The following is a 91,587-nucleotide window of genomic DNA, read 5'->3' on the forward strand; positions in this document are numbered from 1 at the left end:
AACGTGAATACTGGATTAGATTCAAGACGCTGAAAGCGCAATAGGGGCAGTAGAGCTAAATTTGTGGTGTCTAAGCCAACAAATCAAACTCCTCGCCCCTATGCAGTCGCAAATTTCCGAAGAAAAACTCATTGAACTCTTCATTGCAGTCGATGATTTTGTCAATCTATTTGATCAATGGCTGGCCAGTCGGGCTTTAGCCCCCACTCGCCAGCCAACCCGACAGCCTGAGTTAAGCAACAGCGAAATCATCACTATCCTGGTCTATTATCATCACTCAGGCTACAAAAACTTTCAATACTATTATCAGCGGTTAGTTCAAACTCAAATGCCTACCTACTTCCCCCGGCTTGTTACTTATCAGCGATTTATCGACTTGCTACCCCGGCAGGTAGCCACCATCCATGTGCTGACCAAATACCTATGTCTGCTTAGCAAACGGACCGGTTGCTATTTCGCCGATAGCAAGAAACTGCCCGTCTGTGACAACCGCCGTATTCATTTCCATCGGGTCTTCAAAGACATCGCTAGCCGGGGCAAATCATCAACAGGCTGGTTTTACGGTCTCAAATTACACTTGGTTATCAATCAGTTAGGTCAGGTTATGAATTTTCTCCTTACGCCTGCCAGCGTCTCCGACAATAACGAAACAGTCTTGGGTCGGCTCTTGGGAAGCCTAACCGGCAAATGCTATGCTGACAAAGGCTACATCAGTAAACTCTTCGAGCAGTTTTATCAGCAGGGACTTCATATCATTACTAAAATCCGCAAAAACATGAAGAATTCGGTGATGGATTTAGATGACAAACTGCGGCTTAAAAAGCGGGCCTTAATTGAATCGGTGAATGACATTTTGATGAGCGTGATGGATGTAGATCACAGCCGCCATCGTTCACCGCTGAATGCTATTGTACACACGATGGCGGGCTTAGTGGCCTATCATTTTTACGATACCAAACCGTCAGTATTTGTTAAACCTGTCCATGCCTAATCCCGTATTCACGTTAATTGAATGAAACAATCGTTACGAAACAAGGTGCTTACGGGCCTGCTGCTGGTTGGCTTTTATTCGTCAATGGCGCAGACTTCCTACCTTATCTCGGGACGGGTAACAGATGCGGCTACAGGCGAGGGAGTTCCATTTGCCAGTATTGCCGTTCAGGGTAAATCGTTGGGAACGACATCGGACGTCGATGGACGGTACTCGCTCCGGCTTGAGCAGCGGGCGGATTCTATTCAGGTTTTTAGTTTGGGTTACCGCCCTATGTCCTACCCGATAGCGGCACTGGCTACGCAGGTAATCGACGCTGGTTTGGCCGCCACGGCAACCAAACTACAGGAGGTGAAGGTATACGCCAAAGGGGGTGACCCCGCCTACCGAATCATGCGCGAAGCCGTTCGTCGGAGTGACCAGTTCAATCCGGCGCAGCTATCCGCCTATCAGTACGAGAGCTACACAAAAATTGAGGGGTATATTAACAATTTTGCCCGCAAACGAAAGAATAACCGGCCTCCCGGTCCTGTAAACAGGTTGTTGGGTAAGCTACCGGCCATTACCGATGCCAGCGGACAATCGGCCATACCCGTGTTCATCTCCGAAACCTTTTCAACCTTTTACCACCGTATCAATCCCGAAAAAGTAAAAGAACACATCCTGAAGACGCACGTAACGGGTGTGGGCGTTAGTGATGGCGGATTGATTTCCCAACTGACGGGGGCGTCGTTTCAGCAGTATAATTTTTACCGGAATTCACTCCAGATTCTCAACAAAGATATTCCGTCCCCCCTGGGCAACGCCTGGGAAACGATTTACACGTTTCACCTGAAAGATACGGTGTCCCTGTACAACGGGGTATGCTACGAAATTGAATTCTCGCCCAAACGAGTCACCGAACTGGCTTTTACCGGTACCGTTTGGGTGGATACGCTGCGTATGGCGTTGGCGCAGGTTGATGTCCACATCGATAAGCGCGCCAACATCAATTTTGTGGAGAGCCTGCACCTTGAGCAGGACTGGGAAACATCGGCATCGGGCCTGCGCTTTCCAACCCAAACCCAGCTGACGATTGATACCGACCAGCCCACGCCAAATTCCCCCGGGGTGCTGATTCGGTTGCTTACCAATGCTGCCAACATCACAGAAAACAGGCCGAACGAGGTGGGTTTTTATGATCCCTCCATCGAACTGTCGGACGGGTACCGGGAAGCTGACAGCGCATTCTGGAACAGGGTGCGGCCAATGTCACTTTCTGCCACCGAGTTTCGGGCCATGCGGGTAGTTGACTCCGTACGCAATGTACCCGTTGTGAAAGTAGCCGGTGAGCTGATCAAACTGGGGGTGCTGGGCTACGTACCCCTGGGTAAATGGAATGTAGAACTGGGACCGGTGCTGTATTCGTACGCGAATAATACTGTTGAGGGAAACCGGTTTCGGCTGGGGATGCGTACCAATACCGGATTTAGCAAAAAGTGGCTGCTAAATGGTTATCTGGCGTACGGAACCAGGGATAAGGCGCTTAAATACAGCGTTGGTATCGACTATATCCTGAGTCGTAAACCCTGGACGGTACTCGGTGTCCGGCAGAGTTATGACCTGGAACGGATAGGTGTATCGTCCGATAACATCGGGAACAATTCCCTGTTTTCAGCTTACTCCCGGTTTGGTACCATCCGCCGACCTTATTTTCAGGAAGAGCAGCAGGTATATATCCGGCGGGAAATGGGGCATGGCTTCACGCAGACACTGACCTTGCGGCAACGCAGCTTTGAGCCGCTGTTTCCTTTTGCCTATTACGTCAATAATTATGATGCGTCGACCCGAAGCAACTACCAAATGACGGAGCTGGTGTCGGAAACGCGTTTTGCACCAGACGAGATTATGTTGCAGGATGGCAATACCCGGATCAGTGCCGGTGCCACACGCAAACCGATTTTTACCCTCCAGTATAATCTGAGTTTTCGTCACGTACTGGGCAGTGATTTTACCTATCAGCGCATCGCCCTCACCATGAAACATTCGTTTCGGATGGGTATTCTGGGCCGTACGTATTACTCCGTTGGCGCGGGCATTATCCCGTCTGCCGTTCCTTATCCACTGCTGTACACGCCCCTGGGCAACGAGTCGTCGTTTTACGTCGGCAATGCGTATAACCTGATGAACTACTTCGAGTTTGTGTCTGACCGGTGGGCTACGGCACAAATCGAACATAACTTCGGGGGTTTATTACTCAATCGGTTGCCATTACTGCGCCGGCTTAAATGGCGCGAGCTGATAACGGCTAAAGTGCTGGTGGGCAGTGTGTCGGCGGATAATACGGCCCTGATTCCAGCCACGAACGAGGCCGGGCAGGCCATTAATGGCTTTAGTGTCCTAACCAGAACACCTTACGTTGAAGTTGGATACGGTATCGACAATATCTTTAAAGTGCTGCGGGTAGATGCTATCCACCGGCTCACCTATCGTGATAACATTGGCCGTACCGGCATTCCGGTAACGCCTTTTGCCATCAAACTGTCGGGTTGGCTGTCATTTTAAAGCCTATTCATTTCGTCGTGATAAACGGCTTGGCGTGAGCAAAAACAGGCTGGTTTTCCCATAAAAAAGCCTTCCGGTACGACGAATATCGTAATCGGAAGGCTTTTTCAATGATCCTTTGTATACGCTTAGACTGGAATTTTAATAAAGGTCACCATAACAGACAATTTTTTTTGAATTAGTTTACAAAATTATGTTCGCAGAGGGCCTGTATTTTGTCCCGGCTTCGCTTTAGTCGCATTTTGACCGCGCTTGGCGTGAGATCCAGGGTTTGAGCAATTTCGTCGATACTCAGTCCATCCTCATATTTTAACCGGAGTAAACTGCGCTCTTTGGCCGACAGGCTGGTCATGGCCTGCTGCATAAGCTGGAGCGTTTCTTCATGGAGTTGTTCATCCATGGATTCAGCCTTGTCCCATTCGTTGTTAAAATCCAGACTGGTAGTGGAAAAACGTTTGGCAATCCGAAGCTGATCGGCGCAGTAATTGAACGAAACGGAATAGAGCCAGGTAGAAAAACTGGACCGTTGCTCGAAGGCTTCCAGCTTATTGAATACCTTGATGAAAATATCGTGGGTGAAGTCTTCTGCCTTTTCGGTATCGTGGGTCATGGATAAACACCGCTGATAAACTTTGCCCACGTATCGCTTATACAGAATTTCGAAGCATTGATTCGACTGATCGGGTAAATACTGACGAATTGCTTCCTCGTCGGTTAAGGCCTTGTACATTAGAAGGTTTAAATTTTAAGTTTAGAAAGATTCGTTGAGTTAAAGTGCTTTCGCTATTTTGTTTATTTAAGACTAAAAAGGGTAATATAGGACACTATTAATTTATTAGGCGGTTTATTTATTTTTTGGGTACACTAAGAGAAAAGATCCAGGAGACTGGCAGCTGAATTCAAGTTATCGTAAAAAAAGACAGCTAACTTGTTGATTATGAGCAGTTGAGATTTTTGCTTTGACCTGCCTGTGAGTTGCTAGTTGTATGTAACCCAATAAATCGACACGTCACTGGCCTGAGCGAACCCAGTTGCGAAATTGGCGGAAGCGGCATCAATCCATTGCCATTGTGAATGTAATTTTTCCTGGGTATCCCATAAGCGGGTACTGACACACCTGCAATGCATTAGTCTTGTATTCTGTCGGAAACTGGTAAGAAAGTAGCCCGATAACCCTCGCTAAGCTGACTCATTTATGATTGAAGACGGGACGGAAGGTTACCATTAAAATAGAGCGCCTGAACACCGGGGAGGTTGTCAGGACCGCTCTGTTGGCTTAGCCTACAGGTTCATGTAATGTCAACAGGTACTGGTTCTCCAGAACCGGTTATGGTAAATCAAGTCAAATACGATCCGGCAGTGTAACTGTAGATGGGGCCGCGATACCGCCGGGTCACTTGGTGTTGGTTCGACCTTTATTTTCCACCGTCCTGTTACGAACAATAACCGGTATAACGGAGACCATGCCTGATTATAGTGGACAGCCTGGTGACTCACTTCAATTGGTTGTTAGATTGCTGTGTAAGTGATAAAAATTACCTGATGCGCTGTGGGAAATTCCATTGTACTTAGTTTATTGCCACTTTGTAATGGCCTAAGTGGTACCGAATAAATAGGAAACAATTGCTTCTCTTGCTGAGTATCTTCAGCTCCATCAACGTAACAGCGCAACTAGTAAACCAGACCGACAGCCTTCAAACAGCCGGGCCTGAGCATGTAGTAAGGAAAACAGAATCAGTCAGTTTGCTACTTTACAACCGGCTGATCATCGATGCGAAAGGGAATATACGTACTGACCAGAACATCGTACCGACCTTTCGCCTGACTAATTTTCTGAAACTACAGGTGGGCTTTCGACTGGGCGAACGGCCGTATAACCTGAATTCATACTATCACTACAAGGTGGAGTTACAAACAAAATCGTTCTGGAATGTGCTACGGTTTATTGCCCGTATGTCGACGAATGTGATTGAAAACACGGGGCCTGACCTGGGTGATCCCTATACCCGGAGCAATTATCTGGGCGTAGCTGAGGTGAAGTATCCGCTATCGAAAAAAATCCTGTTTGCGGGCGGGCTTGGTTATTTGTATGCGTTCAAAAAGGTCAACTACCTTGAAGGGGCACCCGTAACGAATGGCATCCAAAACAATCACCTGATTTATAAAGCAGCTATTCACTACGAATTCAGTCCGAGGGGATTTGTAGGGGTGGCATTTGGTACCTACGACGTGTTCAATCCGTATAATCTTAACGAGCCGTTCGCGCAGATTGACTGCGAATATGATTTCTCGAAGCGGACTACGCTCTATACGTACTACCGCTACCAGGAAGCAGGCCATTTCAATGAGCCGCTCAACAGTTTTATCTGCACGGGTATCCGGCTACACTTTTACAAAAAGTAAACGGGACCATTAAACAGACTACTTACCAGCGACTAACCATCAGCATAAATAATAAACGACCTCCGAAGTGCATATAAACTTTATACAGCTCGCCCAATGCATCAATCATCATCTGTTCCTCGTGCCGCACCCGGCCCGGATACATCACCCGGAACCAGATAAGCTGAGGTAAACTGATAAACCAGTTAGCAGAAAGATTAGTCTTTGGATTGCGTAACCCGGTAATCCCTGTAGTTCTTTTCGATGATGGCGTCTTTGAACACCTTGAAATACGCAGTGCCTTTTTGAACACCATACTCTTTTTTTAACAGCGACTCAATCTCGTAGTCAGCCCCTTTGATCACTGGATCCATAATGAACAAGTAGGTATACGACCCGTCGGCTTCGGGTTTGGTGGGATGCATAACCCGCGTCTGCTTGAAAATTTTCCGTTCAGCCGCGGATAAGTTCCTGGCCCCGGGCCAGAAGATTTCGTGAATAAATCGTTCGTACTGAGCACGTTTGTTGGCTTTAACGGGATAGGCAATCACCCAAACGGTTTCATTGGGTTTGGCTACCGTATGAACTGCCTGACTTAGAGCGGGTGCCGCGATTAGGATGATCAGGCAGAAACTGTATAAAAGACGGATGTGGTAGGCCATTGCACAGAATGGTTAAAGGGTGAAAATTAATACGTAAACAGCCGGTCACTATCGGCAGCGAGTTTGACCAGTACCGTTGGCATGGCAAACTCTGCTGGTTTTCCGGCTATATCGGCCTCGGTCATGCCCCGCGCTTTGGCCGACATGCCTGAAACGTAGAACTTGCCGCCCGCTTTTACGATGGCTTCGTAATGGTCGCGGAGCTTGCCCGTGCCTACGCCAATTACTTTGTCCAGTTCGGCATCTTTAAGTAGCGGAGCGGCATCGCCCGCCAGAAAGAGCGACACCGTATGGCCTTCGTCCAGAGCGGTTTTGGCTACCAGAAATCCTAGTGCAGCCTTTGTCGGGTTTTCAGAACCACAGGTGATGTGAATCAGGAATTTCATCTTCTTAGGGGAGTTAGACGCTGATGGTTGCGCGTACAGGGTAGCGCCCACCATCAGCGTTAGGAGCAGAGTGAATAGATAGCGGTTGTACTTCATGGCTCATTGGGGTTATTCCTCGCGAATCAGGGGCTTGATCTGTTCGGCCATTTCTGGCGTGACCGTTGTTTGGTGGGCTTCCAGCGCGTGCTGCGCGGCTAATTGCAGTACTTCCGCTTCGCTATCGGCCTGGATGATACCGGGACAGTCGAAGCCTACATCTTTGCAGTGGAGGGTTTTCATGGTTGGAGAATTTTAGTGGAACGGTATTGATTCACGAGTAAATGTCCGTGAGTTACTGGTAAAGCGCAATACCTCTATTGGGGTATTTTTCCCGTATTATTATCCTGCCCCACTAAGAGTTTTCCCTGTGTTCAGCTAAAACGTACGGGAAAATGGCCCTTGCGAATTGTTTTCAAATTGGTCAATTCAGAACGTATTCTTTTCGCCTGCGAACAGGTTTTATCGCGCACGAAAAACCAAAACGGTCTGGTATGTTGTCTCAGAAACTGACAACATACCAGACCGTTTTGAGGAGAAAACCAGTTACTCCGTTCCTCTAAGCTACCTTAAGCCGTAGTGCCGCCACAGCTCGAACCCGCCCCGGCAGTGCAGCCGTAGCAATGCTGGTTGATGACTACTTTGCGCTGACCCAGGGTGTCTACATCGAAATTTTGAACGTGTTGTACCGGACTGGCTACTTTCAAATCCAGCATCTGGTTGAAATCGCAGTCGTAGAGGTAGCCGTCCCAGCTAATCGAGATGGTATCCCGGCACATAACGCCCATAGCCGCCACGGGGTTGAACGCGTTGACCAGTTTTTCCATGTAGGCATCGTAGTTGCCCGACGAAATCAGGTAATCCAGATACCGGCTGATGGGAATGTTGGTGATGGCGAACAGGTCGTTAAACACGATGCCAAACTCATCGAACAGAACCCGCTTGAACTGGCGGGTCAAACTATCCTGCGAACCGGGTAGGAACGCCCCGTTTGGGTTGTAGACCAGATTCAATTTCAGGTCCGAATCAGGTTGGCCGTACCCAACAGCGTTGAGCATACCCAGTGCCTTTATAGAGTCACCGAAAACGCCTTTACCCCGCTGCCGGTCCGTTTTGTCGGCATTATAGAAGGGCAACGAACTAACCACTTCCACCTGATGCTGGCGGAAGAATTCGGGCAGGTCATTGTATTTGGGGTTCGCTACAATGATGGTCAGGTTGCAGCGTACAATCACGTGCCGGCCCAGCTTCCGGATTTCTTCTACAAACCACCGGAAATCGGGATTCATTTCCGGAGCACCACCGGTCAGGTCAACCGTAGCGATGCTGGTTTTGGCCAGCGCATCGAGGCATTGCTGCATTGTTTCGCGGGTCATGATTTCCTTGCGGTCCGGCCCGGCATCGACGTGGCAATGCTTGCAAACCTGGTTGCACATCTTACCCACGTTGACCTGAAAAATGGCGGGTTGGTTGGGTAGCAACGGGAAGAGTCCGGCGTCCTGCAATTTCTCGTGAAAAAGCGGAAGCTGTAGGGTATCGGCAACCTTGTCGTGCAGCGATTGTAACTGAAAGGCTGAACTGGCTAACTGGTGGCCACTGGCTTTAAGTGATTTCATAGAATGTTTGTGGTTTATAGTTTTCGGTTTATGGTTTTCGGCAGTCCGTCGCACTACATTTTAATGCGTCAGCCAACCCAAAAGCACAAACTGAAAACCACAAACTAATTTTGCTTACATAGAAAGGCTTTTTGCTTTATTCATCATCTGGACGCCATGAACCAGTGAGGCACCTCCCCGGATGGCGGCCGCTACGTGAACGGCTTCCATCATTTCTGCTTCTGAGCAGCCTTTTTCCAGCGTATCGCTGGTGTAGGCGTCGATGCAATAGGGGCATTGAACCGTATGCGAAACGGCCAGCGCAATAAGTGATTTTTCACGGGCTGTCAGGGCACCTTCGGCAAAAACGGAGCCGTAGTAAGAGAAAAACTTGTCGGCCAGTTCTTTTTGAAACTCACCAATTTTGCCGAATTTCTTGAGGTCTTCAGGATTGTAATACGTTTCCATTTGCTTGAAAGAATCTTGATGTATTAACGAAAATAGACTGTTTTTAGATTGGTGGAGCATAGGGTGGGTGGTACCGATAACCCCTGGCTCCGCTATTCATAAAAATGGCGCATCCGCCGGATGCTTGTCAGCACCACCCAGTCGCCAATGCGGGGGAAGTACGTATGCACCACTGCAATCAATAAGCCTAAAGCGGAAATAACCGTTCGTTTCTGCCGACGACGAATGTGTTTGAGAATGATAGCAGCCACCTCTTTCTGGCTTTTCTGCCAGCGCGGTGGGCGGTGGGCGATGGGCACGGGCAGCCCTTCGGCATCCAGCACCCGCTTTTCGGGGTCGTTCTGGGTAAAGCCAATGTGTACAACCCCAAACTGAATACCCGTGTGGTCCAGTTCCAGCCGGAGCGTGTGCGCCAGGTTGGTCAGGGCGGCTTTCCCGGCGCAGTAAGCCGAGCCACTGGGCATCCCGTTGAGGGCCGAAATAGACGAGATAAACGTGACGCAGCCCCGCGTTTTGGTCAGGTGTGGCAGGGCTACTTTAAGGGGGTAAACACTGCCATACACATTACTGTCGAGAACCTCCCGAAACACGTCGGGCTGCATATCGGCGAAGTAGGCCCGCATGGAAATACTGGCGTTGGTAATCAGAATATCCAGTTGACCAAAGGCATCGATGGCGGTAGCAATCAGGCGTTCGCAGTCAGCATAGACCGTTACATCGGCCAGACAGCTGACTACCGGAAGTTGCCCGGCCAGGAATTCCCGCTCGGTCTGGGCCAGCCGGTCGGCCGTGCGCCCGTTGAGTACAACAGAAGCCCCGGCTTCGCACAGGGCGCGGGCGGTTGCTTTCCCAATGCCCGACTCAGAACCCGTAACGATGGCTACTTTCCCGGCAAAAGGGCCGGGTTTGCCCTGCGCCGGTCGGCGAATCACACCGGCTTTTTTGCCTTCATTTAATCCCGCCGTTTCGCCCACTTCCTGCTCGGATTCGTCCGGCATCAGCAGGAGGGAGGGTTTATTTAGCTCCGGCATTTGTTGTAACATAGTCATGTTTTTTAAACCAGTCGAAGGCGTCACGGATTGCTTCGGCAATGGGTGTTTGCGGAAGGCCCAGTTCCGTAATGGCTTTTTGGGACGAGAAATAATGCCCGTCGTTGGCAACGGCAATCATGGCCGAATTAAGCTGACCCGGCTGCCCGGTTGCCCGTGCCCAGGCATCGCACAGAAAGCCGTACGAGCGGGCCAAACCCGGCGGAATGGGCCATCGGGGCGGGGCAACCCCCAGTAGCCTGGCCATTAGGTGAAACGATTCCTGATAACTCATGTTTTCGTTACCCAGAATATAGGACTCGCCAATTCGCCCCTGCGTTAAGGCATTGACCGTGGCAACGGCCACATCCCGAACGTGGACAAAATTTTTGCCGCCCACCGGGTACCCGATTACTTTACCCCGGAAGAGTTCAAGCAGCATGCGCCCCGATGTTGGCTTGGCATCCAGCGGCCCCAGCATAAACGTAGGATGAACCAATACGGCCGGTAAGCCCAGTTTCTGCACGGCCTGCTGTACCGTTTGGGTAGCGGCCCGTTTACTGTCGATGTAGTCCGAGCCGTAGCCTTGCCCGGCAAAAGGCGTTGCTTCGGTACCGGGTTGTTCCCTCGTGCCAAAGCCAAAGACATTGGCCGTACCGACGTACACAAAACGCTTTATCCCACTACGATGAGCCACCTCGACCGTGGTTTCCGTACCCGCCAGATTCATGGCCCAGATGGCCGGGCTACGGGCCGGATTGACCTGTGCCAGTGCGGCTGCATGAATCAGGGCATCACAACCGTCGATGGCCCGTTCCAGCGCATCCGACTTCCGAATGTCGCCTTCACAGTATGTAATGGGCAATCCGGTCAGCGTTTGGCAGTTGCTGCCCGGCCGGACGAACGCGCGGACCTGGTAGTTGCGACGGAGCAACTCATGGGTCAGATGAGAGCCCAGAAAGCCATTTGCGCCAGTGACCAGTACCGTTTTGTTCATCAGCGATAGTTGAGTAACGCTTTATAGGTACGGGCAATGCGGGTAGGGCACACATTCAGGAAAAAGAGCGAAAAAGCGGTGAGGTTCGCTACCTGTACCCGCAGCCAACTGTTGGTGTCGTATTTGCGGGCCGAAACAAGTACATCTTTGGGGATGATGGCAAAACGGGCAACCTTCCGGATACGTACGATAATGTCAAAATCTTCCATGATGACGTAGCGTTCGTTGAAGCCTTCCAGCCGATTGAACAGCGTCTGGGTGATGAACAGGGTCTGGTCACCACCCCGGCTCATAATGCCCGGAAAACGGGTTCCGTAGCTGTTGAACCGCAGCAGAGGCTTGGGGGAGTTGAACCGGAACCGGTAACAACCCGATTCACACCCCGATTGTATGGCCTGTTCAATGTCCTGCGTAAACTCGGGGTGAACCCGAACATCGGCGTGTACGAAATAGAATACGTCACCATTGGCGAGGCTGGCCCCGAAGTTCATCTGGGCGGCCCGACCCGGTTTGGGCGATTGATAGACGCAGGCACCCGCCTGCCGGGCAACATCGGGGGTACCATCCGTACTGTCGGCGTCGATAACCAGAATCTCGATAAGTTGAGGCCCGCCATATGCCCGTAAATCATGCACTAACTGCCCGATATTACCAGCTTCGTTGTGGGTTGGAATGATGGCACTAAGCGTCATTAGTCGATGGTTACAATTGGAAAACTACTACATTTATCGGCCCTTAACAATAACGAAAGGCGATTTGCCCGGTATTTTGTTTAAAACGCTTCGCCGAGGGTAAGGTAGAATCCACTCGATTGCTGGCCAAACCCGTAATCGACCCGAATGTTAAGGTGGTCCAGCCGATTTATCGTGAACCGGAGCCCGGCACCGTAAGCGGCTTTTGGGTCGGAGGGACGCAATATCGAGGCATCGTCGCCCAGAATGCCTACCCCGCCAAAAACAACACCGCCCAGACGTTTATAAATATCGAACCGTACTTCGCTTTGTATCAGGGCGGCATTCTGATCCCGAAACCGGCCTTCATAATAGCCCCGCATTCGTTTGGTGCCGCCCAGCAATGACATAGCGTTGAACGGCGCGACACCTTTCGTAAAACTTACGAAATAATTGAGGGCTAAGATTGCGTGTTTGCTCAACGCGTGGTACGATGACACGTCGGCTGAGTACCGGTCAAACCGGACGTTGCTGCCCCACACCCGGCTCTGATTCAGGAACGCCACATCGGCAACCAGGCCTTTGGTGGGGAAGAAAATCTGGTTCCGGGAGTCGTAAAAGAGGCCCAGCCCTGCACCGGCCAGTTTGCTGCCCAGTCCGCCCGGTACCGTACCCGTAGCCAGCAGTCCATCCGGTTCTACGGTGGTTACCTGATAATCTTCGTACTGATACCGCACACCGGCGTACAGTTTCCCGACGGGAATGGCCGAAGCCGCTATCTGCCGAAACGCGTTGACCCGGATGCGCGGAAAATTGACGGCGTATAGCTCACGGGGTACTTCCCGCTGGCCCACGCCAAAAAAGAAATAACTGTATTTGTAGTACCCCGCTTCGCCGTTGATATAGTATTTGTCCCGGTCGTAGAATAGCTGGAAAGGCACGTAAAACAGCAACTGTTTATTCTGCGTATAGGCAGCACCGAGCGTGACCTGTGAAGGCCGTACGGTAGCTGCAGAATCGGCGCGGAGGGCCGCCATATCACGCTTGAATCGAAAGGTAAACGTAGGCGCAACTCCGTAGGCCAGCCGCGTTTCGGGGGTGTAGTAAACAAGGGGTAAAGGCAGCAAACTGAACGCTTTTGGAACACTATCGGCAGGGGTAGAAACGGATAAGGCAGTAAACAGGGTTAAAAGAAGCATTTGAAACAGAAGTTAACGTACTTTAGCATACGATAAAGTAACCGGCAGGGTTTGGACACGGATGAATCAAAAACCTTTTAAGCTTTCGGGTCGTATATCAAGTAGTAACAACATTTTTAAAGGTACCATGAAAAAAACATCATTCCTCACACTGGCTTTAACGGGTTTGCTTATTACCCTGCTTACGGCCTTTACCCACACGAACGACACTACGCACAATACTGTAAACGCGGCCCCCGTTGACCACAGCATTTTTGACAAACTGCTGAAAAAATACGTCAATGATAAAGGGCTGGTTAACTATAAAGGGTTTAAGTCGGACGTAAAAACACTGGATCAGTACCTGGATATGCTGAGCAAAAATCCACCGGCATCATCTTGGAGCAAGAACGAGGAGATGGCTTACTGGATCAATGCCTATAATGCCTTCACCATTAAGGATGTGGTAAAACATTATCCTATTGAGAGCATCAAGGATATTGGCTCAAAAATTCAAATTCCTTTCGTTACGACCCCCTGGGCGGAGAAGTTTTTTACCATTGGCGGGGAGAAAATGAGTCTCGATAATATTGAGCACGGTACGTTACGCAAGAAATACAACGACCCCAGAATTCACTTCGCACTGGTGTGCGCATCAATTTCCTGCCCCCGGTTGCGGAATGAAGCCTTTACCGCCGATAAACTGGATGCCCAGTTGAACGATCAGGGGAGTGATTTTCTGAATAATCCAGCCAAAAACAAAATCAGCAAAGACGCAGCCAAACTGTCGAAATACTTCGACTGGTACAAGGGTGATTTCAAAGACGGCGGCCAGTCGGTGGTGAAGTGGGTCAATAAATACTCGACCACCAAAATAACCGATAACACCAAAATCGACTACTTGGATTATAACTGGAACCTCAACGAACAGAAGTAATTCGTTGCTGAACCGGCTTTCCATGAAGCACATCATCATTATCGGTAACGGCATTGCCGGCATTACCACCGCCCGACACGTTCGCCAGCAGGACGACACCGCTCGGATTACCGTCATTTCGGCGGAATCCGAGCACTTTTATTCGCGCACGGCCCTCATGTATATCTACATGGGGCACATGACCTACGAACATACCAAGCCGTATGAGGACTGGTTCTGGAAGAAAAACCGGATTGAACTGGTCAGGGGTTATGTAGAGCAGGTAGACACGGATGCCAGACGTATCCGACTAAATGATGATACCTGGCTGGCCTATGATGCGCTGGTCATTGCCACCGGCTCTGTATCCAGTACCGGCAACTGGCCGGGTCTGGACAGCACAGGGGTACAGGGGCTATATGGATTGCCGGACCTGGAAAGTATGGGGCATCATACCAGCAACATTGACCGGGCTGTAGTGGTAGGCGGGGGGCTCATTGGAATCGAACTGGCCGAAATGCTCCATTCCCGCCATATTCCTGTAACAATGCTCGTGCGCGATACGCACTACTGGAGTTCGACTATCCCGGCCGAAGAAGGAGAACTCATTCGTCGGCACGTTCGCCGGCACGGCGTTGACCTGCAGCTTAAAGCGGAACTGAAAGAAATTCTGGCCGATGAAGCCGGGCACGTTCGGGCCATCGTCACCACCGATGAACGGGAGATTGCCTGTCAATTTGTAGGACTTGGCGTGGGCGTGACGCCGAATATCAGCTTCCTGAAAACATCCGGCATTGAACTGGGAAAAGGTGTTCTGGTCAATGAATACTTCGAGACGAATATCCCGGATGTGTACGCCATCGGCGACTGTAATGAGTTTCGGGTTCCGATAACCGGAACGGACGGCAGCCCACGAAAAGCCATTGAGCAAATCTGGTACACGGGTCGGATGCACGGCGAAACCCTGGCGCAAACGCTGTGTGGCAACCGCACCGCCTATCAGCCGGGTGTGTTTTTCAACTCCGCCAAGTTTTTCGACATCGAGTACCAGACCTACGGCACCATGAACGCCAAACTGGCCGAGGATGAACAAACCTACTACTGGGAACATCCAAATGGGCAGCAGTGCCTGCGCATCAATTACGAAGCAAAGGGGGAGGGGGTGGTGGGTATTCATGCTTTTGGCCTGCGCCTGCGCCACGCCGTTTGCGAACGCTGGATTCGGGAACACTGCCCCTTGCCGGAGGTGCTGAGCCAGTTTCAGCAAGCCGATTTCAACCCGGAGTTTTCGGAGAATTATACAAACCAGTTACAAGGAAAAGGCCCATTACGGAAGAACTGGTTACAGCGATTGTTTAGTACGGCGAATTGAAAAAAAGCTAAAAAATCTTACCCATGCTCACAAACATCCAGCGTACCGGTTTAACGCTTTTTTTGATTGGCTTCGCTCTGTTCGTCGGTTCGCTAAGCCTGAGTCAGTACCAGTTGACCGATGAGGTATTAACGAGTACGGTAAAGAAAGAACAGTTGGCCGGTATTCAATCGGCCACGGCCGATATGCGGGGAACTGTATACGGGTCGGCGTTTGGGTTTGTGCGCGACTTTAAAGCCGCCATCGCTAAACTAAACGAGGGGTATAAAGCGCGGAACGAGAAAGACAAAATCATCAATGACGATTACGCATTCCCGGTTACCAAAGCCGCCAGTATTGGTTTCTTCCCGGACAATAGTCTGCTGTTCTTCTGCCTGAGTCTGCTGCTGTGCGTGGGGGGCGCATTGCTGTACATCGTGCCAAAGAATCGGCAGATGCCGGGTATCAAGAACAATGGTGTTTTCCATAATCCGGCCACCAACCGGGGCTGGATTGGCATCGTCATCGGCAGTTTCCTGATTGGATTTTATGTGCTGCTCTACTTCTATCCCGAATACCTGACCAACTGGGTACTCATGTTTGACCCGCTGAGTCGGCTGCTAAACGGCGGTCCCGCCAGCCAGTGGTTTGTGTATGGCACCCTCTACACACTGGCCATCCTGGTAATGGGTGTTCGGATGCTGGTCAAATACCGGGGCAATCCCTACCAGCAAATCCGCACGGTATCGGTCATGTTTTTCCAGACCTGCTTTGCGTTTCTGATTCCCGAACTCCTGTCGCTGTTCAACCAGCCCGCGCAGGACCTGAAAAACATGTGGCCGCTTGACTACAGTTTTTACTTCGACTACCGGCTCGACCAGAAAATTCAGGCTGGTTCGCTGGGACTTTTTCTGCTGGTATGGGGAACGGCCCTCTGGCTGATTGGTGTGCCCGTAATGACGTACTTCTTTGGCAAACGCTGGTATTGCTCGTGGGTATGCGGCTGCGGTGGCCTGGCCGAAACCCTCGGCGACCCGTACCGCCAACTGTCTGACAAACGGCTGGTAGCCTGGAAATTCGAGCGCGTGGTGGTGCATGGTGTGCTGGTTTTCGCCGTGGTGATGACGGTAGCGGTACTGTACACGTACCTAAGCGGCCAATCGGCCCTGTTTGGGTTTCTGGATTCCTACAGCCTGCGCTCCAGCTATGGGTTTGCCATCGGCTCCATCTTTGCCGGGGTGGTAGGCACTGGCTTCTATCCCTTCATGGGTAATCGGGTGTGGTGTCGATTTGGCTGTCCGCTGGCGGCTTATCTGGGTCTGGTCCAACGGTTTAAATCCCGTTTCCGCATTACCACCAATGGCGGGCAGTGTATTTCCTGTGGCAACTGCTCTACCTATTGCGAGATGGGTATCGACGTGCGGTGGTACGCGCAGCGCGGTCAGGACATTGTCCGGTCGTCGTGCGTGGGCTGTGGTGTTTGCTCTGCCGTGTGCCCACGGGGCGTTTTAAACCTGGAGAATGATGATGAGTCAAACCGTATGCCTGCCATAAACCCCATTTTGCTGGGCAATGACGGTATCCGCGTAAGAGTATGATGACAGCAATAAGTAACAGAAGCGTAAAATCACGGGTGCAGGAGCCTGACCCCAACTTCCGAAAGCGCCCGAAAACGGGGTTGCTTATCCTGATTATCCTAGTGGGTACGCCCCTGGTTGGGTTGGCACAGGTACCCGATAGCACGCAGATCCGGCGGTTTATCATCGACATCGCCGGGATTAAAGTAGGCACCATGACGGCCGTGCGTCAGCCAAAGGGCAACCAGACTGTGCAGTACACCATTATCAGTGATGTAAGCGTCAATTTGCTGGTCTACAAAGTGAAGGTGTATTATAAGATGGTGAGCCTGATGCAGCAGGGTAAACTCCTCCGTTCAATTGTGGAAGCCCAGACCAACAAGGGTAATTTTCTGACCAGAACGGAGTGGAAAAATGACCACTACGACATTGTGGCCGAACAGTACAAGTACTCCCGAAAGACCACCGAAACCCGGCCCATTACGTATATTCTGAGCAACGTATACTTCGGCGAACCCGTTGGCCGAAGCCGCATCTATTCGGAGTACTTCGGCGACTACTTCGCTTTTTCGTCGCCCACGAAAGGAGCCTACACCGCCCGACTTAGCGACCGGGAAGATGAGTACGAATATGAAGGTGGTCAGTTAGTGAAAATCATCAAGAAAAACTCCCTCAGGAACTTCATCATCCGCCCGGTAAGGTAAGATGGCGTGGGGGAGGTCAGGATCTCAAGTTCGGTGGATGATAGAGATACTCCTGCGTCGGGATGACAAAAACTTGCCATCTCCTGAAATCCTAACACCTTCGACCTCTATATCATCTACCACGTCTGGAAGGTTCAGCAAAAAGCGATGTTCGTAAACGAGTTGTCTTTTCTAATCTACCTCTACCGGAAAAGACACTAAACCGCTCACAATGGAAGCCATTACCACTCGGTGATTGACTTTTTCGTTATACGACCGGTGTTACCGCTGAAAAACGGGTCGGGTGAATGGTGGCTGGAGGAGCAGGTGAAAAGAGTTTTCATCACCCAGAGAAATGGCCCGGCGGAGGTCATTTTCGGCCTGCGGGAGCTGACGGAGTTCAATTCGCGCCAGAGCACGCCAGCGGTAGGCATCGGGTTGCTCATCCCGGAAATGCCAGACCGCTTTGTCGAACTCACGGAATGCCTGCTGGAATTCATTGGTCCGGTAATACGAAACACCCCTGTCGAGGTAGCAGTCGGCAAGCGTATTATCCCGGTTCAGGGCTTCGGTCAGGTCGTAGATGGCAGAGTAGTAATTTGCCTGGGCTAGCTGGCATTTGCCCCGGTAGGCATACGCAATGGCTGATTTGGGATGCTGCCGAACGATGTTGTCGAAATAAGTGTGAGCCTCAGTAATGGCTGATTGGTTGAAGAGGTCTATACCTTTTTTGAATCGTTTCTGGTCCTTATCGGCGTCAGTGTCATGGTCGACCATGTAATACCGAATGGTTAAATAAATACCAAAAAACAGACACAATAACGCAACTTCCATATCCCCCTCCGATTGCTTCTATCGATACTAATTTAAGGAAAAGCGCCCTTTTCCTGCAAACCGCAGCATTATTTTAATTCGGCCTGAATGGCTTTGGGTAAACTCTTTCTGACCAGTTCATAGGAGTGGTCTATCCATTCGTGAACGTCAACCGTTCGAACGCTGCCGTCAAGGGTGACGGTGTTCCAGTGGGTCTTGTTCATGTGGTAACCGGGCGTTACAGAGGAATGTTCTTCCCGCAGCAGCACGGCTCGTTCGGGGTCGCATTTCAGGTTTATGGTCGTTGGCATACGCTCCGTAGCCAGTAGCGCGAACATCTTACCCGGCGTTCCGGCAGCCCCCACCTTAAACACCAGCGCATCACCGCCAAACGGAAATGATTCGGACACGCCGGGTTTAATTAGGCAGTATTCACGCAGGCTCTCAATATTCATCGCACGCAGTGTCGGACGGTATAAATAAGGATGGCTATCAAAAACATGACAATCGAAATTCGATTGATTCCGTGCATCATACGCAGGTTGACACTGGTTGGGTGGTTCGGGTCGGGCTTCCGAAACACGCGCAGGAAATAAGAGAAAACGGGACCTATTTTGAGGTAATCAATGAATCTGTTCACGAGCAATTAACGGATAATGGACCGCGCGGGCAGCCCCGAATAAGTAATGAAAAAGACTAGGTAACCACACAACTAAGTAACAAACGCGAGGGGAAAAACATTACTTTTCGTGTAGTTGTATTGTTCATTACTCACCTAATATTATTCAGTTACCAGGCTTGGTTCAATCCACCGCGCATCTTCCCGGATGAGTTCAATTAGTTCATCGACAGCCCGGTGGGCGGGAACCGATTTTTTGATGACCTGCTGCCCCCGGTACAGGGCAATCTTGTCGCGACCGATACCCACATAGCCATAATCGGCATCGGCCATCTCGCCCGGCCCGTTCACGATGCAACCCATAATGCCAATTTTCACCCCCTTCAGGTGATCCGTGCGCTGGCGGATGTGAGCCGTTGTCTCCTGCAAATCGAACAGCGTACGGCCGCAGGATGGACACGATATATACTCGGTTTTGGTGATGCGGGTACGGGCGGCCTGCAAAATGCCAAAGGCCAGACTGTTGAGCGTTTTTAAGTTTCCGCCTTCCGGCTGTGCCAGCATAATCCCATCCCCCAGGCCATCGATCAGCAATCCACCTACGTCGGTAGCAGCATACAGGGGAATATCGTCATCCGGCACGCCGATGTAACTTCGCTGTACCGCAACTGGTGTTGTTAAACCCTGGTTAATCAACTCAACAAACAACCGGCGTAGTTCCGGCATGGCGTGGGCACTATTGGTTTGGATGAGCAGTACAACGGTCTGGTCATTACGCAGCCTGTCGAGCAGGTTTCCCGAAAGCTCCACTATGGATAGCTGCACGAAGTTGAGCCGGGCATGCAGGGGCGTTTTCTCCGTTTCGGCCTGTGTGTATTCCGCTGCGGTCAGTAGCGGAAAGGTGTTGATAGTATCGGTAACCGTCTGCCAGACGCCGTAATCCAGAATCTGCTTCAGACCATTCGGCAGCATGAAGGCCGCCGGATGAGCACCCGTATACACGTAGTCGGCACCCAGGTCATTCATCCGCCACTTATCGGGTTCGGGCAGGTAAAAGTGCCCGATGGGCTTCAGGTCGTCATGCTCCGTAATGGGTGTCAGGCTAAAATCGGCAATAACACGCGGTACATTCTGACCACCAAAATTGGCAACCGAATGAGTCGTTCGGCGGGTATACCGGAATGGGTCAATCGGGTAAGTCGTGATGGCCGGCATTGGCTGGCTCATTTCTGCCCGCTTTGTATACCGGTCAATCAACGCCTGCGCTACGGGGGCTTCCCGCTCCGGCTCCTCCGTGAGCGATACCCGAACGGTATCACCAATGCCATCTTCCAGCAGCGTACCGATACCCAGTGCCGACTTGATGCGGCCATCCTCGGCTTCGCCCGCTTCGGTTACCCCGAGGTGCAGCGGATACGGTTTCAGTCCCTCCTCGTCCAGCCGCTGCACCAGCAACCGGTACGCCTGTACCATCACCTGCGGGTTGCTGGATTTCATACTGAGTACAATATTATAATACTGCTCGTCCTCACAAATGCGCAGAAACTCCAGGGCCGACTCCACCATGCCCACGGGCGTATCGCCGTAGCGGCTCAGAATCCGGTCGGAGAGGGAGCCGTGGTTGGTGCCGATGCGCATGGCCGTACCGTATTCCTTACAGATGCGCACCAGCGGCAGGAACTTGGCCCGGATACGCTCCAGTTCGGCGGCATAGGCATCGTCGGTATAGTCAATGAACTCGAAGCGCTTACGGTCGGCATAGTTACCGGGGTTGATGCGGACTTTCTCCACAATCCGGGCGGCCAGTTCTGCCGCGTTGGGCGTGAAGTGGATATCGGCAATCAATGGCGTGGTGTAGCCCCGCGCCCGCAGTCCCTTGCGAATGTTCTCCAGATTCTGGGCTTCCTTCACGCTGGGGGCCGTAATCCGAATGTACTCACACCCGGCCTCAATCATCCGGATACTCTGCTCCACCGACCCCTCCGTATCCATCGTATCGATGGTAGTCATGGATTGCACCCGGATAGGATAGTCGGACCCCATGGGCACATCACCAATTGTAACCGTTATGGTTTTCCGGCGAGTGTACTGCGTAAGCGAAGGAGTATACAGGACACCCGGTGTGGATTCACCCGGTGTGGATTGTTCCAGTGAATGAGCAATGGGTGCAATAGAGGGGGTAAGCAGCGAATCGAGCATACAGGTAGTGACGGGGCCATTTAGATAGACAAAAGTACGGAAAAAGCCGCTGTCCAGTTTGGTAGCCGGTCAACTGGAAAACGTAAGGTGTAGCGTAAATGTTCGCCTTTGCCGGGAAACAACATCCGTGTAAATGCGATTGACAATGAGCCCATTAGATAACAGAGAGTAAACAAAAGGGGCAATTGCCAGTTGATTCGTTCGGAGACTGGACGTGTATACGAAATCAGGATTAAGTTAAAAATTAGGCATACAACCAATTAACTAATACAAACAACGTCATGAAAACCAATCTATTCAGTGCCCTGGCATTAAGTCTGTTGCTCACCGCTGGCGCCTATGCTCAGGAGAACACGGCCATGAGCAAGCAGGAACGAAAAGAAATGCGCCGGGAAGTAAAGGCCGAACGGAAAGCCCGCGTAAAGAAAGATCTCAAAAACGCCGGAGAGCATATAGAGGATGCTACGGAAGAAATGGGGCAGGGGGTGAAGCGCAAAGCAAAAGTAGCCGGTGCCGCTGTGGATACCACGGCTCAAAAGGTAGGCCGGGCGGTTGATAAAGGCCTGGACAAAGCTGAAAATGCCATTGTTACCGAAGCCGACAGAATAAAAGCCCGTCGCGATTCGACACAGGCTGCCAAAGCCCGGCGCGACACGTTATAATATAATACAGGTTCGTGTAGAGACCGCACCGGCAATCCCTTGCCGGTGCGGTCTCTACTTTAGTTTGACCTCAATCTTCGCGTATTTCCCGCGCCAGTGTTTCCACCGTTTGTGCGACCAAAGCCAGTCGGACGGATTTTCCCGGATGGTGTTTTCAATCAAATCCCGGTATCGTTCCATGATGGTGCCGAGGGGTAAGTCATCATAAGGTGGTTCGGCAACAAGTTTAAAAGTGGCTTCGTAATAACCCCGCTGGATCCGCACAATTTCCATGTAAAACACCGGTAGTTTCTGCCGACGGGCTAACCGCTCAGAGCCGGGGTAGAAGGGGGAATCCCGGTGCAGAAAGTCGGTCCAGAAAGCCTGTTCCGGTACATCGGGAACCTGGTCGGACCCCAGGGCAATCAGGCGGGGATTATGCCTGTTAGCCGCCATGTGCCGGGGCAGGTTATGCATGGACACCACGTTGCCGCCAAAATGAGACCGGATATAGAATAGTAACTTTCCGGAAAAAGCACTCGTCAGTGGTTTATATACAATGTCAATCGGGATGTTATGAGTCTGAATGGCCTGGGCAAACCACTCCCAGTTTCCCTGGTGGGAACCCATCCCGATAACGATTTGCCCCGCTTGTAGTCTTGATCGAACGATATCGGCATTGGTGATACGGATACGGCGATTCATTTCATCGACAGACAAGGCCGGTATCTTGATCGTTTCAACGATAATATCGGCTAAGTTGTGGTAAAAGCCGTTTGCGATTTGCTGAATGCTACGGTCTGATTTTTCGGGAAATGATAGGCGTAAATTGGCTAGAATGACCTGCCTGCGATACCGGATCACGTAGCGCATCAAAAAGTACAGCACATCGGAAATGCCATAAAGTACTCCAAACGGTAGCCGGGATAAAAATCGAAAAAATATCATTCAGTAAACATATTCCGGGCAATGCCCATGAGACCGGTTTTGCCAATACATTAAAAAAATACTAAAGTCCGTCGGTCGTATTGAATTTTTGCTTTATTTGTGAACGGATAGATAACTAGTTATTGGAAACGTTCCTGTTAGCCCCTTCACCGACGAATTTACTCATTGAATTACATTATTTGCCCTGTTTGGATTACATATCGGGGCTGATGCGATACGGAGGGGTGCAACTGGAAGCCCAGGAACATTATCAGAAGCAAAGTTACAGAAATCGGTGCTACATACAGACGGCCAACAAAGTAGATGCGCTGACGGTGCCCGTTCAAAGAGGAACGCATCACCAGCCCATCCGCGACCTTAAACTGGCAACTGATCGTTCCTGGCAGCTGCACCACTGGCGCAGTTTACAGGCTGCCTACGGTAAGGCTCCCTTTTTTGAGTACTACGCGCCCGATTTTGCGCCTGTTTATCAGAAGAGCTGGAGTTTTTTGTTTGATTTGACCTACGAACTGCTGACAATTTGTCTGAAATCAATGCAGGTGCGCATACCCCTGAACCTGACAAAATGGTACGATAAAACGGTTGCAGTCGGCCTATTTGACGGGCGGTCAAAAGTGAAACCAAGTAATAAGCAGGAAACGTATATATTCCATCAGCCAGTCAGCTATCCGCAAAACTTTGGCCAGGAGTTTGTACCTAATCTTAGTATTATAGACCTGTTGTTTTGCCAGGGACCGGCCGCTGTGGACGTGTTGATGGCTGGCCTTCGGGAGTGAACAAATCCTTAAAACTCTTCGTTAGGACAGTGTAGCACGCATACCTAAGGAGACCCTAAAACGAATGGAAGCAAAATTCTCAAACCGCGTCAAGGAAGTCATCACGCTGAGTCGGGAAGAAGCCTTACGCTTAGGCCATGATTATATCGGAACAGAGCATCTGTTGTTGGGTATGATTCGTGAAGGTGAGGGTGTAGCCGTCGGGTTACTCAAAAAACTCGGTATCTCACTCGACGAACTCCGGGTGACCATTGAACAGGCAACGAAAGGAACGGCAACGAATAACGTGAAAAATCTGGCGAATATTCCGCTGACCCGTCAGTCGGAAAAGACGCTGAAAATCACGTATCTGGAAGCCAAAATCTTTAAGAGCCCACTCATTGGTACGGAGCATCTGTTATTATCGATTCTGCGCGATGAAGACAATGTCGCCACGCAGATTCTCAACAAATTCAATATCAACTACGAAGTCATTAAGGAGATGCTGGAATATCAATCTTCGGGGACCCGCCCGGTGATGGGCCCCGAAACCGACGATGACGACAACGACCGGGGCATGTTTGGTGGCAGCAGTTCCAGTTCGGGCAAAGATCCAAAAGGAGCCGAAAAGTCGCGGACTCCGGTGCTGGATAACTTTGGCCGGGATCTGACCAAATTCGCCGAAGTAGGCAAGCTTGACCCCATCGTTGGTCGTGAAAAAGAAATCGAACGCGTCGCTCAGATTCTGAGCCGCCGGAAGAAAAACAACCCGATTCTTATTGGTGAGCCGGGCGTTGGTAAAACCGCCATCGCCGAAGGTCTGGCCCTGCGCATTGTGCAGAAAAAAGTATCGCGGGTGCTGTTTGGCAAGCGCGTTGTTACGCTCGACCTTGCTTCGCTGGTAGCCGGTACTAAATACCGGGGTCAGTTTGAAGAGCGGATGAAGGCCGTTATGAACGAGCTGGAAAAATCGCCGGAGGTTATCCTGTTTATCGATGAGCTGCACACCATCGTTGGTGCCGGTGGCGCATCGGGTTCACTCGATGCCTCCAACATGTTCAAACCAGCGCTGGCGCGGGGCGACATTCAATGTATCGGTGCTACAACCCTGGACGAATACCGTCAGTATATCGAGAAAGATGGTGCGCTGGCCCGTCGTTTTCAGATGGTGATGGTGGATGCTACGTCGATTGACGAAACCATCGAAATCCTGAATAACATCAAGGATAAGTACGAGGAACACCACCACGTCAATTACACCAAGGAAGCGATTGAAGCCGCTGTGAAGCTGTCAGAGCGGTACATATCCGATCGGTTCCTGCCCGACAAAGCCATTGATGTAATGGACGAAGTAGGTGCCCGCGTACACATCTCGAACATCACGGTTCCCGAAGATATCCTGAAGCTGGAAGAGCAGATCGAGAATATCAAGAAGGAGAAAAACCAGGTTGTCAAGAGTCAGAAGTACGAGGAGGCCGCTCAGCTGCGCGACAAGGAAAAGCGGCTGATCGATCAGCTCGACCGGGCCAAACAGCTTTGGGAAGAGGATACTAAGAAGCGTCGCTACACGGTAACGGAAGAGAACGTAGCCGAAGTAGTAGCCATGATGACGGGTATTCCGGTCACGAGCGTATCGAACGACGAAGGCAAGAAACTGGTCAACATGGGTTCCGAGCTGAAAGGCAAGGTAATCGGTCAGCAGTCGGCCATCGACAAACTGGTGAAAGCTATCCAGCGTACCCGCGTCGGCCTGAAAGACCCTAAGAAACCGATTGGTTCGTTCATTTTCCTCGGCCCCACGGGCGTTGGTAAAACGGAACTGGCCAAAGTGCTGGCAACCTATCTGTTCGATAAAGATGATGCGCTGGTACGGATCGATATGTCGGAGTACATGGAGAAATTCAGCGTCAGCCGACTGGTTGGTGCCCCTCCGGGCTACGTGGGTTACGAAGAAGGCGGTCAGCTGACCGAGAAGATTCGCCGGAAACCGTACAGCGTAGTGTTGCTGGACGAAATCGAAAAGGCGCACCCGGATGTATTCAATATCCTGCTTCAGGTGCTCGACGATGGTATCCTGACCGATGGCCTTGGTCGCCGGGTTGATTTCCGGAATACGATCATCATCATGACCTCTAACATCGGGGTACGTGATCTGAAAGACTTTGGTGCCGGTATCGGTTTCGCTACCAAGAAGAATGCCGAAACGCAGGATGAGCTGATGAAGAGTACCATCCAGAGTGCTCTGCGTAAAGCCTTCTCGCCGGAGTTTCTGAACCGTCTGGACGATGTGATTGTGTTCAACTCGCTGCTGCGTGAAGATATCCATCATATCATTGACCTGATGCTGGGCAAATTGCTGGGCCGGGTTACCAGCCTGGGCTATACCGTTGAACTGACGGAGAAAGCGAAGGACTTCCTTGCCGAGAAAGGCTACGATCCTCAGTACGGTGCCCGTCCGTTGAGCCGCGCCATCCAGCGTTATCTCGAAGACCCCGTTGCTGAAGAGATTCTGAAGGGGGAGCTGAAAGATGGCGACGTAATTCAGGCCGACTACAGTGGTGAAGGCGAAACGCTGACAATTACGGTGAAGAAGCCGGAAGAAGTAACCGAGTAGATAACGAATAGAGGCATAGAAAAACAGGCCGGGCAGCAATGTCCGGCCTGTTTTATTTTTATGGGTTGTCCGCTTAATTGTCCGTTACCTGATTGCTCTGTTTCCGAAAAAAGCGGAATATGTCTACACGTATTTTTTTTAAATACACTGTCTATCAGCCCCATTGCGAACTTAATTTTTAAGATTACAAATTAGTAATGATGCGTTAACAGTAAGCTGGGAAAAGCTTTGTCTTTTTGCGTGGAATTTATAAAACCACTTCATGAAAAAACGTTACTTTTTCGCGCTGCTGCTGGCCATTATCATATGCGGTACCAGAGCAACTGCCCAAACGACGCAGGCGTCTATTTCGGGCGTTATCTCAGACAACAGGAATGCACCCCTACCGGGAGCCACCGTGCAGGTTCGTAATGAGTCAACCGGATTCACGACCGGTACCGTCACCAACGTGAAAGGGGAATACCTCTTTAAGGAGCTGCCGCTGGGTGGTCCGTACACGGTGTGGGCAACATCGGTTGGTTTTGGTGAGCAACGCCGGACCGGCTATACCGTGAACCAGGGCGATGCTATTCGGGTAAATCTGACGATGCAGGATGCCAGCCAGGACCTGGAAGTGGTGCAGGTAGTAGCGTCGGGACTGAAGAACAAAACCGAAAACCTCGGGGCCGCCACGGCAATCACGGCCAAAACGCTTACTACTATGCCCGTCAATGGGCGTAACTTCACCTCGCTAGTTAACCTGTCGCCCCTAAGTGCCAGCAACGGTACCCTGTCGGGGCAGCTGGGGTCGTCGACCAACTTCACCATCGACGGGATGACGGCCAAGAACCCGACCTCCGCCGGGTCTACCACTAGTCGTAGTGGCGCACCCTATTCGATCTCTATCGAAGCCGTTCGGGAGTTTAAGGTGATTACCAACCAGTATGATGTGGTGTACGGGCGTGCCGGTGGCGGTATCGTCAGTGCTGTAACCAAAGCCGGGACCAACAAACTAACGGGCAGCATTTTTAACTACACCCGCGCCAACTGGCTGTCGAGCAAGTACGACATCCGGGGCAACGTGCGAAACGTACCGTTCTCGACCAATCAGTTCGGTTTTTCGCTGGGTAGCCCGATCATCAAAGACAAGCTGCATTACTTCGTGGTCTGGGATCACCAGCAGGACTCGCGTCCGCTGATTATTGCCGATGTGCGGACGCCCCTCGACGAAAGCCGGTTCAACGTAACGACCACCACGCTCGACCGCTTTGTGGACATTGCCCGCAGTAAATACGGCGTGGCCAGCACCCAACAGTACGGTAGCTTTCCAAAAAACCGGGGTACCGATGCTGGTTTTGCCCGAATCGACTGGCAGATTAACCGGAACAACCTGCTAACCATCCGCGACAACTATACCAATGACCGCAACAAGCTGGGGCTGGCCGACAATACGGCCATCAACGTCTTTGAATCGTATGGCAATGATTATAACGTCGACAATAGTTTGCTGGCTACGCTTCGTACGACGATAAATCCCAAGATTACGAATGAGCTGAAATTCCAGCACCTGTACACGTACCAGAAAAGCAGCCCCGGCGATCAGCTCCCGGCCGACAACATTCCGCGTAATATTGTGGAGGGCGTGGTATCAACGGTGAACGGGGCTAACGTATCGACCAATATTCAGACGGGCGGGCACCGGTTTGCGCAGGAAGGTTTCACCAACAACGTGGTGCAACTGGTTGATAATTTCTACTACAACACCGATAAAATTCAGTACACGTTTGGCGTAGACCTGATGTATACCCACGCGCTTTCGCTCTACGGCAGTGAGGTGAACGGACGTTTCCACTACACCGTCGACGCGGCTGCGGGTTTGACGGCGCTGGACAAGTTCAATCTCCAGCAACCCTACCGCTACTATCGTGAGGTGCCGCTGGTGGCTGACCCCAGCGTGGTGGGAAACACCCTGAATGCCGGTCTGTACGGGCAGATGACTACGCAACTGGCGCCGGGGCTGGAGATGACTGCCGGCCTGCGTTTTGACTACGCCCGTTATCCAAAGGCTCCGCTGAACCAGACCGTGCTGGACGACCTGGGCCTGCGCACCGACAACCAAATTAAGTCGTTTGTCGTGCAGCCCCGTTTGCAACTCAACTGGGATGTCAACCAGCAGCACCGTGATTTCATCCGCTTTGGCGGGGGTGTTTTTGCCTCCGACATCAACAACTACATGATTATCAATAACCTGACCTTCGATGGTAAGCACTTCGCTACTGTTGATGTGCGGGCTCCAAACGTACCGGCCCCCGATTTTGCCGCCTATCGGCAGAACTACTCCAGCATCCCCGCGCTGGCGCAGTTTCAGGTGCCTACTATCAACATGACCGGACCAAACGTACACGTGCCCATCCTGTTCAAAGCCAACCTGTCCTACAGCCACTTCCTGACCGATAAGCTGAAAGTGGGTATTGCCGGCTATATGTCGCTGGGGCGAAACAACTACATGTACGTCGACCGGAACATGGTAGCCGATCCGTTTTTCCGGCTGGCTAACGAAGATAACCGGGGTGTGTACGTGCCGCTCAGTACGATGCCGGCCAACGGCGCGGGCGACTGGCAGCAGGGGCGTATCAGTAAGCGACTGGGCCGGGTGCTGGAACTGAACAGCGAGGGCAAAGTGAATCAGTTTGCCGTGGTAGCCGATGCCACCTGGCAGTATTTCCGCGATGGGGAGATTACGGCCAGCTATACCTGGAACGATGCCCGCGATAACGTTTCGTATAACGGTAACGTGGCCAATACGGCAACGTTGGTGCTACCCGTAAAAGATGACCCGCGTAACCTGAATAAGATTACCTATTCCGACAATCAGTTCCGTCATAAGGTCGTTTTCTACGGTACGTTGCCCTCCTTCTACGGCATTACCATCGGCATTCGCTATTCGGGTGTCGGCGGTACGCGCTACTCCTTGATTTCGGGGGCCAATACCAACGCTGACTTCGTAGCGACCAATGACCTGGCATTTGTGTTCGACCCCAATAACGCTGAAGTACCTGCCAACGTCCGGACAGGGCTGCAAACGCTGCTGGATAATCCCAATGCCAGCCAGAGCCTGAAAAACTACATCAATGCCTATTCGGGGCAGATTGCCGAGCGCAACGGGGGCATCAACGGCTTCTACGGCGTGCTCGACGTGCGGGCCCTCAAGCGGTTCCGGATTAGCAAAACCCACGCCATCGAACTATCGGCCGATGTCTTTAACCTGGTTAACCTGATCGACCGGAACCGGGGTGTCAACAAGTCGCTGGGGGCGCAGGCACTATACGCATTGGGTATTCCGGCCAGCAATGGAAACGCTGCGGTGCCGGGTTTCTCCCAAGCGACGCAACGCTACAACTACCGGGTGAACAATACGGGGGCGGTGACTCCATCGGGTGATCCATTCCAGATTCAGCTCGGCGCACGATACAGCTTTTAACTCCCGATAAAAACACATTTTTTACTCATGTAAGCAGGCTGCCGATTGCGGACACGGTACGTTCGAAACCGGCAGCCTGTTCCTGATTACGGAAAATCATACAATTATGAAAGCATTTCTTATTGCTGTGCTAGTGAGCGGTACGCAACTGCTCTGGGCTCAGCCCGCCCTCAATCGGCAGGGGCACCGGGGTACGCGGGGGCTGATGCCGGAAAATACCATCCCGGCCATGAAGAAAGCCCTCGATCTGGGCGTAAATACGCTGGAACTCGATGTGGTGATCTCGAAAGATAACCAGGTGCTCGTATCGCACGACACGTACATGTCGGCGGACATTACCACCAAGCCCGATGGCACGCCGGTGACGGCCGGGGAGCAGAAATCGATCAACCTGTATCAACTAAATTACGATCAAATCCGGCAGTTCGATGTGGGCAGCAAGCCGCACCCGCAGTTTCCGCAGCAGCAGAAAATGCGCACCTATAAACCCCTGCTAACGGAGTTAATCGATTCGGTCGAAGCCTATGCGAAAGCAAAAAAACTACCATTGCCGAGGTACAACATCGAAATCAAATCGGCACCGGCTACCGACGGTACCTACCATCCCGCTCCAGAAGCCTTTGTCAGTCTGGTACTGCCCATCTGCCAGCAGAAACTCGGCACGCGTTTCAATATCCAGTCGTTCGATGCGCGACCGTTGCAACTGATTCATAAACAGGCCCCGGCGGTTACACTCGCCTACCTGACAGCTAACCCCAAATCGGTGCAGGAGAACATCCAGACGCTGGGTTTTACGCCTGCCATCTACAGTCCTAATTACAAGACCGTTACGGAGGAAACGGTCAAAACCTGCCACGAACAGCACATGCAGATTATTCCGTGGACAGTGAATACAAAAGCTGAAATTGACCAGCTGGTTAAGCTGGGTGTAGACGGTATCATTACCGATTATCCGAACCTGTTCTAGCCGGTCAGTTTTGTGATTCGTGGCGGGTAATATCCAAACGGGTAATGCCCGCCACTTTTTCTGTTTGCACGATTGGTATCCATGCCGGTATCCCTACGCTATGGGTAGGGCGGTGAACGGGAGGAGAGATAAATGGTTAGTGATAAAGTAGGATTTTTAGGATACTGCTTTATTAATTACACTGCTAAGTCATGCCTCATGGGGAAGCCCGCTCAACGTTTCTATCTGATTGGTATCAGTTTTCTGTGCCTGCTCAGCTTTAAAGCCAACGTCCGAACCACACTGGCCGATGGTCCGTCGCCCGCCAGAACGCCCGACCAGGAACGTGCTACGTTTCAACTCGAACCAGGGCTGTCTATTCAGCTGGTAGCGGCTGAGCCGATGGTGCAGGAACCGGTTGCCATGACGTTTGATGCCGATGGACGGCTCTGGGTAGTGGAGATGCGGGGCTTCATGACGGACATCGACGGGGAGGAGGAAGGGAAACGGATGGGACGAATATCCGTATTGACCGATACCAATGGTGACGGGCAGATGGATGTCAGCAGCGTTTACCTCGACAGCCTGGTTATGCCCCGCGCCCTGGCCCTGGTCCCGGGGGGCGCATTGGTGGCTGAAAACGGCGCTCTGTGGCTTACCCAGGATACAAATGGCGATTTGAAAGCCGATACCAAAACCTTGGTCGATGCCCACTACGCCGACAAAGGACTACCCGAACACGCACCTAACGGCCTGTGGCGAAGTGTCGATAACTGGTACTACAATGCCAAATCACGGGTTCGGTACCGCTTGCTCAATAAGACCTGGCAAAGCGATAGTACGGAGTTCCGGGGGCAATGGGGCATCAGTCAGGACGATAAAGGGCATTTGTTTTACAATTACAACTGGTCGCAACTGCATGCCGATCTGGTTCCGCCCAATTACCTTTCCCGAAACAGAAACCACAAACCCACAAGCGGTATCGACCACGGCCTGACCGTCGACCGGCGTATTTATCCAATCCGGGCCAACCCGGCCATTAACCGGGGCTACATACCCGGCACCCTGGACAAGGAAGGTCGTTTACTGGAGTTTACGGCAGCCTGTTCCCCGCTTGTATATCGGGGCACCGCCCTGCCCGCTGCCTATCGGGGCAATGCGTTCGTTTGTGAACCCGCCGGTAACTTAATCAAGCGGAATAGTCTGGTGGAGGATGGGCTGCTGATATCAGCGAATGACCCGCATCCTGGTCGCGAATTTCTGGCGTCCACCGACGAGCGTTTTCGCCCGGTTCAATTGGCAACCGGCCCCGACGGGGCATTGTATGTGGCCGATATGTACCATGGTATCGTCCAGCATAAAGCCTATATGACGCCGTATTTAAGGGAGCAAACCCTATCGCGTGATTTGGTCAATCCGGTGCATATGGGTCGCATCTGGCGTATTGTTCCCGAGAACTGGAAAGCCCAAAACACGAAGAAGCTATCTAACGCATCGGCCGATGAACTGGTGGCCGACCTGTCGAATCCGGACGGATGGAATCGGGATATGGCGCAGCGACTGCTTGTTGAGCGTAATGATCGTAACGTAGCCCCGGCTTTAACGAAACTGGCCCAGACGGGTACCAGCGAGTTGGGACGATTTCATGCCTTGTGGACGCTGGACGGTCTGAAAAGCAACAAGCCTGACGCGTTGCTGACGTTGGTGACAGACCCCAGTGCACTTGTCAGTACCACGGCTCTGCGGTTGCTTGAGCCGTTTGCCAAAGCGGATAAAACCGTTCGGACCACATTGGGGAAAGTAGTGCTCAACCGCTGGCAGGAAGCTCCTATCGAGCAAATTCTCCAGATGGCCCTGGCAGCCAGCGTACTGGAACCGTCGGTCGCCCAGTCACTGCTGGCGGGCATTGTGGGGCAACATGGGGAGTCGGCCCTGATTCGGGATGCTGCCCTGAGTAGTCTCCAACACCAGGAGTTTGCTTTTTTGCAGCAGTTACTGGTGGCTCCCCAGTGGCAAACCCGTGACCCGGCCAAAGAGATATTTCTGGAAATGCTGTCCACCGCCGTTATCCGTAACCGCAACCCGGCCGAGCTAACCGCACTGCTGGCTAAGCTCGATGCCGCGAAGCCCCCCGTGGCATGGCAGCAGAAAGCCATTGTGAACGGGCTGGCTATTGGCGGCAGCACCAACAAGATGAAACCAATTAAACTGGCCTCGGCCCCCGGTTTGCTGACCCGCTCAATGGCTAAAGTAGACCCATCGCGCCGGGATGCTTTGGCGGCTCTTTTTGAATGGCCCGGTCATGTTGCTGTCAGAAGCAACGCGGTAAAAAAGAACCTCCTGTCAGACGATGACCAGAAACTGTTCGCTTCGGGCAGGCAGCTTTACCTGAATACCTGCTCCGGCTGTCATGGAACGGACGGGGCTGGGTTGCCCCGGTTTGCGCCACCCCTCGTCGGCTCCGATTGGGTGCTGGGCGATGAGAAACGCCTGGCGTTGATTGTATTGCAGGGTATGGAGGGGCCGATAGAAATAAGCAAACGTGTGTATGACGCGCCGGACATATTACCCGTTATGCCCGCCCACTCGACCATGGATGATGGCTCGATCACCGCTATTCTGACTTACATCCGCAATGAGTGGGGAAACAACGCCGGACCCATGAGTAAACGAACGGTGGGCATGACCCGAATCACGTCTCAGGGGAGAGTGATTCCCTGGACGGCCAAAGAATTGAATAAATACATGCTCGAAGCCAAAGCCACAACCACAGACGGTAAATAAGCAGTTTGCACTTATTTTTAATTGCCCGATAGGTAGTCTTTGGTAAATAGATGACTATGAACCTGGTACTAAATGTTACCCTAAACCGTTGCGAAAACTGATGGACAGACGAGATTTTATACAGAAAACGACCGTTGGTGCTGTGGCACTCAGTCTGCCTGTTTTTCCTGATTATGCCGCCAGCCATCGGATGGGCATCGTCGTTCACTCGTACGGGTTCCGCTGGAACTCAAAAGCCGACAGTCCTGCCTATCCCGCCTTTACGGATGCGCTCAGCCTGCTCGAACATTGCCATCAGATTGGCGCGGGTGGCGTGCAGGTAGTGGTAAACGGCTGGTCGGACGACTTCGCCAAAAAAGTAAGGACCAGACGGGAGAAACTGGACATGTATCTGGAAGGCTCCATTGGGTTGCCCAAAAAGCCGGAGGACGTGTCGAAATTCGAGCAGGATGTTCGTAACGCCAAAGAGGCCGGAGCGCATATTCTGCGAACTGTCTGTTCGAGTGGGCGACGCTATGAGGCTTACCACTCCGCCGGGGCTTTTCAGGACCTTCGGAAAAACGCGCTGGCTTCGCTGAAACTGGCCGAACCGGTTTTGCGCAGGCACAAAGTCAAATTGGGCGTCGAGAACCATAAAGACTGGCGGGCACCGGAACTGGTCGGTCTGCTGAAAGAACTGAACAGCGAGTGGATAGGGGTTACCCTCGACTTTGGCAATAGTATGGCTCTGCTGGAAGAACCGATGACCGTTGTGGAAACACTGGCCCCCTACGTAGTCAGTACGCACGTGAAAGACATGGCCGTTGAGGAGTACGCCAACGGGTTTTTATTGTCGGAAGTGCCGCTGGGGAAAGGCATCTCTGATGTGCCCAAGATGATTGATCTTTGCAAAAAATACAACCCTGCCGTTACCTTCAGTCTGGAAATGATTACCCGCGATCCGCTGGAAATTCCCTGCCTGACGAACGACTACTGGTCAACCTTATCGAGCGTTCCCGGTGCCGAACTGGCGCAGATGCTCCGTCTGGTCAGACAACACGCGTATCCATCAGGCCTGCCCCGAACAACGCCCCTGAGTGCAGAAAACAAGCTGGCGGCAGAGGAAAATAACATCCTAGAATGCCTGGCCTATAGTCGGGACAAACTGCGGCTAACCTAGCTAGAGAGCGAAATAAGTACAAATGAGCTGCTTAACCCAACAATCATAAAGGGAGTAGCCGTCAAACCGTATGTCTTTTAGGCCTGATTATTCGTGCAGGTAACTGCCCACTGAATTAAGTAACAAGCATAAATCACACAGTTTTTCTCATAAAGAGGCTGAAATACACCCTATTAGATGCAAAAAGAAATACTTCCCGGCATTCGTCAGTTTGATTTGAGTAATAAAGTGGCCATCGTTACGGGTGGTTCCAAAGGTCTGGGTCTGGCAATGGCTGCCGGACTAGCCTCGGCGGGTGCCAACCTGATGCTGGTTAACCGCAATGCCGAAGAAGGCGAAAAAGCCGCTCAGGAGTTAAGTCAGGATTTTGGCATCAAAGCCGTTTCCTTCCCGGCCGACATCAGCAGTACCGAACAAACCGAAGCAATGGCCAAAGCGGCAATGGATACCTTCGGCCAGATTGATATACTCATCAACAGTGCGGGCATCAACATTCGCGGACCCATTGATGAACTGACACCCGACGAGTTCAGTCAGGTAATGGATGTGAACGTGAAAGGTACCTGGCTGTGCGCCAGAGCTGTTACCCCGTACATGAAAAAGGCGGGTAGGGGTAGTATCATCAACCTGGCCAGTACCCTTGGGCTGGTTGGTCTGGCCAATCGAACGCCCTACACCTCCAGCAAAGGAGCCGTGGTCCAGATGACCCGTGCCCTGGCCCTGGAACTGGCTCCATTCAACATTAACGTCAACGCTATTTGTCCAGGTCCTTTCCTGACAGAGATGAACCTACCCATTGCCGATACCGAAGAGGGGAAAAAATTTGTTGTTGGGGCTACTGCTCTGGGCCGCTGGGGCGAGTTGCGGGAAATTCAGGGGGCCGCCATTTTTTTGGCCAGCCCCGCCGGTAGTTTTATGATCGGTTCCATGCTGACCGTTGATGGCGGCTGGACGGCGAGATAGTTTCTAGTTTACAGTTCACGGTATTCGGTTGGCTAGTGCATATGTGACTATGTGCCGTATGTGTACTGCTTTCGCGTCAGCTAACCGAATACTGTAAACCGATGTATACCGTAAACCATACACTCACAAATGATTTCACTCACCCCGCCTGCCAAACCAACCCGGGTTCGTTACGCGATGCTTTCGCTGGTTTTTGTTAATGTAGTTATCAATTACCTGGACCGCAGCAATATTTCCGTGGCCGGGCCTATGTTGAGCAAAGACCTGAATCTGTCGTCGGTGGAACTGGGTTATATTTTTTCCGCTTTCGGGTGGACCTACGCGCTGCTGCAAATTCCGGGCGGGCTCATTGCCGACCGCTTTGGTCCACGCATCCTGTATGCGTTCTGCCTGATCACCTGGTCGCTGGCGACGGTAGGGCAGGGGTTTGTCAGGGGTTTCTCGGCGTTATTTGCCCTGCGGCTGGCCACCGGTACATTTGAGGCACCGTCCTACCCCATCAATAACCGAATCGTTACCAGCTGGTTTCCCGAAGGTGAGAGGGCATCGGCCATTGCGCTTTATGTGTCGGGGCAGTTTATCGGACTGGCGTTCCTGACACCGGTGCTGGTAACGGTGCAATATTACGCAGGCTGGCAGGGGCTCTTTATCGGCACCGGCATCATTGGCTTGGTCTGGGGCATTGTCTGGTACCTATTTTATCGTGACCCGCTGGACCATTCGGGGGTGAACGAAGCTGAACTGAGCTATATTGAAGAAGGGGGGGGGCTGTTCAGGGCTAAGGAGCAGACTACAACGCAGGCAACCATCTGGCGCTGGAGCAACATAAAGCAGGTTTTCTCAAGCCGGACACTGTGGGGCGTTTACATTGGTCAGTTTGCCGTGAACTCGATGCTCTGGTTTTTCCTGACCTGGTTTCCTACGTATCTGGTACAATACCGGGGACTCGATTTTATCAAATCCGGCTATCTGGCATCCGTGCCGTTTCTGGCGGCCTGCGCGGGTTTGCTTCTCTCCGGTTTTATATCCGACCGGCTCGTTCGGCAGGGGAAGTCGGTGAGTATGGCCCGGAAGGGGCCAATCATCATTGGTATGCTTCTGTCGGTGAGTATCATTGGGGCTAATTACAGCAACGATACGGTTTTTATTATTTTCTTCCTGGCGCTGGCCTTCTTTGGCTCGGGGATGGCCCTGATTTCCTGGGTGTTCGTCTCGCTTTTATCGCCAAAACACCTGATTGGGCTGACGGGGGGCATCTTTAATTTTATGGGTAACCTGGCTTCCATCGTGGTCCCCATCGTGATTGGCTATCTGGCTAAAGAGGGGGATTTTAAACCGGCACTGGTCTTTATTGGCACCCTGGGTTTTGTTGGTGCCTGTTCGTATATCTTTCTGGTCGGGAAAATTGAGCGGGTTACTGCCGGTAAGTAGACTGAACTTTGACAAAGCTAATAACTTTGATAACCAAGGAAATACGAGCCCCAGCTTTGTCAAAGTTTTTTGCGTGATCACTCACTTCATCCACTCAAAATAAAAGGTACTTCCCAGCCCCAGTTTGGAGTCTATTCGTACCGTTCCTCCCTGTTCTTCGACCAGCATCTTCAGGATGTTTAACCCAACGCCGGTGCTGCTTTCCTGTAGGGTTGCTTCAGCCCGGCCCCGCCGGAATAGGTTAAACATAACGGCCTGATCGTCATCAGAAACGCCGGGGCCATTATCTTTTACGAAGAACTCTACTGAATCCCCTTTGTCCTGACAACCGATTTCAATGAGGCCACTGGTTTTGTCACTGTATTTGACCGCGTTGCTAATCAGGTTCTGGAACACCTGCTGGAGTTTTAGCCGCCTGGTTTGTAAGGTCGGCATTGGCTCGTTAATCTGAATTTGAATATGCGGAGGGGGAAATAATAAACGGATAATCTGGTGGGTCAGCTCCTTGGTATCAACCCGTTCAACCGTTTGCTGATCGACACTCTTCTGCGAATAGGCCAACAGGTCATCAATCATGTTTGACATATAGTAAGCCGCTGACTTAGCCAGCCCCATGTATTCAATTGCTTCTTCCTGTACGAATGCCCCTTCCTCCTGGCGCATTTCCAGTAGCGACAGGATGGCAATCATACCGGTCAGGGGCGACTTGAGGTCGTGGGAAACGGTATAAACAAACCGCTCTAACTGCTTATTTATCCGGTCTAGTTCGGTAACGGTATTTTTTAGATTTTGCTGGTAAAAGTAGATTTTCTCGAAGACGTTTACTTTTGCCTTGGTTACATTTATATTCAGGGGTTTTTGTAAATAATCGACCGCTCCTTCCTGAAATCCTTTCAGCACGTACTGATCTTCTTTGCTGAGTGCCGTAACGAAAATGATGGAAATATTCCTTGTTTTAGGATTGGACTTCAGTAGCTGGGCTACCTCAAATCCATCCATATCCGGCATTTGTACGTCCAGCATGATCAAGCCAATCCGGTCGTTTTTTAGTACCTGCCGCAGGGCTTCGTTTCCGGACGAGGCTTTAATAAAGGTGCGTCCCTCCTGAGCCAGCATCTCTTCCAGCGATATCAGGTTCTCGGGTCGGTCGTCTACCAACAGGATTGTAAATTCGTTTGGTTGGTCAGGTGTGTTCATAGGGAGAGGGGTATGTTGAGCACAAAACAGCATTTACCGGGACAGCCAGACCCGCATCAGTGAAAATAACTGGGTACTGTCAATGGGCTTGGTAATGTAATCGGAAGCACCTGCATTAATGCATTTCTCCCGGTCGCCAGTCATCGCTTTAGCCGTCAGGGCTATTACCGGCAGGGATGAAAACCGGGGGTTAGCCCGAATGTGTCGGGTTGCTTCATAGCCATCCATTTCGGGCATCATAATATCCATCAGGACAATAGCCGTGTCGGGATGCTCATTTAGCTGATCGAGGGCTTCCTGTCCGTCACCCGCTGTAACCACAATCATCTGATTCGCTTCCAGCAGGGTACTCAGGGCAAATACGTTCCGCATATCGTCATCAACGAGTAATACTTTCCGGCCCTGAAACGCTGCCTGATTCACATCAGGCGTGGTGGCTACGGATATGGCCGGCGGGCTGGCCTGGGGTAGGAGGCTACGAACGGGAACGCTTCCCGGCTTATTCGTCAGCAGGTTGTTTGGCAGTACCAATGTGTTTGTGCCCCCGTTATTCAGGTAATTTTTAATCGAGGACAGTACATTTTCCAGTTCTTTTTTCTCAACGGGTTTGGTGGTATAGGACAGTATATCGTCACCTGATGCGGCTGGCCCATCCGTTGCCGAGATAATATGAATGGGGATGTGGCTTAAGGTATCATCATGCTGGATTATTTTAAGTAGGTCCCAGCCATTCATAATGGGAAGGCCCATATCCAGAATAATGGCCGAGGGGTTGTATTGGCGTGCGTACTGCAGGCCCTCATCTCCCCGTAAAGCAATAAGCGTTTTGAAATTTTTATCCCGGGCAAACTCCTGAAGGATACCGGCAAAAGCCGGGTCATCTTCAATAATGAGGATGATGTTATCACCCGGCTCCAGATTAGACCGGTCATCGGCGGGTGGGGATGGCTGAGTTGAGACCGCAGGCGATGTGATGGTGCTTAACAAGGAGCCATTGATGGGGACTGGCTCCCTATCTGGCCCCACACCCAGGGGTAAGTACACGGTAAAGGTACTGCCAACGCCCACTTCGCTCTGCAGGCTGAATTCGCCACCCAGCCTGCGAACAAGTTCTTTGCTGATGGACAAGCCGAGGCCTGTACCACCAAATTTACGGCTAATGGAGCCGTCGACCTGCTGGAAGGCTTCAAAAATGATCTGCTGTTTTTCCGGTGAGATGCCAATACCCGTGTCTGTAACGGAAAAAGCCAGCAGGGGGTAAGGCACCGATGAATTGTTTACCAGAGGCTTGGTAGGCTGATTGACTACGTCCAGGACCAGACTGACTGAACCGCCTTTGGGGGTAAATTTTACCGCATTGGAAAGCAGGTTTTTGATGATTTGTTCCAGCCGCTGTCTGTCTGTCCAAACAGTGTCCGGCACCTTATCGCCAATTTTTGTTGATAGATGTATCCCCTTCTCATTCGCTACAACGCCGAACAACTGGTTCATGTCTTCGGCAATGTCGGCAATGGGAGCCTGCTCAAACAGGAGTTCTATTTTACCGGCTTCAATCTTGGACAGGTCCAGAATGTCGTTAATGAGTTCGAGCAGATCGGAGCCGGATTTATAAATAATATTGGCGTATTCAATTTGCTTATCTACCAGGTTCTGCTGTTTGTTTTCGGCCAGGAGTCGGGCCAGAATTAACACACTGTTCAGGGGGGTACGGAGTTCGTGAGACATATTGGCCAGGAACTCCGACTTGAATTTACTGCTTTCTTCCAGTTCCCGGGCTTTGTTTGTCAGCTCCTGCTGTGCGCTCTCAACGGCTTTATTGCGCTCCCGTAGCTCACTGTTAATCTGCCTTAATTCTTCTTCCTGAACCATTAGCTCCCGCTCTGATACCTGTAGGACTTCGGCCTGCCGTGTTAGTTCATTATTTGATTGCTGAAGAATATCCTGCTGATTTTCGAGTTCTTCTTTTTGTTCCTGAACCTGCTGTAACAAGGCCCGCACTTTTTCATGATCATCCACGGCATTAATGGCCACGGCAATATTGTTGGCTACGGAGGTGAGCAGTAAAAGTGCCTGATCGCCAAGCGGCCTGAATGTAGCCAGCTCCATAACGCCTTTTAGGGATTTATTATACCAGAGTGGTAAAAAGACAACCTGCCCTGGCCGGGCCTTACTACTACCCGCCTGAATTTCCCAAAAGTTAAGGGGTATGTCGTTTACTACGGTTAGCGTACGTACCATAGCGGCCTGACCTACCAGCCCCTCGCCCAACGCATAAATTCTCTGACTATGACCCGGCAGTGCTACGGATGCATTTAACTGAAGATTACCGTTTTTTTCGCTGTAACAGTAAAAACCACTGGCCGGTAAATCCAGGTACGTTGTTAGTATCGTTAGAATGGACTGAGACAGCGACGTGACGTCGCTCACCTGTTGCAGATTGTCATTGATAACCGACATGCCCGTAAGCAGCCAGTTTCTATCCGTGCTAAGCTGATTGAGGTGTTCAAGTTTCTTATTGTTTTCCTGTAAAGCAGCCTGCGCTCTCCGGTTGCCACTAAACTCCTTGATGGTGAAGTAAATAAGCGACAGAACAATTAGCAGGGTTAGTAAACTACTCAGGATGAGTTCGTAGGTAGCCTGCGTAACCAAGGCCTCATTTTCACTCTCCCGTTGGGTCAGTAATAGACGCTCCGTTCGAATAACCTGGGCCAACTCGTTTTTAATTTTATCACTAAAGGCTTTTTGCCGGACAATCAAATCAACGAACTCCTCCTGGTTATACTGACTGAGCTTGCTATAGGTCTGTTTATTCCAGAACACTAACAACGTCTCGACATTGGCATCAATCCGGTTTACCCGATCAGCCTGTATTGGGTTGTCGACCGTAAGTACCTTTAATTCGTTGATGGTCGGATTGATACTTCGTAAGGCATCGTTGTACGCATACAGAAACTGCTCAATACCCGTGCTGCGGTACCCAATGCGACCAGTTTCCATGTCGGCGATCAGTTTCTCGATGATTCTGGTCCGGTTGAGTACCTGATACGTATGTTCCACCCAGTTGCCAGATTCCAACTGCCGCTGAAAAGTCTGGTAGGAAAGTAATCCGCTCAGGAAGACGAGCAGAATAGCGACGGAGAAACCCAGGTATAAACGGTTTGGTAACGAAACTTTCATCAGTCAATAAGGAGTTTGCAGAGGGGCAATGGATAAATAGCGGGTTGTAGCGTACAATAACGTGCAAGCGCGGTACCAGCCGGGCATCGCCCCAGTTAATTTAGGAAGTTAAGCCAGCATGTAAGGTGGCTTTGGGTTAAAGGTCCTGCCTTATTTTATTTTATCAAATATAAGGTAACTTCAAATAACTTTGTCTGTCACTAGATGCGCTTCGTGTGAAACTCATTCCTGCCTCTCCAGATTCCCAAAGTCAACCGTCCCGTATTGCCCCGTTTGCCGAACTTTCAGTAGTCTGGTTAATCAGTATTATCAGCTGCCGAATTGGCGAGCTGGTTTACAATAGTGTCGTTCAGGGTGTGCCCGGCACGTTGCTGAAAACGGTAGCCGTTGCCTTTCTGGCCGATCTGGTTTATTTCCTGCAGAGTTCATGCCTGCTATTCGTCATTTATTTGTTGCTGACTTTCCTGTCCGTGAAGTTGGCGCGGGTGGTTTATACTATTCTCTGTTTATTCCTGACCCTGATACAGATAGGGCTAACGGTTTATTTTGGAAAAACGTCCGTATTGCTGGGGGCAGACCTGTACAGCTATTCGTCCGCTGAAATCAGGCAGACCGTTGGGGCGGCCGGGGGGCTGAGTATCGGCTTGCTGTTCGCTGTAGCCGGAGTTATTGGGCTGGTCATTCTTATTTTTCGGCTCCTGGTCAATCGTATTCAGGTAAGGCCGGGCTGGTCGTTTGGTCTGGCAGGAGTAGGCGCACTGGCCTTGTTGTTCAACGTGGGCGAGGGGAGTGCCATGCCCGTACTTAAAACGGATTATGCCAATAATCTGGTCATCAACAAACCCGCTTATCTGGCGCGGGCAACCCTGACCCGATTCAGCGGAAAAACGGATGACAGCGTGGATATTTACGCCGATGCCTACATTGGCGATTATGGCGTAACGAACAGCGCAGTCGGTATTACAGCCGTTAATTACCTGGCCGAAAATCAGTACCCGTTTCTACATAAAGAGGAAACGCCGGACGTGCTGGGTCCTTTTTTTACTACCGCGCCCACCCCACCCAACGTAGTCATCCTACTGGTGGAAGGCCTGGGGCGGGCTTTTACCGGACCCGATGCGTACCTGGGTAGCTTCACGCCCTTTGTCGATTCTCTGGCGCAGCAGAGTCTGTACTGGGAAAATTTCCTGAGTGAAGGCGGACGGACGTTCGCGGTGCTGCCTTCCATTCTGGGGTCGCTACCGTTTGGGCAGCAGGGCTTTGCGGATTTGGGCACCCAGATGCCGGATCACCTTTCACTGCCAGGTATTCTAAAGAAAAACGGGTACGAGTCGGCCTTTTACTACGGCGGCAATGCCAGCTTCGACAACATGAGTGCCCTTCTTCGCAAGGAGGGCGTGGCCCGAATTGTTGATGAGCCGACCTTTGGTGCCGGTTACCAGACCATGCCGGGGGCCAATGGCTTTACCTGGGGGTATGGCGACAAAGAGTTGTTCCGGCACTTCCTCGCCGTAAATTCCCCTACCGATACGCAGCCGAAACTCCAGGTGCTACTGACGGTATCTACCCACGATCCATTCCGCATCAATGAGCAGGAACGTTATTTGAAGAAAGCTGAGCAACGATTTACCGCCTTGAACCTGACGCCTGATCAGCAACGGGACCGGCGTAACTACCGTTATCAGTTTGCATCCATTCTATACACCGATGATGCACTCCGGGAGTTTTTTGCAGCCTATCGTAAACGGCCTGATTTTGACCGGACCATCTTCCTGATTACCGGCGACCATCGGATGCCCGAGATTCCCATGACTACCAAACTGGACCGGTATCATGTGCCGCTTATTGTGTACTCACCCCTGCTGAAGCGCCGGGCTACCTTCCGCTCCATTTCCACCCATTTCGATATTGCGCCAACGCTCCTGGCTTTCCTCCAAAATAACTACAACCTGAAAACACCCCCGGTTGTAAGCTGGCTGGGAACCGGCATTGACACCACCCGTCAGTTCCAGAATAGTCATGCCTATCCACTCAAAATGACGAAGGCAGAAACGGTCGATTTCGTGATGGGACCGTACATGCTGAATCAGAATACGCTGTATCGGATCAGTAACAACATGAACCTCGAATCGATAAACGAACCCAGCCAGTTAAGCCAGCTAAATGCGACCTTCGATCTGTTTAAACGGAAAAACGACCGCTTCCAGAATAGCAAACTGTTGCCAGATTCTCTGTTGAAAACCTATAATTGATAAGTTTGTCGTGCCGTTGTATAGTTAATTCAAGCGTTGTCTACGGATTGGAGCGGGTGGTTTTGGCCTGTTTGCGGGTGTAAGCATCTTCCAGAATGCGGGTGAGCATAGGCTGGTAGGCTCGCCAGAAAAATCCTTTGCGCTCGGTAAGTCCTTCGGTCATGTAGGCGAACGGTGCCAGCCACTCGATACCCCGGAAATAGGCCGATGACATGCTGATGGGATTGTCGCAGAAGTCGCCCGCGAAGTAATAGAAGCCGTAATCCGGCGCATCGTGCATGAGGATGGCCGGAAACCGGGTGGGCAGGGCGAAGCGGGCCAGTTCCCGTTTACCCGCTTCGTTGGGGTAGATTTCGTAGTGGGCAATTTCCTGATTGACCCGTGGGTTATAGGTAAGTACATCAAACCAGTACGTGTACCGAATCCGGCGGGGGAGCCCAAATTTCGCCTGGCCAACGTCCGAGGCCAGCATCTGCGGCACGTTTCGGGCCAGGTGGGTATCTTCTTCCAGAATGACAACCTCGTCCTTCTCCGACACATAGACCACACCGGATTTCGTGAACGGCCATTGCCCTTTGTGCTGCCGCTTGTAGTTCCGGACCAGCCACTGGGGCATTTCCTGGTTCACGGTGGTGTCCAGCGAATCGAAATAACGACCAATCCAACCCGTCCAGCGCACACCAAATGTCGACTCGAACTGATTCCGGACGGCCGGGTCGGTAGGGGAGTTGATGTCGTTGAACTCCGCGATAACCAGCTTGTGATTCTGTTTCATCAGCGACAGAAAATCGACGTCTTTCCGACTCATCCCCCCGTAAATGATACCGGAGCGTTCGGAGGGGGTATTGCTCTGGAACCACTCCTGCCGGTATATACCGTACGTATCGGTGTAGTAGGCCAGGTCGCTGTCGCGGCTTAGCTGAGCCAGTTGCTGGTGCGTAAATCGTTCGAGTCCCTTAATCCGGTATTGTTGATTCTCCAGCGGAAAGAAGCCGAAATAGTCCTGGTCAATTCGGTATCCACGCTGTTTTGTCTTGGTAAAACGCTGGTGGTTCAACACCCAGGTCAGGGATATGTGCTCCTGCCCATCGGGGCGAAGCACGGTTTTATCGACAATGGCAGCCACCAGCGGGCGTTTGGAGGTCAGCCACCACGCCAGCCACATCCAGAAAGGAATCAGGAGGATAAACGCCGGAATGAAGTAAAACAGGTTTCTCTTACGCATAAAGCCGGTAGGTTACGCTAAAATCGCTGACGGAGGACGAAATTGATCCCCCACTGGTTGCCACGCGGCCGGTTACTCTGTTCCTCACCGTACCAGGAGGCCACGACAGACGGAATCCAGTGCTGGTGGAAACTCTTTCGGAACTCAATACTGGCCCGTTGGGAGCCCAGTTTCCGGATATCCTGCCCCAGCAGGGCGTTCCGGGCTTCGTCAGGCGAGATACCGGTTCCGCCTGCCACGGCAATGAAGTCATCGGCCGCACCAAAGTAGTACCGCACCGTGCCGATGTACGTCTGCGAGATATCGCGGTTGCCGGGAACGAGGTACGTGCGCAGGTTGAACCAGAAACTACCCGCATACTTGCTGGCCGACAGGGTATAGATCCACGTGGCGTCAGAAAATTTCAGGTATCGGAAACCCGCTTCGGCTTCAAAGCTTTTGGGTAAATTGGCGTACAGGGAGAAACCAGCCCTGAAACGCGGAAAAACGGGCTCATTTCCCGAAAAACCCACGTTCAGGTAACTGTAAAAGGTTTTGCTGATGTGTGGGTAGGCATCAATTTCGGTTTGAAATCCACTGGCTCCAAAGCGGTTGGCGTAGTTAAGCTGCCCGGTAACGGAGCCAACCGGGGTGGAGCGGCTATACGAAACACTCGCCAGTTGCCAGGGACTTGTGTGCAGCGCGTCGTTATAATTCCTGTCAAAATACAGGTAATCGTAGCCGACAATAATCATATTTTTGCTGGCCGCCCATTTGAGCCGGTCCGCCAGGGCTCTGGCATCGGAATTGTCCGGGTTTTTCTGCACTACCTGGGCGGCAATCGTGTACGCTTCTGCCGTTCGTTTGAGATCGTTCAAAACCCGGGCTTTTTTTAGCTGGAGGTCAACATCTGCCGGGTAATGGCGCAGGGCGGTGTTGCAGTAGACCAGCGCCTGCTCGGGCCTGTCATTCCAGAACTCCAGGTCTGTTGCGGCACTCAGCGCATCTTTGTTGCTTGAATCCTTTGCCAGCACCTGCGAGAACTGTTGCCGGGCTTCCGGTAGCTTGTTACTCCAGGTGTAAAGCCGCCCCATAAACGTCCGTATCTCCGCGTAGTCGGGGCTTTTTGCCAATGCCTGCTGACTGAGCGCAAGGGCACGGGGATAATCTTTATCGTCGAAGGCGGCTTGCCGGGCCTGTTTGAAGAGCTCATCGGAGCCCGGTTCCGACTGCGCACAGGCGGGGAGCTGGCAGAGCAAACAGGTCACAAACAGCAGGTAAATGATTTTCACAGTACGGTTGATTAAGTGATGATTTGTTAACTGGATGGAGTAGGCGTGGCGGGTTTACTAAGGCCCTGGCGGGTCATGCTGCCCCAGCCTTTTTTACCGCGCAGGTAGTCTATATTCCCCTGAATACTACTGTACACTGTGAACGGGTGGTAGAAAAACGGTTCTATCAACGCAATCACGAGCAACCGGCCTAGGTCGCGCCTGCTGCGGTACTGTAGGTACGTTTTCTGATCCACCCAGATGGCCAGACAGGACAGGCAAACGGCATAGCTGTAGACGGTGGCTAGCAGCAGCCAGAAACTGGAACCGTTGATAATGCCCAGTATCCATAAAATGATGCTGAAAATCAATCCCAGCGATTCAATGATGGGGGCCAGCCACTCATACAGAAACCAGAAGGGGTAGCTGATCATACCCATGACGCGGTAATCCGGGTTGAAGAATACTTTTCGGTGAAACTTCAGGCAGTCCATTAGTCCCCGGGTCCAGCGGTTTCGCTGCCGCCCCAGAATATCCCAACTCGTAGGCCCTTCGGTCCAGCACAGCGGATCGGGAATGTAGCGCACGGCATAGGATTGTTTGCGTTCCTCCATCATGCGTCGCATCCGCATAACGAGCTCCATGTCTTCGCCCACGGTTTTATGCGAGTAGCCTCCGGCCTCTACCACGGTTTGTTTATCAAACAGTCCCAGGGCTCCTGAAATAAGCAGCAGCCCATTAATATTGGCCCAGGCCACCCGGCTCAGCAAAAAAGCCCGCATGTATTCCAGCACTTGCGCTCTGGCAATGAGGTTGCGGGGTACGTTGATCTCAATGAGCCGTCCATCACTGATAACACAGTCATTGGCCAGCCGAATAACCCCTCCGGTGGCAATCACCTTCTGATCGGTTTCTTCCAGAAACGGTTTAATCATTCGCAACAGCGCATCGCGTTCAAGCACACAGTCTACGTCAATACAGGCAAACAGTTGCCCGGCGCAGACGTTAATGCCCGCGTTGAGGGCATCGGACTTGCCGCCATTGCGCTTGTCCACCACCGTCAGGTGCGAAACGGCCTCATCCTGTGCTTTGTAAACTCCTATGATTTCCTTGCATTCCACCTGCTGCTGCACCAGAAATGACGTTTTCTCCAGCTTGTAAGCATCAATCAGGCGCTGTAGTGTTTCATCTTTACTACCATCGTTCACGATTACTACTTCAAAATTCGGGTATTCCAGGGCCAGCAACGATTTGGCATTATCGACAATATTGAGGGCTTCGTTGTAGGCAGGGGCAATAATGGATATTTTCGGGGAGAGGGGCGAGGTTAGAATCTGGCGAAAGTCAACAAACGATGCTTCGGCAACGTGCTTTCTGATAACGCGGTATGATGCCAGTGCCGAAACAATATAGATCAGCATGAGCAGCAGCGTATACAGCAGAAAAATATAGGACAGAATGTCGGCCCAGAAACTGAGATTCATCGTAGTTTAGGGTCAAACAAATGGTCAATATAGTTTGGGTTGCTGCTTAGCTGGCCGAGCTCTATTTTCGTTAGCCCCAGTTCCTTCAACGCACTCAGGGCACTTAGCTGAACGATGGGGTCAGTATGTGCCGTGTAGGGGCCAAGGAGCCTCACAAGATCCGGGTCGCCCTGATTGCCCAGTACCCTTATGGCAGTACGAAGCCGGTCGCCGGTTGCCTGGTGCATGTAACGTATCAGGAAGGGGATGGCTTCGGGTGAGCCTAAATAGTCAAAGGCATCCAGTACCGCCATTTGCACCTTTTTGTCCGGGTGTTGAAGCAGGTTTCCCAGTTTCAGCACCTGATCAAAGCGGTTGAAGTGGCGGCAAAGGCGAACGCCAAAGAGCACCCAGCCTGCATGGGCAGAGGTTAGCCAACTCTCGAATGGAGGGAGTTGCTCGGTGTTCAGTCGCCGGAATCGTTCCAGCAGTACGATCTGCTCCCAATCGGACAGGTGGGCGCTGTTATAATCGATTTCCTGTAGCCAGGACTGATCCCCTAGGGCAACCATAGCAGTAATCAATTCGAGCCGGAGTGTACTGTTTTTTGTTTTGAGTTTGTGTTTCAGGAGGGGTAAGGCCTCCTCCATCTGAAGTTGACCAATGATTTGGGTAGCATAGGTCTGCTGGTACCAGTGTCGGCTTTTGAGGAGCTTATAACAAAGCTGGTGAAGGTCGAGGCCGGTAAGCAGCTGGCGCAGGGCAGACTGTCCCTCCTGCCGAAGTAACTTACTGGTGGCAAAAATTACGTTAAGGATAATTTTTCCGGCCCCTGGGTCTTTTTTTAACTCTTCCTGAAAGGCACTAGTCAGTTCCCGGATGGAATAATCGCCTGCCAGCCAGATAGCGATTCCGTCTTCAATTCGTGCCTGCAGGGCATCAGCCCACCATTTTCGGCGGTTACGAATCAACATCAGCCCGATTACATGAGCCACTAAAAAAACGGCCGTTAGGGTCGAAATGACGACCAGCGTCAGTAAGAGCAACTGAAAAGGACTTAGGGAGTCTAGCCAGGTATTCTCAAGATCAACTATCCACTCAGTCTGGCTCATGCGCATCATTATGGGCGGCTAGCGGCTTTTCAGGTGCTTCCGGACGCGGCTGACTAACTCGTTGGGGCTGAAGGGCTTCAGGGCGAAATCGTCGGCACCAAGACTAAATGCTTTCAAGACCGTTTGCTCCTGACCGGATGCCGAAAGGACAAGGACCGGAATGCGGCTGCTGAGTGATTTTTTTACGTACTCCAGCACTTCTAATCCACTGTGATAAGGCATCATCAAATCGGTAATGACCAGGTCAGGCGTCGTGGTCCGAAGAAATTCCAGTGCCTGTTTACCGTCACTGGCAGCCAGTATCGTGAAGCCTTCTTTCTGCAATCGATAAGACAACATTTTCAGTACGAGTGCTTCGTCTTCAGCGATTAAAATAGTGTACGTTTTACTAGTTGGCTCACCTTCCATGGAATAAAGTTAACTATAACTATATTTACTATGGCTATTGGGTATAGTAAATATTAATTATATGGTGGTATATAATATTTATGGACACATACACCTATTAGGTAATGATGTCTGACTCCAATTTGTGTTCCAGTATACGGAGACAGTTGTTAATGTCCTGGAACAAACCTGCTAACCGGGCCGCTAAAGTAAGGTTAAATTCCTGGCCTTCGCTTTCCATTTCTTTCAGGCGCACTGCCAGGCTCAGCATAGCCAGTGAGTTGAGCGAAGAACGGAATTTATGGGCGGTCTGATTAAAAGCAGTACGGTCCTGTGCCTCAATTGCTTCGAATAATGCCCGTCGATACTGCGGTAAATCCCGGGTAAACAATGAAAGTAAGTCGGCAAGTAATTCATTATCTCCGTCTGTAACCTCATTCAGGTAAGCCCAGTCAATGAGTTCTTTCTCCGTGTTTGCTGTATGGCTATCCGGACTGGCAGCGGCAGGAAGTTTAAATCCCGGCGCAAATAAAGCCAGAATTTCGTCGATTTGTTCCATACGCACGGGTTTAGCCAGGTATGCATTCATGCCGGTAGCCAGGCAACGCTCACGTTCGCCCGGCATGGTATAGGCCGTCATGGCAATGATAGGTGTGGTAAGGGCAAGGTCCTGCCGAATAACTTGTGTGGCGGTGTAACCGTCCATTTCCGGCATCTGAATATCCATTAGAATCAGGTCGAACGTCCTGTGTGCCAGCATGGCTACGGCTTCGAGGCCGTTATTGGCTATCACTGGCTTGAGTTGATAGCGCATCATAAAGCCCTCCATGACTTTCTGATTCATTTCATTGTCTTCAACGACCAGTACATCAATGGTTGACCGGCTGGTGGTGGAATCGAGTGGCGGAACCGGCAGGGGCGGGGGCGCTAAAGCTGGTGCTGGCGCCACTGTCTGGGGTATAACAAACGGTATCCGGATGGTGAAGGTAGTGCCCTGACCCAAACTGCTTTTTACATCGATTATACCATTCATCAGGCTAACCAGACTCTGGGCTATATTGATGCCTAAACCTGTACCTGCCGACCGGAACAAATCATCCGAGAAAACGCGGCTAAACCGGTTAAAAATATGGTCCTGATTCTCGTCGTCCATACCAACTCCTGAGTCCTCGATACAGAACACCACGGTTGTTTGCTCAGGCTGGCTGGACGGTTCTGGATATACACTTAGTTTGATAAATCCTTCTTTGGTAAATTTAACGGCATTGGCGCCGATATTCAACAGGATTTGGGTAAGCCTTAAGGGGTCGGCCAGCAAAACCGGGGGAACAGCCGGGTCTATCTGTACTTCGTACCGAAGGCCTTTTTCGCCTGCTTTGGCTGACAGGTGGGTTTCTATAGTCTGTATGAGTTCATACGTAGCAGTTGGTACGGGCTCCAGCACCAACTGCCCCGACTCGATTCTGGATATATCCAGTAACTCATTAATCAGGGCCAACAGGTTATTTCCCGATAGCTTTATGCCATTGAGGTACTCCTGCTCATCGGGAGCCATTCGTTTTTGGCGGAGGAGTTCTGTAAAGCCCAATATGGCGTTAAGGGGCGTTCGGATATCATGGCTGATGTTAGCCAGGAAAATTTCCCGTTCCTGCAACGATTGTTCTGCAATGGTACGGGCCTGCTGTAGTTCCTGCTCTTTCTGATTCGCTTCGGTAATATCACGAAAGATGGAAATAGCCCCGATAAGCTGGTCCTCCCGGTCGTAAAGAGGGCGGGCTTGTGACGTTATTACCCGGGAGCCGCTTTCCGTTTCCAGCAGCATATTGTCCGTTGAAATAATCTCGCCCTTCAGGGCCCGGCTTAGTGGAATATCGTCCGGCTGAAACGGTTCTCTCGAATCGGCGTAGGCCAGGCGAAACCGCCTGGCGAGGTCAGACAGGTACAGGTTTGATTCAGTTGGGAGAATAGTCAGCATTTGCTGAGCTGCCTGATTGGTATAAACAAGTTGTTTGTCCGTGTTCAGCACAATAACGCCTTCCGGAATGGCCTCCAGGTACTGAGTAAGCTCTTTCTGACGGTCAATTACCTGTTTGGTGAGCCGCTCCCGGCGTAGCGTGTAGCGGTAAAAAACGATTAACAGCGCCGTGGCAAGCAGTAATAGCACACTGTCAACAATGGTGTTGAGGGTCCGCATGACCGCAATGTGACCGCTAATCTGCTTCTGACTACCCAGCAGGTTGTCGCTCAGTGCCAGCCGAAATGTTCGCAGCATCCGTACTAATTGCTGAATTTTTTGGCTGGCATTATCGGAGTTTCGGATTATATCGGCCTGGAGTACAACGTCAGCCTCAGCCTTCAACTGACGGGCTAACGGATTGAATTCGGGGGTGTCCTGCGTCAGCGTAACCAGCGAGTCGAGCAGTGGTCGTATGGCCGCTTTCGTACGGGCAGACTGGTTTGCCCGCAATATAGCCTGGGCGGTTGGATCGGGTAACTGGGCGTGCAGCGGATAGCCAAGTTCTATCGTTAATTCGATGGTATTGTTCAGAACGGCAATTGTCTGAATGACAGACTGACTACCTCTGCTTACGTTACTAAAAGTAGTGGCTTCGTAATAATGGCGAATGGTCAACAGGATGATGGCTATGCCAAAACCGGTAAACAGCGCAATGCGGACGGTCTGATTCCGGATGGTTAGTTTCATCAGCTAAATAATCGCCAAAGGCAGGGATTGGTATAACGTTTGTTCCTTTTTGTTACTTTTCAAGTCAGAACAAACCAGTTAGTCTGCCTGTATGTAGCTTGTATAATCGATATAAAGCTACCAATCATTATTGAGGGTAAAAAGTTAACCTCGTAACCTATGAGGAGTGCTTATCCATTTGATGAATTTCCTGGCCAACTACCGGAGTACCCTGCTGGCAAATTGAATACCTATTGGTATGGGGGGAAAACAAGTTTACTTTACTGAACATTTACTAACTGAGCACTTTACTTTCTTAAATCCAATGAAATCTGCTCCGGCACCGGCCGACGAATCAGCCCGACTTGAAGCCCTTACGGGGTACAATCTACTGGATTCATCCCCTGAAGATATCTACGACGATGTAACTCAACTCGCTTCCGAAATTTGCCGTACGCCAATTTCACTGATCAGCTTAGTGGACGAGAACCGACAGTGGTTTAAGTCCAAACAAAGACTCGCGTCGGATGAGACTAAACGGGAGTACTCATTTTGTGCGCATGCCATTCTGAATCCCAGCGAGATTCTTATTGTTCCTGATGCCCGGGAGGATGAACGGTTTTCAGATAATCCATTAACTACCGGGCAGCCCCGGGTTGTTTTCTACGCCGGTGTGCCCTTAGTTAATCCTGAAGGGTATCCATTGGGAACGTTGTGCGTAATCGATAACCGCCCGCGTACCCTAACGGAGAACCAGTTACTATCGTTGCGGGCCCTGGCCCGGTTAGTGAATACCCATTTCGAATTAAGAAAGACTAAAAGAGAGCTGGAAGATACACAGGCCAGATTGACAGTAGCTGATTCAGCCGCGTCTGCGTCAACAGAACGGCTGGTCAGAAGGCTGCAACCCATGGCAGAAGTAATACAGGATAACGTAGAACGGCTGGTTAATCAAGCTCCCCGTCCCGATCAGATGGATACCCTTACTGCCTTACAGCGAGCAGGAACGGCATTGAACGAGGCTCTCACAGACATTGGCTTAGATAGACCGTAAGATAAATTTAAAAGAAAGTTTCTTTATTATTTGATTGAAGAGCTGTGCGTAACGGTTTAGTATATTAATATTTATGGCTTTAAAAGTAAAGTTACATAATAACGTTAATTTGGTTGGTCATGAAATACTCTTTACCTGGTACGCTGCTTTTATCACTCGTCATGCTGGTAAGCTGTCAATTAGATACAATTGATCCCGTGGCACCTCGTTCTGCCGAATCGGCCCGTAAAGCAGTTGTGGCGCCACCCGCCTACCGGGGTATTTATGTGGATGGGTTCAACGCTATCCTTGGCAACACCGTTCTGGAAGATTCCTTGCTCAACTGGTGCGTGAGCAACAACGTGAACGCCCTTAGTTTATACGACCTTAACACGGTAATGGGGAATGAACGGTATACAGATTTGGCCCTGTTCATGCAGAAAGCACGAGTCACATACGGTGTTAATCAGGTGGCCGCTGTGCGGGGAACGGCGGCTAATTTTCAGCAGAACGCCAGTTATGATGCATCCAGAACCAACCTGAACGAGCGGTTTACGACCTATAATCTGGAAAATGAATGGTGGAACAATGGGCCTGCCTGCGATTTTAACTGCTATACGTCTATCCTGCAAACCATGAGTAATAAGGCGAGAGCTGCCTCGCCCCAGATAACGACCGAAGCGTATATAGGGTGGTTTCAGAACCCTACGGGGCAGGACCTACAACAGGCCAAAACGCTGGTGCGCTGGCTGGACCGCATTCTGGTCCACGACTACCGGCCCAACCCCCAGTTTGGTTATATGCAGAGCCGCCTGTCCACGATTGGCAAAGCTGCCCAAAGCCAGAACCGGGTAATGGATATCATTGTACTATTTAGTGCCGAACCCGAATTTATGCAGGATTACTATAGTGTCAGCGGCCAGAACCACTCCTTTGACGAAGCCTACACCGACATCATGAATCAGTTCAATGCCGCTACTTTTACGGGTAAAAGCAATGTGCGTCTGATTGGCTATCAGGTGTTTGCCTATTCTTTCGCCAAACAGGCCAGGCCCACTTATATTTCCCTTTATCAATAAAGTGTGATTGGTTGTAGTGAAACCTGATTGATATACCAGTCGTGTATTGTACACGAATTACCCCCGATTCCGTCAGTAATTACTGTCTGGATCGGGGGTAATTCATTTGCCCAGCTATAAGCCCGGGTAGGTAACACGATTTTTAACCCTGGACTATTGATGAACGTTTATTGATTTAGGCGTAAAAACCGGATTTTTGCCTGTTGATAAGCGTATTTATACGCTTTGATGCTGTTTTGGCAAGGGTTTACTTTGTCCTGTCTTCACCTAGCAAGTTTATGTATAACTGCCTGGGTGTCAACTGGAATAGGATAAACAACTACCCCCATGATGACGCATCACCACCTCACCCCATTTTTATGCCTGGCTGCTGGTTTTTCGGCAGCACAGGCACAGCCAACCGTCGCCCTAAACACAACACGGCACACTACCGAGTCGGTAACATCCGGAATTTCCCCGCGCAAAACACTGGCCGGGGAGTCGCCGGTTTACGTTAAAATCTATGGTTTCTATGGCTTATTGACTCCAGGATCGCAGGTAGAATCCAGTTCCTCATCAATCTCAACGGGCACCACTACATCGTCCTTCAAAACAAACAGCAAAGGCCTGGGAGCGGGGCCACGGGCGGGTATCGGTATCGGTGCAATCGTGAGTGAGTTTATCAATCTTGGAATCGATGCCGAAATGATGTTGGGAGCGGACCTGAAGACTGATAACACTTATGTTGGAAGTAATTATAAGTATACCAGTACGAATAAAACCACTTTCCGGGTCTTATCCATTATACCCAATATTACGTTTAAGGCACTGTCACGTCCTTCGTATTATATTTATAATCGATTGGGTCTCGTTGGAGGGATCGTCCTCGATTATAAAACGGTTCAAACGAGTCTCAACGTACCCACAACGGGAGCGAGTACCACTGGCGAATATACGGCAGACTTTAAAAAAACGACCATTGCCTTCGGCTACCAGGCTGCTTTGGGTGTTCAGTTCAGAATAAGCCAGAGTTTACGGGGTTTTGCTGAAGTAGTTGCTTACAATCAGTCATTCCAGCCGAAAGAAATCCAGAATAGTAGCGTCAGTACTAAAAGTGGGGTAGCAACCAAAAGTAATACTATTACCCAATACAAGGACGAAGGTATCTATTCCAGTAGTCCACCCTATCAGGCACCAAGTTATAATATAGCGATGAACAGTGTGGGCGTGAGTGCGGGGATCCTGTTCCGGTTTTAACGACTATTCCGCTATGCCACAGCCTTACTATACTCTGCCACTACGCCTGGATGAGGTAATACAGCACAAGCCGCACCCTACCTGCTCGACACCCCAGTCGATAGCTCAGAATCTGTACCTGATGTTGACGACGCACTTTAGCGAGTCTCGATTCGATGAAACATTTGGCTGTAGTTTGTGGGACGAAGACTTTGCCAATCAGTCAAACAGTCGATGGAAGGAAGATATTCGTCAGTCCATAGAAGCATCGGTCCTCGACCACGAAAAAAGGCTGACACAGGTCCGTATTCGCGTTGATATCATGGATCAGGAAATTCAACTCAGCCGAACGAATCGTCGGGTCAAACGGCGGCTTAGTGTCTGGATCGACGGAGTTCTAACGCGAACGAACGAGCCGTTTTCGTTTCAGCGCAGTCTGTTTCTGGCTCCACTTTCAACAGAGTAAGTTTCATTTTTATAGCCAATAGGTTAGGGTGGTGGGAAGAGACTCCCCTTCGCTTTAAACTACTATGGTGCCGGGTAGTAAGGCCAGTTCGGGCAACCAGTCAGGCGATCTGGCACAAACAATAAACCGCAAACAACAAACCACCTATGGCTACTGATCTTGTTTCGGAGGGGTTCACCCGCGAACGGGTAAAAAACCGGATGTTGCGCCGGGCTGCCGATCTGTGGGGGTATACAGAGACCGATCTCGACAGTTTCGACCCGTTAGTGGCCTTACTGATTGAAGCCTGTTCCGTAGAATTTGAGCGGGTGTCCATTGAGATGGGTAGTACCCAAACCCGATTGCTGGACCGATTAGCCCAAATTATGCATCCGGAACCGGATGTGCCCCGGCCCGCATTTGGTATAGCGCAGCTACGCTCGGTTGAACCCCAGGCTGTGGTCCCTGTCACGGCCCAGCTGTGTTATAAACGGGCCGGAACCAGCCGTGCCGATTCGGCCAGTGCAGCCGAGATGTATTTTTCGCCCATCGTCTCTTCTCCGGTTGTTAACGGAGCCATTCGGTATATGGCTACCACTGAAACGCTGTTTCAGATGGATGAGGGAACGCAGAAAATGCCCATAGCTCAGCAACAGGGTGCGCCCGTCGTACTGCCCTACCAATCCCTCTGGCTTGGCCTGGAATTGGACGAACGGGTTGAATCACTGGAAGGGCTATCCTTCTTCTTCGACTGGCCTGCCGATACCCGGCCGGAGGCCTGCCAATCTATACCCGCCGGCAGTTCATGGCGGTTGGGGGGGCAGGCATTAACCGTTCGAACGGGTTTGCCGGGTCAGGATATGTCGGTATATCCGGCCACTTCATTCGTGAGCGAATTTGATGTTATGCACAAGGTTGAAAAACAAGCCTTGTCGGCATTGGAGCGCCAATTCGTAACGATAGATGCGGCTCCTCTATTCAAATCCATCCCATCCCTCCAACAATCGTATCCGCCAGCTGTAGGGCAATGGTTTGCCGAGCGCGATTTGCGGTTGCTTCGGGAGCCGCTATGGTGGATCGAACTGCAACTGCCGCATACGGTTAGTACCCAGGCTTTGCCGGGGATGGTGGTGGGGCTGAATGGCGTGCCCGTCATGAATCGGCGGCTCCATCGGATCACGTATCGGCTGCAGCAAAACCTCAATATTATACCCCTCGAAACAGAGCAGTATTTTTTGGCAATGCGGGAGGTGCGAACCAGTAAAGACTGTCCGCTAACGGCTATTCCGCTGGGAAGCCTGACGGATTTGGCCGCTGGCACCTACACTGTTCAGTACGGCGTTAGCCGGTTCGACGACCGGGATTCCCGGCAGACGCTCATCAATTTGCAGGACCTACTGCGCAACGAAAGTGCCGCTTTTGCCGCTCTGGGAGAAGATTTTCTGTCGTCAATTATTCGGGAGTTGAATCAGACACTGGCCCGGCTGGAAGCAAAAGTTGACCAGAAAACCCGTAAACGCGACTCCATTCCCTACCTGGTTATCAAGCCGCAAAAACCGGGCGAAACGGTGTTTGTCGAATACTGGACCTGCGACGGGGAAGCCGCCAACCGATTGCCGGTTGGTAGTCGGCTCAGTCCCTACGCCGATAGTTCGCTTCGTAAAGAGGCTGCTTTTCTACTAACAGCCACTACAGGAGGGCGGGAGCGTCCAAAAGAGGCCGAAAAAATTACCCAGTATAAGCAGGCTCTATTGACGCGTAATCGCATCGTCACCCTCGAGGACGTCCGGGCCGTGTGCCAGACCGAGTTAGGGCAACATATCCGGTCAATGCAGGTGGAGCGGGCTTTTCGTATTGATCCAGCGCCCGCCAACGGTTTTCAACGGTGCATCCGGGTGAGTCTGGAGCCTTCGGCCACGAGCACCTATACCCCCGCCGACTGGCAGCAACAGGCTACACTACTGGAACGTAACCTGGAATCGCAGTCGGTGGGAATGTTACCTTTTCAGGTCCTTATCCTATAGCATTGAGCAAACCCGCGCAGCCACAGGCTACGTTGAAACGGGATAGTTTGGGTCAACTAGTTCGGCGGGTTGCCACCCGCATCATAGAAAATCAGTATTGAATGGAACCGTTAGAGAGCTACGCCAACCGCCTGGATCACCTGCCGGAAGACCTCCGGGCCGAGGTGGTATTGGCAGATATGCTCGAAGACGGCATATCGCTCGACGAGCTGATTATTAACCCCCTGGGGGCCTTCAAACGAACATTTGGCCGTGATATCAGTCAGGCCCAGTGGGTGGAAGCGCAACACAAGGTGCAGCGGTGGCTACAGATTGACCTCAATCGGGGTAGCTTGTACGACCTATTGCCTGAAGGAGTCTTTCATCAGCCAACCAGCAACGATACCGAATCCTCAAAAGAAGCCACGCTACGGGAAATGAGTGTTCAGCAACAGCGTGAACGGGCTGCCCGGCTTTTTTTTCTGCCTATCGAACAGGAGTTTTTTCGGCAGCGTATTCGGATAGAGCAGGAGCAGCGCACGTTTCTGTACGGTACCGATAACCTGCTGGACTGGTTCTGGAATTTACCGGATTTCCTGACACCCGCCCAGCTAAGACGACTTCTGTACCTGCTGCCGGTTATGTATCGGATAGCGGGTGACCTGGCTGCCATGATAGACTGCTTCGAACAACTGGTTGAGGAGCGCGTGAGCCTACGACTCGACTCACGCGGAATGGAACAGGTACAGGCTGATTTTGCCCGGTTGGGTCAGTGGCAACTGGGGAATGACTCGGTCTTGGATGGCTGGCTGCACGACGAAGGCCCGCTACTCCGCATTACGGTTCATATCGACCGCAGCGAACGGATGAGTGAGTATTTGCCTGGACAAAATGGGCTAAAACTGATTGAATGGCTGGCTGGCTATGTGGTGCCACTGGATGCCGCTTATCGAATTGATCTTGATACGTCAGCTTTGGATGATGGATTTATATTTTCTGATGAATCTGTTTTCGGACGGCTGGATTTTACGACATATGTATAAGATGCAGGATGTATCAGCGTGACCATGTACATCCTGCATCCCATCGCTATCCTAAACAAAAATAACCCCCTCCATCGATGACTGTACCTGAACTTACTTACCCACCCGTTAACTGGATTGACGGCATGAAAATAGCCCGGCGGCACTTTACCGAGTGGGAAAACTTTATGCATGATCAACTGCGCGACAGTAATGCACTGGGACTATCCCGGTTCCGATACGGTATTTTGCCCGCCGAAAACTCCCTCGATGTGCAGATTCAGTGCGATTTTAACGAACAGATAAAAGTAAAACTGAAGAGCTGTCGGGCTATTAGCCCACACGGTGGCCGAATCGACTACCACAATCTGACAGATTCGCTGACCTGTACCACTTCATTCACCACTTTGGCCGAAACGTATGGCTTGCAAACCGGAAAACCCCAGACCTTCGATGTTGTGCTAACGGTTGACCCGTTCAACCGAATTCCCATCGGCGAACCGCTCCTAACCGAAACTCCCCCCCGGCATCCTCATACCCGGCCCGAATACAGGCTCGATGTGGTGCCCTCTGCTCAAATCCGCCCCGGCGAACTGAGTTACCAATTGATTGTGGGGCGGGTCCGGTATGGAAATGGCGAAGTGCAGCCCGATGCCGATTACCTGCCTGCCTGTACGTCGGTCTATAGTTTACCACGGCTCCAGCAATGGCATCAGCAGTTTGGCAAGCATCTCGAATCGCTGGAAACCAACGCCTACAAAATTTTGCAGCGCAGTAAAGAGCGGGACCCTAAAAATGCCCTGCAAAGCAGTACTCTGCTGATGGCCGAGCGAATGGCGTTCATCCTGGGCGACATCAGTACCCGTTTTAGCTGGATCATACCCTACGAACCACCCGTTCAGATGGCCGAAGCATTGCTGCGACCCATTCAGGCGGTTCGGGTAGTCATGACCATGCTGAGTGGACGGGAGCGGGAAGAGTTTATCGGGTACATCAGTGAATGGGCGGACCTGACACCGGGTGCCCTGGAAGCCCAGCTTAACGCAACGCTGCAACTGCCTTATGAGCATACCGAACTGAACACACTGCTGACCGAACTGGATACCTTTTACCGAACGCTATCGAACGTGTTTTATAAACTGGCGCAGTTGGATTTTATTGGCAAACGCAAGGGGCAAAACGTATTTATCATTGAACATGAAGTGAAAGAAACACCGCCCGAAAAGCCACGTTCGCGCTGGAGCCCGCTGGGATAGACCGGTTTCTAAGGGGCTGAACCGCTTAATAAGTAGATGTAAGTGGCTGTCCTGAAATAAATTAACATTGACTGTCATTACAACACTCATGGTATTTCGTAGGCATAATGGTCAGTCAATAGTCATCGATTTTCATTGACAGCAAACAACAGATAGTGACTATTAACTGACACACCGTGAATGACCATTCAATCACTATACACTTGATCTATGGAACCACTCAATAAATCCGAACGACAGCAGGCTTTTGGCCAATTTCTGGGGATATACTGCCTTTCTCTCAGTGTACCACTACTGGCGGTATACTGGTTATTTAGTGCCCCGAACTATGTCCTGAAGCAGGAAAATGCCCGGCTCACTGAAACCCTGAACGAACAAACCCAAAAGCTGACGAAGCCGATGGATATGGTTTCCGCTAATTTAAAAACCCTCGAGACAACGGATCAGGCTTACCTGAAAGCAACAGACATAGAAAGGGGTAGCTTAAAAACGCAGCTTTCCGATCTGGAAAGTGGCCTGCAACAACAGGTAAATGGGCTAAAGGCCGATACCGCACAGCTACAACCCCTCAATAAACAGCTTTCCCACAGTGTTATTGGCGCCTACAATGCCGTGCTGACGTACCGTAACAGCATCAGTTACCTGCGCGACTTACTGGAAAGAAAAGGGATTGATGCCAGTCAGGTCGATAAGCTAACGGCGGCACTTACCCAGGTCCGGCAGGAAAACGAAATGCTCAGGATTGTGGCAACCAAACCAGCCGCAGCACCAGCACCATCGGCTGCCCCGGCTCAGGCTCCATCGGGGGGCGGGAATGGAGTACTGGCCGCTCAATATCTGTCGCAGTTTCAGGAATGTACAGGCCGAATGGTAGCTGCTCAAAATCGCATTAAGGAGTTACAGGACCAGTTGAAAGTGGCTGGTAATAATAGTGCCGCACCCGCTTCGGCACCGTCGGGTGTCTCCCGGGCTGATGTGGAGATGGATATCATTGATCGGTGTGAGAAAAAAGCAGATGCTATCAACAAACCACCCCTTTGGCGACGACCACTCTATGAATTCGCGGTGGAAACGCTTGAAAAGAATACCCGGCCGGATGCCAAACAACGCCTGACCGCCATTAACGAAAAGCTGCGTCGGTTAGGCTCCGATTAATTGATAAACGCATAATTGTAATACGTTGTAGCGGGTAAGAACCCGCTGGTTGCCACTGATTTGCCCTTTCCACCCTTTTTTCAGTCTAAATCCCTATTCTGATGGCATATACAGAAGAGGTTAAACGAGCCATACAGATTGCTCAGACACTCTCGAAAGAGTATCAGAATGAACTGTTTTCTCCCGCCCACCTGCTCATGGGCCTCCTCAATAATGAGGTAGGGCTGGCTTCCTGGCTAGTCATGACCGGGCAGGATGTGCCGTACCTGCGCGAGTGGGCCGAAGTACGGGTTGAAGCCAGCCCTAAAGCGAGCCGGTTATCGCCTAACCCTCCGGGCGATGAGCAGGTGAAAATGGCCATGGAACTAGCCGACCTGGTGGCTATGCAGTTGGGGAAGGCCCAAACTGACCCGGTTTGCGTGCTGGCCGCGCTGCTTAAGCCGGGAGTGGGGTTCAGTGCCGAGCAACTGCGTAGCTTCCCATTGACACAGACGGAACTGATGCAGGCGGCACTGGCCGATGCGGAAGTAGAAATGGCCGTTACGCCCGATGGTAAACAGAACGGACAAAAACAGAAGAGTGCCGGACCGACACCAGCGGGGGGAATGTCTGAACAGGCGTTACTGCGCTATTGCATCGATAAAACAGCCATGGCCGCTGAAGGTCGGTTAGACCCCATCCTGGGCCGTGACCGCGAAGTACGGATGATGACCGAAACGCTGGGTCGACGGACGAAACCAAACGTTATTCTGGTTGGGGAACCGGGCGTGGGCAAAACGGCCTTGGCTGATGGATTTGCGTTAAATATTGTGGCCGGACAGGTGCCTGATCACCTCCAAAACGCACGCCTGCTGGAACTGGACCTGGGAGCATTGGTAGCCGGAGCCTCGTATAAAGGAGAAGTAGAAGACCGGCTCAAAAGCATCCTTGCCGCCTTGAAACAGGATACCAAAATCATTTTGTTCATTGACGAAATTCATCAGCTTCTGGATAGCCGGGGGCCACTGGGTACCGGCGTTGCTAACCTGCTCAAACCCGAACTGGCCAAAGGGAATCTGACGGTTATCGGGGCCACTACGCTGGATGAATACCGCAAATACATCGAAACAGATGAGGCTTTCAGCCGCCGGTTCGATGTGCTGCGGGTTGAAGAGCCGGATGTAGCAACGGCTATTCGGATGGTGCAGCGGTTGGTGCCTTTTTACGAAGAGCATCATCGTCTCAATGTCGGTGTGGATGCAGTGGCCGAAGCCGTTACGTTGGCCAAACGCTACAGCCGTAACCGTCGGTTGCCCGATGCGGCTATCGACTTGCTGGACCGTACCCTCTCCGCCGTTCGGATGATTAGCGAACGAACGCCCGCCGAGGTGGCCCAGTTGACCGAACAACTCAACAGTACCAACGGAGCCGCTTCACTGGAGACACTGCGCTATCTACACCAGGAACTGGAGCACAAAATAAGCCCCATTCTACTGGCAAATATAGCGGCTGAGATTACCCCTGACGGTGAACTGGAAACCGACCCGTTCGAATCGGTTTCAACTCTGACGGATCATATTCGTCAAACGCTGGACCGGCTGAATGAGCTGACCGCTACGCCCAAAACGAGCGTAGACCGGCACGACGTAGCTGCCGTGATTTCGCACAAAACAGGCATCCCATTAGGGAAAATTCAGAGCCAGGAGCGTGATAAACTGCTGGCCATCGAGGAGGTGCTAAAACAGCGGGTCATTGGTCAGAACCATGCCGTGAAAGCCGTGGCTGATGCCATACTGGAAGCCCGCTCCGGCCTGACGAAAGCGGGACAGCCCATTGGTTCGTTCTTTTTGCTGGGACCAACCGGCACGGGCAAAACCGAACTGGCCAAATCGCTGGCCGATTTCCTGTTCAATGACGAATCGTTCCTGATTCGGTTCGATATGTCGGAGTTCAAGGAAGAGCATTCGGCGGCTTTGCTCTACGGTGCCCCGCCCGGTTACGTCGGGTACGAAGAAGGCGGGTTGCTGGTGAATAAAATCCGCGAAAAACCGTATTCGGTGGTGCTGTTCGATGAGATCGAAAAAGCGCATCCCTCCGTGTTCGATATATTCCTGCAAATTCTGGACGAGGGCCGACTACACGACCGGTTGGGTAAGGAAGGCGATTTTTCGGATGCTGTGGTGCTGTTTACGTCTAACATTGGCAGCCAATTGGTAATCGAGCGGTTCGGCGAAGGAAAGGTACCCACAACTACCGAGTTGATGGAATCCATGAGCCGCCATTTTCGACCGGAATTTCTGGCCCGCCTGACCGAAATCGTGCCCTTTGCGCCGATTTCCGAAGAGAACGCTGTGCATATCTTCAACCTGCACCTGCGTGGTCTGATCGACCAGCTAACAAAACAGGGGATAACGCTGGCGCTCTCGACCGAAGCCCGTCGACATCTCGCTCTTTCCGGGTTTACACCCCAGTACGGAGCAAGGCAGTTGAAAGGCGTGATTCGGAACCAACTGCGTCGGCCTATTTCGCGGATGATTGTAGGGGGCGAGGTGCAAAAAGGATCAGTTGTAACGGTGGACCTGACGGATGATGGTCAGGAGTTGACCTGGGTGTATGAACAGCAACATGCCGAACCGCAGGTAGTGGTATAGCAAGGACAATAATCAATAAACGGGAATTAGTATGGGAGCCTGTACGGGTCTGGGGGTCTGCAAAGGGTTGCAGACATTTGAAGGAAACAAACCCTGCCCGGCCGTACGGACGCTGGCACAGGTACTGCTTGAGAACGTGCCCCTGCTGACCGAAACCTACGTAGAAGTAAACGGAGCACCACTGCCCCGCCTTCAGTGGAAAAAAGATGGTACCCTTAACCGGCATGATGCGGGTTTGGCGCTTGACCTGATTCTGTTTGCCAATCGGGCGGGTGAACAGCAACTGGCCTCGAAGATTATTGAAGCGTTCCTGGAATGTCGTACGGAAATGCACTGGTACAGTGTCATCTACATGAACTTTCAGTATGACCGTAACGGAAACCGAAGCCCCTATACGGACAGCGACCTGCACATGACCCACATTCACATCGACTGGATGAATTATGGCTTATATAAGCAGACGGGTAAAACCAGTATTCCGTGGCCCCCGGAGGCCTACAGGATTGGCTTCACGGACATATTAACGAAACGCCTGAACCGGCATTACAGCGAATGGTAGGTACAGGAAAGGGAACAGGTAATTATAGGCAATATGAACTAAGTAAGGGTAGCTCTAACCCGGTGGTTGCATGACCAGTTCGGGTCTGTTAGCCAGAAAATTTATTGAAAAGTCAGCAATGAAAATGCCTATTCAAAAATCGAAATGGAGTCTCGCCACGGCAAACGCGGTTACCGGCAGTGTTTTATTAGGAACAATGGGAGGTGGCGAATTTCTGATGGAGCCTGACGACCAGAAAGGGGTAATCTATCGCTTCCCGTACATCGTAGCGGGAATAGGTGTCAGCCCCATGCCCGTCGGACTGGATTTTAGCCACGAAAGTATGCCCGGAACGGGGACGCGGGTTATTCAATGGCCCAATAAACTCATAAAACCGACTGACTTTATTGGTTTCTTCCGGGTGATGACCGTAGAAGCCAACTTCGGTCCTGGTGTTGCCGCTGCTGTATTGATTTTTGGGGTCGGCCCATTTTGGGAGAAAGGATACTGCGCCCTGACGGGCGGACAAGTTGGCATTCCAACTGTCGGCATAAGCGGATGCTTTGGGTATGTTATCGACTGGTACTGAGCAGAAAATAGAAAGAAATAATGTCGCAACCCGCAGCCCGATTAATGGATATGCACGTTTGCCCCATGCAAACCCCTGCCGTAGTGCCCATTCCGCACGTGGGTGGGCCAATTATGGGACCCGGTATGCCTACTGTACTGATTGGCGGGCAACCGGCCGCTACGGTAGGCGATATGTGTACCTGCATTGGACCGCCGGATATTATTGTGAAAGGGTCCGTTACCGTCCTGATTGGTGGTAAACCAGCCGCCCGGATGGGTGATACAACGGCGCACGGAGGCAGTATTGTGGTGGGTTGCCCCACAGTTCTGATTGGTGGTTAAATGAGTGGTGGCTGTGTATTGGCTAATGAGACAGGAAGCGTATGGCGGTGAAACTATATCTCTACGACTGGCAGGATAACATGGAACGACGGGCTGGGTATGCCGCCGAATATTGCGCGGATTACAGCATTTGGGCCAGCTACTGTGCCCGTACCAATCCCGATACGCGCTCATTCGCTATCTCCGCTGCCAGCGAGGTGGCCGGTGCTATTGAGCGGACCGGTCGACGGGATATGTCTATCAGCCATCTGATATTTCTGACCCATGGTGCCCCTGGGTACGTACACTTTCCTGGGGGCGGATTCACTCGAACCAATATCAACCTGATTCAGACGGTCTGTGAAGAATACCTGATGTATGGAGCACAGGTTGAATTCTGGGGGTGCAACGTGGGAGAAGGCGGGGCGGGAGCACAGTTTTTACAGGCCGTTGGCGCGTCGGCCCTGCGGCATGGTGGAGGGACTATTTTCTGTAGCGATAGTGTAACCTTCTCCGTACCCTATGCTGGGCAGCGTTTTCCCGTCTGGACAACGATTGTTCAGGCCAGTGTGCTGCCCGGCGGGGCTACAACCGTCCGGCAGTAGGTGAGTGATATGTTCAGGGGGCTGCCCGTTCAGCCCTAATGGGGCGTAAGTGCCCGTCTGGTGATCTGATAATCAAGTAGTAATCAATCTTTAACCTTTAGTAATCCTATGTTTGACTATGGAATCGGTGGGCAGGAGCGTAAGCTCGACGTCAATGAAAGTATCGTTGACATCCCCCAGAACAAAACCTTACTTATCGAAAAATTAACGGCTGACCCGGCCCTGCGCCCCGACATTGTCGAAGGGTTGAAAACGGTCGGTGATGTATTCGAGCACTTTCGGCCCTCGCAGGAGGTAGAGCTGGAAACAGAGGAAGGCTCCTCAGTTGGTGAAACGCTTCAGTTTAAAGCCCTGAGTGATTTCAACCGGAAAGGTATTATTGCCCAGAGCACTTATCTACAGAAGCTTAGTATGACGTGCGAAGATTTTCAGCGGTACGTCAAGCAGTTGAAGTCGAACAAAATCCTGAGAACGGTGCTCGAAAACCCGGAGGCAAAGGCGGCTTATGTAGCGTCTATCGAAGCGATGATTCAGGAGTTGGAGGAAGCGAAAAGTTAATTGACACATCAATCACCCAAAATAACTATGGAAGCACAAGATAAACCCGCAGCAACCGCCGAAAGAGTACCTGAAGCAACGCAGGTAACACAGGCTCCTTCGCTCGAAACGAGCAGCGCAAAACTGGCCCGTTACGGTGGCTTTGGCATCGTAGAAACAACTCTGGAAGGAACGCCTAATCTGAACCCGGAGAAAAAGGCCCGCAAAAAAATATTTCTGACCGAGACAGCCAAACAGGGAGAACGGGATCAGTTACAGAAACGCCTGCAACTGGTACTCGATCTGATTAAAAGCGCCGATACGGTTCCCGACATGGTGGAGCAGGCTCAATCCAGGGCCGATACGGCGCAGACACTGCTCAACGAAAACCTTCGGCGTACGTTCGAAGCGACCCGCGACCTGGAGCGGTCCTACCGCTCGGTGGCTAACTTCTTTGCTAATACGGAGCAGGACAAGGTTCGCAACATCAGCATTATGAATGCCGAAATAGAGCAGTTGGCTGACCTGGATAATACCCTTTTTCTGGATGCGGTCAATGAGGAGTTCGCCCGTAATTACGACCGGCTCGACCTGCGCGACAACTATTCGATCCTGGTACTACCCGGCTATCTGGGGTCGCGGAAGGTAGTTGATAAGTGGGCCAGAATTGCCTATAAGCACAAGGTGATGATGGTGACTGACTTCCAGCATTTAGATGCCCCCGACGATGTTCTCGACCTCTTTGAAGCTGCCGATATGACAGGTAGTGATGCCTGTCTGTCCAATGTGATGATGGCCTGTAACTGGCTTGTTGGGCGGGGGAAACATCAGGAAGTGGGCGAGGAGGAAGACCTGCACGTACCCGCATCGAGTGCGCTGGCCGGTAAGGTGTATAGTACCCTGATGTCGCAGGTGACGGCGGGCCGTAAGTACGGAGCGTTGAACGATGTGGATGGCGTAGCCTTTCCCCTGAAAAAGAGTGAAATCGCCAGTCTGGAGAAACTCGGCCTGATTCCAATGGTGGCCGAATATGGGAAAGTGATGCCTTTTTCGGCCAAGACCCTATTCAACGGCGACAACATTGGCCTGCAAACGTACTCGGTTGTTCGGGTTTTCGACTACATCACCAAAGTGCTGATTGACTTCCTGAATCGGCGGGCGTTTGAGAATTTCAATGTCAATACCCGTATGGATATCCAGAAGCAGATCGTACGCTTTCTGGACAATATTACCGGGCCGGGTAAGCTGATCGAAAAGTTCAAGATTCTGCGATTCGAGCAGGACCCCAAGCAGAAAGACCGCATTTTTCTGGACATTCATATGGTGCCTTACTTCCCGGCCAAGTCGTTCCTGATTAAACTGGACGGACAAAAAGGGGATGATCCGGATTCAGCAGAGTGGAAATCGGACTACGCCCAGCAGTAAGTTGAAAACTAACGCACATGGCACTTCTGCACATTTATGATGCCAACGATTCCAACATTGTGGCAACAGCGTCCAACCGCACCGTTAGTGGCAGCCGGACGCTATGGGGGATAACTAACTTCAATACGGAGTTCATCAGTGGGCTGGATAGCTACGTTCGGGCGGGCCGCACCTTCGACCGGATCTTATTCGAAACGCACGGTAGTCCGGGGAATATCTATTTTGGAGGGGTAAGCATTAATTCAAACTGGGTCAGTAATTCCATGGCCAACCGCTACTACGAACGGCTTTGCCCTGCTTATACCCGGGTTTATTTCAACGGGTGCAATGTTGCCTCTGATGCCACGGGCTGGCAGTTTCTGACGGCTTTCGGCGGTATTCTTCTGCGAACAGCCGGTGGCGAAACCTTCGGGCATACATCATTGGGGCTGGAGATACCGGTATATTCCTGGCTAACAGGCCACGTGGTACACCTGGCGGGCGATACGCGCACCATTTATTTCGCACCGGGAGGGCGGGTGCTGGAGAATTTTGAGCAGAGTGACATTTGACCATCGAAATAATGGACTGGCAGGCGGTGAGCGCCAAAAGAGTACAACAAGGTTTATTCTTTAACCGAAAACGATTATGCCTCAATACGTGCATGTGTTTGATATGACGGATAGCAACCTGGGTTCCGACCGCCGGCAACGGGTTCGGAATTCAGGGAACGCGAACGGTATTGTACCGGTAATTATAGAAATGTATGGTATGTGCAATGGTATTGGCCAGATGGTGTCCGATATCCAGCAACGGGTAGCATCGGGGCAGATGCGCCTGCTCGCCATCTGGGGGCATGGCTGGTCGGGTGGCCAGTTGATTGCGGCTGGTGGCGATGCGCAGATGGGGGTTAACGAAGGCGGAGCCATGTGGGCCCACAATCTGGAACAATACCGGCCATCACTGCAACAGCTACGGCCGTTGTTTACCGCCAACGGACGCGTAGAACTGCGCGGCTGTCAGGTAGCCAGTGGCGAGGCCGGGGAGAATTTCATGATTGCCCTGGCCCGGATTGTCAATAAACCGGTTTATGCCGCTACCGATATACAGGGTGGGCAGGCCGGCCTAAGCTGGAACCCCGACCAGTTATGGAATGGACCGCTCGTGGTGGCTAATCCGGACGGAAGTCTGGCCTGTAGCCTCTATACCTCTTTAGCCAATTAGTCATGTCGTTTCGGACCGAACTTTCTGTGGATGGTAATACCTACCCGATACGCCAGGTAAGCCTGGAAATCTCCCAGACTATCGACGCGGTGGGACGCCCCTCCTCCGCTACGCAGGGTGGGAAAATAAGGCTTGAGATTGACGTTGCCGACGATGATACCCTCAGTGAGTGGATGGCCGACCCGCACAAAACCCTCGGTGGCAGTATCCGGTATTACCGAACCGATGAAGATGCGACCCTGAAAGAACTCAAATTTGAGGATGCCTTCTGCGTCGATTATATAGAGCGGTTCGACGGAACACAATCGGGTCAGCCCATGACGACAGCCATTACCATTTCGGCCCAGAAACTAAAAATTGGCCAGGTTTCCGTTGAAAATAACTGGCCATGAATACCAGTATCATTGCTCGTATGCCGGATGAACCGTAAAACTAACCGATGGCCTCTTTTAGCGCGGAACTGAGTATTGACGGGAAAATTTTTCCGGTGTTGACGGCCTCGTACGGGCTGTATCAGGCTACCGATGAAACCGGTAAACCCAGCTCCGGCGTTCGGACGCACCTGATACAATTGCGCCTGTCGGGCAGCGATGATGATACCCTGACCAACTGGGCTGTGGATCCCCGGAAACGGGTTGACGGAAAGATTACGTTTTTCCGAATCGATGAGCAATCGACGTTTAAAGAACTGTCATTCGAGCAGGCGTACTGTGTAAAGTACACCGAACGGGTAGCACCGGCTGATATCACCGATCAGGCACTGCCCGGCTCTTACCTGATTGAGATTGACATCAGCCCGGCCATTGTAAAAATTGGCAGTACAAAGCATGATAACCAATGGCGGTAAAAAAGCCCGACTATGGCACGACAGATAAACGTTCAGATTGAACTCGAAGGGGGAAAAGAGCTGAAATATTATACGTATCTGCGTATCAATCAGCACCTGAATACGCACCACACATTTGAAGTGGGAGTGCCGTTCTCGTTGCTGGAAGATGCCTCCGAGCACTTTTTTCACCAGGCGCATCAGGATGTTTGTGGAAAAGCCATTACGCTGTCGTTCAGCCCGGCTACCGATAAAGACTCGTTCGATTTTACCTTCAAAGGGATTGTAACGGACATTACGTTGATGAATACATCTGACCTCTCGAATGGATTTGTTCTGAAAGGTTATAGCCCAACGATTGTGCTGGAGGATAGCCGGGTACGCCGAACGTTTCTGCAACAATCATTGCAGCGGATTGCCGAAGCCGTGCTGGACCCCTATCCCGGTAACCTGCTGCGCCGAAAGCTGAAGCCGCGTACTACGGTTGATTTACCGTATACGGTTCAGTACGACGAAACGAATTTTGAGTTTCTGAATCGCCTGACTGCTGAGCAGGGCGAGTGGTTTTATTATGATGGCCGCGAATTACGGATGGGACCACCTGATTCGGGTAAGTCGGTTGACTTTCTGGTGGATGGCATCCAGTTGTTTTCCTTATCCATCGGCCTGCAACCCACCCAGCAAACCCTGACCGCCCACGATTACCAGGAGCCTGCCCAGTACAGCAGTCAATCGTCCGGACAGTCGGTTAGTGGGCTGGGGCAGTTCGGGAGTTTCGCCCTCCAGAAGTCGGAGGAGGTTTTCGGGCAGGCCAGTCAGCGGGTAGCCGGGTGGCCCCTCTACGGGCAGAGTGAACTGGACGAAGTGGTAAAAACCCAGAAGGCGGTCAGTGCCACCGGGCTGCTGAAATTCAGTGGTAGTGGCGAGGTGCCGAACCTGCTGGTGGGTGGGGTCATTGATGTGCAGGGTATGGTGGTCAAACGCGATAAGCACTCGAAAGAAAGTTTCGGGAAGTATCGAATCACCAACATTCAGCACGAGGTAGATAGTAGCGGAAACTATCAGAATCAGTTTCGGGCGGTGCCGGAATCGGTGGCTTATCCGCCCCCCAATCCGCACTATCGCCCCCCGGTTGCCCAGCCCGAACTGGCTCAGGTTTCTGATAATGACGACCCGGACAAACTGGGTCGGGTGAAGGTAACGTTTTTGTGGGCTGGCCCGGATAAAGAGTCGGACTGGCTGCGGGTGAGTTCAGCCTATACCGGTGCGGGGGATGGCCTGCTGTTTGTGCCCGAACTCGATGCGTATGTGATGATTGGGTACGAAGGTGGCCGCCCCGAAAACCCGTTTGTGATTGGTAGTTTGTACCCAAAAAACTCCGGTAGCGACTATACCTATTCCGATAACAACAAAAAAATAATTCAGACGAAAGGGGGAAATCAGCTCCTTTTCCTGGAAGACTCCGGGAGCGAACAGATTCAAATTTCCAATGTCAATCATACGAGTACAGTGCTGACGCTGGAATTCGCAGGGAACGGAACAATAACGCTCAAAACGCCTGGAGAAATTAAGCTGGAAGGCGATAGTATTCACCTGAAAGCCCAGAGCGATATCACGCTGGAAGCAGGGCAAAACCTGACTATGAAAGCCCGAAATAAAGCGACACTAAACGGTGGAACAGGCGTAGAAATGGGGGCACCCGAAGTGAAAATAAACGCCGATGCAACGGCCGAGCTACAAGCAAATGCCTCACTCAAGCTAAAAGGGGCAATGGTATCGCTCAATGGTGATGCTATGGTAGAAGTGCAGGCCGCTTTGATCAAATTAAATTAACGCGAAAGTAATATAATCAATGTCAACCTTTAAACTCAAATAACCATGTCTTCATTTAGTGCATCATTTACAATTGATGGGGAGGAGTACGATGTCCTGAGCTGCAACTACTCCTTTGGGCAGTCTACCGACGAGAGAGGCCGTCCGGCATCAAATGTTCAGGGAGGGAACATTTTTGTGCAGGTTACCGCCAACGACCAGGATACGTTAATGGGATGGATGGTCGATCCCTACAAAAAAAGTAATGGGACTATCAAGTTCATGCGAATCGACCAGGATTCAACGTTCAAGGAAGTGCAGTTTGAGGATGGGTACTGCGTTGGGTATTCGGAGAGCTTCAGTTCCACAAATAGTAGTGCCATGACGCTGAGTCTGAACATTTCCGCCCGAAAAATTACCGTGGGCGGAGCGACGCATGAGAGTACCTGGTAGCTGTTACCGGCAACCAATATAGGGTCGGATTCAGGGGATGTATAACCCCTGAATCCGACCCTATATTGGTTTGGTTTACTACACCCGCTGCGCAATAATGGTCGAATTGTCTGTCAACTGATTCTGGTCGAAATCGAGAGCGGGGTCCAGATAAATGGCTCGTTGCCACCAGGCCGTTTTCTTGGAAAAGACCCATCCAAATGGCTGGCCTGCCGGGTCAGTATACTGGATGGGACTGGCGGGTGTTCGCTCATTATAATCGTTGATAAACACCAGAAACAGGTCGCCCAGGGTCATGGCCACGGGGGCTTTAGCCTTGAAGTTCGTAAAGTTCGGGTCGGCGGGGGTTTTCAGAAACTCGAACTGGATTACTAAAATCTTCGACAAATCCAGCAAATCCAGATCAGGCATATCACCATTCACGGGGTAATACCATTTCCGAAAATCGGCCGCGGGGATCTGCCGATAAAAGCGGTACGCCTGCACGACTAAAAAGGGAATCAGAAAAGGCAACAGGCTGCTTATGAAGGGCCACCGGCTGGCCAGATAGCCAGTGTACTGGTATATGAGCAGCGAAAAGCCCATACCCAGTAGTAGAATCAGCATCGTGCCTAACAATCCCCAGCCAAACGCAGCGAACAGGGCGGGGAAAAAGCGCGGGCTTATCCAGAGGTGTAGTATGCCGATACCCAGCACCAGTAACTGTACCAGTATATAATACCATTGAAAGTTGGCTGTGTCGAGAGTCCCGCCAAAACCAGCTATGCCCAGTAATAAACTGACTAAAATGCCATAAAGAATCCCAGGAGAACGTTTTGCGAAGGACAAATTGGGCATAACTAAACGGTATTGGTTGTTGTGGAGCAGTTTTCGTTCGTACCTGCAATATGGGCGAAAAATCAAAAGAACGCACTAATAAGTAAAGGAATGGTCAATAAATCTATCGATTATACTGCTGCTGGTATCAAAATGAGACTGGTGCTTCACACCCTGTACGTAGCCGGGTAACTATTCATTAAATTGGGCCATATGCCGACAGGAACGCCTATTTTTACGGCAAACTGATACGCTAATTGTATGAACCGTTTTTTACTGGTTATGCTGCTGTTGCTGGCGGGTTGTGGCCCCGCAGCCAAAACCAGCGATAATCCCAAAGCCGGCAGGCTGGAAGCCGACTTCAAACTGCCCTACCGTTTGCGGGAACCGGACGAACACTACACATTGCCGAAGTCACTAGAAGAAATTTCGGGCCTCACGTACTTTAAGGAAAATCAACTGCTCTGCGTGCAGGATGAAGAGGCTGTCGTGTACGTGTATGATACGCAGAAAAAGAAAGTGACAAAGGATTTCGGCTTTGGTGGCTACGGCGATTATGAGGGCATCGAGTTTGTAGGGGATGAGGTGTATGTGCTCGAGAGCAACGGCAATCTGTTTCGGTTCAAACCCCGCATGGATTCGCCGGAGTCAACCCAGATTGGCCGTACCAAAACGGATTTGCCCGCAAAAACTGAAGTAGAGGGGCTGGGCTATAACCCCAAAACCAAGCGGTTGCTGATTGCCGTCAAAAACGGGAAAGGGTCCAGTGATAAGACAGTTTATTCGTTCGACCTGCTGAACCGGACGGTCTACAAAGACATGAGTCTGAACGATGAGCAACTCAAAGCAGCCGGTATTGATCCCGACACCTACAAGCCATCGGGCATTGCGGTACATCCCATAACGGGCGAGTGGTACATCCTCACCTCCGCCGGGAAACGGCTGCTCATTACTAATCGACAGGCCAAAATTATCTACTCTGAACCCCTTGACCCAGTGCAGTTTCGCCAGCCCGAAGGCATTTGTTTCGCCCCCAATGGTGACCTGTTTATTGCCAGCGAAGGCAGCGGCAAGAAGGGGTATATCCTGAAATTTTCGTACCGGCGGTAACGCTGGTGTAGCGGTAACAAAACAGTTGCCCAATTTTGTCCGGTGCTGTTTGTCTGGCAGTTCCAGCCGCGAAAAGCTGATAACTTTTGAGCGTTTTTCGGAGTTATACTGGTGATTTCGCCGGATGATTGTTCCGGTATAATTCTGGTCAAAACATTCTTTTAACTCAACGTCATGATTAAATTACTCATCGGCTCGCTGCTGGTAGCCACAACTACCCTAGGCCAGACTACACCCCAAACGCCAAAGGGTAGTGCCACAAAATCGACGCCGGCTTCGGCTACGTCGGCTGGCACTAAAACGGGTAATCCCGCGGCCGCTTCGGCTAACAAACCGCTACCCCAAACCACGCGTAAGCAAAAATTGCAGAGTGGCAACAGCAACATTCCGTCCTATCGAATGGAGAAAGATGCGGGCGTACACAAAGTCAGGAACCGGTATCCCCGTAAGGATGCCAAAAAGAATCAGTAATTTTTACCGGCCTTCTCCTGCATGGGGGCGGTTGTGAGTAACTGCCCCCATGCAGGAGAAGAAACCTTTAGTTGTTTTCTTTTTTACGCTGCTCGCGTTTTTTCTGCCGCTCGGCTTTGCGTTCAGCCCGTTTTTCTTTACGCTCGGCTTTCCGTTCGGCGCGTTTTTCCTTAAAATCTTCTTTTACGCTTTTAAACGCATCTTTCAGGGTGATGTTATTATCGAACTCACCCCGGAAGGCTTCGACGTAAGCGTTCCGCAACAGACCAAAAATGGTTGGCCAAACGGCCGTCTTAACGTCATCAATCGTACCATTCAGTGGGATACGGGTAGCTACCTGATCGTGTTTTTGGTTTTTCAGCACATCAGTACCAACCTGGGCCAGTAGTTCGGTGAAAAAACGCCCTACCGTCCGCCCTTTGTTCTCATCCAGTTTAAAAATCTGCATGTCCTTGGTCAGCGGCTTGATGTAGCCATTCATCTTTTTATCGAGCATGGCCATCTCGCTGTACACGCTCACGGTGCCTTTGTTAAAGTCGACATTGGCGTATTCCCGGGCCAGTGCATTCAGTTTTACCAGTTGAATGTCCGTAAACTCAAGATTATAGTCAAAGTCCGGCACTACTTTCAGCAGATTCGTATTGGCCGTTAGATTCATGTTGCCCCCATAGCCAAGTACATTTCCGGAAGCGGTTACCGGTGAGGGTAACGCCTTCCTTTCGTCGTTAACGTTCCGGATATTTCGGATTTCGCCCTGAAAATGCTGTAGCGATAAGTCGGCACGAGGCTGAGTAACCAGACTGGTCAGGTTCACCTTACCGTCGATAACGGCAAACCGGTTAATGCTGATGGGTAATAGTTTTTTCAGGTAAACCGTCCAGTCCACCTCTTCGCCGGTTTGGCTGCCGGCATCGCTTTCACTGAAGGCAAAGTTGATTTCAGGTTCGTAGCATTCTACTTCGCTGACCAGCTTACCCTTGAACAGTGATTTCCACTCGACTGATAAATCGGTTTTGGGGATGTACAGAAACGGCTCTTTTATTTTGCCGTTCACTTTCCGGATGCGCAGGTCATCAAGCTGGTAAGCACCCCGAATAAGCTGAATGTCGATATCGTCCACATGACCCGTGTAGCCGTCCATATCGGCCAGTGATTTGTTCACGTAGCGCAGGACGATATACGGGAGTAACAGGCGGGCAATAACCAGCAGGGCAACAACGGCGATGATAATCTTGGTGGTTCGTTTCAAAACAGAATAATATTGATGGTCATCTTTTGACTAACAAAATTAGCGTCATGAAGTTGGAAAATGAGGGTATGAGACCGCAAATTAGCCGGGCAAACGGGGCTCTTCGGAGAATGCCATACCTATTCACCGCAGGATTTGTGTTGAATTGGTATGTGTATCTATCAAAAAAACGACCCGCATCCCGCTGGAATAGAGAAAAACGGTTGAACCCGCCAGCCTCCCTATGTCACCGCCTGTAAGGTAGCAGTCTATAGTACCAGTGCAGTTGCCAACTGGCGCGGACCAGAGATAAAAGCAATTACTAAACCGATTACTGTGAGGATTCTTGGGTAAACTTACTTCGTCAAAATGGCTATAACCGCCAGCTGTTCGCAGGGTACAGCCTTAGGGGATAGTCAACAACTGATAGAGCAGGGTATTTTGGTGAAAGAAGAATTTGGGACAGGAGTGCCAGCTACCGGTCAAGCGATGGCCCTTCTACTACCAGCACCAGTCAGTGTAAAAGGGCCAACCTGCTATAAGGCATTACCAGTCTACCCGCGTTCTACTGCCGGTCGGGTGAGAACTTGCGGCCGTCCAGGGTGGTGTACTTGAAATCGGTAGACCCCTCAAAACGGGTGTTGCTGAAGTTGGTACCGCGTGGAAGGTGGGTGTATTTAAAATCGGCGTTGCTGTTGAACCGGGCCTGACTAAAATCGACCCGTTCGTCAAACTTCGTGTACTTGAAATCGGCGGGCTGTTCGAAGGCGACATTCCGAAAAAAAGAAGACTCATTAAACTTCGCGTATTTAAAATCCGCGTAGCCCCGGAAGACCGAGCCACTAAAGTCGGCCGGTTCATCGAATTTGGCGTACTTGAACAGCGCACCGTCGCGGAAGGTATTCCCGGAAAAGCTGGCCCGCTGACTAAAGACCGAATACTTGAAAGCCGCATCTTCGGCAAACTGACAATCTTCGATACTAACCGGTTCGGTAAAGTTGGTATTATACACGGTGTTGTTCCAACTCATAAGTTTCCGGTCATTGTCCTCGCTGCGATACGCCAGAAATTTTCCTTTGAACGTGCAGTTTTTGAAGGTGAGTGGTACCTCAACCGTGCTCAGATAACTATCCTGGTCGCCCCGTACTTCTTTCCGGTTGGCCAAACCAGTCAGGTCGAGGTCGCCGGTGATGGTTGTGTTCTGGTACGAAATGGCCTCTTTCCGGTTGATTTTGGCCAGAATATCCCTGGCATCGACCGTTTTTTGAGCCAGCGAGGGCGTTAGTACGGTGAGTGCGAGCAGGAGGGCAGTCAGTAACATCTTCATAATCGTATAGCTTTTTAGCGTTCGTTTTTTGAAAGATGCGTTTTTGGCTGTCAGCGTTGCGTAAGCATTAAAAACAAATCCGCCGTGTTTTCCAGATACGGCGGATTTGTTTTTGAGTATTATTTGCTGAAGACGATGGTCTAATCCAGCCACATGACCTGGTCATAAGCCCGCTCGTAATCCATTTCCTCGAGGGGGACCAAATCCCGGAAGTGGCCGGTCTCGTCCGTTCTGACGGCGTTCCAGCGGCCCGACGCATCGCGGAGCAGGAGCCGGTAGCCGTAGAGGGGGTGCAGGGTATCGCCATCGGTGCGGTGGTCCCAGCCCGTTTGCAGTTCAATGGCGAAGGCAATCCGGTCCATCACATCGGGCATCTGGTCGGCGAGGGAATTGGCCCCGTCCAGTTCTTCAATCCACAGCACCAGCCCATCGGTACCCCAGTCGAAGTGGAGCGGGGTGGGGGTGAGGGTAATTATGGAAGCGTTCATAGTTGTGGTTTATAGTTTTCGGTATTCGGTCTACGGTTTATCGAGATGTTCGCTTCTCCTGCGTCAGCTATTGCAAACTATAAACCGAATACCGTACCGTTTTCAGGCACTCATCGGCCAGGCCGACGAAATAAGCTGCGGCTGCTCCCGTTCTTCCTGCCATTTGCGGAGCCAGAAACGGTACTTCTTGCGGCCATAATCCATAAATCCCGGAATAGAGGTGGCATCTACCGCAAAAAGCCGGTGGGGCTTCTGCTTCATGATGCCGATAAAGACGAACCGAAACTGCCGCGTGTCGGCCCACTCGCCCGTATCGGCGTTGCGCAGGCTGTCGAGGTAGAATGCTGCCTGCCGGTCGTAATCATAGGTGTAGCACGATTCCAGAAACTGGGCCTGGGTGCGGGCAGAAGTTGTTTTAAGGTCAATGACCAGCGCATTCCGGCGTTTGGGGCTGGTGTACACCATGTCCAGCCGGGCTTTGCAGGCTACGCCGGTGGTGGGTTCAGTGGACAACACAATGCGTTCCCGCTCCGACTGCCGCAAATACCGCCGACAGAAACCGTCCTGCCGAATTACCTGCATCAATGTCTCCAGCTTCTTTTGCTGATCCGGATCCAGCGCGTCGGCGTCAACAGGCAGGGTTGGGTCAACCATATCGGGCAGAAACTGCGCCATAACGGTGCCCACTGTTTCGGGTTCGAGCAGGTGCTGATGGAAAGCCCGGCCAAATACTTTCGTCTTTTCGGGAATGAACCGGGCCGAGGGCGTCGACCAGTACCCAAGGTGTTCTTCTTTCAGCCGGGTAAGGTCAGAATTTGATACGCGTAATAAGGCCCGGTACGCATCGCCGGGGTTGATAACAGAGGGTGACTTGGGCAAAGAGAGCCGGGAATGAAGCATAGAATAACGTTGAATGAATGAAAGCAGGCGCAACGCTTTTACGGCATTGCGCCTGCACCAAAACCGTACAGAACGGATCAACCCGCTATCAGCAGTTCCGGCTCGTCGACCGGGTTGAGGAATGGGTTGTAGTAATTCATTGCCGTTTTGATGTTGGCAATGTCCGTGAGGGTTTCCTGCCGGAATATCTTGGATGATTCGGCAAACTGCTTTAGTTCGTCGGTTTTCGCCTTATCGGCAATCTTGTAGGAGAACGTAGCGATGTAGTACACACCTTTAGGCTGCACCTTGGTATTTTCTTTCTTTTCGGCCACCGCCGTAATTACCACATCGGCCAGCGTCAGGTCGTCGTAGTAAAGCGGTTCGATAAGCCGGAATATATTATCCACTGAATACCCGTGAAAGAGAATCGCCGACACGCAGTTCTTGTCGTCGATGAAGAAGATCTCCGCCCAGTTTTTGGTACCCATATTCAGGATGTTATCCGTGAAAATGCGCCAGGCGATGGGTTGAAAGGTAAGCATGCGGCCGTTCGACGGACCGCCTACTTTCTCGGTGCCGTTGATGTTGAACACGCCTTCTTTGGCATCGAACCGATACTGCCGGGGGTGCCCTTCCAGGTATTTGTACCGGCGTACGGCCGCGTTACCGACTACCTCGCCGGTCAACTCATTTGCGTTTTGATGCGGTTTCTGCTCGTCACCGCTTTGAATTGTCTCGATTTGGCTTTTGTTTTGTGTGTTCATTAGTATTTGTTGTTTACTGTTTAAGCAGGGGACCCGTTTTGCGGTCCCTTTTGCCTTTTTAAGGGCTGTGTTTACTGCTTTAAAAATACACTGTTTTGTGTAATTTTCAAAGCGTTTCTAGCCTGATCAACCATTTATTTTACAGGGTAATGTGTATTTTTAGTAATTAGTGTGTAGGAGCGGTTAGCGATGAGTGGCTGACGTACAAGTTACGCGTCAGCCACTCATCACTAACCGCTCCTAACATACCCTATCCACCGAAAGCCATGATTCATCTCCGTCTTCAGCAACTCATTGACGCGCTCGATGTCAGCGTTCTCGAATTTGCCCGCCAGCTGGGTGAGCATCGGGGGGAAAAAGTGTACCACATCCTGCACGGTCGGCTGAAACCCCGCTACGACACACTCGAGAAAATTCTGGTAGCCTATCCGCAGGTCAACGGCGACTGGCTGTTGCGGGGCGAGGGGCTGATGTTTAAAGTGCTCAACTCACCCTCCGCAGCCATCACCACCGAAGAGCGACTGCGTAACGTAGAGTTTCTGCTTTTCCAGCTTAACGAGCGGGTAGCCTTACTTCAGCAAACAAACGATGAGTTAATCGTAACAATTAAGGAGTTAAGCAGTAATCGGTAAGAGTGGGAAAACAATGCCTTCCCTTCCTCGCTAAACATCTGTCTGTCATTCCGGGTTATACCCAAAAAGACACTAAACGCTATGGCTACAAAATCACCGTTCGACCCGGATAAAACAGATTCTGATTTTTATTCCAAAGACCCGAACCAACACGGCAACTCCGACTATGGCCGCGAATCGGGGGGCGTTGGTACCAATGAAATGACAACCACTGGTATGGACATGGATTCCGAAAACAGGAATATCACGCACGATACCCGCGAAGCGAACCAGGAAAAAGGCCGGTTCGAAACACCCACCAACGAAAGTACGGGCACTTCGCAGGAGTGGGATGTAGACGCAGATGCTATCTCCGACAAACCGAAAGGACGGATGATGAGCGACGAAGCCGCCAAGAAACTGGGAGAAATCGCCGAAAACCCGTCCGACGATGCATTGCTGCACCGGGCTGATGCTACCTATCTGGAAGAAGGCGACGATCCGAACAAAGGATATGACCCCCACAGTGTAGGCTATAGCGGGACCGACAAAGAATCAGTTGAAAAGAAGGATATGGACGAGTAAGGCTGCTCAACAGCCGGTAGGGAACAGCCAATAAAAAAGCAACGGAAAAGCAGCCGTTGCTTTTTTATTGGAACAGGTTTTCGGGATTCATCATTTTACGTCCAATTCTTTTGTAAACTTGTCACCTGATTGATTACTCCATTAAGCCGGTGGATGAAAATTCCCCCTTTTTACTTTGCTTATTGAAACCCGCGCTTATGCCCGAGCCGGTATGCTCGGCAACCCATCCGATGGCTTTTTTGGTAAAACGATTGCCATCACCGTTCGTAATTTTGGCGCATCCGTTACCCTGTATCCTTCACCGGAGCTGAACATTGAAGCCCAGGCACAGGATACCAATACATTCAGGAGTTTGCACCACCTGCGCGATGCCGTGAGCACGCTGGGCTATCACGGGGGCGTTCCGCTGCTGAAGGCCGCCATCAAGAAATTTGCTGAATACTGCGAAAAGGAACACATACGGCTTCCCAATCAGAATTTCTCCATTCGATACAGCACATCCATTCCCCGGCAGGTAGGCTTATCGGGTTCGAGTGCCCTGATTGTGGCTACCTTCCGGGCGTTGATGCAGTTCTATTCGGTAGACATTCCCCTGCCTGTACTGCCGAATCTGGTATTAGCCACCGAAACGGAGGAGTTGGGCATTGCGGCCGGTTTGCAGGATCGCGTTATTCAATGCTACGAAGGCTGCGTATACATGGATTTCGACCGGGCCACCATGGAGCGTCAGGGGTTTGGTCAGTACGAACCCATTGACCCGCATCTGCTGCCTAAACTTTATATTGCCTACAACACCGACCTCGGCAAACAATCGGGGCAGGTGCATAATGATGTGCGGGCGCGGTGGCTCAAAGGCGAACCGCTCGTGCTCGAAACGATGAGTGCCATTGCCGATGTAGCCCGGCAGGGCCGCGAAGCCATGCTCCGGCAGGACACCAATGCTCTGCACGAACTGGTCAATCGTAATTTCGACCTCCGTGCCCAGATATACAACATCAGCGACCGGAACCGTCAACTTATTGAAACGGCCCGGTCCTGCGGGGCATCAGCCTCCTTTACCGGGTCGGGTGGGTCCATTATCGGCCTGTACCGCGATGATGCCATGCTGAACCGATTATTCGTAGAACTCAAAAAAATAAACGCCCGCGTCATCAAGCCGTACGTAGTTTGACCGTAGAGACGCAATACCTTGCGTCTTATGACCGGATGGTTTAGCTGACGCATATAAGACGCAAGGTATTGCGTCTCTACAGTCAAAAATGATAAAGAAAGCCGTTATCCCCGCTGCCGGGTTTGGAACCCGGTTTCTGCCTGCCACCAAGGCGCAGCCCAAAGAAATGTTGCCGATTATCGACCGCCCCACCATTCAGTATGTGGTGCAGGAAGCCGTCGATTCGGGTATCGAAGATATTCTGATTATTACCGGTAAAGGCAAACGCGCCATCGAAGACCACTTCGACCGGAACTACGAACTGGAAACCCGGCTCGAAGAAAAGGAAGATCAACTCCTGCTGGATGAGATGCGCCGACTGTCGGACATGGCCAACCTGCACTATGTTCGTCAGCGCGAACTGAACGGGCTTGGCGATGCCATCCGGTACGCCCGTCATCACGTGGGTAATGAGCCGTTTGCCGTACTCCTGGGTGATACCATCATGGATGCCGTGATTCCCGTAACGCAGCAACTGATTGACACCTACGCGCAGTACGGATGCTCGGTCATTGCCGTTGAAGAAGTACCACACGACAAGGTGAACCGGTACGGTATAGTAGGGGGAAAAGTATTGAGTGACCGCATTCTGGAGCTGACCACCCTGGTTGAGAAGCCAGCTGTGAAGGATGCCCCCTCAAATCTGGCTATTGCGGGGCGGTACATTCTCACCCCCGAAATCTTTAATATGCTGGAGCAGACCCCCGCGGGCAAGAACAATGAAATCCAGTTGACGGATGCCATGCTGATGTTACTAAAGCGGGAAAACCTGTACGCCCACCGCATTGAAGGTAAACGCCACGACATCGGCAATAAGTTGGATTTCCTGAAAACGACCGTCGAATTCGCGCTCAAACGCCCCGAATTTGCTACGCCCTTCCGGGCATTTCTGGAAGAAATCCTGAAACAGTAGCCGATAGATGCACGTACAAAAGTGGCCCGCACCGCGTTGATGGAGATTATTCTCCATCAACGCGGTGCGGGCCACTCTGTTTTAGTTAGGGGAGCTGTACCGTGTTCGTACCTGTATGGTAGCGGTATCATCCTCCCCATTCGTATACCCATTGCCCGGTGTCGAATCCGGGTCGGAGGGGGAGGATGTGGTAATCTGAGCTTTCAATGTACCCGCGCCAGATACCTGCACCGCTAACGTCAGGGTGCCCGAATCACCGGCTGCAATCGGGCCAATACTACCCGTAATGGTCTGACCGTTCACCGTCAAACCATTGGTACTGGCTAGTTGCCAGCCTGTGGGTAGCAATGTTTGCAGACTCACATTAGTAGCCGTAGCGCCCCCCCGGTTGTATACGGACAACGTAACGGTAATTGGCTGATTGGTAGCTACAACCAGATTGCTCGAGCCAAGCGATAAGCTCAAATCTGCCTGTGCGGGGTCGGTGGGTGGCTGGCTGGACGCCACGGGCGGCAGGGGAGTCTGATTGGGGTTGGGCGAGGCATAAAATTGCCCGTTGGCATTGGGGGTTCGAAAATCGACCGTCGTGGCATCGTCCTGCCCATCGCCCGTGCCGGAGTTGGGCTGGCTGTCGGGGTCAGTCTTGCTACTGGCTGTAACCTGGGTGGCAAGGGCGTAGCTTCCCGGCTGGGTTGCCCTGAGCCGGTAGGCAAATGCCAGTTGGTTGCCAGCTTCTATCGTACCGGCATTGATGGTGACAGCACTGGCCGAACCACTGACGGTTGAAGAAGGCGCGTCCAGGAACTCCATGCCTGCAGGAAGCAGGCTTTGGGCCACTACGTTACTGGCTGCCTCAGGGCCGTCATTGGCAATGACCAGCGTGAGCGTAACGGGTTGATTGGTAGCGGGGGTTCGGGTATCCAGGCTCAGGGCCGTGGAGAGATCGGCCATACCCGCGCAAAGGCTGAGTGGCGTACTGGGCGCACTGGCTACGGCAGGACTGCTGGCCACCACCTGAATCCGATACTGGTTTCCTGTTGGCAGGGAAGTCGGAATGGTAGCGACAATAAGGCTGGTCGCGCTGCTGCCAATGGTCGTCTCGTTCCCAAATGAGCCGTTGCTATCCGATAACTTCACGCTGAACAGGTTGCCGCTGTCCAGGCTCCCTTCCGACACCGATACCGATACACTTATGGTTCCACTCAGGCAGGTGCCCGGCAGGTTATCGATAGAAACCACGGGAGGAACGGGGGGAGTAATTTCCATCTGGTAAAGGATAACGCGCCCCCCAAGAAAAGCGATATCGTACCATAAACCCGGCCCGCTATTGCCCTGAGCCCGTACCGAGTACCGATAGGTGCCCGCCGGTTCTACCCCGCCAACGCCAAATGACTGAGGGAGGTAGGCCCGAACGTAGTTAAACCCGGCAAACTGATCGTAGTCCGGAGCTTGGGAGGAGGGGGGAGCTACAGTCCACCCAGCGTCGTTAAAACTACCACCATCAATGCGCTGCAGGCGTACTTCTACCGGTACCGACGATTCGATGAGGGAATGGAAACCGTGCGAACCGGGTTCGTACCGATAGGTGAATCGTCTTAGGGCTGGATCGGGCGTTCCCCCCTGAATGGGCTTATGCAAAACGGGTAATAGCGGACTGGCAGGGGCCGAATGGGCAATGGTGAACGGCTCACTCAATGCCCCCACTATAACCGGCTGGGTAGAGCGGGTTCTGAACTGATACTGTCCATCCGGCAGATTGGCCGGTATCGTCACCAGAATGGGATTATCCGAACTGGGGGCCGACTCGTATACGCTTACCCCATCACTGACCCGGACCAGTTGAGCAACGTATTGATTGCCCAATTCGTAGGGGTTGCTTCGTAGGGAGGCTACGGCAATCACATCACCCTGCCGGTGCGTGAGTGGTAAGGTGTAGCCACTGCTGATGATGGATGCCGGGTTGGTCGGTAAAAAAGGAACGGCCTGTTGGAAAAAAGTACTGCCAAGTGCCTGATCCCAACTGTTTGTAAACCGAATTAGGCCCGGTCCTGTCATATGTATGTTATCCGGCCTGTTTTCCGGACCCACAATGCTGTCGGAGGCTGGCCCCGGAAAGGTGTTTGATACATCGGCAATGATCCGGTTCTGGGCGGCAATAATACCCGGACTAACGGATCCATAGTTATAACTCACCCGCGAAACCATCCAGGCGATGGGACTGGTGCCCACCTGCTGGCGACTCTTCTGAATAATGGAAAGGAGGTTGTTATAATAGGTTTGGCCATTAACGCCGTTGTAGGCATCGGTTTCGCCCTGATGCCAGAGTACGGCCCGCGCGCCGGTGCGGGAAACGTAATGTAACAACACTTCGCCCAGTCGGCGATAAACGGCTAACTGGGTGGTAGTGCCCAGATTTCCGGCAGCTCCCTGTGCCCACTCCGTACTGCTGGTGCCGCCCAGGGCAGCCCCCAGAAACAAAACGGGTACGTTCAACCGCTTCACCAGCTTGTCGCCCAGCGTGCTCCACAGATGGGAGGGCTGATTAGGGCCAATGGAGCTTCCTCTGGTAATAGAACTAAACTGAAGGGGTAATAGCTGATCGCTCAGGCTGTCCTGCTGAAAATCGATGCACGATACCCGGTCTTCAGTAGCTGATTCAACCCGCTGAAGATTGCCGTATACGTTCGACTGACCCGCTATCACGAAAACTTCGCCAACGCCCACCCGCCCGACCTGCGTTTGAGCCAGTACCATGTTGTTTGCCTGCGCCCGCACATCCAGCCGATACCAGCCAGCCGATACGGTTACGGTACCCGAAAAAGCGGAAGACCCCGCCAGAAAAGGCAACGGAGTCCAGGCAGTTGTACTGCCCTGGCCCACAACCAACGGAACAAAGCGGGCTTCAACCCCGGTGGCCGATGCGGGAGCCGTGCCCGTTATGATCACTGAGGCTTCATTGGTCAGACTGCGCTGAAAAACCATCCGGGATACCGGACTGGTAATGGTAAGCTGTGCTACTGATGACAGTGAGACTAGCAGCAATAGTGAAAGTGCTGTAATCCGTAGCAGAATGAACTTCATACCCGTTGAACGTTAGGTGTTATATGATAAGCACGTACTACAAATTGCATGCCCGACTTAGATAAATCGATTAATCGATACATGGTCATTAATGGATATTTAATCCCCGGAAAACAGAGCGGGCTGCTTGTGCCTACAAGCAGCCCGCTCTATCTGACAAACCGATGATCAGGAATTTATTTTTCTACCGTTTTGATTTTTAATTCATCCAGTTGCTTATCAGAAATGACGGAGGGTGAATCGATCATTACATCGCGGCCGGAGTTGTTCTTGGGGAAAGCAATGAAATCCCGGATGCTGTCGGCCCCGCCGAAGAGTGAGCATAGCCGGTCGAAACCGAACGCAATACCGCCGTGCGGTGGTGCGCCAAACTCGAACGCGTCCATCAGGAAGCCGAACTGCGCTTTGGCTTCTTCATCCGAAAAGCCCAGAATGCTGAACATACGCGCCTGCAAATCGCGGTTGAAAATCCGGATGGAGCCACCGCCAACTTCTGTGCCATTGATGACTAAGTCGTAAGCATTGGCTCGCACGCTGCCCAGGTCGGTATCGAGCAGGGGAAGGTCTTCCGGTTTGGGGGAGGTAAACGGGTGGTGCATGGCAAACCAGCGTTGATCCTCCTCGCCATATTCCAGCAACGGGAAGTCGAGAACCCACAGCGTGCTGAATACATTCGGGTCGCGCAGACCCAGCCGACTACCCATTTCCAGCCGCAGTTCACTCAGTTGCTTACGGACTTTGGCCGCATCACCCGACATAATCAGCAGCAGGTCGCCGGGTTTGACCGGAACACCGGCCTGCCTGAAATGAGCCGCCCACCCTTTTAGGTCTTCTTCCGAATAAAACTTGTCGACGGATGATTTTATACTGCCATCTTCATTGACGCGGGCATAAATCAACCCCTTGCCGCCAATTTGCGGGCGTCTGATCCAGTCCGTCAGTTCATCCATCTGCTTGCGGGTGTAGTGCGCGCAACCGGGGGCGTTGATACCGATGACCATTTCGGCCGAATCGAACACCCCGAATCCCTTGCCCGAGGTCATATCCACCGTATCGAAAGTGCCCTTCAACTCCACAAACTGCATGTCGAATCGGGTGTCGGGCTTGTCCGAGCCGTAGAGCCGCATAGCATCGGCGTAAGTCATACGGGGGACTTCGGCCATGTCGATGCCTTTTACGGCTTTGAACAGGTGGCGAATCAGCCCCTCAAACATATTCAGGATGTCTTCCTGCTCCACAAACGACATCTCGCAGTCAATTTGGGTGAACTCCGGCTGGCGGTCGGCGCGGAGGTCTTCATCGCGGAAGCACTTCACAATCTGGTAATAGCGGTCAAACCCCGACACCATCAGCAGTTGCTTAAACGTCTGGGGCGATTGGGGCAGGGCGTAAAATTCACCCGGATTCATGCGGCTGGGTACCACAAAATCCCGCGCCCCTTCGGGTGTCGATTTGATAAGGACTGGTGTTTCGACCTCAATAAAATCCTGCCCATCCATGTACACCCGCGTTTGCTGGGCCATCCGGTGGCGCAGTTCCAGACTCCGTCGAACGGGATTCCGGCGGAGGTCAAGATACCGGTATTTCATGCGGAGGTCATCACCCCCGTCGGTTTCGTCTTCAATGAGGAAGGGCGGCAGTTTGGCTGGGTTCAGTACGTCCAGCGCACTGACTTTCAGTTCAATATCGCCGGTGGGGATATTGGGATTTTTGGATTTTCGTTCGATAACCGTACCCGTCGCTTTCAGCACAAATTCGCGGCCCAGCGAGCGGGCAATGGCAAACAGTTCGGGCGGTGTCTGCCCGTCTTCGAGCAGGAGCTGGGTAATCCCATAGCGGTCGCGGAGGTCAATCCAGAGGACTCCCCCCTTGTCGCGAATGGTTTGCACCCAGCCAGTCAGGGTAGCGGTGGTATTGGCATTAGTCAGGCGGAGTTCTCCGCAGGTATGCGTACGTAGCATTGTAATGAGTGAATTAGTACCGCAATGGAATTGAATGGGTGAATGAGTGAATGAAAAAATGGTGTCTTGCTGCCTATTCAGTCACTTAATCATTCAACTACCCAATCAATGGAATTTCTGCTGCAAAGGTAGCGGGTTTGTCGGTTTAGTCTGACACCATGCCGAACCGATGCAGCACGTTTACCCGGAAAGATGGTATATTTGACTAAACAAGGTATCGAGACAATGAGCATCACCATCGACATCGACGAAGAGTTATTGGCGGACCTGGGCCGCGAAGAGGTTGAGCGGGAGTTCAAAAAGGCTATCGAACGGCTGGAACTCCGCAAACTGGCCCGGCAGATGGCCGAAGACCTGAAGGCCATCGACCTCACGAACGACCCCGACTGGCAAAAAGCCCGCGAGGCCGCCTGGAGTGAGTATCGCCAACGTAATAAACTAGCCGCCGATGGAAGTCGACAGTATTGATTATGTGCTGGATGCCAACGTACTAATGAGTATACTGATTAGCGGCAAAGCATATCATCGCGAGGTATTGGCTGATACGCGATGCTATTCTGTTGATTTTGTTTTTGATGAAATAAGCAAGTACGAGGCTGTTATTCAGACGAAGGCTAAGTTGTCGAAGCCCAATTTGCAGCGCTTTGTTTTTGATATTTTCAGCCTGATTACGGTTGTTCCATCATTTGTAATAAATGATGAAGATTGGCAGTATGCGGCAAAAATTTGTCAGACGATAGACAGTAAGGACGTTGCATACGTAGCACTTAGCAAGGCAACGTCCTTCCCTCTGGTCACCCGCGATAAGCCATTATATACAGGATTACGCAGGAAGGTTTTCGAAGCGTAATCCTGTATGATGAGTTTCTTGACTCGATTTGACGGCTATTCACTCATTCGCTCTTTCACTCATTACTTTCTGTAGTCCAGCGCGGGTTTACGGTCGCCGAGGAGGGCTTCGTATTTGAAGTCGCCCCCGCGTTTCTGCTTCCATTCCGCAGTGGCTTTCTCGATAAGGGCGGGGTTTCTGTATAAATCCAGCGCCGTCAGGGCCAGGGTTTTGGCCGCTACCAGCATCCCTTTCTGCCCGATGCTCATACCACTGGCCGCCGTCGACTGCCAGCTGTGGGCACTCGAACCGGGTACCCACGTAGCTGTAGATAACCCGACCGTTGGCACCGCCCAGCTTACGTCGCCCACATCGGTAGAGCCGCCACTAATGGCCCCTTCCGACGCATCGCGGAAGTCTTTTACCTCGGCCGCATTGGTAATAGGCACTTTCTGGTCGCCGAAGGTTTCGCTGATTTTCTGGGCAAACGCCGTTTCCTCGGGCGTGTAGTTGACACCCCCCACGGTTTTGAGATTCTGGTGCATCACTTCGGCCAGCGTAACATTGGGCAACAGGTCATACACGCCCCCCAGCACCTCCCAGGCTACCTGCGTACCGGTGCCCTGAGCGGCTCCCTGGGCCGCATCTTCAATCCGTTTCCAGACGCTCTTAACGATATCCCGGTTTTTGTTACGCACGTAATAATACACTTCGGCATTGGCGGGTACCACGTTCGGTGCTTCGCCCCCTTTGGTAATCACGTAGTGAATACGGGTATCGGAGGGGATATGCTCGCGCATCATGTTCACCATAAAGTCCATTGCTTCCACGCCATCCAGTGCCGACCGGCCCCGCTCGGGCGACGCAGCCGCGTGGGCGGCAATGCCTTTAAAGCGAAACTTGGCGTTTTTATTGGCCAGCGACGTACCCGCATCGGCGGCATTCTGTGCACCGGGGTGCCAGTGCAGGGCCACGTCTACATCGTTGAACAGCCCCTCGCGTACCATGTACACCTTGGCCGAACCGCCTTCTTCGGCCGGGCAGCCGTACATCTTTATCGTACCGGAATGCCCCGATGATTTGAGCCAGTTTTTTATTTCTATTGCGGCTGCCATGGACGCCGTTCCGAATAGGTTATGCCCGCAACCATGCCCGCCTTTTTGCCCGGCAATGGGTGTAAACTCCGGTTTGGCTTCGGTAGCCAGGCCGGGCAGGGCGTCGTACTCGCCCAGAATACCGATAACGGGTTTGCCCGAACCAAAGGTAGCCACGAAGGCAGTGGGGATACCCGCCACACCCGTTTTTACGTCGAAGCCTTCCTGCCGGAGTTGCTCTTCCAGCAGAGCCGAACTTTTCTCTTCCTGGTAGCCCAGTTCGGCAAAATTCCAAATCTGTTTCGAGATACCGGCCAGATCGGGTAATCGTTTGTCCAGGTCGGCCAAAATCATTTTCTTGTCCGGGTCCGTAGCGCCGGCTGCCGCGGCTGTCTTTTTTGTTTTCGACTGCCCTAGGGTTAGAAGGGGAATTAAAAGAATAATTGCAAAAAAATGTGTTCTCATAGGATTTATATTGCCAATATAGTTGTAGGCCGATAAAAATAAGGGAAAATGGGGAGATGGACAACGTGAACAGACATCCCGTATATTTGACTCATGTTTACCAATGCCAATTTCGACCGTAGTGTTGCGGCTACTTACGCCCGAAAATTTGCCAAAGTTCGGCGGGCTAATGGGAAGGCTCCACACAAGCCGGTCCTCCTGATAACCCTGCTCGAACTGATTGATAAAGGGCTGATTACTGAAAACAGAATTACTATTTCACCCGAATTGGTAGCGATATTCAAAGAGAATTTCAGCCTGCTGGTTACAGCTACTGACTATAAAGATGACTTCACGCAACCGTTCTATTATTTACAAAGCGATGGTTTCTGGTTCTTAAAACCCAAAGTCGGCTTTGCATTCGATACGTATGTACGAAGTGTGCATACTTTGAGCGACCGGCTTGACTTTGGTTATTTCTCCAGTGATCTATTCTTGTTGCTTGTGAATGGATATGCACGCAACTTGCTGAAAAACAGTTTGCTTGATGCGTTTTTTGTGGCACAAAAGGTGCAGTTTCTGCAAGGGAAAAACGCTAGGCGTAGCTATTTGAGCGAGTTGAAAACGTACCTGCTCAATGAAAAAGAAGCGGCCTACCTGCCACTGCCACCTGTTGAAGATGAAGAAACGCGCTTCGTTCGGGGTGGGCTTTTCAAAAAGCTGGTTCCTAAAGTGTACGATTTTACCTGCGCAATTTCAGGGATGAAAGTGATTGCTATGGACGGCTCATCGCTGGTAGAAGCCTGTCATATCGTACCCATTAGTATTTCCGGTGATGATAAAGTTACGAATGGTATTGCTCTTTGCCCAACGCTGCACACGGCCTTCGACCGTGGTATGATTGCCGTAGATGAGCGTTTTCGTGTGGTTGTCTCACCTTCCCTGGCAGACGGTACCACTAGCCCTTATAATCTGCGCCAATTTCATGGCGAAGCACTTCGACTACCATTCGGCGAGATGCATTACCCAAAACCGGAGAGTTTCCAATGGCATTTAAAAGAGAAATTCAAGCGGTAAAAATAGTTTTATCTTGGCACCGGTAGTTTAATGTAGCCTTGATGTAGTTGCGAAACGGGAATAATCAAATCCCAGTCCTTTCCCCATATAACCTTACCTCGTTCGATACGAAAGCGTTTAGAGCCTGTTTAAAAATGCTTGAGCATCCGGTTAATGTTGGATAAATAGACGAAGGACTCGTGAGAAGTTACGCCACACTCATAGTCTTTACTAAGCCGCCGAGACCAATTCATCCAGGCAAAAGTTCGTTCCACCTTCCAGCGCATGGGCACCACCGCACCGGCGGCCCGGCTGGAAGCCGCCCAACTCACTCACTTTCACCACTTCCAAGATGTAGCCCAGTGACGTTTTAACCCAACGGGCCAACTCCTTACCGTAGGCACTATCAGCCAGTATTTTACTCATCCGATCATACCCCTGTCGGGCAAGCGCAGTCAGTACCAGACGAGCTGCTGGACTGTCATGTTGATTGGCGGCATGAACCACTACTACCAGAACCAGTCCCAGCGTATCGACGACGATGTGCCGTTTTCGTCCGTTCACCTTTTTATTTCCGTCGAATCCTTTCGGCACTACACCCCATTCACTACACTTAACACTCTGGGAATCAATCACACCAAGACTAGGTGATTTTTCCCGATTCGCATCCTTTCGCCTGCGTTCTACTAGCGATTTGTTGAGTCGTTCCCAGCCGGGCCGCCGGAGCGGTGCCATCATTGCGCCATCGCTTCGGCGCTCCGATTCCAGAAGTAATAGTAGCACAAGGGCCAGGGTGGCAGATCATTGGGCATCAGTCGCCACTGACAGCCGGTTTTGGTCAAATACAGTAGCGCGTTAAGGATGGCACGCAGTGAATATTTGCGTTTACGCTTGTCAGCCAGGATTTCTTCAATAACTTGCCAGGCAGAATCAGTCAGGTCTGTGGGGTACATCTTTGCCGGGCCGCCGTTGCGGTCGGATTAACCCACAAGATAGGCTGATTCTACTTTTTTAAGCTTACATGCCCGTTTTTAAACAGGCTCTTA

Annotated in this window: 81 protein-coding genes; 47 read left to right on the forward strand and 34 right to left on the reverse strand. The window is 51.6% G+C overall.

What is annotated here, in order from left to right; all coding sequences use genetic code 11:
- The first annotated feature begins 100 nt into the window (after positions 1-100).
- Both B156_RS0115425 and B156_RS0115430 read left to right on the forward strand, forming a co-directional pair.
- Complete coding sequence (locus tag B156_RS0115425; RefSeq protein WP_018620655.1) at positions 101-991, forward strand: IS982 family transposase; 891 nt, start codon at positions 101-103, stop codon at positions 989-991.
- A 21-nt stretch (positions 992-1,012) separates the two neighbouring features.
- Positions 1,013-3,535, forward strand: a complete 2,523-nt coding sequence (locus B156_RS0115430; protein ID WP_018620656.1) for a DUF5686 and carboxypeptidase-like regulatory domain-containing protein — start codon at positions 1,013-1,015, stop codon at positions 3,533-3,535.
- Positions 3,536-3,713: 178 nt separating this feature from the next.
- On the opposite strand, the gene B156_RS0115435 is transcribed toward B156_RS0115430, so the two are convergent.
- Positions 3,714-4,265: an RNA polymerase sigma factor gene (locus B156_RS0115435; RefSeq protein WP_018620657.1), complete on the reverse strand. Its 552-nt coding sequence runs from the start codon at positions 4,263-4,265 to the stop codon at positions 3,714-3,716.
- A 902-nt stretch (positions 4,266-5,167) separates the two neighbouring features.
- Between B156_RS0115435 and B156_RS0115440 the strand changes: the two genes are divergently transcribed.
- Positions 5,168-5,938, forward strand: coding sequence for a porin family protein (locus B156_RS0115440; RefSeq protein WP_018620658.1), 771 nt, complete (start codon positions 5,168-5,170; stop codon positions 5,936-5,938).
- Between the two features lie 197 nt (positions 5,939-6,135).
- Here the strand turns inward: B156_RS0115440 and B156_RS0115450 are convergent, their stop codons facing one another.
- From B156_RS0115450 to B156_RS0115495, 9 genes are all read right to left on the reverse strand, one after another.
- Positions 6,136-6,579: a hypothetical protein gene (locus tag B156_RS0115450; RefSeq protein ID WP_018620660.1), complete on the reverse strand. Its 444-nt coding sequence runs from the start codon at positions 6,577-6,579 to the stop codon at positions 6,136-6,138.
- 26 nt (positions 6,580-6,605) lie between these two features.
- Entirely contained in the window at positions 6,606-7,061 is a 456-nt protein-coding gene (locus B156_RS29275; RefSeq protein ID WP_018620661.1) for a DsrE family protein, read from the reverse strand.
- Positions 7,062-7,073: 12 nt separating this feature from the next.
- Positions 7,074-7,244: a DUF1059 domain-containing protein gene (locus B156_RS30870; protein ID WP_018620662.1), complete on the reverse strand. Its 171-nt coding sequence runs from the start codon at positions 7,242-7,244 to the stop codon at positions 7,074-7,076.
- A gap of 326 nt (positions 7,245-7,570) precedes the next feature.
- Positions 7,571-8,617 (reverse strand): arsenosugar biosynthesis radical SAM (seleno)protein ArsS, encoded by a 1,047-nt coding sequence (arsS, locus tag B156_RS0115465; RefSeq protein WP_018620663.1) that lies wholly within the window; start codon positions 8,615-8,617, stop codon positions 7,571-7,573.
- A 114-nt stretch (positions 8,618-8,731) separates the two neighbouring features.
- Positions 8,732-9,064, reverse strand: a complete 333-nt coding sequence (locus B156_RS0115475) for an arsenosugar biosynthesis-associated peroxidase-like protein (RefSeq protein WP_018620665.1) — start codon at positions 9,062-9,064, stop codon at positions 8,732-8,734.
- Between the two features lie 92 nt (positions 9,065-9,156).
- Complete coding sequence (locus B156_RS0115480; protein WP_245563752.1) at positions 9,157-10,113, reverse strand: SDR family NAD(P)-dependent oxidoreductase; 957 nt, start codon at positions 10,111-10,113, stop codon at positions 9,157-9,159.
- The gene (locus B156_RS0115485) at positions 10,079-11,089 is read right to left on the reverse strand and encodes an NAD-dependent epimerase/dehydratase family protein (protein ID WP_018620667.1); all 1,011 of its coding nucleotides are present in this window, start codon (positions 11,087-11,089) and stop codon (positions 10,079-10,081) included. The genes B156_RS0115480 and B156_RS0115485 overlap by 35 nt, the downstream gene beginning before the upstream one ends.
- A complete protein-coding gene (locus B156_RS0115490; RefSeq protein WP_018620668.1) occupies positions 11,089-11,781 on the reverse strand; it encodes a TIGR04283 family arsenosugar biosynthesis glycosyltransferase in 693 nt (230 codons plus the stop codon). Before B156_RS0115490 ends, B156_RS0115485 begins: the two co-directional genes overlap by 1 nt.
- An 80-nt stretch (positions 11,782-11,861) precedes the next feature.
- Positions 11,862-12,959, reverse strand: a complete 1,098-nt coding sequence (locus B156_RS0115495; RefSeq protein WP_018620669.1) for a BamA/TamA family outer membrane protein — start codon at positions 12,957-12,959, stop codon at positions 11,862-11,864.
- 127 nt (positions 12,960-13,086) lie between these two features.
- On the opposite strand from B156_RS0115495, the gene B156_RS0115500 reads away from it, so the two are divergent.
- From B156_RS0115500 to B156_RS0115515, 4 genes are read left to right on the forward strand one after another with little or no spacing between them, the layout of a single operon-like run.
- Complete coding sequence (locus B156_RS0115500; RefSeq protein ID WP_040585705.1) at positions 13,087-13,875, forward strand: DUF547 domain-containing protein; 789 nt, start codon at positions 13,087-13,089, stop codon at positions 13,873-13,875.
- A gap of 22 nt (positions 13,876-13,897) precedes the next feature.
- On the forward strand, positions 13,898-15,226 hold the full coding sequence (locus B156_RS0115505) for an NAD(P)/FAD-dependent oxidoreductase (protein ID WP_018620671.1): 1,329 nt from the start codon (positions 13,898-13,900) through the stop codon (positions 15,224-15,226).
- A 23-nt stretch (positions 15,227-15,249) separates the two neighbouring features.
- Positions 15,250-16,803: a 4Fe-4S binding protein gene (locus B156_RS0115510; protein ID WP_018620672.1), complete on the forward strand. Its 1,554-nt coding sequence runs from the start codon at positions 15,250-15,252 to the stop codon at positions 16,801-16,803.
- A complete protein-coding gene (locus tag B156_RS0115515) occupies positions 16,800-17,486 on the forward strand; it encodes a DUF6134 family protein (protein ID WP_018620673.1) in 687 nt (228 codons plus the stop codon). The genes B156_RS0115510 and B156_RS0115515 overlap by 4 nt, the downstream gene beginning before the upstream one ends.
- 261 nt (positions 17,487-17,747) lie before the next feature.
- On the opposite strand, the gene B156_RS0115520 is transcribed toward B156_RS0115515, so the two are convergent.
- The 4 genes from B156_RS0115520 to ispG all read right to left on the reverse strand — a co-directional run bounded on the left by B156_RS0115520 (position 17,748) and on the right by ispG (position 21,096).
- Positions 17,748-18,299 carry a tetratricopeptide repeat protein gene (locus B156_RS0115520; RefSeq protein WP_018620674.1) on the reverse strand — a complete coding sequence of 184 codons (552 nt, stop codon included), beginning with the start codon at positions 18,297-18,299 and terminating at the stop codon, positions 17,748-17,750.
- Between the two features lie 68 nt (positions 18,300-18,367).
- Positions 18,368-18,733: an MmcQ/YjbR family DNA-binding protein gene (locus B156_RS0115525; protein WP_018620675.1), complete on the reverse strand. Its 366-nt coding sequence runs from the start codon at positions 18,731-18,733 to the stop codon at positions 18,368-18,370.
- Positions 18,730-18,918 carry a DUF6728 family protein gene (locus B156_RS30875; RefSeq protein WP_084757758.1) on the reverse strand — a complete coding sequence of 63 codons (189 nt, stop codon included), beginning with the start codon at positions 18,916-18,918 and terminating at the stop codon, positions 18,730-18,732. The genes B156_RS0115525 and B156_RS30875 overlap by 4 nt, the downstream gene beginning before the upstream one ends.
- 141 nt (positions 18,919-19,059) lie before the next feature.
- The gene (ispG, locus tag B156_RS0115530) at positions 19,060-21,096 is read right to left on the reverse strand and encodes a (E)-4-hydroxy-3-methylbut-2-enyl-diphosphate synthase (protein WP_018620676.1); all 2,037 of its coding nucleotides are present in this window, start codon (positions 21,094-21,096) and stop codon (positions 19,060-19,062) included.
- Positions 21,097-21,377: 281 nt separating this feature from the next.
- Here ispG and B156_RS0115535 point away from each other — a divergent pair, with 281 nt between their 5' ends.
- Positions 21,378-21,758, forward strand: a complete 381-nt coding sequence (locus B156_RS0115535; RefSeq protein ID WP_018620677.1) for a hypothetical protein — start codon at positions 21,378-21,380, stop codon at positions 21,756-21,758.
- A gap of 54 nt (positions 21,759-21,812) precedes the next feature.
- On the opposite strand, the gene B156_RS0115540 is transcribed toward B156_RS0115535, so the two are convergent.
- Positions 21,813-22,685, reverse strand: coding sequence for a lysophospholipid acyltransferase family protein (locus B156_RS0115540; RefSeq protein WP_018620678.1), 873 nt, complete (start codon positions 22,683-22,685; stop codon positions 21,813-21,815).
- Between the two features lie 188 nt (positions 22,686-22,873).
- On the opposite strand from B156_RS0115540, the gene B156_RS0115545 reads away from it, so the two are divergent.
- The 8 genes from B156_RS0115545 to B156_RS0115580 all read left to right on the forward strand — a co-directional run bounded on the left by B156_RS0115545 (position 22,874) and on the right by B156_RS0115580 (position 36,797).
- Positions 22,874-23,461: a WbqC family protein gene (locus B156_RS0115545; protein ID WP_245563753.1), complete on the forward strand. Its 588-nt coding sequence runs from the start codon at positions 22,874-22,876 to the stop codon at positions 23,459-23,461.
- A 64-nt stretch (positions 23,462-23,525) separates the two neighbouring features.
- A complete protein-coding gene (locus B156_RS0115550) occupies positions 23,526-26,054 on the forward strand; it encodes an ATP-dependent Clp protease ATP-binding subunit (protein WP_018620680.1) in 2,529 nt (842 codons plus the stop codon).
- A gap of 262 nt (positions 26,055-26,316) precedes the next feature.
- Entirely contained in the window at positions 26,317-29,514 is a 3,198-nt protein-coding gene (locus tag B156_RS0115555; protein ID WP_018620681.1) for a TonB-dependent receptor, read from the forward strand.
- A gap of 106 nt (positions 29,515-29,620) precedes the next feature.
- Positions 29,621-30,481, forward strand: coding sequence for a glycerophosphodiester phosphodiesterase family protein (locus B156_RS0115560; protein ID WP_018620682.1), 861 nt, complete (start codon positions 29,621-29,623; stop codon positions 30,479-30,481).
- A gap of 198 nt (positions 30,482-30,679) precedes the next feature.
- Positions 30,680-33,244: a DUF7133 domain-containing protein gene (locus tag B156_RS0115565; protein WP_018620683.1), complete on the forward strand. Its 2,565-nt coding sequence runs from the start codon at positions 30,680-30,682 to the stop codon at positions 33,242-33,244.
- Between the two features lie 100 nt (positions 33,245-33,344).
- On the forward strand, positions 33,345-34,403 hold the full coding sequence (locus B156_RS0115570) for a sugar phosphate isomerase/epimerase family protein (protein WP_018620684.1): 1,059 nt from the start codon (positions 33,345-33,347) through the stop codon (positions 34,401-34,403).
- 177 nt (positions 34,404-34,580) lie between these two features.
- Positions 34,581-35,366, forward strand: coding sequence for an SDR family NAD(P)-dependent oxidoreductase (locus B156_RS0115575; protein ID WP_018620685.1), 786 nt, complete (start codon positions 34,581-34,583; stop codon positions 35,364-35,366).
- A gap of 129 nt (positions 35,367-35,495) precedes the next feature.
- Positions 35,496-36,797 (forward strand): MFS transporter, encoded by a 1,302-nt coding sequence (locus B156_RS0115580; RefSeq protein ID WP_018620686.1) that lies wholly within the window; start codon positions 35,496-35,498, stop codon positions 36,795-36,797.
- 81 nt (positions 36,798-36,878) lie between these two features.
- Here B156_RS0115580 and B156_RS0115585 read toward each other — a convergent pair whose 3' ends face one another.
- Positions 36,879-37,994: a hybrid sensor histidine kinase/response regulator gene (locus B156_RS0115585; RefSeq protein WP_018620687.1), complete on the reverse strand. Its 1,116-nt coding sequence runs from the start codon at positions 37,992-37,994 to the stop codon at positions 36,879-36,881.
- A gap of 33 nt (positions 37,995-38,027) precedes the next feature.
- Positions 38,028-41,171 carry a response regulator gene (locus B156_RS0115590; protein ID WP_018620688.1) on the reverse strand — a complete coding sequence of 1,048 codons (3,144 nt, stop codon included), beginning with the start codon at positions 41,169-41,171 and terminating at the stop codon, positions 38,028-38,030.
- Between the two features lie 215 nt (positions 41,172-41,386).
- Between B156_RS0115590 and B156_RS0115595 the strand changes: the two genes are divergently transcribed.
- Entirely contained in the window at positions 41,387-43,423 is a 2,037-nt protein-coding gene (locus B156_RS0115595; protein ID WP_018620689.1) for an LTA synthase family protein, read from the forward strand.
- 40 nt (positions 43,424-43,463) lie between these two features.
- Here B156_RS0115595 and B156_RS0115600 read toward each other — a convergent pair whose 3' ends face one another.
- From B156_RS0115600 to B156_RS0115625, 6 genes are all read right to left on the reverse strand, one after another.
- Positions 43,464-44,648 (reverse strand): hypothetical protein, encoded by a 1,185-nt coding sequence (locus B156_RS0115600; protein WP_018620690.1) that lies wholly within the window; start codon positions 44,646-44,648, stop codon positions 43,464-43,466.
- 17 nt (positions 44,649-44,665) lie between these two features.
- Positions 44,666-45,919: a YaiO family outer membrane beta-barrel protein gene (locus B156_RS0115605; protein WP_018620691.1), complete on the reverse strand. Its 1,254-nt coding sequence runs from the start codon at positions 45,917-45,919 to the stop codon at positions 44,666-44,668.
- A 26-nt stretch (positions 45,920-45,945) separates the two neighbouring features.
- Positions 45,946-47,382 carry a glycosyltransferase family 2 protein gene (locus tag B156_RS0115610; protein ID WP_018620692.1) on the reverse strand — a complete coding sequence of 479 codons (1,437 nt, stop codon included), beginning with the start codon at positions 47,380-47,382 and terminating at the stop codon, positions 45,946-45,948.
- A complete protein-coding gene (locus B156_RS0115615; protein ID WP_018620693.1) occupies positions 47,379-48,473 on the reverse strand; it encodes a HEAT repeat domain-containing protein in 1,095 nt (364 codons plus the stop codon). Before B156_RS0115615 ends, B156_RS0115610 begins: the two co-directional genes overlap by 4 nt.
- 18 nt (positions 48,474-48,491) lie before the next feature.
- Positions 48,492-48,881, reverse strand: a complete 390-nt coding sequence (locus tag B156_RS0115620; protein ID WP_018620694.1) for a response regulator transcription factor — start codon at positions 48,879-48,881, stop codon at positions 48,492-48,494.
- A gap of 97 nt (positions 48,882-48,978) precedes the next feature.
- Entirely contained in the window at positions 48,979-51,564 is a 2,586-nt protein-coding gene (locus tag B156_RS0115625) for a hybrid sensor histidine kinase/response regulator (RefSeq protein WP_018620695.1), read from the reverse strand.
- A gap of 304 nt (positions 51,565-51,868) precedes the next feature.
- Here B156_RS0115625 and B156_RS0115630 point away from each other — a divergent pair, with 304 nt between their 5' ends.
- The 21 genes from B156_RS0115630 (at position 51,869) to tssD (B156_RS0115735) (ending at position 71,671) form a co-directional block, all read left to right on the forward strand.
- Positions 51,869-52,597, forward strand: a complete 729-nt coding sequence (locus B156_RS0115630; RefSeq protein ID WP_018620696.1) for a GAF domain-containing protein — start codon at positions 51,869-51,871, stop codon at positions 52,595-52,597.
- Positions 52,598-52,716: 119 nt separating this feature from the next.
- Positions 52,717-53,655, forward strand: coding sequence for a hypothetical protein (locus B156_RS0115635; protein ID WP_018620697.1), 939 nt, complete (start codon positions 52,717-52,719; stop codon positions 53,653-53,655).
- A gap of 327 nt (positions 53,656-53,982) precedes the next feature.
- A complete protein-coding gene (locus B156_RS0115640) occupies positions 53,983-54,891 on the forward strand; it encodes a hypothetical protein (RefSeq protein ID WP_018620698.1) in 909 nt (302 codons plus the stop codon).
- Positions 54,892-54,904: 13 nt separating this feature from the next.
- Positions 54,905-55,336 carry a GPW/gp25 family protein gene (locus B156_RS0115645; RefSeq protein ID WP_018620699.1) on the forward strand — a complete coding sequence of 144 codons (432 nt, stop codon included), beginning with the start codon at positions 54,905-54,907 and terminating at the stop codon, positions 55,334-55,336.
- A gap of 146 nt (positions 55,337-55,482) precedes the next feature.
- On the forward strand, positions 55,483-57,339 hold the full coding sequence (locus B156_RS0115655; protein WP_018620701.1) for a type VI secretion system baseplate subunit TssF: 1,857 nt from the start codon (positions 55,483-55,485) through the stop codon (positions 57,337-57,339).
- A 101-nt stretch (positions 57,340-57,440) separates the two neighbouring features.
- Complete coding sequence (locus B156_RS0115660) at positions 57,441-58,361, forward strand: hypothetical protein (protein WP_018620702.1); 921 nt, start codon at positions 57,441-57,443, stop codon at positions 58,359-58,361.
- 77 nt (positions 58,362-58,438) lie between these two features.
- Positions 58,439-59,596, forward strand: coding sequence for a hypothetical protein (locus tag B156_RS0115665; RefSeq protein ID WP_018620703.1), 1,158 nt, complete (start codon positions 58,439-58,441; stop codon positions 59,594-59,596).
- A 210-nt stretch (positions 59,597-59,806) separates the two neighbouring features.
- Positions 59,807-60,751 carry a hypothetical protein gene (locus B156_RS0115670; RefSeq protein ID WP_018620704.1) on the forward strand — a complete coding sequence of 315 codons (945 nt, stop codon included), beginning with the start codon at positions 59,807-59,809 and terminating at the stop codon, positions 60,749-60,751.
- A gap of 101 nt (positions 60,752-60,852) precedes the next feature.
- A complete protein-coding gene (locus B156_RS0115675; RefSeq protein ID WP_018620705.1) occupies positions 60,853-63,381 on the forward strand; it encodes an ATP-dependent Clp protease ATP-binding subunit in 2,529 nt (842 codons plus the stop codon).
- A 31-nt stretch (positions 63,382-63,412) separates the two neighbouring features.
- Positions 63,413-63,940, forward strand: a complete 528-nt coding sequence (locus B156_RS0115680) for a hypothetical protein (protein WP_018620706.1) — start codon at positions 63,413-63,415, stop codon at positions 63,938-63,940.
- Between the two features lie 124 nt (positions 63,941-64,064).
- Entirely contained in the window at positions 64,065-64,508 is a 444-nt protein-coding gene (locus B156_RS0115685) for a hypothetical protein (RefSeq protein WP_157627058.1), read from the forward strand.
- A gap of 20 nt (positions 64,509-64,528) precedes the next feature.
- Positions 64,529-64,831, forward strand: coding sequence for a PAAR domain-containing protein (locus B156_RS0115690; RefSeq protein WP_026260850.1), 303 nt, complete (start codon positions 64,529-64,531; stop codon positions 64,829-64,831).
- A gap of 41 nt (positions 64,832-64,872) precedes the next feature.
- Positions 64,873-65,415: a DUF4347 domain-containing protein gene (locus B156_RS0115695; RefSeq protein WP_018620709.1), complete on the forward strand. Its 543-nt coding sequence runs from the start codon at positions 64,873-64,875 to the stop codon at positions 65,413-65,415.
- A 108-nt stretch (positions 65,416-65,523) separates the two neighbouring features.
- On the forward strand, positions 65,524-65,973 hold the full coding sequence (locus tag B156_RS0115700) for a hypothetical protein (protein ID WP_018620710.1): 450 nt from the start codon (positions 65,524-65,526) through the stop codon (positions 65,971-65,973).
- A gap of 27 nt (positions 65,974-66,000) precedes the next feature.
- Positions 66,001-67,377 (forward strand): DUF5458 family protein, encoded by a 1,377-nt coding sequence (locus B156_RS0115705; protein WP_018620711.1) that lies wholly within the window; start codon positions 66,001-66,003, stop codon positions 67,375-67,377.
- Between the two features lie 17 nt (positions 67,378-67,394).
- Positions 67,395-67,928 carry a hypothetical protein gene (locus tag B156_RS0115710; protein WP_018620712.1) on the forward strand — a complete coding sequence of 178 codons (534 nt, stop codon included), beginning with the start codon at positions 67,395-67,397 and terminating at the stop codon, positions 67,926-67,928.
- Between the two features lie 76 nt (positions 67,929-68,004).
- Positions 68,005-68,580 (forward strand): DUF4347 domain-containing protein, encoded by a 576-nt coding sequence (locus B156_RS0115715; RefSeq protein ID WP_018620713.1) that lies wholly within the window; start codon positions 68,005-68,007, stop codon positions 68,578-68,580.
- A 2-nt stretch (positions 68,581-68,582) separates the two neighbouring features.
- Positions 68,583-68,972, forward strand: a complete 390-nt coding sequence (gene tssD, locus B156_RS0115720) for a type VI secretion system tube protein TssD (protein WP_018620714.1) — start codon at positions 68,583-68,585, stop codon at positions 68,970-68,972.
- Between the two features lie 47 nt (positions 68,973-69,019).
- Positions 69,020-69,427 (forward strand): type VI secretion system tube protein TssD, encoded by a 408-nt coding sequence (gene tssD / locus B156_RS0115725; protein ID WP_018620715.1) that lies wholly within the window; start codon positions 69,020-69,022, stop codon positions 69,425-69,427.
- Between the two features lie 12 nt (positions 69,428-69,439).
- Positions 69,440-71,239 carry a type VI secretion system Vgr family protein gene (locus B156_RS0115730; RefSeq protein WP_018620716.1) on the forward strand — a complete coding sequence of 600 codons (1,800 nt, stop codon included), beginning with the start codon at positions 69,440-69,442 and terminating at the stop codon, positions 71,237-71,239.
- A gap of 45 nt (positions 71,240-71,284) precedes the next feature.
- Positions 71,285-71,671, forward strand: a complete 387-nt coding sequence (gene tssD, locus B156_RS0115735) for a type VI secretion system tube protein TssD (RefSeq protein ID WP_018620717.1) — start codon at positions 71,285-71,287, stop codon at positions 71,669-71,671.
- A gap of 78 nt (positions 71,672-71,749) precedes the next feature.
- On the opposite strand, the gene B156_RS0115740 is transcribed toward tssD (B156_RS0115735), so the two are convergent.
- Positions 71,750-72,508 (reverse strand): TssN family type VI secretion system protein, encoded by a 759-nt coding sequence (locus B156_RS0115740; RefSeq protein ID WP_018620718.1) that lies wholly within the window; start codon positions 72,506-72,508, stop codon positions 71,750-71,752.
- A 240-nt stretch (positions 72,509-72,748) separates the two neighbouring features.
- On the opposite strand from B156_RS0115740, the gene B156_RS0115750 reads away from it, so the two are divergent.
- Positions 72,749-73,597: an SdiA-regulated domain-containing protein gene (locus tag B156_RS0115750; RefSeq protein WP_018620719.1), complete on the forward strand. Its 849-nt coding sequence runs from the start codon at positions 72,749-72,751 to the stop codon at positions 73,595-73,597.
- Positions 73,598-73,771: 174 nt separating this feature from the next.
- Complete coding sequence (locus B156_RS0115755; protein ID WP_018620720.1) at positions 73,772-74,068, forward strand: hypothetical protein; 297 nt, start codon at positions 73,772-73,774, stop codon at positions 74,066-74,068.
- A 67-nt stretch (positions 74,069-74,135) separates the two neighbouring features.
- Here B156_RS0115755 and B156_RS0115760 read toward each other — a convergent pair whose 3' ends face one another.
- The 5 genes from B156_RS0115760 to B156_RS0115780 all read right to left on the reverse strand — a co-directional run bounded on the left by B156_RS0115760 (position 74,136) and on the right by B156_RS0115780 (position 78,757).
- The gene (locus tag B156_RS0115760) at positions 74,136-75,317 is read right to left on the reverse strand and encodes a DUF748 domain-containing protein (protein WP_018620721.1); all 1,182 of its coding nucleotides are present in this window, start codon (positions 75,315-75,317) and stop codon (positions 74,136-74,138) included.
- Positions 75,318-75,861: 544 nt separating this feature from the next.
- Positions 75,862-76,623 carry a pentapeptide repeat-containing protein gene (locus B156_RS0115765; RefSeq protein ID WP_026260851.1) on the reverse strand — a complete coding sequence of 254 codons (762 nt, stop codon included), beginning with the start codon at positions 76,621-76,623 and terminating at the stop codon, positions 75,862-75,864.
- A 140-nt stretch (positions 76,624-76,763) separates the two neighbouring features.
- Positions 76,764-77,111, reverse strand: a complete 348-nt coding sequence (locus B156_RS0115770; protein WP_018620723.1) for a hypothetical protein — start codon at positions 77,109-77,111, stop codon at positions 76,764-76,766.
- A 102-nt stretch (positions 77,112-77,213) separates the two neighbouring features.
- Complete coding sequence (locus B156_RS0115775) at positions 77,214-78,011, reverse strand: PD-(D/E)XK nuclease-like domain-containing protein (RefSeq protein ID WP_018620724.1); 798 nt, start codon at positions 78,009-78,011, stop codon at positions 77,214-77,216.
- A 77-nt stretch (positions 78,012-78,088) separates the two neighbouring features.
- Positions 78,089-78,757: a hypothetical protein gene (locus B156_RS0115780; RefSeq protein WP_018620725.1), complete on the reverse strand. Its 669-nt coding sequence runs from the start codon at positions 78,755-78,757 to the stop codon at positions 78,089-78,091.
- Between the two features lie 266 nt (positions 78,758-79,023).
- Here B156_RS0115780 and B156_RS0115785 point away from each other — a divergent pair, with 266 nt between their 5' ends.
- The 4 genes from B156_RS0115785 to galU all read left to right on the forward strand — a co-directional run bounded on the left by B156_RS0115785 (position 79,024) and on the right by galU (position 82,076).
- Positions 79,024-79,389, forward strand: a complete 366-nt coding sequence (locus B156_RS0115785) for a transcriptional regulator (protein ID WP_018620726.1) — start codon at positions 79,024-79,026, stop codon at positions 79,387-79,389.
- Positions 79,390-79,470: 81 nt separating this feature from the next.
- Positions 79,471-79,953: a hypothetical protein gene (locus B156_RS0115790; protein WP_018620727.1), complete on the forward strand. Its 483-nt coding sequence runs from the start codon at positions 79,471-79,473 to the stop codon at positions 79,951-79,953.
- Positions 79,954-80,128: 175 nt separating this feature from the next.
- Positions 80,129-81,124, forward strand: a complete 996-nt coding sequence (locus B156_RS0115795; RefSeq protein WP_026260852.1) for a mevalonate kinase family protein — start codon at positions 80,129-80,131, stop codon at positions 81,122-81,124.
- An 88-nt stretch (positions 81,125-81,212) separates the two neighbouring features.
- On the forward strand, positions 81,213-82,076 hold the full coding sequence (gene galU / locus B156_RS0115800; RefSeq protein WP_018620729.1) for a UTP--glucose-1-phosphate uridylyltransferase GalU: 864 nt from the start codon (positions 81,213-81,215) through the stop codon (positions 82,074-82,076).
- An 81-nt stretch (positions 82,077-82,157) separates the two neighbouring features.
- Here galU and B156_RS0115805 read toward each other — a convergent pair whose 3' ends face one another.
- A complete protein-coding gene (locus B156_RS0115805; RefSeq protein WP_018620730.1) occupies positions 82,158-85,157 on the reverse strand; it encodes a sialate O-acetylesterase in 3,000 nt (999 codons plus the stop codon).
- 176 nt (positions 85,158-85,333) lie between these two features.
- Positions 85,334-87,118, reverse strand: coding sequence for an aspartate--tRNA ligase (aspS, locus tag B156_RS0115810; protein WP_018620731.1), 1,785 nt, complete (start codon positions 87,116-87,118; stop codon positions 85,334-85,336).
- A 225-nt stretch (positions 87,119-87,343) separates the two neighbouring features.
- Between aspS and B156_RS0115815 the strand changes: the two genes are divergently transcribed.
- Both B156_RS0115815 and B156_RS29280 read left to right on the forward strand, forming a co-directional pair.
- Positions 87,344-87,586, forward strand: a complete 243-nt coding sequence (locus tag B156_RS0115815) for a hypothetical protein (protein ID WP_018620732.1) — start codon at positions 87,344-87,346, stop codon at positions 87,584-87,586.
- Positions 87,567-87,968, forward strand: a complete 402-nt coding sequence (locus B156_RS29280) for a PIN domain-containing protein (protein ID WP_018620733.1) — start codon at positions 87,567-87,569, stop codon at positions 87,966-87,968. Before B156_RS0115815 ends, B156_RS29280 begins: the two co-directional genes overlap by 20 nt.
- A gap of 62 nt (positions 87,969-88,030) precedes the next feature.
- Here the strand turns inward: B156_RS29280 and B156_RS0115825 are convergent, their stop codons facing one another.
- Positions 88,031-89,506, reverse strand: a complete 1,476-nt coding sequence (locus B156_RS0115825; RefSeq protein ID WP_018620734.1) for an amidohydrolase — start codon at positions 89,504-89,506, stop codon at positions 88,031-88,033.
- Between the two features lie 93 nt (positions 89,507-89,599).
- Here B156_RS0115825 and B156_RS0115830 point away from each other — a divergent pair, with 93 nt between their 5' ends.
- Positions 89,600-90,562, forward strand: coding sequence for an HNH endonuclease (locus B156_RS0115830; protein WP_018620735.1), 963 nt, complete (start codon positions 89,600-89,602; stop codon positions 90,560-90,562).
- A gap of 210 nt (positions 90,563-90,772) precedes the next feature.
- Here the strand turns inward: B156_RS0115830 and B156_RS30340 are convergent, their stop codons facing one another.
- Both B156_RS30340 and B156_RS30345 read right to left on the reverse strand, forming a co-directional pair.
- Positions 90,773-91,324, reverse strand: a complete 552-nt coding sequence (locus tag B156_RS30340) for a transposase (protein WP_157627053.1) — start codon at positions 91,322-91,324, stop codon at positions 90,773-90,775.
- A complete protein-coding gene (locus B156_RS30345) occupies positions 91,276-91,494 on the reverse strand; it encodes an IS5 family transposase (protein WP_018620585.1) in 219 nt (72 codons plus the stop codon). Before B156_RS30345 ends, B156_RS30340 begins: the two co-directional genes overlap by 49 nt.
- Positions 91,495-91,587: the final 93 nt, after the last annotated feature.

Origin of the sequence: Spirosoma luteum DSM 19990 (genome assembly GCF_000374065.1) — a bacterium.
In the GTDB taxonomy this organism is placed as follows: Bacteria; Bacteroidota; Bacteroidia; order Cytophagales; family Spirosomataceae; genus Spirosoma; species Spirosoma luteum.

Coding starts and splice junctions, on each gene's coding strand:
- B156_RS0115425 (WP_018620655.1), top strand. CDS start 101: ATGCAGTCGCAAATTTCCGAAGAAAAACTCATTGAACTCTTCATTGCA.
- B156_RS0115430 (WP_018620656.1), top strand. CDS start 1,013: ATGAAACAATCGTTACGAAACAAGGTGCTTACGGGCCTGCTGCTGGTT.
- B156_RS0115435 (WP_018620657.1), bottom strand. CDS start 4,265: ATGTACAAGGCCTTAACCGACGAGGAAGCAATTCGTCAGTATTTACCC.
- B156_RS0115450 (WP_018620660.1), bottom strand. CDS start 6,579: ATGGCCTACCACATCCGTCTTTTATACAGTTTCTGCCTGATCATCCTA.
- B156_RS29275 (WP_018620661.1), bottom strand. CDS start 7,061: ATGAAGTACAACCGCTATCTATTCACTCTGCTCCTAACGCTGATGGTG.
- B156_RS30870 (WP_018620662.1), bottom strand. CDS start 7,244: ATGAAAACCCTCCACTGCAAAGATGTAGGCTTCGACTGTCCCGGTATC.
- arsS (WP_018620663.1), bottom strand. CDS start 8,617: ATGAAATCACTTAAAGCCAGTGGCCACCAGTTAGCCAGTTCAGCCTTT.
- B156_RS0115475 (WP_018620665.1), bottom strand. CDS start 9,064: ATGGAAACGTATTACAATCCTGAAGACCTCAAGAAATTCGGCAAAATT.
- B156_RS0115480 (WP_245563752.1), bottom strand. CDS start 10,113: ATGACTATGTTACAACAAATGCCGGAGCTAAATAAACCCTCCCTCCTG.
- B156_RS0115485 (WP_018620667.1), bottom strand. CDS start 11,089: ATGAACAAAACGGTACTGGTCACTGGCGCAAATGGCTTTCTGGGCTCT.
- B156_RS0115490 (WP_018620668.1), bottom strand. CDS start 11,781: ATGACGCTTAGTGCCATCATTCCAACCCACAACGAAGCTGGTAATATC.
- B156_RS0115495 (WP_018620669.1), bottom strand. CDS start 12,959: ATGCTTCTTTTAACCCTGTTTACTGCCTTATCCGTTTCTACCCCTGCC.
- B156_RS0115500 (WP_040585705.1), top strand. CDS start 13,087: ATGAAAAAAACATCATTCCTCACACTGGCTTTAACGGGTTTGCTTATT.
- B156_RS0115505 (WP_018620671.1), top strand. CDS start 13,898: ATGAAGCACATCATCATTATCGGTAACGGCATTGCCGGCATTACCACC.
- B156_RS0115510 (WP_018620672.1), top strand. CDS start 15,250: ATGCTCACAAACATCCAGCGTACCGGTTTAACGCTTTTTTTGATTGGC.
- B156_RS0115515 (WP_018620673.1), top strand. CDS start 16,800: ATGATGACAGCAATAAGTAACAGAAGCGTAAAATCACGGGTGCAGGAG.
- B156_RS0115520 (WP_018620674.1), bottom strand. CDS start 18,299: ATGGAAGTTGCGTTATTGTGTCTGTTTTTTGGTATTTATTTAACCATT.
- B156_RS0115525 (WP_018620675.1), bottom strand. CDS start 18,733: ATGAATATTGAGAGCCTGCGTGAATACTGCCTAATTAAACCCGGCGTG.
- ispG (WP_018620676.1), bottom strand. CDS start 21,096: ATGCTCGATTCGCTGCTTACCCCCTCTATTGCACCCATTGCTCATTCA.
- B156_RS0115535 (WP_018620677.1), top strand. CDS start 21,378: ATGAAAACCAATCTATTCAGTGCCCTGGCATTAAGTCTGTTGCTCACC.
- B156_RS0115540 (WP_018620678.1), bottom strand. CDS start 22,685: ATGATATTTTTTCGATTTTTATCCCGGCTACCGTTTGGAGTACTTTAT.
- B156_RS0115550 (WP_018620680.1), top strand. CDS start 23,526: ATGGAAGCAAAATTCTCAAACCGCGTCAAGGAAGTCATCACGCTGAGT.
- B156_RS0115555 (WP_018620681.1), top strand. CDS start 26,317: ATGAAAAAACGTTACTTTTTCGCGCTGCTGCTGGCCATTATCATATGC.
- B156_RS0115560 (WP_018620682.1), top strand. CDS start 29,621: ATGAAAGCATTTCTTATTGCTGTGCTAGTGAGCGGTACGCAACTGCTC.
- B156_RS0115565 (WP_018620683.1), top strand. CDS start 30,680: ATGGGGAAGCCCGCTCAACGTTTCTATCTGATTGGTATCAGTTTTCTG.
- B156_RS0115570 (WP_018620684.1), top strand. CDS start 33,345: ATGGACAGACGAGATTTTATACAGAAAACGACCGTTGGTGCTGTGGCA.
- B156_RS0115575 (WP_018620685.1), top strand. CDS start 34,581: ATGCAAAAAGAAATACTTCCCGGCATTCGTCAGTTTGATTTGAGTAAT.
- B156_RS0115580 (WP_018620686.1), top strand. CDS start 35,496: ATGATTTCACTCACCCCGCCTGCCAAACCAACCCGGGTTCGTTACGCG.
- B156_RS0115585 (WP_018620687.1), bottom strand. CDS start 37,994: ATGAACACACCTGACCAACCAAACGAATTTACAATCCTGTTGGTAGAC.
- B156_RS0115590 (WP_018620688.1), bottom strand. CDS start 41,171: ATGAAAGTTTCGTTACCAAACCGTTTATACCTGGGTTTCTCCGTCGCT.
- B156_RS0115600 (WP_018620690.1), bottom strand. CDS start 44,648: ATGCGTAAGAGAAACCTGTTTTACTTCATTCCGGCGTTTATCCTCCTG.
- B156_RS0115610 (WP_018620692.1), bottom strand. CDS start 47,382: ATGAATCTCAGTTTCTGGGCCGACATTCTGTCCTATATTTTTCTGCTG.
- B156_RS0115615 (WP_018620693.1), bottom strand. CDS start 48,473: ATGAGCCAGACTGAGTGGATAGTTGATCTTGAGAATACCTGGCTAGAC.
- B156_RS0115620 (WP_018620694.1), bottom strand. CDS start 48,881: ATGGAAGGTGAGCCAACTAGTAAAACGTACACTATTTTAATCGCTGAA.
- B156_RS0115625 (WP_018620695.1), bottom strand. CDS start 51,564: ATGAAACTAACCATCCGGAATCAGACCGTCCGCATTGCGCTGTTTACC.
- B156_RS0115630 (WP_018620696.1), top strand. CDS start 51,869: ATGAAATCTGCTCCGGCACCGGCCGACGAATCAGCCCGACTTGAAGCC.
- B156_RS0115635 (WP_018620697.1), top strand. CDS start 52,717: ATGAAATACTCTTTACCTGGTACGCTGCTTTTATCACTCGTCATGCTG.
- B156_RS0115640 (WP_018620698.1), top strand. CDS start 53,983: ATGATGACGCATCACCACCTCACCCCATTTTTATGCCTGGCTGCTGGT.
- B156_RS0115645 (WP_018620699.1), top strand. CDS start 54,905: ATGCCACAGCCTTACTATACTCTGCCACTACGCCTGGATGAGGTAATA.
- B156_RS0115655 (WP_018620701.1), top strand. CDS start 55,483: ATGGCTACTGATCTTGTTTCGGAGGGGTTCACCCGCGAACGGGTAAAA.
- B156_RS0115660 (WP_018620702.1), top strand. CDS start 57,441: ATGGAACCGTTAGAGAGCTACGCCAACCGCCTGGATCACCTGCCGGAA.
- B156_RS0115665 (WP_018620703.1), top strand. CDS start 58,439: ATGACTGTACCTGAACTTACTTACCCACCCGTTAACTGGATTGACGGC.
- B156_RS0115670 (WP_018620704.1), top strand. CDS start 59,807: ATGGAACCACTCAATAAATCCGAACGACAGCAGGCTTTTGGCCAATTT.
- B156_RS0115675 (WP_018620705.1), top strand. CDS start 60,853: ATGGCATATACAGAAGAGGTTAAACGAGCCATACAGATTGCTCAGACA.
- B156_RS0115680 (WP_018620706.1), top strand. CDS start 63,413: ATGGGAGCCTGTACGGGTCTGGGGGTCTGCAAAGGGTTGCAGACATTT.
- B156_RS0115685 (WP_157627058.1), top strand. CDS start 64,065: ATGCCTATTCAAAAATCGAAATGGAGTCTCGCCACGGCAAACGCGGTT.
- B156_RS0115690 (WP_026260850.1), top strand. CDS start 64,529: ATGTCGCAACCCGCAGCCCGATTAATGGATATGCACGTTTGCCCCATG.
- B156_RS0115695 (WP_018620709.1), top strand. CDS start 64,873: ATGGCGGTGAAACTATATCTCTACGACTGGCAGGATAACATGGAACGA.
- B156_RS0115700 (WP_018620710.1), top strand. CDS start 65,524: ATGTTTGACTATGGAATCGGTGGGCAGGAGCGTAAGCTCGACGTCAAT.
- B156_RS0115705 (WP_018620711.1), top strand. CDS start 66,001: ATGGAAGCACAAGATAAACCCGCAGCAACCGCCGAAAGAGTACCTGAA.
- B156_RS0115710 (WP_018620712.1), top strand. CDS start 67,395: ATGGCACTTCTGCACATTTATGATGCCAACGATTCCAACATTGTGGCA.
- B156_RS0115715 (WP_018620713.1), top strand. CDS start 68,005: ATGCCTCAATACGTGCATGTGTTTGATATGACGGATAGCAACCTGGGT.
- tssD (WP_018620714.1), top strand. CDS start 68,583: ATGTCGTTTCGGACCGAACTTTCTGTGGATGGTAATACCTACCCGATA.
- tssD (WP_018620715.1), top strand. CDS start 69,020: ATGGCCTCTTTTAGCGCGGAACTGAGTATTGACGGGAAAATTTTTCCG.
- B156_RS0115730 (WP_018620716.1), top strand. CDS start 69,440: ATGGCACGACAGATAAACGTTCAGATTGAACTCGAAGGGGGAAAAGAG.
- tssD (WP_018620717.1), top strand. CDS start 71,285: ATGTCTTCATTTAGTGCATCATTTACAATTGATGGGGAGGAGTACGAT.
- B156_RS0115740 (WP_018620718.1), bottom strand. CDS start 72,508: ATGCCCAATTTGTCCTTCGCAAAACGTTCTCCTGGGATTCTTTATGGC.
- B156_RS0115750 (WP_018620719.1), top strand. CDS start 72,749: ATGAACCGTTTTTTACTGGTTATGCTGCTGTTGCTGGCGGGTTGTGGC.
- B156_RS0115755 (WP_018620720.1), top strand. CDS start 73,772: ATGATTAAATTACTCATCGGCTCGCTGCTGGTAGCCACAACTACCCTA.
- B156_RS0115765 (WP_026260851.1), bottom strand. CDS start 76,623: ATGAAGATGTTACTGACTGCCCTCCTGCTCGCACTCACCGTACTAACG.
- B156_RS0115770 (WP_018620723.1), bottom strand. CDS start 77,111: ATGAACGCTTCCATAATTACCCTCACCCCCACCCCGCTCCACTTCGAC.
- B156_RS0115775 (WP_018620724.1), bottom strand. CDS start 78,011: ATGCTTCATTCCCGGCTCTCTTTGCCCAAGTCACCCTCTGTTATCAAC.
- B156_RS0115780 (WP_018620725.1), bottom strand. CDS start 78,757: ATGAACACACAAAACAAAAGCCAAATCGAGACAATTCAAAGCGGTGAC.
- B156_RS0115785 (WP_018620726.1), top strand. CDS start 79,024: ATGATTCATCTCCGTCTTCAGCAACTCATTGACGCGCTCGATGTCAGC.
- B156_RS0115790 (WP_018620727.1), top strand. CDS start 79,471: ATGGCTACAAAATCACCGTTCGACCCGGATAAAACAGATTCTGATTTT.
- galU (WP_018620729.1), top strand. CDS start 81,213: ATGATAAAGAAAGCCGTTATCCCCGCTGCCGGGTTTGGAACCCGGTTT.
- B156_RS0115805 (WP_018620730.1), bottom strand. CDS start 85,157: ATGAAGTTCATTCTGCTACGGATTACAGCACTTTCACTATTGCTGCTA.
- aspS (WP_018620731.1), bottom strand. CDS start 87,118: ATGCTACGTACGCATACCTGCGGAGAACTCCGCCTGACTAATGCCAAT.
- B156_RS0115815 (WP_018620732.1), top strand. CDS start 87,344: ATGAGCATCACCATCGACATCGACGAAGAGTTATTGGCGGACCTGGGC.
- B156_RS29280 (WP_018620733.1), top strand. CDS start 87,567: ATGGAAGTCGACAGTATTGATTATGTGCTGGATGCCAACGTACTAATG.
- B156_RS0115825 (WP_018620734.1), bottom strand. CDS start 89,506: ATGAGAACACATTTTTTTGCAATTATTCTTTTAATTCCCCTTCTAACC.
- B156_RS0115830 (WP_018620735.1), top strand. CDS start 89,600: ATGTTTACCAATGCCAATTTCGACCGTAGTGTTGCGGCTACTTACGCC.
- B156_RS30345 (WP_018620585.1), bottom strand. CDS start 91,494: ATGTACCCCACAGACCTGACTGATTCTGCCTGGCAAGTTATTGAAGAA.